The sequence below is a fragment of the Actinoallomurus vinaceus genome, assembly GCF_039542055.1.
Classification (GTDB): Bacteria; Actinomycetota; Actinomycetes; order Streptosporangiales; family Streptosporangiaceae; genus Actinoallomurus; species Actinoallomurus vinaceus.
Map to the genome: position 1 here is coordinate 1 of NZ_BAABHK010000024.1, position 111924 is coordinate 111924.

Annotated in this window: 112 protein-coding genes and 1 pseudogene (1 of these 113 only partly in view); 60 read left to right on the forward strand and 53 right to left on the reverse strand. The window is 69.6% G+C overall.

The genetic code is table 11. From position 1 onward, the window contains the following. Positions 1-400 precede the first annotated feature (400 nt). The 11 genes from ABEA24_RS47930 (at position 401) to ABEA24_RS47980 (ending at position 12313) form a co-directional block, all read left to right on the forward strand. Positions 401-1846, forward strand: a complete 1446-nt coding sequence (locus tag ABEA24_RS47930) for a helix-turn-helix transcriptional regulator (RefSeq protein ID WP_345442135.1) — start codon at positions 401-403, stop codon at positions 1844-1846. A 21-nt stretch (positions 1847-1867) separates the two neighbouring features. Beyond that, positions 1868-2437, forward strand: a complete 570-nt coding sequence (locus ABEA24_RS47935; RefSeq protein ID WP_345442138.1) for a GNAT family N-acetyltransferase — start codon at positions 1868-1870, stop codon at positions 2435-2437. A gap of 137 nt (positions 2438-2574) precedes the next feature. Then, entirely contained in the window at positions 2575-4008 is a 1434-nt protein-coding gene (locus ABEA24_RS47940; protein ID WP_345442141.1) for a pentapeptide repeat-containing protein, read from the forward strand. 20 nt (positions 4009-4028) lie between these two features. Then, positions 4029-5864: a B12-binding domain-containing radical SAM protein gene (locus ABEA24_RS47945; protein ID WP_345442144.1), complete on the forward strand. Its 1836-nt coding sequence runs from the start codon at positions 4029-4031 to the stop codon at positions 5862-5864. Positions 5865-5906: 42 nt separating this feature from the next. Beyond that, positions 5907-6806, forward strand: a complete 900-nt coding sequence (locus ABEA24_RS47950; RefSeq protein ID WP_345442148.1) for a pantoate--beta-alanine ligase — start codon at positions 5907-5909, stop codon at positions 6804-6806. A gap of 5 nt (positions 6807-6811) precedes the next feature. After that, positions 6812-7975 carry a hypothetical protein gene (locus tag ABEA24_RS47955; RefSeq protein WP_345442151.1) on the forward strand — a complete coding sequence of 388 codons (1164 nt, stop codon included), beginning with the start codon at positions 6812-6814 and terminating at the stop codon, positions 7973-7975. Positions 7976-8076: 101 nt separating this feature from the next. Beyond that, entirely contained in the window at positions 8077-9405 is a 1329-nt protein-coding gene (hisS, locus tag ABEA24_RS47960; RefSeq protein ID WP_345442154.1) for a histidine--tRNA ligase, read from the forward strand. Positions 9406-9565: 160 nt separating this feature from the next. After that, entirely contained in the window at positions 9566-10795 is a 1230-nt protein-coding gene (locus tag ABEA24_RS47965; protein WP_345442157.1) for an ATP phosphoribosyltransferase regulatory subunit, read from the forward strand. A gap of 173 nt (positions 10796-10968) precedes the next feature. Further along, positions 10969-11361 (forward strand): Rossmann-fold NAD(P)-binding domain-containing protein, encoded by a 393-nt coding sequence (locus ABEA24_RS47970; protein ID WP_345442160.1) that lies wholly within the window; start codon positions 10969-10971, stop codon positions 11359-11361. Next, positions 11358-11906 carry an NUDIX hydrolase gene (locus tag ABEA24_RS47975; RefSeq protein ID WP_345442163.1) on the forward strand — a complete coding sequence of 183 codons (549 nt, stop codon included), beginning with the start codon at positions 11358-11360 and terminating at the stop codon, positions 11904-11906. Before ABEA24_RS47970 ends, ABEA24_RS47975 begins: the two co-directional genes overlap by 4 nt. Before the next feature lie 107 nt (positions 11907-12013). After that, positions 12014-12313: a helix-turn-helix domain-containing protein gene (locus ABEA24_RS47980; protein WP_345442166.1), complete on the forward strand. Its 300-nt coding sequence runs from the start codon at positions 12014-12016 to the stop codon at positions 12311-12313. 17 nt (positions 12314-12330) lie between these two features. Here ABEA24_RS47980 and ABEA24_RS47985 read toward each other — a convergent pair whose 3' ends face one another. Beyond that, positions 12331-13296, reverse strand: coding sequence for a Gfo/Idh/MocA family protein (locus tag ABEA24_RS47985; protein ID WP_345442169.1), 966 nt, complete (start codon positions 13294-13296; stop codon positions 12331-12333). 111 nt (positions 13297-13407) lie between these two features. Further along, a complete protein-coding gene (locus ABEA24_RS47990) occupies positions 13408-14403 on the reverse strand; it encodes an alpha/beta hydrolase (protein ID WP_345442172.1) in 996 nt (331 codons plus the stop codon). A 127-nt stretch (positions 14404-14530) separates the two neighbouring features. Between ABEA24_RS47990 and ABEA24_RS47995 the strand changes: the two genes are divergently transcribed. The 6 genes from ABEA24_RS47995 (at position 14531) to ABEA24_RS48020 (ending at position 19442) form a co-directional block, all read left to right on the forward strand. Continuing rightward, positions 14531-15175: a TetR/AcrR family transcriptional regulator gene (locus ABEA24_RS47995; protein WP_345442175.1), complete on the forward strand. Its 645-nt coding sequence runs from the start codon at positions 14531-14533 to the stop codon at positions 15173-15175. Between the two features lie 103 nt (positions 15176-15278). After that, the gene (locus tag ABEA24_RS48000; protein ID WP_345442178.1) at positions 15279-16430 is read left to right on the forward strand and encodes a phosphatidylinositol-specific phospholipase C1-like protein; all 1152 of its coding nucleotides are present in this window, start codon (positions 15279-15281) and stop codon (positions 16428-16430) included. Between the two features lie 116 nt (positions 16431-16546). Next, positions 16547-17125 (forward strand): hypothetical protein, encoded by a 579-nt coding sequence (locus ABEA24_RS48005; protein WP_345442181.1) that lies wholly within the window; start codon positions 16547-16549, stop codon positions 17123-17125. A 94-nt stretch (positions 17126-17219) separates the two neighbouring features. After that, a complete protein-coding gene (locus ABEA24_RS48010) occupies positions 17220-17627 on the forward strand; it encodes a GntR family transcriptional regulator (RefSeq protein ID WP_345442185.1) in 408 nt (135 codons plus the stop codon). 9 nt (positions 17628-17636) lie between these two features. Beyond that, on the forward strand, positions 17637-18731 hold the full coding sequence (locus ABEA24_RS48015) for a DUF1648 domain-containing protein (RefSeq protein WP_345442188.1): 1095 nt from the start codon (positions 17637-17639) through the stop codon (positions 18729-18731). 39 nt (positions 18732-18770) lie between these two features. Next, on the forward strand, positions 18771-19442 hold the full coding sequence (locus ABEA24_RS48020; RefSeq protein WP_345442451.1) for a hypothetical protein: 672 nt from the start codon (positions 18771-18773) through the stop codon (positions 19440-19442). 88 nt (positions 19443-19530) lie between these two features. Here ABEA24_RS48020 and ABEA24_RS48025 read toward each other — a convergent pair whose 3' ends face one another. The 3 genes from ABEA24_RS48025 to ABEA24_RS48035 form a co-directional block, all read right to left on the reverse strand. Continuing rightward, positions 19531-20964, reverse strand: coding sequence for an aldehyde dehydrogenase (locus tag ABEA24_RS48025; protein WP_345442191.1), 1434 nt, complete (start codon positions 20962-20964; stop codon positions 19531-19533). Positions 20965-21064: 100 nt separating this feature from the next. Beyond that, complete coding sequence (locus tag ABEA24_RS48030; protein WP_345442453.1) at positions 21065-21847, reverse strand: ABC transporter permease; 783 nt, start codon at positions 21845-21847, stop codon at positions 21065-21067. Between the two features lie 2 nt (positions 21848-21849). After that, on the reverse strand, positions 21850-22776 hold the full coding sequence (locus tag ABEA24_RS48035; protein ID WP_345442194.1) for an ABC transporter ATP-binding protein: 927 nt from the start codon (positions 22774-22776) through the stop codon (positions 21850-21852). A gap of 168 nt (positions 22777-22944) precedes the next feature. On the opposite strand from ABEA24_RS48035, the gene ABEA24_RS48040 reads away from it, so the two are divergent. The 5 genes from ABEA24_RS48040 (at position 22945) to ABEA24_RS48060 (ending at position 29644) form a co-directional block, all read left to right on the forward strand. Continuing rightward, positions 22945-24147, forward strand: coding sequence for a sensor histidine kinase (locus tag ABEA24_RS48040; protein WP_345442197.1), 1203 nt, complete (start codon positions 22945-22947; stop codon positions 24145-24147). A gap of 106 nt (positions 24148-24253) precedes the next feature. Then, complete coding sequence (locus ABEA24_RS48045) at positions 24254-24928, forward strand: response regulator (protein ID WP_345442200.1); 675 nt, start codon at positions 24254-24256, stop codon at positions 24926-24928. Positions 24929-25067: 139 nt separating this feature from the next. Further along, complete coding sequence (locus ABEA24_RS48050; RefSeq protein WP_345442203.1) at positions 25068-25223, forward strand: hypothetical protein; 156 nt, start codon at positions 25068-25070, stop codon at positions 25221-25223. A 312-nt stretch (positions 25224-25535) separates the two neighbouring features. After that, entirely contained in the window at positions 25536-26669 is a 1134-nt protein-coding gene (locus tag ABEA24_RS48055) for an exonuclease SbcCD subunit D (protein ID WP_345442205.1), read from the forward strand. After that, positions 26666-29644, forward strand: a complete 2979-nt coding sequence (locus ABEA24_RS48060; RefSeq protein ID WP_345442208.1) for an AAA family ATPase — start codon at positions 26666-26668, stop codon at positions 29642-29644. The genes ABEA24_RS48055 and ABEA24_RS48060 overlap by 4 nt, the downstream gene beginning before the upstream one ends. Positions 29645-29653: 9 nt before the next feature. On the opposite strand, the gene ABEA24_RS48065 is transcribed toward ABEA24_RS48060, so the two are convergent. Beyond that, positions 29654-30973, reverse strand: coding sequence for an MFS transporter (locus ABEA24_RS48065; protein WP_345442211.1), 1320 nt, complete (start codon positions 30971-30973; stop codon positions 29654-29656). 168 nt (positions 30974-31141) lie between these two features. Between ABEA24_RS48065 and ABEA24_RS48070 the strand changes: the two genes are divergently transcribed. Together ABEA24_RS48070 and ABEA24_RS48075 are read left to right on the forward strand one after the other, a co-directional pair. Continuing rightward, complete coding sequence (locus ABEA24_RS48070) at positions 31142-31318, forward strand: hypothetical protein (protein WP_345442214.1); 177 nt, start codon at positions 31142-31144, stop codon at positions 31316-31318. Between the two features lies 1 nt (position 31319). After that, positions 31320-31730 carry a VOC family protein gene (locus ABEA24_RS48075; protein WP_345442217.1) on the forward strand — a complete coding sequence of 137 codons (411 nt, stop codon included), beginning with the start codon at positions 31320-31322 and terminating at the stop codon, positions 31728-31730. Between the two features lie 107 nt (positions 31731-31837). Here the strand turns inward: ABEA24_RS48075 and ABEA24_RS48080 are convergent, their stop codons facing one another. Continuing rightward, positions 31838-33370, reverse strand: a complete 1533-nt coding sequence (locus ABEA24_RS48080) for an FAD-dependent oxidoreductase (protein WP_345442220.1) — start codon at positions 33368-33370, stop codon at positions 31838-31840. Between the two features lie 85 nt (positions 33371-33455). On the opposite strand from ABEA24_RS48080, the gene ABEA24_RS48085 reads away from it, so the two are divergent. Further along, a complete protein-coding gene (locus ABEA24_RS48085) occupies positions 33456-34067 on the forward strand; it encodes a TetR/AcrR family transcriptional regulator (protein ID WP_345442223.1) in 612 nt (203 codons plus the stop codon). Positions 34068-34222: 155 nt separating this feature from the next. Here ABEA24_RS48085 and ABEA24_RS48090 read toward each other — a convergent pair whose 3' ends face one another. Beyond that, positions 34223-34423 carry a hypothetical protein gene (locus tag ABEA24_RS48090; protein ID WP_345442226.1) on the reverse strand — a complete coding sequence of 67 codons (201 nt, stop codon included), beginning with the start codon at positions 34421-34423 and terminating at the stop codon, positions 34223-34225. 3 nt (positions 34424-34426) lie between these two features. Beyond that, positions 34427-34567: a hypothetical protein gene (locus ABEA24_RS48095; RefSeq protein WP_345442229.1), complete on the reverse strand. Its 141-nt coding sequence runs from the start codon at positions 34565-34567 to the stop codon at positions 34427-34429. A gap of 291 nt (positions 34568-34858) precedes the next feature. On the opposite strand from ABEA24_RS48095, the gene ABEA24_RS48100 reads away from it, so the two are divergent. Both ABEA24_RS48100 and ABEA24_RS48105 read left to right on the forward strand, forming a co-directional pair. Continuing rightward, on the forward strand, positions 34859-35647 hold the full coding sequence (locus ABEA24_RS48100) for a helix-turn-helix domain-containing protein (protein ID WP_345442232.1): 789 nt from the start codon (positions 34859-34861) through the stop codon (positions 35645-35647). Continuing rightward, positions 35644-35736, forward strand: a complete 93-nt coding sequence (locus ABEA24_RS48105) for a DUF397 domain-containing protein (protein ID WP_345442235.1) — start codon at positions 35644-35646, stop codon at positions 35734-35736. The genes ABEA24_RS48100 and ABEA24_RS48105 overlap by 4 nt, the downstream gene beginning before the upstream one ends. A gap of 45 nt (positions 35737-35781) precedes the next feature. Here ABEA24_RS48105 and ABEA24_RS48110 read toward each other — a convergent pair whose 3' ends face one another. Continuing rightward, entirely contained in the window at positions 35782-36327 is a 546-nt protein-coding gene (locus tag ABEA24_RS48110; RefSeq protein WP_345442238.1) for a hypothetical protein, read from the reverse strand. 100 nt (positions 36328-36427) lie between these two features. Here ABEA24_RS48110 and ABEA24_RS48115 point away from each other — a divergent pair, with 100 nt between their 5' ends. Both ABEA24_RS48115 and ABEA24_RS48120 read left to right on the forward strand, forming a co-directional pair. Further along, complete coding sequence (locus ABEA24_RS48115; RefSeq protein ID WP_345442241.1) at positions 36428-37006, forward strand: TOPRIM nucleotidyl transferase/hydrolase domain-containing protein; 579 nt, start codon at positions 36428-36430, stop codon at positions 37004-37006. Positions 37007-37082: 76 nt separating this feature from the next. Continuing rightward, a complete protein-coding gene (locus ABEA24_RS48120; RefSeq protein WP_345442244.1) occupies positions 37083-37889 on the forward strand; it encodes an MBL fold metallo-hydrolase in 807 nt (268 codons plus the stop codon). Positions 37890-37908: 19 nt separating this feature from the next. On the opposite strand, the gene ABEA24_RS48125 is transcribed toward ABEA24_RS48120, so the two are convergent. Then, complete coding sequence (locus ABEA24_RS48125) at positions 37909-38223, reverse strand: MarR family winged helix-turn-helix transcriptional regulator (RefSeq protein ID WP_345442457.1); 315 nt, start codon at positions 38221-38223, stop codon at positions 37909-37911. On the opposite strand from ABEA24_RS48125, the gene ABEA24_RS48130 reads away from it, so the two are divergent. Continuing rightward, positions 38216-38569, forward strand: coding sequence for a UbiX family flavin prenyltransferase (locus tag ABEA24_RS48130; protein ID WP_345442455.1), 354 nt, complete (start codon positions 38216-38218; stop codon positions 38567-38569). The genes ABEA24_RS48125 and ABEA24_RS48130 overlap by 8 nt on opposite strands. Next, positions 38569-40071: a UbiD family decarboxylase gene (locus tag ABEA24_RS48135; RefSeq protein WP_345442247.1), complete on the forward strand. Its 1503-nt coding sequence runs from the start codon at positions 38569-38571 to the stop codon at positions 40069-40071. Before ABEA24_RS48130 ends, ABEA24_RS48135 begins: the two co-directional genes overlap by 1 nt. A gap of 9 nt (positions 40072-40080) precedes the next feature. Here ABEA24_RS48135 and ABEA24_RS48140 read toward each other — a convergent pair whose 3' ends face one another. Further along, entirely contained in the window at positions 40081-40671 is a 591-nt protein-coding gene (locus ABEA24_RS48140; RefSeq protein WP_345442250.1) for a TetR family transcriptional regulator, read from the reverse strand. A gap of 96 nt (positions 40672-40767) precedes the next feature. Here ABEA24_RS48140 and ABEA24_RS48145 point away from each other — a divergent pair, with 96 nt between their 5' ends. Next, positions 40768-41643: an SDR family NAD(P)-dependent oxidoreductase gene (locus ABEA24_RS48145; RefSeq protein WP_345442253.1), complete on the forward strand. Its 876-nt coding sequence runs from the start codon at positions 40768-40770 to the stop codon at positions 41641-41643. A 40-nt stretch (positions 41644-41683) separates the two neighbouring features. Here the strand turns inward: ABEA24_RS48145 and ABEA24_RS48150 are convergent, their stop codons facing one another. Beyond that, positions 41684-43531 (reverse strand): methyltransferase, encoded by a 1848-nt coding sequence (locus tag ABEA24_RS48150; RefSeq protein ID WP_345442256.1) that lies wholly within the window; start codon positions 43529-43531, stop codon positions 41684-41686. A 488-nt stretch (positions 43532-44019) separates the two neighbouring features. After that, the gene (locus ABEA24_RS48155) at positions 44020-45546 is read right to left on the reverse strand and encodes an FAD-dependent monooxygenase (protein WP_345442259.1); all 1527 of its coding nucleotides are present in this window, start codon (positions 45544-45546) and stop codon (positions 44020-44022) included. 96 nt (positions 45547-45642) lie between these two features. Here ABEA24_RS48155 and ABEA24_RS48160 point away from each other — a divergent pair, with 96 nt between their 5' ends. Both ABEA24_RS48160 and ABEA24_RS48165 read left to right on the forward strand, forming a co-directional pair. Next, entirely contained in the window at positions 45643-46320 is a 678-nt protein-coding gene (locus ABEA24_RS48160) for a TetR/AcrR family transcriptional regulator C-terminal domain-containing protein (RefSeq protein ID WP_345442261.1), read from the forward strand. 8 nt (positions 46321-46328) lie between these two features. Beyond that, the gene (locus ABEA24_RS48165) at positions 46329-47219 is read left to right on the forward strand and encodes a DUF1963 domain-containing protein (RefSeq protein ID WP_345442264.1); all 891 of its coding nucleotides are present in this window, start codon (positions 46329-46331) and stop codon (positions 47217-47219) included. 5 nt (positions 47220-47224) lie between these two features. On the opposite strand, the gene ABEA24_RS48170 is transcribed toward ABEA24_RS48165, so the two are convergent. From ABEA24_RS48170 to ABEA24_RS48180, 3 genes are all read right to left on the reverse strand, one after another. Further along, positions 47225-48196 carry a zinc-binding dehydrogenase gene (locus tag ABEA24_RS48170; protein WP_345442267.1) on the reverse strand — a complete coding sequence of 324 codons (972 nt, stop codon included), beginning with the start codon at positions 48194-48196 and terminating at the stop codon, positions 47225-47227. 175 nt (positions 48197-48371) lie between these two features. Next, a complete protein-coding gene (locus ABEA24_RS48175) occupies positions 48372-49793 on the reverse strand; it encodes a glycoside hydrolase family 47 protein (protein ID WP_345442270.1) in 1422 nt (473 codons plus the stop codon). 148 nt (positions 49794-49941) lie between these two features. Continuing rightward, positions 49942-51150 (reverse strand): MFS transporter, encoded by a 1209-nt coding sequence (locus ABEA24_RS48180; protein ID WP_345442272.1) that lies wholly within the window; start codon positions 51148-51150, stop codon positions 49942-49944. Positions 51151-51227: 77 nt separating this feature from the next. Here ABEA24_RS48180 and ABEA24_RS48185 point away from each other — a divergent pair, with 77 nt between their 5' ends. Both ABEA24_RS48185 and ABEA24_RS48190 read left to right on the forward strand, forming a co-directional pair. After that, positions 51228-52208, forward strand: coding sequence for a LacI family DNA-binding transcriptional regulator (locus tag ABEA24_RS48185; protein ID WP_345442275.1), 981 nt, complete (start codon positions 51228-51230; stop codon positions 52206-52208). Between the two features lie 62 nt (positions 52209-52270). Continuing rightward, complete coding sequence (locus ABEA24_RS48190) at positions 52271-52741, forward strand: hypothetical protein (protein ID WP_345442278.1); 471 nt, start codon at positions 52271-52273, stop codon at positions 52739-52741. On the opposite strand, the gene ABEA24_RS48195 is transcribed toward ABEA24_RS48190, so the two are convergent. Then, positions 52738-53343, reverse strand: a complete 606-nt coding sequence (locus tag ABEA24_RS48195) for a Uma2 family endonuclease (RefSeq protein WP_345442281.1) — start codon at positions 53341-53343, stop codon at positions 52738-52740. The genes ABEA24_RS48190 and ABEA24_RS48195 overlap by 4 nt on opposite strands. 125 nt (positions 53344-53468) lie before the next feature. Next, complete coding sequence (locus ABEA24_RS48200; RefSeq protein ID WP_345442284.1) at positions 53469-54206, reverse strand: hypothetical protein; 738 nt, start codon at positions 54204-54206, stop codon at positions 53469-53471. A gap of 220 nt (positions 54207-54426) precedes the next feature. Between ABEA24_RS48200 and ABEA24_RS48205 the strand changes: the two genes are divergently transcribed. Continuing rightward, entirely contained in the window at positions 54427-54657 is a 231-nt protein-coding gene (locus tag ABEA24_RS48205; RefSeq protein WP_345442286.1) for a hypothetical protein, read from the forward strand. 61 nt (positions 54658-54718) lie between these two features. Beyond that, complete coding sequence (mgrA, locus tag ABEA24_RS48210) at positions 54719-55744, forward strand: L-glyceraldehyde 3-phosphate reductase (protein WP_345442288.1); 1026 nt, start codon at positions 54719-54721, stop codon at positions 55742-55744. A gap of 3 nt (positions 55745-55747) precedes the next feature. On the opposite strand, the gene ABEA24_RS48215 is transcribed toward mgrA, so the two are convergent. Together ABEA24_RS48215 and ABEA24_RS48220 are read right to left on the reverse strand one after the other, a co-directional pair. Further along, positions 55748-56392, reverse strand: a complete 645-nt coding sequence (locus ABEA24_RS48215) for a hypothetical protein (RefSeq protein ID WP_345442291.1) — start codon at positions 56390-56392, stop codon at positions 55748-55750. Next, positions 56389-57786 carry a selenium-binding family protein gene (locus ABEA24_RS48220; protein WP_345442294.1) on the reverse strand — a complete coding sequence of 466 codons (1398 nt, stop codon included), beginning with the start codon at positions 57784-57786 and terminating at the stop codon, positions 56389-56391. The genes ABEA24_RS48215 and ABEA24_RS48220 overlap by 4 nt, the downstream gene beginning before the upstream one ends. A gap of 167 nt (positions 57787-57953) precedes the next feature. Between ABEA24_RS48220 and ABEA24_RS48225 the strand changes: the two genes are divergently transcribed. From ABEA24_RS48225 to ABEA24_RS48250, 6 genes are all read left to right on the forward strand, one after another. Beyond that, positions 57954-58976, forward strand: coding sequence for a CHAP domain-containing protein (locus ABEA24_RS48225; protein ID WP_345442297.1), 1023 nt, complete (start codon positions 57954-57956; stop codon positions 58974-58976). 75 nt (positions 58977-59051) lie between these two features. Continuing rightward, entirely contained in the window at positions 59052-60131 is a 1080-nt protein-coding gene (pdhA, locus tag ABEA24_RS48230; RefSeq protein ID WP_425551329.1) for a pyruvate dehydrogenase (acetyl-transferring) E1 component subunit alpha, read from the forward strand. 171 nt (positions 60132-60302) lie between these two features. Beyond that, positions 60303-60536: a hypothetical protein gene (locus ABEA24_RS48235; protein ID WP_345442303.1), complete on the forward strand. Its 234-nt coding sequence runs from the start codon at positions 60303-60305 to the stop codon at positions 60534-60536. A 124-nt stretch (positions 60537-60660) separates the two neighbouring features. After that, positions 60661-61449: a dolichyl-phosphate beta-glucosyltransferase gene (locus ABEA24_RS48240; protein ID WP_345442306.1), complete on the forward strand. Its 789-nt coding sequence runs from the start codon at positions 60661-60663 to the stop codon at positions 61447-61449. Beyond that, positions 61446-63245 (forward strand): glycosyl transferase, encoded by a 1800-nt coding sequence (locus ABEA24_RS48245; RefSeq protein WP_345442310.1) that lies wholly within the window; start codon positions 61446-61448, stop codon positions 63243-63245. The genes ABEA24_RS48240 and ABEA24_RS48245 overlap by 4 nt, the downstream gene beginning before the upstream one ends. 327 nt (positions 63246-63572) lie before the next feature. Next, positions 63573-64331, forward strand: coding sequence for an AfsR/SARP family transcriptional regulator (locus tag ABEA24_RS48250; RefSeq protein WP_345442313.1), 759 nt, complete (start codon positions 63573-63575; stop codon positions 64329-64331). Between the two features lie 71 nt (positions 64332-64402). Here the strand turns inward: ABEA24_RS48250 and ABEA24_RS48255 are convergent, their stop codons facing one another. Further along, positions 64403-64729: a TcmI family type II polyketide cyclase gene (locus ABEA24_RS48255; protein ID WP_345442316.1), complete on the reverse strand. Its 327-nt coding sequence runs from the start codon at positions 64727-64729 to the stop codon at positions 64403-64405. 209 nt (positions 64730-64938) lie between these two features. Between ABEA24_RS48255 and ABEA24_RS48260 the strand changes: the two genes are divergently transcribed. Further along, positions 64939-66150 carry a cytochrome P450 gene (locus tag ABEA24_RS48260; protein ID WP_345442319.1) on the forward strand — a complete coding sequence of 404 codons (1212 nt, stop codon included), beginning with the start codon at positions 64939-64941 and terminating at the stop codon, positions 66148-66150. Between the two features lie 64 nt (positions 66151-66214). Continuing rightward, positions 66215-67504 carry a glycosyltransferase gene (locus ABEA24_RS48265; RefSeq protein WP_345442321.1) on the forward strand — a complete coding sequence of 430 codons (1290 nt, stop codon included), beginning with the start codon at positions 66215-66217 and terminating at the stop codon, positions 67502-67504. A gap of 144 nt (positions 67505-67648) precedes the next feature. Here ABEA24_RS48265 and ABEA24_RS48270 read toward each other — a convergent pair whose 3' ends face one another. From ABEA24_RS48270 to ABEA24_RS48315, 10 genes are all read right to left on the reverse strand, one after another. Next, on the reverse strand, positions 67649-68800 hold the full coding sequence (locus ABEA24_RS48270) for a hypothetical protein (protein WP_345442324.1): 1152 nt from the start codon (positions 68798-68800) through the stop codon (positions 67649-67651). Position 68801: 1 nt separating this feature from the next. Continuing rightward, positions 68802-69323: a SigE family RNA polymerase sigma factor gene (locus ABEA24_RS48275; RefSeq protein ID WP_345442327.1), complete on the reverse strand. Its 522-nt coding sequence runs from the start codon at positions 69321-69323 to the stop codon at positions 68802-68804. Between the two features lie 343 nt (positions 69324-69666). Next, positions 69667-71178, reverse strand: coding sequence for a peptide MFS transporter (locus ABEA24_RS48280; protein ID WP_345442330.1), 1512 nt, complete (start codon positions 71176-71178; stop codon positions 69667-69669). 8 nt (positions 71179-71186) lie between these two features. Further along, positions 71187-72536 carry an acetyl-CoA carboxylase biotin carboxylase subunit gene (locus ABEA24_RS48285; RefSeq protein ID WP_345442333.1) on the reverse strand — a complete coding sequence of 450 codons (1350 nt, stop codon included), beginning with the start codon at positions 72534-72536 and terminating at the stop codon, positions 71187-71189. A gap of 18 nt (positions 72537-72554) precedes the next feature. Beyond that, positions 72555-73007, reverse strand: a complete 453-nt coding sequence (locus ABEA24_RS48290; RefSeq protein WP_345442336.1) for an acetyl-CoA carboxylase biotin carboxyl carrier protein — start codon at positions 73005-73007, stop codon at positions 72555-72557. Between the two features lie 19 nt (positions 73008-73026). Then, positions 73027-74700 (reverse strand): acetyl-CoA carboxylase carboxyl transferase subunit alpha, encoded by a 1674-nt coding sequence (gene accA, locus ABEA24_RS48295; RefSeq protein ID WP_345442338.1) that lies wholly within the window; start codon positions 74698-74700, stop codon positions 73027-73029. Between the two features lie 4 nt (positions 74701-74704). Next, positions 74705-75697 carry a dTDP-glucose 4,6-dehydratase gene (rfbB, locus tag ABEA24_RS48300; protein WP_345442341.1) on the reverse strand — a complete coding sequence of 331 codons (993 nt, stop codon included), beginning with the start codon at positions 75695-75697 and terminating at the stop codon, positions 74705-74707. Beyond that, a complete protein-coding gene (locus ABEA24_RS48305) occupies positions 75694-76755 on the reverse strand; it encodes a glucose-1-phosphate thymidylyltransferase (protein ID WP_345442344.1) in 1062 nt (353 codons plus the stop codon). Before ABEA24_RS48305 ends, rfbB begins: the two co-directional genes overlap by 4 nt. Next, a complete protein-coding gene (locus tag ABEA24_RS48310; RefSeq protein WP_345442347.1) occupies positions 76752-76967 on the reverse strand; it encodes a ferredoxin in 216 nt (71 codons plus the stop codon). The genes ABEA24_RS48305 and ABEA24_RS48310 overlap by 4 nt, the downstream gene beginning before the upstream one ends. Before the next feature lie 6 nt (positions 76968-76973). After that, on the reverse strand, positions 76974-78167 hold the full coding sequence (locus ABEA24_RS48315; protein ID WP_345442351.1) for a cytochrome P450: 1194 nt from the start codon (positions 78165-78167) through the stop codon (positions 76974-76976). A gap of 219 nt (positions 78168-78386) precedes the next feature. Between ABEA24_RS48315 and ABEA24_RS48320 the strand changes: the two genes are divergently transcribed. Together ABEA24_RS48320 and rffA are read left to right on the forward strand one after the other, a co-directional pair. Continuing rightward, positions 78387-79397, forward strand: coding sequence for an LLM class flavin-dependent oxidoreductase (locus tag ABEA24_RS48320; protein WP_345442354.1), 1011 nt, complete (start codon positions 78387-78389; stop codon positions 79395-79397). Next, the gene (gene rffA / locus ABEA24_RS48325; RefSeq protein WP_345442357.1) at positions 79394-80560 is read left to right on the forward strand and encodes a dTDP-4-amino-4,6-dideoxygalactose transaminase; all 1167 of its coding nucleotides are present in this window, start codon (positions 79394-79396) and stop codon (positions 80558-80560) included. The genes ABEA24_RS48320 and rffA overlap by 4 nt, the downstream gene beginning before the upstream one ends. Here the strand turns inward: rffA and ABEA24_RS48330 are convergent. Beyond that, positions 80542-80754 carry a hypothetical protein gene (locus tag ABEA24_RS48330; RefSeq protein WP_345442360.1) on the reverse strand — a complete coding sequence of 71 codons (213 nt, stop codon included), beginning with the start codon at positions 80752-80754 and terminating at the stop codon, positions 80542-80544. The two genes, rffA and ABEA24_RS48330, sit on opposite strands and share 19 nt — an antisense overlap. Before the next feature lie 275 nt (positions 80755-81029). Between ABEA24_RS48330 and ABEA24_RS48335 the strand changes: the two genes are divergently transcribed. Beyond that, complete coding sequence (locus ABEA24_RS48335; protein ID WP_345442363.1) at positions 81030-82361, forward strand: esterase/lipase family protein; 1332 nt, start codon at positions 81030-81032, stop codon at positions 82359-82361. 278 nt (positions 82362-82639) lie between these two features. Here the strand turns inward: ABEA24_RS48335 and ABEA24_RS48340 are convergent, their stop codons facing one another. After that, the gene (locus tag ABEA24_RS48340; protein WP_345442366.1) at positions 82640-83656 is read right to left on the reverse strand and encodes a methyltransferase; all 1017 of its coding nucleotides are present in this window, start codon (positions 83654-83656) and stop codon (positions 82640-82642) included. Positions 83657-83836: 180 nt separating this feature from the next. Here ABEA24_RS48340 and ABEA24_RS48345 point away from each other — a divergent pair, with 180 nt between their 5' ends. From ABEA24_RS48345 to ABEA24_RS48370, 6 genes are all read left to right on the forward strand, one after another. Continuing rightward, on the forward strand, positions 83837-84838 hold the full coding sequence (locus tag ABEA24_RS48345) for an ABC transporter ATP-binding protein (RefSeq protein WP_345442369.1): 1002 nt from the start codon (positions 83837-83839) through the stop codon (positions 84836-84838). Then, the gene (locus ABEA24_RS48350; protein WP_345442371.1) at positions 84835-85611 is read left to right on the forward strand and encodes an ABC transporter permease; all 777 of its coding nucleotides are present in this window, start codon (positions 84835-84837) and stop codon (positions 85609-85611) included. Before ABEA24_RS48345 ends, ABEA24_RS48350 begins: the two co-directional genes overlap by 4 nt. Further along, entirely contained in the window at positions 85608-86603 is a 996-nt protein-coding gene (locus ABEA24_RS48355; protein WP_345442374.1) for an NAD-dependent epimerase/dehydratase family protein, read from the forward strand. Before ABEA24_RS48350 ends, ABEA24_RS48355 begins: the two co-directional genes overlap by 4 nt. Further along, on the forward strand, positions 86588-87883 hold the full coding sequence (locus ABEA24_RS48360; RefSeq protein WP_345442377.1) for a glycosyltransferase: 1296 nt from the start codon (positions 86588-86590) through the stop codon (positions 87881-87883). Before ABEA24_RS48355 ends, ABEA24_RS48360 begins: the two co-directional genes overlap by 16 nt. A 182-nt stretch (positions 87884-88065) precedes the next feature. Continuing rightward, complete coding sequence (locus tag ABEA24_RS48365) at positions 88066-92499, forward strand: nSTAND1 domain-containing NTPase (RefSeq protein WP_345442380.1); 4434 nt, start codon at positions 88066-88068, stop codon at positions 92497-92499. 298 nt (positions 92500-92797) lie between these two features. Next, entirely contained in the window at positions 92798-93343 is a 546-nt protein-coding gene (locus ABEA24_RS48370; protein WP_345442383.1) for a GNAT family N-acetyltransferase, read from the forward strand. Here ABEA24_RS48370 and ABEA24_RS48375 read toward each other — a convergent pair. The 7 genes from ABEA24_RS48375 to ABEA24_RS48405 all read right to left on the reverse strand — a co-directional run bounded on the left by ABEA24_RS48375 (position 93324) and on the right by ABEA24_RS48405 (position 98795). Beyond that, entirely contained in the window at positions 93324-94178 is an 855-nt protein-coding gene (locus tag ABEA24_RS48375) for a hypothetical protein (RefSeq protein WP_345442386.1), read from the reverse strand. The two genes, ABEA24_RS48370 and ABEA24_RS48375, sit on opposite strands and share 20 nt — an antisense overlap. Beyond that, positions 94148-94909 carry an asparagine synthetase B family protein gene (locus tag ABEA24_RS48380; RefSeq protein WP_345442389.1) on the reverse strand — a complete coding sequence of 254 codons (762 nt, stop codon included), beginning with the start codon at positions 94907-94909 and terminating at the stop codon, positions 94148-94150. Before ABEA24_RS48380 ends, ABEA24_RS48375 begins: the two co-directional genes overlap by 31 nt. A 79-nt stretch (positions 94910-94988) precedes the next feature. Next, positions 94989-95189 carry a hypothetical protein gene (locus tag ABEA24_RS48385; protein ID WP_345442391.1) on the reverse strand — a complete coding sequence of 67 codons (201 nt, stop codon included), beginning with the start codon at positions 95187-95189 and terminating at the stop codon, positions 94989-94991. 573 nt (positions 95190-95762) lie between these two features. Beyond that, positions 95763-96047 (reverse strand): hypothetical protein, encoded by a 285-nt coding sequence (locus ABEA24_RS48390; protein ID WP_345442394.1) that lies wholly within the window; start codon positions 96045-96047, stop codon positions 95763-95765. Continuing rightward, entirely contained in the window at positions 96044-96379 is a 336-nt protein-coding gene (locus ABEA24_RS48395; RefSeq protein WP_345442397.1) for a hypothetical protein, read from the reverse strand. Before ABEA24_RS48395 ends, ABEA24_RS48390 begins: the two co-directional genes overlap by 4 nt. Positions 96380-96488: 109 nt before the next feature. Beyond that, entirely contained in the window at positions 96489-97691 is a 1203-nt protein-coding gene (locus ABEA24_RS48400) for a helix-turn-helix domain-containing protein (protein WP_345442400.1), read from the reverse strand. Between the two features lie 723 nt (positions 97692-98414). Beyond that, positions 98415-98795, reverse strand: coding sequence for a hypothetical protein (locus tag ABEA24_RS48405; protein ID WP_345442403.1), 381 nt, complete (start codon positions 98793-98795; stop codon positions 98415-98417). Between the two features lie 637 nt (positions 98796-99432). Here ABEA24_RS48405 and ABEA24_RS48410 point away from each other — a divergent pair. After that, complete coding sequence (locus ABEA24_RS48410; RefSeq protein WP_345442406.1) at positions 99433-100002, forward strand: PH domain-containing protein; 570 nt, start codon at positions 99433-99435, stop codon at positions 100000-100002. Positions 100003-100149: 147 nt separating this feature from the next. Here the strand turns inward: ABEA24_RS48410 and ABEA24_RS48415 are convergent, their stop codons facing one another. After that, positions 100150-100422, reverse strand: coding sequence for a hypothetical protein (locus ABEA24_RS48415; protein ID WP_345442408.1), 273 nt, complete (start codon positions 100420-100422; stop codon positions 100150-100152). Positions 100423-100483: 61 nt separating this feature from the next. Here ABEA24_RS48415 and ABEA24_RS48420 point away from each other — a divergent pair, with 61 nt between their 5' ends. From ABEA24_RS48420 to ABEA24_RS48430, 4 genes and pseudogenes are all read left to right on the forward strand, one after another. Further along, entirely contained in the window at positions 100484-101089 is a 606-nt protein-coding gene (locus tag ABEA24_RS48420; RefSeq protein WP_345442410.1) for a class I SAM-dependent methyltransferase, read from the forward strand. A gap of 99 nt (positions 101090-101188) precedes the next feature. Continuing rightward, the gene (locus tag ABEA24_RS48425) at positions 101189-102151 is read left to right on the forward strand and encodes an HNH endonuclease family protein (RefSeq protein ID WP_345442412.1); all 963 of its coding nucleotides are present in this window, start codon (positions 101189-101191) and stop codon (positions 102149-102151) included. A 347-nt stretch (positions 102152-102498) separates the two neighbouring features. Continuing rightward, positions 102499-102834 (forward strand): annotated as a pseudogene (locus ABEA24_RS53925) (endonuclease domain-containing protein); the annotation flags it as partial. Between the two features lie 219 nt (positions 102835-103053). Continuing rightward, on the forward strand, positions 103054-103668 hold the full coding sequence (locus ABEA24_RS48430; RefSeq protein WP_345442414.1) for a hypothetical protein: 615 nt from the start codon (positions 103054-103056) through the stop codon (positions 103666-103668). A 672-nt stretch (positions 103669-104340) separates the two neighbouring features. Here ABEA24_RS48430 and asnB read toward each other — a convergent pair. The 11 genes in view from asnB to ABEA24_RS48485 are tightly spaced (at most 46 nt apart) and all read right to left on the reverse strand, a layout consistent with a single transcriptional unit that may run on beyond the window. Next, entirely contained in the window at positions 104341-106197 is a 1857-nt protein-coding gene (asnB, locus tag ABEA24_RS48435; RefSeq protein ID WP_345442416.1) for an asparagine synthase (glutamine-hydrolyzing), read from the reverse strand. A 25-nt stretch (positions 106198-106222) separates the two neighbouring features. Further along, the gene (locus ABEA24_RS48440) at positions 106223-106429 is read right to left on the reverse strand and encodes a hypothetical protein (protein ID WP_345442418.1); all 207 of its coding nucleotides are present in this window, start codon (positions 106427-106429) and stop codon (positions 106223-106225) included. Positions 106430-106469: 40 nt separating this feature from the next. Further along, a complete protein-coding gene (locus ABEA24_RS48445) occupies positions 106470-106769 on the reverse strand; it encodes an antibiotic biosynthesis monooxygenase family protein (RefSeq protein WP_345442420.1) in 300 nt (99 codons plus the stop codon). Beyond that, on the reverse strand, positions 106766-107083 hold the full coding sequence (locus ABEA24_RS48450; RefSeq protein ID WP_345442422.1) for an antibiotic biosynthesis monooxygenase family protein: 318 nt from the start codon (positions 107081-107083) through the stop codon (positions 106766-106768). Before ABEA24_RS48450 ends, ABEA24_RS48445 begins: the two co-directional genes overlap by 4 nt. Before the next feature lies 1 nt (position 107084). Then, the gene (locus ABEA24_RS48455; protein WP_345442424.1) at positions 107085-107822 is read right to left on the reverse strand and encodes an SDR family NAD(P)-dependent oxidoreductase; all 738 of its coding nucleotides are present in this window, start codon (positions 107820-107822) and stop codon (positions 107085-107087) included. Between the two features lie 26 nt (positions 107823-107848). Further along, entirely contained in the window at positions 107849-108970 is a 1122-nt protein-coding gene (locus tag ABEA24_RS48460; protein ID WP_345442426.1) for a methyltransferase, read from the reverse strand. A 35-nt stretch (positions 108971-109005) separates the two neighbouring features. Then, positions 109006-109461, reverse strand: a complete 456-nt coding sequence (locus ABEA24_RS48465) for an anthrone oxygenase family protein (protein WP_345442428.1) — start codon at positions 109459-109461, stop codon at positions 109006-109008. Then, positions 109454-109918, reverse strand: coding sequence for an SRPBCC family protein (locus ABEA24_RS48470; protein ID WP_345442430.1), 465 nt, complete (start codon positions 109916-109918; stop codon positions 109454-109456). Before ABEA24_RS48470 ends, ABEA24_RS48465 begins: the two co-directional genes overlap by 8 nt. Position 109919: 1 nt before the next feature. Beyond that, the gene (locus ABEA24_RS48475) at positions 109920-110174 is read right to left on the reverse strand and encodes an acyl carrier protein (protein ID WP_345442432.1); all 255 of its coding nucleotides are present in this window, start codon (positions 110172-110174) and stop codon (positions 109920-109922) included. A 46-nt stretch (positions 110175-110220) separates the two neighbouring features. Further along, positions 110221-111480 carry a ketosynthase chain-length factor gene (locus ABEA24_RS48480; protein ID WP_345442434.1) on the reverse strand — a complete coding sequence of 420 codons (1260 nt, stop codon included), beginning with the start codon at positions 111478-111480 and terminating at the stop codon, positions 110221-110223. Next, a protein-coding gene (locus tag ABEA24_RS48485; RefSeq protein ID WP_345442436.1) for a beta-ketoacyl-[acyl-carrier-protein] synthase family protein crosses the window boundary here: on the reverse strand, positions 111477-111924 show its final stretch. It continues 842 nt past the right edge of the window; only the last 448 of its 1290 coding nucleotides appear in the window; its start codon lies beyond the right edge, outside the window; its stop codon occupies positions 111477-111479. Before ABEA24_RS48485 ends, ABEA24_RS48480 begins: the two co-directional genes overlap by 4 nt.

Sequence of the window (111924 nt, forward strand, 5' to 3'; positions counted from 1 at the left end):
GCCCGCCTGCGCCTCGTGGGCGGCGAAACACCGGACGAGAATCCCACCACCCAAGCGATCACCGCTTAACCTGCAGAAACAGGATCACGCGAAGGCTGGCTCATACACCACCCGCGTGGACGTGACCTGCGTCGATCGAAATCGAAGATCCCTCCGGCACTCCGCCGCCGGGATGACCGGCCCACGGCCAGTGGGTCGTGGAACTGTCGCCTTCGCAGGTTGTCGGCATCGATGGTTCCGCCCAATTCCGATGAGCCATGCTGGTGGACTGACGGTCATGACACATCGGCATAGCTTCGAGTGCGGAACGGGGATAACGTCAGGGTGCCTTGCCCTCGGCAAGGTGGACGGTGTTGTCCTCTGCTTTGTTGACGCTGACCGGCCCAGAAGGGGACGCCGGATGACCGACCAGGTCTGCCCCGCCTGCAACACCACACGGTTGAGCCGCTACAACAGCGATCCACTCTGCGCGCCATGCACGCGAGCGGCTCGAGATGTCGGCTCGCTCGTACCATCGTGGCTGTGGGATTCCGGGCCGATGCGCCAGGCGCTCGCCGACGTCAACCCTGGAATGGTGCTCGCGGTCTTCCGCGCTGCGGCGGGCCTGTCACAGCTGGAACTGGCCAACCTACTCGGGTGGTCTCAGTCCACTGTCAGCCTTATTGAGAGCGGCCGGCGGCAGAACCTCTACGACATCCGTGAGCTACTCCGCTTCGCGGACATCATCGACATGCCGCGCGAAGCGTTGCTTCCGCTCATCTTGGGCCGCGCGGATGCCACTCTGGTAGGAGATGACACCGACATCGGGCTCGAGGAAACAGGAAATTCGTTGGATCGGCGTACCTTCAATGGGATGACCGCAGGCTTGGCCGCCTCGGCGATCCTTCCTCATATCCAGCCTCCTGCGAGGGTGGAGGTCACACACGTTCATTACCTGCGGGCGTGCTTGCAGCAGATCCGCAACCGCTACCAGCAAGTCGGCGGTGGGGCAGTCCTACGGCAGGCACTGCGGCACTTCGCGCGGGCGAAGGTGATGCTGGATGACAGCGACTACACCGAGACGGTCGGGCGGCAGCTCCTCATCGTCACAGCCGAGCTCGGCGAAGCGGCCGGGTGGGCCGCCTACGACCAGAACGACCAACAGCTCGCCCGGCGGCTCTACAGCGAAGCCGAGTTGATCGCCGGCAGCTCCGGCGATCCCGTCGTCACCGTGCACGTCTACACGAACCTGGCTCAGCAATCGGCATACCTGGCTCTCAGTACCGGGCGGCACGGCATCGCGCGGGAATCACTGCGGTTCGCCAACCGAGCCGCCGAGATCGCCCGCCACGAGCCCTCTCCCCGTTTGCATGCACTCATCGCGTTGCGGCAGTCACGCGCTCATGCCGCACTGGGAGACGAGAACGCTTTCCGCTCTGCGATCACCACCGCGCGCCACGAGCTCGACCGAGGCTCGCACGCGACCGATCCCACCTGGACCATGTACATCAGCGACTCAGAGATCACCGGCTATGAGGCACTCGGTCATGAGGCGCTCAGCCGCCTTCATGGCCGTACGCCTGACAAGGCCGTGGACCTCTACCGCACGGTGCTTCAAGATCCCACCCGAACCGCCCGCGACCACGCCTTCTATCAAGCACGACTGGCCGGTTCACTGCTCGATCAAGGAGACCTAAGGCAGGCCATCACCGAGGGCACCACCTTGCTACCCCTGATGTCCGACGGCCAGATGACCTCGACACGCTCCCTCGTCGAACTCCAGCCACTCCGCGCCGCCGCCGAACGCGCCGCCGCCGAGGAATTCTGCGAGAGGTACGACGCGGCCATGCGAGCACTAACCGCCTGACCCAGAAGAGAGAGACAAGCCGTGCCCGATCTGAAACTCCGCCATTACAACGCCGAGGCCGCTCAAGCCATCAGGGACACGGTCCAACTGATCCATCACGAGGCGTACGCAGCAGCAATCGGACGCGACGATCCGTTCGAGTCCGGCGATGCCCCCATGCGCCGCTTCGACGCCTACACCCGCCGCGACGGCTTCGACCTCCTCGTCGCCTACCTCGACGACGAGCCGGTCGGCCAGGCGTGGGGCTGGCCACTCGGCTCCGACACCACTTGGTGGAACGGCCTCATCAGCGACGTCGAACCAGGGTTCACCGATGAAGACGGCACCCGGACCTTCGCCTTCAGCGAATTTATGGTCCGCGCCCGCTGGGCCGGCCAAGGGATCGGGCACGTGCTGCACAACGAACTGCTGTTGGCGCGTACAGAAAAGCGCGCAACCCTGCTCGTACGTCCGGAGAACACCATCGCCTACAGGGCATACACCCGCTGGGGGTGGCGGAAGGCTGCCGAGCTACGCCCGGGATGGACCAACGCTCCGCTGATGGATGTACTCGTAATGCAGTTGTCGATCCGCATTAATGCAAGAAGGTAAGCGCCACTCTTGCAACTATTTTGATGACTATAACCAGAATGTAGCTACCTTAGATACTGTCCGGGGCGGGATCTGAACGAGATAACCCACTCCTGCCCTACCGGATCCTGCCGACATCGATATCAAGATCAGTGGACATGAAACGCGACCCAGAACACTCAAATGACGCACAATTCATCGTCGAGCAAAGCCGAAGAGGGGATCGCCAAAGCGCGGGCCGTGAGGTAAGCCGCAGAACCGAAGAGCTCATTGACAAAACTGGCCGCGGGCTCGATTTAGCTCAAGCGGACTTCTCAAATCTAGATCTCTCTGGTTTCGACTTGCGGAAGGCAAACCTCAATCGAGCTGGCCTCTTCGGAACAAGACTAATTGGCGCCGACCTGTCAGGTAGTTCGCTGGTGTGCGCCGGAATTGAACGAACGAAGTTCAACAAGGCAGTCCTGCGAGGGGCTTACGTTCACGCTTTGGCCGCTCAAGCCAGCGATTTCTCCGAAGCGGATATGAGGGAGCTTGTCGACGCTACAGGTTCACTGTTTCATGGATGCTTCTTGGTGGGGGCACAGCTCGGCGGCGCCGAGCTCGCAGGCGCCACTTTCTATCAGTGCAACTTCGGAAGAGTCGATCTTTCAAACGCTGATCTGCATGGCGCGGTCTTCAACGAATGCACTTTGAAGGATGCCGTGTTAATCGGTGCGCATCTCGACAATACTTCACTGACCAAGAGTAACGTCCGTGGGGCCGTCCTCCGTGGCTCGCGTGGTCATGGCCTGGTCATCCAGCGCCCTACCGCCGCGGACGGGCTGGTCTTGGAGAATGCCCATCTACCTTCGTTGCGGTTGCTCGATGTCCGCGGTTGCGGCATCAACGCGGAGAGCCTCCGAGCTTCAGGAATCGACGTTGAAGGCGGTGACCTATCAGAGATCAGTCTGTGTGATGCTGATCTTCGCCACGGCCGAATCATCGGGGCGAGCATGAACGCTGCCCGCCTCGACAGAGCACTCCTTCAGGAGTCCTCATGGCGTGGCGTCACCGCCCGAGGAGTTCAAGGAACGGGGATCCAGGCTGAGGGGTTTACGGCAACCGAATGCTCACTGGCTGATGCCGTCCTCACTCGGTTCGCTGGAAGGTACGCCACCTTCCGTAACTGTGACCTGAGCAGGGCAGATCTCGAGATGTCGTACCTGTACCGAGCGTCGGTGATCGGTGACCCGCCGGCTTCGGCCTCCATGCGGGGCGTTCGCCTGGACGGCGCCAACCTGACCCAGGCGTACCTTGCCGCCGATTTCACGGAGGCGTCGCTGCCGCATGGGTGGGCCACGTATGCGCGGATCAACCAGTCGGTCTTCGACGGCGCCGATCTTCGCGGGACCTTGCTGTTCCGGGCAAGCGCTGTGAAGACCGAGTTCAACGGCGCACAGCTCGGTGGGCAACGCGGCGGCTTGCTCGCTGATCGGTGTATCGGGCTGGCCGAGGCACTCCGCGGGAGCAAGGATCCAGAGGCCGCCGGCGTGGCCGATGCAATCGAGGAGCTCGCGGCGCTGCTCGCTCGCGATCCTGGCAAGTCGACATGACGCAGGCTGCTCGTCTCAGGGTGAGCTTGGTCGATCTATCCGGCGAGACGCAGGTCTTCTACGCCCCGTTGGGAATCATGCTGCTTCAGGCGTCGCTGGAGGCCGATGAACGACTCGCGGGACGCGTCGAAGTCTCCCTGCATCCGTTCTTGGCGGGAACGAGTCTTGCCGCGATGGCACAGACGATCGCGGCCACCACTCCGGACCTGATCGGGCTGTCCTGTCAGGGGTGGAACGTAGCGACATATCGACAGCTGCTGCCGACCTTGCGTCAGTTACTGCCGGAGGCGACGGTCGTGCTGGGCGGCAACCATGTCTCTCATCAGGGAGATCGCTGGTTGCGTCAGCTCGCGGAGGCCGATGTGGTCGTGTCCGGTGAAGGTGAGCGGACCGTCTGTGACCTCGTGTGCTCCCTATTGGATAACAAGCCGCGGCTATCCGAGATACCTGGCATCACCTACCGGGAAGACGACGAATTGATCACGACGCCCGACCGGCCTCGTGTGTCCTCGCTGGAGGAGCTGCCTTCCGCGTACGCGGCACCGGGAGTCGACTTGGACCTGGTGGACGTCGCGCTCGTGGAGACCGACCGGGGCTGTCCGTACCACTGCTCGTTCTGCTACTGGGGTGGTGCGGTCGGACAAAAACTCACCAGAGCCGAGTTGGACCGCTTCGAAGCAGAGCTTGAAGCGATCGGTAAGGCTGGCATCGGCACGATCTTCCTATGTGATGCGAACTTCGGCATCCTCCGCAGGGATGTGGAGGTCGCACGGATGATCGTCCGGATTCGGGAACGATACGGGTCCCCGCACACAGTGCATGTGAACTGGGCCAAGAACCATGCGACGACCGTGGAGGAGATTCTTGCCGTCCTGCGAGCCGGCAACGTACACACCAACGTGTTCCTGGCATTGCAGACGATGAGCCGCCCGGCGTTGCGATTGGCAGGCAGGGACGAGCGAGGGCGAGCCGAGATGATGGACCTGGCCCATCGGATCATCTCTGACGGTGGCCAGGTCGGCGCCGAGCTCATCTTTGGTCTGCCTGGGGAAACCCTGGAGGAGTTCAGATCCGCGTACGACGAGCTGCTCCTGTCGTTCCCGAGTCTCCTGCTCCATCCGCTATGGATCCTGCCGAACACAACGTATGACGCTGACCGACAAGCGCTGGGTCTGGTGACGATTCGGCCAGATCCCACGGTGGACTACGAGGGCGTGCTGCGCCACCGAACGCTCAGCGTCGCGGACAACCGCGCCGGCCTGCGTCTCCTCCTGGCCGACGAGATACTGATCGGCTCGGGGTATGCGCGCACGGTTGTTCGAGGGATGGCCCGCTGGGCCGGTCTGCGACCGACGGATATTCTCAGCGCGTTTGCTCGGTTCGTCGGCGACCGCACCGACGTCCTGAGCGGTTCACTCGCGGACGCGTTCGATGAGATCGATGCCGAGTGTTACTTCCATCGGCGGCTGCGGAGTCAGGTGCGCAGTGCCGTCTATGGTGACCGGGCGACGGCCGGCGAGCTCCTGCTCGCGTTCATCGACCAGATGATCAACGAGTCGAACGCCCGGGAAGCATGCCGGCACTTGGCCACCTACGACAGCGCTCTGTTGCCTCGTACGGACTTGGACGGGGCGGAGGGTGGGGACACCGCCGATAGCTACCTCGCGATGCCTTATGACATTCATGCCGTCGCCCGCGCGTTCTTGACACGTGACGCTCCGCTACTGCCGGTCGACCGAGAACCGCCGGTGCGGATCCGGCTACGCCATCCAGTGGGTTTCGCCAGACACCTACGGGACGCCATCGATCTGTCCGCCCGCTGGAGCGGACGGGTCGTCGACGTCACCCGCATGTGAGTGAGCTCGTCCATCCGTCCGCGGCCCCTTGGGAGGCGAACGATGCTGCACGTCAAGTCCGTTGAAGAGGCCAGACCCGTCCTGAGGGAACTGTGGGCCACTGGCAAGTCGATCGGTTCCGTCCATACGCTCGGCGCGCTGCATGCGGCTCACGCTGAGGTGATCAAGCGATCGGCTGCCGAAAACGACCAGACGATCGTCACGGTCTACCCGAATCGGATCCAACTGTTTCCCGGCAGCGTCTACCAGTACGACCTCGGGGCCGACCTCGCCTTGGCCGAATCCTGCGGGGCCACAGTGGTGATCTCGTCGGATGACGAGGAGATGTACCCGCCGGAGTACGCGACGTTCATCGACCAGGGCCAGGCGCATCACCGGCTCAACAGTTCCGTGTTCGACTTCGCATCCCGAGGTCAGGTGACCGGCGCCATCCGCTGGATCTCTCTATGCCGCCCGACGGTCAGCTACTTCGGCATGAAAGACATTGAGCAGGCGCTCCTCGTGCAGCGGGCCGTGCGCGACCTATTGATCGACTGCGAGATCCGGCATGTGCCCTGCGTCCGTATCGCAGGCACTGGCGTACCGGTGTCCTCCCGGCTACGGTTTCTTCCGCCCGAAAGGCTCGCGGAGGTCGGCAGCATCTACACCATGCTGGAAGCGGGTCGGCAGATGGTCCGCGACGGCGCGCATGACGCTGATGCAGTCATCGACCGAATGCGCGCGATGCTCGATAAGAGCCTGTCCACGTTCCAAGTCGTCTACGTGACGATCGTTGACGTTGAACAGTTCGCGCCGCTGTCTCGCGTCGAGAGCCCATTCATCCTGCATTGCGCGGTTACCGACGGCGACCTTCACCACTTCGACGGGCTATGCATCCGTACACCAGAGGATCTGGCCAACTCGCCTGAGATGATCTGGTTGCATGACGCAGGCCGAGGTTAGGGCGCGTGAGCCCACGCATCCTTGTCGGACTGCCCAGCTTCAACGAGGCCGACGCGATCGCCATCGTGACGCGCGACGTCGACGAGGCCCTGGCGACCATGCCGTTCCAAGTGTCGGCGGTGCTGGTCAACGCTGACAACTCCTCGACCGACGGAACCGTTGACGCCTTCATGGCCACGCCCACCCGGTATCCCAAGCATGCGATCGCCACCCCCCACAGCGGAGGCAAGGGCAGGAACTGGCGCGCGGTCTTCGAACTGCTCCGGGATAAGGAGTTCGATGTTGCGCTGATGGTCGACACCGACCTGGGTACAGTCCCCGCCTCCTGGATCCATGCCCTGGCCACCGCCGTGGTCAGCCGTGGCAGCGACTTCGTGTTCCCTCTACGGCCTGCGACCTGGAACGGCGGCGACCTGACCTATCATCTCGCCTACCCAGCCCTCGCCGGCGCGTTCGGAGGGGACCTGAGAGAGCCGCTGTGCGGAGAAATCGCCATCAGCCGCAGCGGAGCCGAGCGTGTCCTCGATCAGGACTGGACGGCTAGCGACTTCCGGTTCGGTATCGACGCTCTGGTCGCTTCAGTTGCGCTGGCAACCGGCTCCTGGCGGACGGTCGCTCTACGCGAACAGCGCCGCAACAAGCTGAGGAGCTTCACGCCACAGCAGGGCACTGACTACCGCATGGGCGCGAAGTTCGCCGAAGTAGCCGCCACCGTCCGACGCCGTTGCCGGATACGACTCTACGAGCCGATGCCTGAGAGTTTCGTTCCGTGCACCGAGGCTGCTCCGACAGGTATCGGGCTGCCGGTTCCTCACGATGACCCTGACATCACTCGGCTCGCTGAAGCAACCACTGGCCGGCTGATCGAGGGTCTTGATGCTGGAGCCATCGATGCACTTCCTCAGACCATCGCAAGACCCCTCAGCGAACACATCGCATCCGGCGGTTGCAGGCAGGGACTACCCTGGCCAGTCTGGCGCGACGTCCTGCTGTCATGGATCAAGCACAAAGACGACGAGACGATACCGATCGAACTGCTCGAAACTCTGTTCTTGAACCGTGTCGTCGGACACCACACCGAGATTCGGGGCACAGCGGACTGGTACGACACCGTCCGGCAGCAGACGCTGGACTTCTTCGCTCACCGTGCGTCACTTTGGGGCGGGTGACTGCCGTGCCAGCCTCTAGACTCAGGAGGCGGCTGTAGCGATATAGCCGCGAGCTGGAATACACGCTTAGCCCACGCCAGGACGAGAAGAGAACAGCCAGAATGACCGACGAGCAGATTGTCCGCCCCACTCCCATCAGCGGTTTCACCGAGTGGCTTCCCGAGGTCCGCCTGCTCGAGTTGGCGTGGCTCGATCGGATCAGGGAAGCGTTCGAGCGCTACGGATTCTGCTCGATCGAGACACCGTCAGTCGAGGCCCTGGACGCGCTGATGGCCAAGGGCGAGACCTCCCAGGAGGTCTACACCCTGCGCAGGCTGCAGGGCGGCGAAGACGACAGCGATGCCCGGTTGGGCCTGCACTTCGACCTGACCGTGCCGTTCGCTCGGTACGTCGCCCAGCACTTCAACGACCTGGTGTTCCCCTTCAAGCGGTATCAGATCCAGCGGGTCTGGCGGGGCGAGCGGCCCCAGGAAGGCCGGTATCGCGAGTTCACCCAGTGCGACATCGACGTCATCAACGTCGACCAGGTGCCGCTGCACTTCGACGCGGAGATGCCGCGCATCGTTCACGAGATCCTCACTGACCTGAATATCGGACCGTTCAGCATCAACTTCAACAACCGCAAGGTCCTCCAGGGCTTCTACGAAGGACTCGGCATCGCCGATCCCATCAGCGTCATCCAGGCCGCCGACAAGCTGGACAAGATCGGTGAAGACGGTGTCGCGGAGATCCTCACCGGCCGGCTCGGGCTGTCTGAGGAGCAGACGCGGGGATGTCTGGATCTGGCAGCCATCCGCGGAACCGATAGCTCCGTCATCGAGCAGGTCAAGGATCTGGGCAGCAAGAGCGACCTGCTCGCCGAGGGGCTGGCGGAGCTGGCGTTCGTCCTCGACTCGCTTGCCGACCTCCCCGAGGGAAGCATCCGTGCCGACCTGTCCATCGCACGCGGCCTGGACTACTACACCGGCACCGTCTACGAAGGCAAACTCCTCGACTACCCCACCTACGGCAGTATCTGCTCGGGCGGCCGATACGAGAACCTGGCGGGATCGTTCATTCGCCGCAGCCTGCCCGGCATCGGCATCTCCATCGGCTTGACCCGCATCTTCGCCAAGCTGCTGGCCGAGGGGAAGCTCCCGGTGAACGGCCGCAAGTGCCCCAGCGACGTCTTGGTCGTCGTGCCCAGCGACGAACGCGCCGCACTGGCCGGCACCACCGCCGCGACGCTCCGGTCACGCGGTTTGAAGGTGGAGGTCTACCACCAGGCCGACAAGCTCGGGAAGCAGATCCGCTACGCCTCCCGCAAGGGCATCCCATTCGTCTGGTTCCCCCCATTCGAAGACGGTAAGCCGCACGAGGTCAAGGACATGACCAGCGGCGAGCAGACGCCCGCCGATCCCGGCAACTGGACGTGTCCAGCAGTGTCCTAAATTCCGCCAGTCTCTTCGGGAATATGAACTCCTCACGGTGCAGGGCGAGTACTCATGTCCTCTAGTGGCCGAACCTAGTGAATGATGCCCAGGCGTAGCATTTTCGCCGCAAGATCGGCTCATGCCTCAGCAGGGTCGGCATCTTGATCTACCCCGTGGGATGCACGACGTTCACCCAGAGCAAGCAGAGATTCATAACCGCCTGCGCCACGACTGGTTCACGGCATGCAGCCTGGCCGGATACCAGCCAGTCGAGGTGCCGCCAATCGGATTCGCTGATACCTTCACCACCGGCCATAACGTCGCGGGAGGTCGGACGTACCAGTTCACCGACCGAAAGGGACGCCAACTGGCCCTCGTGTCCGACAGCCTGCCAGCAATACTCAGGCTCGCTCGCGGGCGTGATCTCCCCGAGCAGCGCCTGAGCCACTGCACTCAGGTCTTCCGATACGAACGACGGCCACGTCGTTGCTTCCATCACCTGGGGATTCTCGAGGTCGGCGACGGCGCCGCCACCCTCCAGCAACAGCGGATGGCAACAACACGGCTCGCCCTGACCTTGACCGGTTTCCTACGCGAACGGCTCTCTGTCACCCTCGTCTTGTTTGACCCCGGCATATGGCGGCGACTCCTCGCCCGCGCCCTCAGCGAGAAGGAGGCCAACGAAGCGCTTAACCACTTGCGGCACATTCCGGCTGAACACAGGGCGTCGGCCTTGCGATCGATGGGCGCAGACTCGCGTAGCGTGCGTGTCGCCGAGCAGCTCTCGTTGAACCGACCAGTGCACGATCAGGTCATCACGGGCGATGACGTGCTCGACGAACGGATCGAGACCTGCCATGCAATATCGACCCATCTCCGCCGACGCGGCGTCAACACGACCATCGATCTCGCCGACTTGCACGCGAGCGAGTTCCACGACGGGCCAGCGTTCTTGGTACGGCCCGACGGCCAGGAACGATTGCTCGGCGATGGCGGCTCCTACGGGGCATTCGCCGATGGCTTCCTCGGCGTCCCCACCGCCGTCTACAGCGCTGTGGTCGGCCTGGAACGGCTCGCCGATCTCTCCAAGCCCGCTGCTTCGGCGACACCAGCGGACATTGCCGTTCTTATCGAGCCGCAAGACGCGACAATTCTGCTCGCAGAAGACATCTGCACGGAACTGCGGAAGCGCGGTATCCGTGTCTGGGACACGCTCCTGAGTAGCCCGCTGCGCCTGCATCTCCGCAAGGTCGCGCGGCTGCATATCCCATACTCAGTCATCATCGGCACACGGGAACTGGAAGCTTCACACGTGGTCGTACGTGGCCGCGATGGAATCCATATCCCGGTCCAGCAAGCCGAACTCGCGGCCTGGCTCCTCAGCAGAGGAACCGCTGGCAGCCCATGAGGGGCCGGCTCGCCAGCCGTTTCTCCTCATCGGCTGGAGCGTGAACCGTGTGCGTCAGGCTCCAGCCGCGAACGCCAGCTGCACGTCCTCGCGACGGTCAGTCCACCACGCCAAGAGCCGTTCGCTTGGAACAGAGGGCCTCCACGCTGGCCCAGGCCATCGCAGGAGCCGGAGTGATCGTGTGCGCCACCGGGAACCTGGCGCTGCGCGAAGATGACTTCGCCAGAATCTCCAACGGCGCATACATCGTCGGCGTGACCAGCAGCGATGACGAGCTGGAGCTGGGAGCACTCGACGGGCTTTACGAGCGGACCCCGACCGAGGAGCACATCACCCGGTACGCCCGAACCGGGCACTACTTCTACGTGCTGGCTGATGGTAATGCCGTCAACTTCCTTCATGGCGCGAGTGTGGGTGCTTTCATCTTCCTGGTGCAGGCCGAGATCCTGGCGGCGCTCGGGTCCTTGGCCGCTGCCGGCCACGAACCCGGACTGCATGAACTGGACGCGACCGAACGCAGCCTGATTGCGGCGACCTGGCTGCGCTACTTCGATGGGACGTCATGAGCATCGGCACCGAGGAGATCCGTTCCACCCTGGACCGCTACCTGGACCACCACCCCGACGAGGCCGGCCACCTTCGGCCCCTGTCCGAGGCGTTGGAGGCCGGAGCCGAGCTGACCTCGCGCATGGAGTTCAACGGCGGGCACGTCACATGCGGGGCCGTCGTGATCGACCAGGACCGTCGCCTTCTGCTGATCCAGCACAAGGCGCTCGGGCGGTGGCTGCTGCCCGGAGGCCATCTGGAGCCGGGAGATCTCAACCTTCCGGGTGCGGCCCTACGGGAGCTGGAAGAGGAAACCGGCATCTCCTGGCACGATGCGGTAGCCCAGTCCGGCCACGACGTGACCCCGGTGGACATCGACCTGCACACCATTCCGGCCAACCCGGCCAAAAGCGAGCCCGAACACTGGCACGCCGACTTCCGCTGGCTGCTCCGGGTGCAGGAGCCGAAGGTCGTGCTCCAGGCCGAAGAGGTGGACGGCTACGCTTGGCGATCCTGCACCGACGCCCCGACCTCGAAGCTGGCTGCCAAGCTGGCGACCATGTGATCACCACAGCGTCGTAGTCGCATGGTCCTCGTCGGCGAGCGCCGTCCACGACTCCTTCTCTTTGATGAAAGCCTCCGCCTAATCCAATACCGCAGGTGAGGAGGGACATGAGTGCTCGAAAGACCTGGGCGGGCAAACGAGCCGAGATCCTGGGCCGGCCGGGTGCCGGTGCGGCGTACGAGGCTGTGCGGATCCGTTACGAGCTCGGCAGAGTGGTGCGGACCCGCCGGGAGCAACTGGGCATGACCCAAGGGCAGCTCGCCGAGCGTGCGGGGCTGACGCAGCCGGCGGTCGCGCGCTTTGAGGCCGGGGGGACCATGCCGACCATTCCCATGCTGGAGCGCCTGGCCGAAGCGCTCGGCATGCGGTTGCGCGTCGAACTCGAACCGTTCAGTGAGGCGTGCTGAGCACCGCCTTCTGGAACTCAGGTCGCGGGGGTGAGGCGGGCGGCGATCTGGTCGAGGGTGCGGACGATGGCGGCGGTCTCGTCGAGGGGTATGCCGGGGGACTCGGTGAGGCCCGCTTCGAGGCAGCGGGCGACCTCCTCGGCCTGGTAGGTGTAGCCGTGGCCGCGTAGCTCTGCGGCGAACGTCTCCGGCTCCGTGCCGGGCCGGTGGAGGGTCATGCTCGACGGCCGCCAGAAGGGTGCCGCGACCTCGACGCGCCCCGCCGTGCCGACGATCGTCGCGGTCTGGGATGAGTCGGCGAGCAGGCCGCAGTGCAGCAGCGCCACCGCGCCTGAGGTGTAGCCGAGCAGGATGCCGGTGTTGGCGTCCACGCCGGTCGGCGCGCTCGTCGTGACCGCCTGCACGCTGTCGGGCTCGCCGAGTAGCATCCACGCGAACGACACCGGGTAGACGCCCAGGTCGAGCAGCGCGCCCCCGGCCAGTTCGGGCGCCCACAGCCGATGCTCCGGGTCGTACTCCGCGGCGAAGGAGAAGTCGGCGGACACCGCCTTCACCTCGCCGATGGCGCCGTCGGCGACCAGTTCACGCAGCCGGGTGACGATCGGGTTGAACCGCGTCCACATCGCCTCCATGGCGAACAGGCCGCGGTCGCGCGCGAGCGCGACGAGCGCCTCCGCGTCCGCCGCGGTGGTCGTGAACGGCTTCTCCACGAGCACGCCGCGGCCGGCCTCCAGGCAGACCCGGGCCGCGTCGTAGTGGCCGCTGTGCGGCGTCGCGACGTACACGACGTCGACCTGGTCGTCGGCCGCGAGCTCGGCGTACGACCCGTACGCACTGGCGATGCCGTAGCGCTCCGCGAACACCTCGGCGGTGTGCGGCGCGCGCGAGCCGACCGCCGCCACCTTGTGGCCGAGCAGGAGCAGGTCCTCGGTGAACGTCCGCGCGATGCCACCGGTCCCGAGGATTCCCCACCGAATCGTCATGACCGGGATCGTACGGGTCGCCGGGCCTGGGCGGGAATCCGCTGCGGGCTCGGCAGCCGGCGGATCGGCCGTGGGGTCAGGCCGGCGTCGGCTGGTACGTGGGGCGCGGGATCAGGCTGTGAGCAGTCTGCGCACCGGCGCGGCGAGGAGGGGTTCGGCGAGCCGTACGGCCGGGCGCTCGGGTGCCAGCCGGGCCAGCAGCCAGCCCCACGTCGCGACGACCAGCGGCCGGAAGCGCTCGGCCGCGCAGTGCGTGGCGTCCCGGACGATCCACACTGTCGTGTGGGGCCGGCGGGAGAGGCCGGTGGTGTCGCCGCGCGGGATGTACTGGTCGTGGGCGCCGTTGGCGGCCAGCAGCGGGGTCGTGCCGGGCCGGTCGGCCAGGCCGCGCAGGGAGAAGCGCTCCAGCAGTTCCGGCACCTCGTCCGGCGCGGGCAGCGCGTCGAGGCCCATGGCGTTCCCGACGATGCCCGCCATGCCGTACGGGAGGTTCAGGATGTCGACGGGCTCGTCGGCGAGGCCGGTCGGGCCGCCGATGTCGACCGCGGCGTCGACGTCGCCGAGCATGGCCAGCTTGGCGGCCCAGTGCCCGCCGAAGCTCAGGCCGAGGAAGCCGATCGGCGCCGCGTACGCCTCGCGGAGCGCCGCGACCACCCCGGCGAGCACGCGGTCGCCGTCCCGGTCGAGCGGGACGCGGGACTCGCCGGTGCCGGGCATGTCGAGCGCCGCGACGAGCAGGCCCGTCGCGCGGGCGGTCGTGACGGCGAGCCGGTGCAGTTCGACCTTCCAGGTGTCGACGCCGCCGGACAGGATCAGGACTCCGCGCCGCCTGCCGTGGTTGCGTTCGAAGAGGTGGACGGGGACCGGGGCGGTGCCGTCGCCGTACGGGACCTCGAGGACCCGCCGCTCGAAGCGGACCGGGAACCGCACCCGGCGGTACGCGGCGAGCTGGCGCTCCAGCGCGGCGCGCCGTTCGTCGGTGGCGAGGACAGGGAACCGCGCGGCGCCCCAGAGCAGCGCGGCGCGCAGCCACGCGCCGTCGCGTTCGGCCCGCTCGGCGTGGGAGGCCCATACGGGCACCCAGCCGCCGGGCCCGGTGCTCCACATGTCATGGACGTCGGCGCGTGCGCGCGCGATCAGGTCGCGGGGGATGCCCCACGCGGCGAACTGCGGGGGCGCGCTCGTCGAAGATCGCCTGAGGATCCGCGGGAAAGGTGAACATGACCTCTACAATGTGAGCAATCCTCAGTATCTGACAACTCGCATTGGACCCCGCATCCAGACGCCACGGAAAAGACCGCGCCAGCTGCGGTCCCAGGAGACCTTCACGGCGATCCTCGACGCCGCTGCTCAGGTTTTCGAGCGTCTCGGCTACTCCGGCGCGACCACCAACAAGATCGCCGAACGCGCCGGGGTGTCCATCGGCTCGCTGTACCAGTACTTCCCGAACAAGGACGCCCTCCTGTACGCCCTCGGCGAGCGGCACGTCCATCAGCTCGCCGATCACCTGCTGGCCGTGTTCGCCCGGCTCCGGGAGACCGCCTTGCCGCTGGAGGAGACGGTGCGCACGCTGGTCGGCGCCCTCGCGGACCTGCACGAGATCGACCCGCACACGCACCGGCTGCTGTACGACCAGGCGCCCCGGCCGCCGGAGGCCGCCCGCCGGCTTCGCGAACTGCAGCTGACGCTGGCCGCGGAGGTGGAGGTCCACCTGCGCCGCCTGGGGGTGGGCGGACCGGACGAGGCCCTGACCGCGCTCCTGCTCGTGCAGGCCGTCGAGGCGCAGGTGCACGGCGCGGTGCTGGACCCGCCGGCCGGACGCACGCCGGGGGAGTGCGTCGAGGCGATCGTCGCCTGGTGCCTTCGCGCGCTTCGGTGACGGTGTTCCCGGGCAGTTAACGGGATGATCATCATCGTCCCGCAGGCTCTGTTCGCCGCACGTCCCGCCTCCGCCCCCGTCCCCTCTCTCGAGGAGGTCCCCCATGCCCGCCGGCCGCCGAGCCGCCCTCACCCTCGCCGCCCTGTTCGGCATCGCCGGGATCACCGCCGTACCCGCCGCCCGTGCGGGCACCGCGCATCACCCCGCCTCGGCGGTCCGGATGAACCAGATCCAGGTGATCGCCACGCACAACAGCTACCACCGCGAGCTCACCGACGCGGAGAAGCTCGTCCAGGCGAAGACCGACGCGAACTACTGGAACCTGGAGTACTCCCACGCGTCCCTGCCCCAGCAGTTCACCGCGCAGCGGGTCCGCAGCATCGAGCTCGACGTCTTCCCCGACCCGGAGGGCGGGCTCTACACCAAGCCGCTCGTCCGCCGGGACGCGGGCCTCGGGCCGCTGACCGACCCGGAGATGAGCAGGCCCGGTTTCAAGGTCATGCACTGGGCCGACCACGACTACGGGACCTCCTGCGCGAGCCTCGACCTGTGCCTGCGCCAGGTGCGCTCCTGGTCCGACGCCCACCCGGGTCACGTGCCGACGCCGATCCTCCTGGAGCTGAAGTCCACCGATCCGGCCATGGAGAAGCTCGGGGGCGCCAAGAGCCCGAAGTGGGACGCGACGCTGCTCGGGCAGCTCGACGCCGCGATCCGCTCGGTCATCGGCCGCGAGCGCCTCGTCACTCCCGACGACGTCCGGCGGCCGGGCCTGACGATGGAGCAGTCGGTGCTGAAGTACGGCTGGCCGACGCTGGAGTCCGCCCGGGGCAAGTTCTTCTTCCTGATGGACAACAGGGCCGACGACATCCAGGAGCCCTACCTGGCGGGCCACCCCAACCTGGAGAACCGCGTGCTGTTCACCGACGCGACGCCCGGCCGGCCCGACGCGGCCTTCGTCGAGCAGAACGTCCCGACAGGGGACAACACGGCGCAGATCCAGGACCTCGTCCGGCGCGGCTACTTCGTCCGGACCCGCGCCGACGAGCCGTTCACCGAGGCCAAGAGCGGTGACACCACCCGCCTGCGGGCGGCGCTGGCGAGCGGCGCGCAGGTCGTCAGCACCGACTTCCCGGTGGTGGGCATGGCCGCCCGTTATGGATCCGACTACGTCGCCCAGCTGCCCGGCGGCGCGACGGTCCGTTGCGACCCGGTCAACGCGCCCCGCGGCTGCGCCCGCGTACGCCTCGAACGGTGACCCGGCGCTCCTGACGTCCGGATGATCCGGCGGCGGTCTCCGCGCCGAGCGGAACCCGGGACGTTCCGCCACCGTCAGGTGAAGTGGCAGTCCGTCGACTCGATCGGAGCGAGCCCATGTACCCCGGGACCCCGAATGTCATCGATCCGGCCGAGGTGCGGCCACGGCGGGTGTGGTTCGTCGTCGCGGCGCTCGCCATTTTCCTCGGCGTCGCGCTCGGCGCGGGGATGTTGGTGTTCGGCGTCATCACCGGCGCGGGATCCCGCGACAAGAGGTTCGGTGACGGTGAGACCGTCACCGTGTCCCTGAAGCCGGACGCCGCCATCTGGGTGCCCGAAGGATCGTACGGCGGCGCGGACTGCCGTGTGACCTCCGCCGCTGGTCAGGCCGTCTCCGTCACCAGGCCGGGTTACCGGTTCACGACGTCGAGCAACGGCGAGAGCTGGCAGGTCGCCGGGCTCGTCCACGTTCCGGCCGCCGGTGAGTACCGCGTGACGTGCACCGGAGGCGAAGGGCGGTACGCGGTCGGCCAGGCCCCGCGGCCGTCCCGGCTCGTCATCGGGATCCTGTCGTCGATCGGCTTGTTCATGGTCGGCATCTTCGGCGGCGTGGCCACGATCATCGTCGTCGCCGTGCGCCGCAATCGTTACCGCATGCGGTTCGTGGCCCGGCCGATGGGCCCGCCCGCGCCGTAGCGGGGAAGGCCGCAGGTCCGAGGGGGTCCGTGGACCCCCGCCAGCCTGTTTGTTATAGTTTTTCTATAACAAACAGGCTGGAACGGCGGGCGCGATGATCCTGACTCTCGAGGTGGACGGCGATGTGCCGCTCTACCAGCAGTTGCGCGATCGCGTCGTCGAGGCGATCGCGGACGGGCGCCTGCACGTCGGTGACTCACTGCCCGCGACCCGGCAGCTCGCGGCCGACCTCGGCATCAACATGCACACCGTCAACAAGGCGTACGACCTCCTGCGCCGCGAGGGACTGATCCGCCTCGCCCGGCGCACGGGGGCGGTCGTCATCCGCGACGCCTTCACCGGCCCGCCCCCGGCCGGCGTCGCGGACGAATGGGAGGAGCGGGTCCGCACCCTCCTCGCCGAGGCGGTCGCCAAGGGGCTCGACCCGAGCGACGTCACGCGCCGCGTGCAGCGGATTCTCGACGGATTCCCCGCCGGATCGTCCGTCCGGCCGACCACCTGAGAGGTAGCGATGACCGGCGTCACGCTCTTTCCCGTCCTTCTCATCGGGGTCGTGCACTGGCTGATCCCGTCGCTCGTCCCGCCCACCGTGCCGTTCGGGGTCCGCGTGCCGCTCGACCAGGCGCACGTGCCGGTCATCGACGCCTGGCGGCGCCGCTACCGGGTCGGTACGGCGGGTGCCACCGCAGCCGCGGTGGCCGTCGTCCTGCTGGGCGGCCCGGTGGCCGGACCGATCGCCGTCACCGCCCTCCTCGCGGTCGGGCTGGTCCTGTATCTGGCGGCCCACCGCGCGATCAGGGAGACGAAGACCTCCGAGGGCTGGTTCGCCGGTCGGCGGCAGGTGACGGTCGTCGACACGTCGCTCCGGACCGACCCGGAGCCCTACCCGTGGCGCTGGGCGCTTCTGTCGTTCGTGGTCCCGCTGGTCACCGTGCTGATCGGGCTCCTCGAGTATCCGCGGCTGCCCGATCGGCTGCCGACGCACTTCACGATGTCCGGGCACCCGGATCGCTTCGCGGACAGGTCGATCGGATCGGCCTTCGGCCCCCTGATCACCCAGATCACGCTGACCGTCCTGATGGCGGCCCTGGCGTGGGCGGTGCTGCGGAGCCGGGCGCGGCTCGACGCCGAGGACCCGCAGGCGGCGACCCGGCATCGACGGTTCGTCTCCGCGATGGCCCGCGTGCTGCTGGCCCTGAGCGCCTGCCTGAACCTGACCTTCCTCCTCGCCGCCCTGCAGACCTGGCGCCTGGTCGAGGCCGGGCCGGTCGTCGCGGTGGTTCCGGCGGTGACGATGCTCGGCGTGGCGGTACTACTGATCGTCGTCGTCCGTACGGGACAGGGCGGCAGCCGCCTCCACCTCGGCCCCGCCCGTGACGGTCTCCCCGGCATCGGCCGCCGTCCGGCGCCGGTCAACCAGGACGACGACCGCTTTTACCGGTGGGGACTCGTCTACTACAACCGGGACGACCCGGCGCTGTTCGTGTCGAAGCGGTTCGGCGTCGGATGGACGCTCAACATGGCGCGGCCGCTGTCCTGGGTGCTGCTCGGCGCGACCCTCGTGCTGATCACGATGAGCTCGCTCATCGGCTCACTCGGCCGGTGACCCGTCCCAATCGACTTCGACCTCTACGCGCAGGAGGCGCTGGACGCCTACCGGACCCTCGCGCGCCAGCGCGAGGTGGACCGGCGTCGCCTCATCGTGGTGGGCCACAGCGAGGGCGCGCTGTTCGCCCTCTGGCTCGCCGACCGGCTCAGAGGCACGCCGGAGGCTCCCCGGGCACTCGTCCTCGCCGCGCCGCCCGGCCACCGCTACCTCGACCTGCTGTCGAGGCAGCTCACCGAGCAGTACCGCGCGGCGCAGTCGGCGGGCCGGCTGCCGGCGGCGACCGCGGCGGTCTACATCCGTGATCTGCGGGTCGTGGTCGGCGCCATCAGGACGACAGGGAAGCCGCCGGCCCATTTCGCGGACCCGGCGTTGGCGTCGCTGTTCACCCCGGTGAACACGGCCTTCCTGGCCCAGGCCGACCGGCAGGATCCATTCGTCCTGGCACGCCGCCTGGCACCCGGCCTTCCGGTCCTCGTGCTGCGGGGGACCAAGGACGTCCAGGTGGACGTCTCCGACATCCGCCGCCTCATGAACGGCCTCTCTGGCGATCACGGAGCGCAGCGGGCCGACATCCCCGACGCCGACCACGTCTTCAAGGTCGTGATCGGCACGCCGAACCCCGCAACCGACTATCCGGACCCCAACCGGCCCTTCGCACCGCAGGTCGCCCCGCGGCTGACGGCCTTCCTGCGCGGCACTTTCGGCTGAGCGTGAGCTCCGGCCGGGATCGGCGAGCGCGGTTCCTGCCCGGCCGAACCGGGCAGGGACCGCGTGCGGCGGGCCGTCGACGTCCTCGTCAGCCCATGCGGGCGATGGACTTGTACTCCAGGTAGGCGGCCAGGCCCTCGGGGCCGAGCTCGCGGCCGACGCCGCTGCCCTTGTAGCCGCCGAACGGGGACGACGCCTCGATCATGTACATGTTGACCCCGTACGTGCCGGTGCGGACCTGGCGGGCGATCTCCAGACCGTGGTCGTTGTCGGCCGTCCAGACCGTGCCCGCCAGGCCGTACTCGCTGTCGTTGGCGATCCGCACCGCGTCCGCCTCGTCCTCGTACGGGATGACCGTCAGGACGGGGCCGAAGATCTCCTCGCGGGCGATCCGCATGTCGTTGGTGACGCCCGCGAAGACGGTGGGCGTGACGTACCAGCCGCGGTCGTGCGGTCGCCCCGAACCGCCGAGCGCCACCTTGGCGCCCTCCTCCTGGCCGATCCGGATGTAGCCCTCGACCCGCTCCTGCTGGCGCTTGGCGACGAGCGGGCCGATCTCGGTCGCCGGGTCGGCCGGGTCGCCGACCTTCATCCCGCCTACGGTCTCGGCGAGCGCGTCGACGACCTCGTCGTAGCGGGTTCGGGACGCGAGGACGCGGGTCTGGGCGACGCACGCCTGACCATTGTTCATCAGCGACGCCATCTTGAGCCAGCCCATCGTCGCGCCGAGGTCGGCGTCGTCGAGGATGATCGCCGCCGACTTGCCGCCGAGCTCGAGCGTGCAGCGCTTCAGCTGTTCGCCGCAGATCGCGCCGATCCGGCGCCCGGCCGCCGTCGACCCGGTGAAGGCGACCTTGTCGACGTCCGGGTGGCGGACGAGGTGCTCTCCGGTCTCCCGCCCGGCGGCGACGATGCTGACCACGCCCTTGGGCACGCCCGCCTCGTTCAGCAGCTCGCCGAGGACGTACCCGTCCAGCGGCGTCTCGGGCGCCGGCTTGATCACGATGGTGCAGCCGGCGATCAGCGCGGGAGCGAGCTTGAGCGCGATGATGAACTGCGGGACGTTCCACGGCACGATCGCGGCGACCACCCCGACCGGCTCGCGGCGGACCGTGACCGGCCCGAACATCCCCGCCCGCTCCTCCTCCCAGGCGAAGCCCTTGCCGAGCTCGGCGAAGTAGCCGTAGACGGCGTGGGCCTGCCCGGTCTGGCCGAGCTGGGAGAACGTGATGGGGGAGCCCATCTCGGCGGTGATCAGCTCGGAGAGGTCGCCGAGGCGCTCGGCGTACAGTTCGGTCAGGCGGGCGACGACGGCGGCGCGCTCGGCCGGCGCCATGCGCGGCCAGGGGCCGTGGTCGAACGCCTCCCGCGCCGCCGCGACGGCCTGGTCCATGTCCGCCGGGGTCGCGTCGGGCACCCGGCCGATCACCTCTTCGGTGTGGGGGGAGACGACGTCGATGGTGCCGGTGCCGGCGGGCGCGACCAACTCGCCGCCGATGTAGAGCCGATCGTGTTCACGCATGCCGTACCTCCGGAGGCGGGAGGAGCTTTGACCGAGTGCTTGCTTGGTATCTTCTCCATCCGTTCCGCTCCTGTCCACCGTGGCCCACGTCACGCTGAAGTCAAGCGTCGCGGCGGCGTAGGAGAAGGTAACCACCGGCACAGGCGGCCGTGGCCCAGATCACGAGGATGCCCAGCGCGGTCCACGGCCCGAAGGGGCGGTGCGAGATGAACGACTTCTCCGGCTTCACCACCTGCATCATCACCTGCCCGACCTGATCGGGAAGGAACTGCGCGACCGTCCGGACCTTCGGGATGTTGCCGAGCCCCTGGGAATCGAGGAAGAGCAACGGGATCATGATCCCCAGCGAGAGCGCCGTACTGCGCAGCATGGTCGCCACGCCGATCGCGAAGGCGCAGAGCAGCGTCAGATAGACGCACGCGAACACGACCGCGCGCAGTACTCCCGGCTCGCTGAGAGTCGTGCCGTGCGGGCCGAGTTCGGCCTGTGCCGTGAAGAACGTCAGCAGGACGGTGATCAGGGAGAACGCCAACGCCAGTAGCGTCGTGGCCAGCACCTTGGCGCCGTAGAACACGCCCCGGTGCGGCACCGCCGCCAGGGAGGCACGGATCGTGCCGCTCGTGTACTCGGTGCCGACGCACAGTACGCCGAAGACGACGAGAGAGATCTGCCCGAGCGTCAGGCTGTAGAAGCCGGTCGTGACGGGGTCGAAGTTGGCGCGTGCCCGCTGGTCCATCCGGTCGAAGCCATAGCGCACGCTCAGACAGAAAAGGAAGCCGAGCCCCACGCTGAGGACGAAGGTCAGCGCGAGGGTCCAGGCCGTCGACCGAACGGTGCGGATCTTGATGAATTCGGCACCGAGGGCCGCCCGTGCGGAAGCCATGTTCACCACTGCGGACCTCCAGCCCCGTATCCGGCGCGGTAGTCGACGACGTCCCCGGTGAGCCGCATGAACGCCTCTTCCAGTGAGGCGGTCTGCGTCGAGACCTCGTGCACGATCAATCTCCTGGCGGCGGCGATCTCACCGATCGTCGCGGCGTCGGTCCCGTCCGCCTCGAGCGCGCCGTCCGCGGCCTGTGCCACGGTGACGCCGGCCGCGATGAGCACGTCCCGCATCCGCTCCGGCTCGGGCGTCCGGATCCGTACGAACGAGCGGGTGTGGGCGGCCACGAACTGGGCCACGGTGGTGTCGGCGAGCAACCGGCCACGGCCGATCACGACCAGGTGGTCCGCGGTCAGCGCCATCTCGTTCATGAGATGACTGGAGACGAAGACCGTTCTGCCCTCGGCCGCCAGCCTCTTCATCAGGTTCCGGATCCACACGATGCCCTCGGGGTCCAGCCCGTTGAGCGGTTCGTCGAAGAGCAGAACCGGCGGGTCGCCGAGGAGCGCCGCGGCGATGCCGAGTCGCTGGGACATGCCGAGGGAGAATCCCTTGGTCCGCTTCCGGGCGACGCTCTCCAGCCCGACCATCGCCAGTACCTCCCGAACCCGCGTCTTCGGGATCCGGTTGCTCCGCGCCAGCCACCGCAGGTGGTCCTGTGCCCGGCGGCCGCGGTGCACGGCCGTGGCCTCGAGCAACGCCCCGACCCACCGCAGCGGCTCGGTCAGCCGGTCGTAGGGCCGCCCGTTGATGAGGACCCGGCCGGCGGCCGGGCGATCGAGGCCCAGCATCATCCGCATCGTGGTGGACTTCCCGGCGCCGTTCGGTCCGAGAAAGCCGGTCACCTGACCCGGGCGGACCGTGAAGGACAGCCGGTCGACCGCGACCGTGTCGCCGTATCTCTTGGTGAGGTTCTGCACTTCGATCACGGTCTCGACGGTGCCGTACGGCGGGCCGCCGGCGCTTCGGAGCAGCGGCGGAATCGCGGCCTCCGCCCGGGCGCGTACGGCGGCTTCCGGCGCGCGGCGTGCTCCGACCGGGGGATGAGGGACTCCGGTCGGAGGCCGGGACGAGGGGTGGCCGGTACGGTTCGGGGCGTGCGCGAACCCGATCCACCGCCGGTCTTCCCGCGGCGGCTCAGCCGTCGCCGGCTGATCGCCCTCGACGCCGCGGCCGCGGCCGGATCGACGCTGGTCCTGCTCGCCATCGCACTCGCGCGACCGGTGGACCTGCCGACCTGGGCGACCTGCCTGCTCGCCGGAGCGCTCGGGCTGCCGGTCGCCGTACGGCGCCTGTGGCCGCTGCCCGTCTTCGGGGTCGTGTTCGCGGCGTCCGTGGTGGCGATGTTCTTTGGAATCGGATGGAACGCCCTGTTCCTTCCCGCGTTCGCGCTGTACATGGTCGCGCTGACCGCGTCCCGGCACCCGAGGGAGCCCACCCTGGTCATCGCGGGGATCAGCGTGTTCGGTGTGCTCGTCGGGACGATGGCCGGGCCCCGCGGCGGCGGCACCGGGATCGCGAACCTGATCCTCACCGGCCCGCCCGTGCTGGGCGGGGCGTGGACGATCGGCCGGGCCGTGCGCGAACGTCGCGCGTACGCCGCACGGGCGGCCGAGCAGCTCGCCGAAGGCGCCGTGACCGAGGAGCGCCTGCGGATCGCGCGGGAGCTGCACGACGTCGTGTCCCACACCCTCAGCCTGATCGGCGTGAAGGCCGGGGTCGCCGGCTACGTCCTGCGGTCCCGTACGTCCGGGGACGAGGACGCGGAGGTGCGCGAGGCCCTGGACGTCATCGAGAGCACGAGCCGGGACGCGCTCGTCGAGATGCGCCACATGCTCGGCATGCTCCGATCGGACGAGGCGTCCCCCGAACTGCGGCCCGCGCCCGGCCTCGCCGGGCTGCCCGAACTCCGCGAACGCGCCGCGATGGCCGGCGTCCGCGTCGACCTGACCGTCGACGGCGTGGACGGCCTGCCCGAGGGGATGGGCCGCTCGGTGTACCGGATCGTGCAGGAGGCGGTGACCAACGTCGTCCGGCACGCGGCCCCGGCGCGCTGCCGGGTCGTGGTGGAGGGCGACAAGGACGAGGTACGGATCCGGGTGACCGACGACGGACCGGGGGACCGCGTGCTCCCCGGGACGCCCGGACACGGCATCATCGGGATGCGGGAACGCGCCCACATGCACGGCGGCACGCTGACAGCCGGGCCGCGTCCCGAGGGCGGGTTCGAGGTGTCGGCCCGCCTGCCCCGCCAGGCCTCGCAGGAGGCGCCGTCCCGCCACCCCTCGGAGGACCCGTGACCGCCGGTCCTGGTCGCCGACGACCGGCCCCGCCACGCCTCGGAGGACCTGTGATCGCCCCTGTGCTGGTCAGGGACGACCAGGCCCGCCACGCCCCGGAGGATCCGTGACCGACCCCGTCCGCGTTCTGGTCGCCGACGACCAGGCCCTGCTGCGCGGCAGCTTCCGCGTTCTCGTCGACACCGCCGCGGACCTGACGGCGGTCGGGGAGGCGGGAACCGGCGCGGAGGCCGTCGAGTTCGCCTTCCGCGAGCGGCCGGACGTCGTGCTGATGGACGTCCGCATGCCGGAGATGGACGGCATCGAGGCGACCCGGCGCATCTGCGGTCCGGACGGGCCGCCCGGGGTGCGGGTGCTCATCCTCACGACGTTCGACCTGGACGAGTACGTGCACTCCGCGCTGCGCGCGGGGGCCAGCGGCTTCCTGCTGAAGAACACCCCTCCCGCCGACCTGCTCGCGGGGATCCGGGTCATCGCCTCCGGCGATGCGCTGCTGGCGCCCGCCGTGACGCGGCGGCTCATCGCGGAGTTCGCCCGGCGGCCGCTGCCCGCCCGGCAGCCCGCCCGCGAGGTGGAGGGCCTGACCGGCCGGGAGCGCGAGGTGCTCGTGCTGATCGCGCGCGGTCTGTCCAACGGCGAGATCGCCGAGCATCTGCACCTCAGCCCGGCGACGGTGAAGACGCACATCGGGAACCTGCTCGCCAAGCTCGCCGCCCGCGACCGCGCCCAGCTCGTGATGGTCGCCTACGAGACCGGCCTGGTCACCCCGACGCCGCGCTGACCCGCAGCCGAAGACGAAGCGGAAGGCGCAATGGAGCACCTCGCCGACACGCCACTTCAGTGACCGGTAAAGCAGGTGTGACGTGCGACAATAGAGGTACCTCGCTTCCACCAACCGTCATCTGTCAGTGGATATCGTCATGCCTAAGTTCCGTCGAGTTGTACACCGCTTCGTCAACCGCCGCGCCGTCCCGCCCCATCGACTCGTGGAGAGCCTGGAGCAGTGGGAGAGGCTCGCCACTCCGGAGGAGCGAGCGCAGTTGCTCACCAGGTCCGACATGAGCAAGGCGGCGTAACGCCGGCCGACCACCGCTTCTCCGAATTTTGGGCGAAGCGGCGGTCCCCAGGCGGGAGCCTCAGGCCCCTGGCGAGAGCGTTCGCCGGGGGCCTGTCCATGTGCGGTCAGCGCCGGTGGCGCAGGTCCCAGACGAGCAGCCGTCGTGCCAGGCCCGCTCGCTCCCGCGTCGTGCGGATCGGTGCGGCCGGTCGCCGTCGCGCGGGTCGGTCAGACACGTGCGTATCACCGCATAACGGGCGTGTGTCACCAAAGTGGCGTCATACGGCGTGTGCGGTCGGTGTTGTCGGTGGGGCCTGTTAGCTTGCCGAGCATGCCCCGGCTCCTGCACACCTCCGACTGGCACCTCGGCCGGTTCTTCCACCGCGAGGACATGCTCGGCGCGCAGGCGGCGTTCGTCGACCACCTCGTCGAGACGGTCCGCTCCGAGCGGGTCGACTGCGTGCTGGTCTCCGGCGACCTGTACGACCGGGCGCTGCCGCCCGTCGACGCGGTCGCGCTGTGCAACGAGGCGCTGCGGCGGCTGACGGCCGAGAAGGTCCGCGTCGTCGTGATCAGCGGCAACCACGACTCCGCGCGGCGGCTGGGCTTCGGGGCCGACCTGATGGACGCCGCCGGCGTGCACCTGCGCACCGACCCGGAGGCGGTCGGCCGGCCGGTGCTCCTCGACGACGGCACCGCGATCTACGGCATCCCCTACCTCGAGCCCGAGGTGGTCCGCGGCCGGTGGGAGCTGCCCGAGCGCGGTCACGGCGCCGCGCTGACCGAGGCGATGCGCCGGATCCGCGCCGACCTGGCGGAGCGCGACGGCCGGTCGGTGGTGCTCGCGCACGCCTTCGTCACCGGGGGAGAGGCGAGCGACAGCGAGCGCGACATCGCGATCGGCGGGGTCACGAGCGTGCCGATGAGCCTGTTCGACGGCGTCGACTACGCCGCCCTCGGCCACCTGCACCGCGCACAGCCGCTGTCGGAGACGGTGCGCTACGCCGGCTCCCCGCTGGCCTACTCCTTCTCCGAAGACGGGCACGTCAAGGGCAGCTGGCTGGTCGACCTCGGCGAGACCGTCCACGCCGAGTTCGTCGAGGCGCCGGTGCCCCGCCGGATCAAGCGTATCGGGGGCCGCATCGACGACCTGCTCACCAACGAGCGGTGGGCCGCGTACGAGGATCACTGGCTGCAGGTGACGCTCACCGACGCCGAGCGCCCCACGAGCGCGATGGACCGCCTGCGGCACCGCTTCCCGCACGTCCTCGCCCTGGCCTTCGAGCCGGAGGAGACGACGGACACCGGCGAGCGGACCTGGGCGGAGCGCGTCAAGGGCCGCTCCGACACCGAGATCGCCTGCGACTTCGTCGCGGAGGTGCGCGGCGCGCCGCCGGCCGAGGCCGAGCGCGCGCTGCTGGTCGAGGCCTTCGAGCATCACCGGCGCGCGGAGGCGGCCCGGTGAGACTTCACCGCCTCACGATCACGGCCTTCGGGCCGTTCCCCGGCACCGAGCGGATCGACTTCGACGCGCTGTCCGACGCCGGCCTGTTCCTCATCAACGGTCCCACCGGCGCCGGGAAGACCAGCGTGCTCGACGCCGTCTGCTTCGCGCTGTACGGCCGGGTGCCGAACGTCCGCAACGACGCGAAGAACCTCCGCAGCCACCACGCGCCGCCCGATCGCTCGCCGGAGGTCGTCCTGGAGGTGACGATCCGCGGGCGGCGGTTCCGCATCGCCCGGTCGCCGCGCTGGGACCGGCCGAAGCTGCGCGGCACGGGCACGACGGAGGAGAAGGCCAAGGTCCTGCTCCAGGAGTGGCGCGGCGGCGAGTGGGATGCCCTGTCGACCCGGTTCGAGGAGGCGGGGCAGAAGATCGGTGATCTGCTCGGCATGTCGGCGGAGCAGTTCTGTCAGGTGGTGCTGCTGCCGCAGGGCGACTTCGCGGCGTTCCTGCGCGCCGACGCCGAGAAACGGCGCGCCGTGCTCGAGCGGCTCTTCGCGACCGAGGCCTTCACCGAGGTCGAGCGGTGGCTGCGCGACAAGCGGCAGGAGACCGGCCGGGAGGCCGACGTCCTGCGCGCCGCCGCCGGGTCCGTCGCCGACCGCGCCGCCGAGGCGGCCGGTTCCGAGCGTCCCGACCTGGACCCCGACGCCCTCGCGGCGTGGGCGGTCGAGCTGTCGGCCCACCTGGACGACATCCGTACGGCCGCCGAGGACCGGGTGGCCGCCGCGGCGAATGTCCTGGCGACGGCACGGGCCGCGGCCGAGCACGGGCGCGCCGTCGCCGACCGGAGGCGGCGCCACGCCGACGCCCACGTCCGGGCGGCGGCGCTGGCCGAAGGCGCCGCCGCCAGGGCCGCCGTGACCGACGCGCTGCGCGCCGCCGAGCGCGCCCGCCGCGTACTGCCACTGCTGCACAGCGCCGAGGCCCGCGCCGCCCGCCGTACGGCGGCCGAGGCCGCGGCCGCCCGGCGACGGGAGGTCGTCGCCCGGCTGGTCTCCGACACCGCCGACGCCGACGTCATGCGCAAGGAGGAGCGGACCAGGCGTGAAGAGGTCGCCGTCCTCGAGCAGCGGCGCGGCGACGAGCACCGGCTGGCCGCGATCGGCCGGGAGCTGACGGACGCGGAGTCGGAGGGCCGGGACCTCGACGCGCGCGAGGCCGAGCTGACGCTCTTCCTCACCGACTCCCCGCGCTACCGCGAGAGCCTGGCCGCCCGGCTGGAGCAGACCCGTGCCCGGCTCGCCGCCCGGCCGGTGGCCGAGGCCGCGGTCGAGACCGCCGGGCGGCGGCTGGAGGCCGCGCTGCGGCGCGACGCGCTGGCGGGTGCGCTCGCGGAGGCGGACGAGGAGCACCACACCGCGACCGACGCCGCCCAGGCGGCCCGCGACGCCTTCCAGGAGATCCGCCAGGCGAGGCTGGAGGGCATGGCCGCCCGGCTCGCGCGCGAGCTGCGGCCCGGCGCGCCGTGCGGGGTCTGCGGCTCCACCGAGCACCCGGCGCCCGCCACCGCAGGCGGGGAGATCCCGGACGGCGACGCCGAGTCGGCCGCCGAGGCCGCGTACGACAAGGCCCAGGAAGACCGCGAGCGGATCGCCGCGCGCCTCGCCGAGCTGCGGGCCGAGCAGGGCGCGGCGGCCAGGGACGCCGGGGAGGAGGCCGTCGACGACCTGCGCGACGCTCTCGCCGCCGCGCAGGAGGAGCTGACCGCGCTCACGGCCGCCGAGGCCGATGCCGAGGGGCTCGAGGAGGAGCTCCGGCAGGTCGACGCCGAGTACGAGGAGGCGCGGGACCGGCAGGACGAGGTCGTGACCGCGCTCGCGGAGAACCGCGCGCGCCGCGTCGCCCTGACCGCCGAGGCGCTCCGTCTCCGCACCGGTCTCGACGAGGCACGCGGCGACGATCCGACCCTCGAGGGCCGCATCCGCCGCCTCGGCGACGAGGCCGACCTGCTCCGCGACACCGCCTCCGCGATCGAACAGCTGAAGGCCGCCGCCGACGATGCCGACGCGGCGCGGCGGGAGGCCTCCGGCGCCGCCGAGGCCGAGGGCTTCCCCACGGTCGACGCCGTACGCTCCGCCGTCGTCGACGACGCCATGCGCGACGAGCTGACCCGGCAGGCGAAGGCCTACGACGACGAAGAGGCCAGGGTCGCCGCGCTGCTGAACGACGCCGAGCTCGCGGCGGCCGCCGCCGAGCCGCCGCCCGACCTCGACGCCCTCGAGTCGGCGCTCGCCGACGCCGAGCAGGCGCACCAGGCGGTCTCGTCGGCGCGCGACCGCGCCCGGCACCGCCGCGACCGTCTCACCGCGCTCGCCGCCGAGCTGCGCGAGCTCGCCGCGGCCTGGCGCCCCGTCGCCGACCACCACGACGTCGTGGCCCGGCTCGCCGCCGTCGCCTCCGGCGACCCGGCGGTGAACACCGCGCGGATGCGGCTGTCGGCGTACGTCCTGGCCGCCCGGCTGGAGCAGGTCGTGGACGCCGCCAACGAACGGCTCGCCCGCATGTCCGCGGCGCGCTACATCCTCGAGCACACCGTCGAGCGCGCGGCGGGTGAGAAGAGCCGCCACGGCACCGGCGGTCTCGGCCTGCGCGTCATCGACACCTGGACCGGGCAGCGCCGCGACCCGGCCACCCTGTCCGGCGGGGAGACCTTCGTCGCCTCGCTCTCCCTCGCCCTCGGCCTGGCCGACGTGGTGACCCTCGAGGCGGGCGGCGCGGAGATCGGCACGCTGTTCGTCGACGAGGGGTTCGGCACGCTCGACGAGGAGACCCTCGACGAGGTGATGGACGTCCTCGACGGCCTGCGCGACGGCGGCCGCGCGGTCGGCATCGTCAGCCACGTCGCCGAGCTGCGCACCCGCATCCCCGCCCAGCTCCGCGTCCGCAAGGCCCGTACCGGCTCGGCCCTCGCCGTGACGGGCGTCGCCGCCTGACCATCGGGATCAGGCTTCGTGGGAGGGGACGGCTCGGTGGACGAGCAGGGCGGCGGTGAGGCACATGGCGCCGGCGACCGCCATTCCGGATGAGGGGCCGAGAGCCGCCATCACCCCCGTGGCAGCCGCCAGGATGCACGTCTCCAGGCTCATCCGCGTCGTGCCGAACAGTGCCGCGCCCGCCCCTCCGCGCTGGGAGGGCACATATTTGAGCGCCTGCCCGTCCGGAACGCCTTGGGTCAGCCCGAGACACAGCCCGATGACCCCGGCCGCACCGAGAAGGACGGCAGGATGGTCGGTCACCTGCAGAATGACCACCGTGACGGTGCAGGCGAACAGAGTGGTCGTCACCAGCGGCCGTGCCCATCGACGCGCGAGCCGCGCGGCGACGAGCGGAAGGACCGCTGACGGCACGGTCAGCAGGCTGAGCATGACCGCCGCCTCGCCTGAGCCCAGCCTCTGGACAGCACCCAGCTGAGGGAGCACGGTCAACCCCACCACGAGCATCCCCATGAAGGCGCCCGTCGAGAAGGCGTACGCGCGGTAGGCGGGGATCCGCAGCAGGTCGACGGGTATGGCGGGATCAGGTACCCGCCGTTCCACGCGGATGAGCCCGGCGGCGCTGCCTGCCGCGACGAGGAAGAGCACGCCCGGCTCCCACCACGGGACGCCCGTCCCGACGCCCAGCCCGAGTGCGGTCACCACGGCGGCGATGGTCACCCCGAAGAGCACGGCACCACGGAGGTCGAACCCATCGGAGACCTCGGGGCTGCGAAGACCCGGAAGCCCGAACGTGGCCGACGTCGCGATGGCGGCGACAACCCCTGGCGCGACGAAGACGAGAGGCCAACCTCCGATGGCCATGAGGGCCTGGGCGACGACGGGTCCCAGTGCCAGACTGCCGCCCAGCACGGCGCCCGCGTAGCCGTACACCCGACGCCGTTCCTCCGGCGGATACACGGCCAGGATCATCGACGATCCACCGGCGGCGCACATGGCCGCCCCGATGCCGGCGACCGCGCGAAGGGCCACCAGGGACGACAGGTCCGGGGCGAGGGCGGACAGGATCCCGGTGGCCGCGACAACGATGTTGCCGACGGCGAAGAACAGGCTGCGGGCCGTGCGATCCGCCACCACACCCGCCAGCAGGAGAGCTGCGGCGAAGAGCCCGTTGTAGGCGAGGACGATCCACGGACCCAGGGCGGCCGCACCGGGCAGCTGCGCGGTCACATCGGGGACGGCCGCCGTCGCACCGGTGATCGCAAGGGGGAACACCGCTGTGGAGATGAGGTCGGCGACGAGGACGCGCCGACGTTGACGAACAGACAAGGCGAACAAGGGTGCGCTCCGGAAACAGGAGATCCGAGCGCCACGAAGGCGCTCCTGGCCAAGGGGTCAGGAGCGACGGCGAGAACTGGGGTTTTGCGCCGTCGCTCTCAGCGACGGCGCACCTTGTCCGCTTTCGGCACGAGCACACGCTAGCAGCAGGGGGCCGTCGTGGTCCTTGCGATAATCAGCGGGTCGATGGCGGCCGGTGAGATCGCGGCCGGCCTGGTCAGCAGCGAGCGTCAGGGTCGCTCGCGGATCTACCGGCTGGAACGCAAGCGGCTGGACCTCGTGAGCGAGTGGCTTGCCCACTTCTCCCGGCGACCCGACCATCAGGAGGGCAACTGACATGGCACCGATCGGAGCATCCGGGGACGTTCCACGTTTCTTCCGACTCAGCGTGGAGGTCGGCGACCTCGACGAGGCGCTCGTCTTCTACGGCCGGCTGTTCGGCATGGAGGGGCGCAGGCAGGCCGGGGCGCGCGCGTACTTCGAGTGCGGGCCCGTCACCATCTCCGTGCAGGAGGTGCCCCACCAGGCGCCGCACCCCGCGGCGAAGGCGCTCTACTTCACCGTCGGCGACCTGGAGGCCGTCTTCGGGCGAGCGGAGACGCTGGGGTGCCTGTCGACCGAGCAGGTGCACGACGCACCCGCCGGCGCGATCGCCGTACGCCCGTGGGGCGAGCGCTCGTTCTATGCCCAGGACCCGTGGGGCAACCCGCTCTGCTTCGTCGAGGAGGGCACCGTTTACCTGGGTTAGAGCGTGTTGCCAAGCGATCGGCCGGTCCTGTGGCGGGTTGACGACGAACACGCACCTCCCGCCCGGCGACGGCGCGCCTGCCACATCGCGCGGGCGGGGGCAACGGCTCAGCCGATCGCGGCGAGATAGTGCGATACCGCCGAGACGTCGCCGGCGTCGGAGATCAGCGCGACATAGCCGTCAGGACGGATCAGCACGAGGGTACGGTCGGCCGCGCCATAGGCGCCGGCAAGATGGCCTTCGGTGTCGGCGATGTCGTCGGGGCCGGTCGGTTGTCCGACGACATGGAGAGTCCTGAGGCCGGACGGAGAGGCTTCGACCGCAGGCGTGGCCCCGAAGCTCAGCAACGTGAAGCGCCCGCCGCGCGCCAGATCGAACAGTCGGCGTTCGCCTTCCACCGTCGTCAGCCTGGTCGCATCGGGGGCGCGGTCGCCGGCGCGGAGCAGGGCGGTCTCGTCGCGGTCGTCGCGCGCCAAGGCGGAGTCACGGTAGCCCACGCCGAGCTGCACCGTGCTCGCATCGCGGCGGGTGACGATGGTCTTCTGCTCGATCGCCTGCTTGAGACGCGCGTTCGAGAGCGCGAGCACGCCGGCTCCGACCGGTCGCCGCTCGGCATCGTAGCTGTCGAGCAGCGCCGGCGAGGCGCCCTTCGCGACCGCCGCGAGCTTCCAGCCGAGGTTGTGCGCGTCCTGGATGCCGGTGTTCATCCCCTGGCCGCCGGCGGGCGAGTGGATGTGCGCCGCGTCGCCGGCGAGGAACACGCGACCCTCGCGATAGCGGTCGACGAGGCGGATGTTGGCGCGCCACAGCGACGACCACGCCGGCTCGTCGAGGCGGATGTCGGTGCGGCCGCTCCGCCGCTCGAGGATCGCCCGCATGTTCGCGAGGCTGAGCTCGGGATCCTGTCCCGGCGCGATAACGGCCTGGTATTGGAAGGTGCTGGTCGAGGGCAGCGGGCAGAGGCTGACGAAACCCTCCTCATGTCGCCACATGTGCCAGGCGTCGCGATCGAGGCCGTCGACCTCGACATCGGCGACGATCATCCGCACCTCCTCGCGGGTCTCGCCTTCGAAAGCGATACCGGCCTGCTTGCGGACGATGCTGTGGCCGCCGTCGCAGCCGACCAGCCAGCGCGCGGTGACCGCCTCGGCCTCGCCGCCCTTGACGACCACCGCCGACACGGCCTCGTCCGACTGCTCGAAGCCGCCGAGCGCAGTGCCGAACTCGACCGCGCCGCCGAGCTCCGCCAGCCGCAGCCGCAGCGCCTCCTCGATCCGCCATTCGGGCGTGATCAGGCTCGCCGGATACGGGATGTCGGGGCGATCCCCGAACGTCTCGGCGCCGCCCAGTGTCACCTGGCCATCGGGAGCGGTCGAACGGATCGGCATCGCCATCCGGCCGTTGGCGATCACGCGATCGACGATGCCGAGATCGTCGAACACCTCGAGGGTGCGCGGCTGGATGCCCTTGCCGCGCGATCCGGGCTGCGGGCCGGGGGCGGCCTCGATCAGGCGGAAGGAGACGCCGCTGCGAGCGAGTTCGCAGGCCAGCGTCAGCCCGGTCGGGCCGGCGCCGACGATCAGCACCGTCAGCGCGTTCGCCACCTGCGGTGACAGCGTCGCTTTCGTCGTCTCGGTCATCTCATCCCCAGTGCAAGAAAGGAATCCCTTTCTAGTCAGAGTAGGGACACTTGCTAAGAAAGGAAAGCCTTTCTATCGTGAGGTGGTGGTCACAGAGGCGTCCGAACCCGTCCGCCGTCGCCGGCACGGCAAGCAGCTCGAGTCCGCGCTGCTCGCCGCCGGATGGGACGAGCTGGTCGAGGTCGGATACGCCCACCTGACGATGGAATCGATCGCCGTACGCGCTCGCACCAGCGAGGCCGTGCTCTACCGCCGTTGGGCCAACAAGGACCAGCTCGTGCTCGCCGCGATCGAGCACTACCGGAACGCCAACCCGGTCGCACTCCCCGACACCGGCGCCCTGCGCAGCGACCTGCTCGCCCAACTGACGGCCGTGAGCGAAGCCCTTGCCCCCTTCTTCGCCATCGCCGCAGCCGCCGCCTTCTCGGGGCTGCTGGCCGACACCGGCCTGACTCCGACGCAGGCCCGCGACAAGGTCATGGGCGGCCGGCTGCTCCCACACGGACGGACCATCTACCAACGCGCCCACCAACGCGGCGAGATCGACTTGGAGCGCATCCCTGCCGCGGTGCTCGACATGCCGTTCGACCTGGTGCGCCACGACTTGCTCATGGACCTCGAACCCCCGAAGCCCGCGCGCATCCAGTCGATCGTCGACGAACTCTTCCTGCCCCTCGTGCAGAACCATCAGGGTTGACGGTTGAGTGCTTAACTCGTAGTGCTGCGGTTATGGGCACAGCGCTAGCGGACCCCGTCCGTCGTTCTGGACCGTCTACTGAGGCGAAAAAATTCTCGCCTGAGTAGACGGACTTGAAAACAGTGGCACCCCTCGGGGAGTCTGATTCGCCGGATTCACTGGGTCGGCTTTTTCTGGCTCGTGCCGTCGATCATTCGGCGTGCCTCGTCGGGATACTTTTGAATCAGTACATTGAGCCGTGCCAACTCGGCGATGTACGATACGCCGCCGTACGGCGATGAGCGCAAGGCGGCGTAGAACTCCTCGACCGAACGCATCAGTCGAGTAATGGCGTCCGGTGCGGCATCGTCGGCCATCGTTCACTCCGGCCTGACGACGTGGACGATCATCGTCACCGCCTTCTCGATCTCCTCAGCAGGGCAGATGGGATCGCCCCACGACCACCACCAGTGCAGCCGCTCCGACGCGTCCGGCATGCACCGGATGATCTCCGCGAGCATGCCCGCTCCCGGGAAGCCCACGCGGATCCGCGTCGGGGCTATTTCCTCCGCTGTTAGACCCGCCTCGCCGCACGCCATGGAGAGACGCCGGCACAACTCGTGGACGTCTTCCTGCCCCTTCGCCGCCATCATGATCGCCCTTTCGCGTTGACGAAATTACCCATCCAGATTGACGCGAGCCGTTTACGCTATGGAAGCGTTCCGGTCGCCATTCCGGAATCCGAAGCCGACGCGGTGATCTCTGGGGTCGCGCTGAAGCGATCCTGAATTCAGGCAAAGGAGATAACTCGAATGAACCAGTACTACAGCCCACAAGCCATATGGGGCCGCGAACTACGCCACTACCGCAAGGCCGCATCCCTCACCCAGGCCCAGCTGGCGGCGAAGATCTTCTGCTCGGAGTCCCTGATCAGCTCCATCGAGACCGGCCAGGCCCCGGCGACCCCCGAGTTCGCCAAAGACGCCGATGAAGCGCTGGCCGCCGGAGGCACGCTGTCCCGTACGCTCGACTGGCGCAAGGGCGCCCCCGCCTACCCGGCCTGGTTCGTCGACTTCCTGCCGTCCGAAGAGCAGGCCGCGCAGCTCCGCGCCTTCGAGATCGAGCTGGTCTATGGCCTACTCCAGACGCCGGACTACGCCCGGGCGCTTCTGGGCGGGGACGAGGCTGCCGTGGAGGCGCGCATGAGGCGGCAGCAGATTCTCACGCGAGAGAGCCCGCCTCCACCGGCTCTCTACTGCGTACTCGACGAGGCCGTGCTGCGTCGCAACGTCGGAGGCGCGACCGTGATGTACGAGCAGTTGCAGCATCTCCTGCAGGTCAGCGACCGCGAGAACATCGGCGTTCAAATCGTTCCCAGCCGCTTTCATCGCGGCGTTCGTGGCCCGTTCGTGGTCGCCACGCTGGAGGACGGGAGCGAGGTCGCCCACGCTGAGAACGCATTCGGCGGAGCGGTCTCCACACGACAGGAGGATCTCGCTACGGTGGTGACATCCTGGGAATCGATCCGGACCGAAGCCCTGCCTGCGGACATGTCGAGAGACCTGATCCGCCGAACAGCCGAGGAGCTCTGGAGAACGTGAGCAACCTGGAATGGCGCAAGTCCCGTCGTAGCAACGACACGGGAGGCAACTGCGTCGAGGTGGCCGTGGCGGAAAAGCGCCAAGCCTGACCAACGGGAATGAGAGCCCTCGCCCAGGTGGGATGAGGGCTCTCGTCAGCAGAGTGGGTCGTCGGGATCGGGTTTCGCCCGGCTCCACGCTTCTTCGAACTCGGCGGCGTCGATCTCCATGGCGGCGTACTTCGGGTCGTAGAGGTCGAGGGGTGGGTTGATCGGCCAGTCGCCGGACTCCGTCCTGGTGCCGGGGGCGTCGCCGGTGAGGGCGACCTGGCGGAGCCAGCGTCCGTCGGGGCCGAACTCGACGAGGTATCTGGCGTCTTTGTCCTCTTCATCTGGCATGTCGAGGTAAACGCGGTCCCGGCCGGCCAGGGCGCCGTAACCGGGCTGGTCCCGGTAGCCGTTTCGCTGGTCCCGTAGCGCGGTGAGCGCCGAATCGAGCGATGGCGCGTCGATGTCGACCTCGTCGAGGGACCACGTCTCCGCCCGTGACACGGCGTCCGGGTCGGCGACCACCTCGACCTCGGCGAACGTCTCCACGATCTGCTGCGCCGAGGAGGCCCGGATCCACCACCAGAGTCCGCCCATTCCATAGTCGTGAACGACGAGGTACCGGGCTTTCGCGGGCGCAGGCGATTCGGTCACGCCGCCGACCGTATCGATCTCGCGCACCCGGCCCCGGCCGGTACGGCGGTCGTCGATAAAAGGGGACGAACCTTGCCGGGTTCGGTGCGAGGCTGGGCTCGTGAACGACGCGCACACCGTGGTTCTGGTCGAGGGAGCCAGTGACAAGTCGGCCGTCGAAGCGCTGGCCGAGCGCCGTGGCCGGAACCTCGCGGCCGAAGGAATCTCCCTGGTGGCGATGGGCGGTGCCACGAACATCGGGGCGTACGTCCGCAGGTTCGGTCCTTTCGGTCGCGATCTCCGGCTGGCCGGTCTGTGCGACGTCGGCGAGGAGGGCGACTTCCGAAGGGGGCTCGAACGCGGCGGCCTCGGATCCAGTCTCAGCCGAAGCGATCTGGAGGCGCTCGGGTTCTTCGTGTGCGTCGCCGACCTCGAAGACGAGCTGATCCGTGCCCTCGGTACCGCCACGGTTGAGCGTGTTGTCGATGCCGAGGGCGAGCTCGGCTCGTTTCGCACGCTTCAGAAGCAACCCGCATGGCGTGGGCGGACCACTCACGACCAGCTGCGCCGGTTCATGGGAGCAGGCAGCGGCCGCAAGATCCGCTACTCCGGCCCGCTCGTCGCGGAGCTCGATCTCGATCGCGTGCCGCAACCGCTCGATCGGCTGCTGGCCCACCTGTTGGACGGTCGGGGACGATGATCTTGCCGAACTACGCTGTACCCACGAGGGCGTCCGACCGCCCCGTGCGGAGCACGACCGAGGAGCCACGATCGCGATGACGACCAACCCGCTGACCCGGCAGGAGTGCGCCGCGACCGTCCTCGGCGGGCCGACCGTCGTCATCGACCTCGGCGGCCTGCGGATCGTCAGCGACCCCACGTTCGACCCGCCCGGCCCTCACGGATACCTCACCAAGACCGTCGGACCGGTCGCGACGGAGGAGCAGGTCGGTGCCGTCGACCTCGTCCTGGTCAGCCACGAGGCCCACCCGGACAACCTCGACGACCGCGGTCGGGCCTTCGCGCTGTCCGCCCCGTTGGTCCTGACCGGTCCCCGCTCCGCCGAGAAACTCGGCTCGCCCGCCGTCGGCCTGGCCCCCTGGACCACCCACTCCCTGTCTCGTCCAGACGGCGGCGAGCTGGCCGTGCTCGCGGTCCCGGCCGTCCACGGCCCCGAGGACGGCGAACGCGACGCCGACGGCAACGTCAACTGCGAGGTCATCGGTTTCGTCCTGTCAGGACAAGACCTGCCCACCGTCTACATCAGCGGCGACAACGCCTCGATCCGCGCCGTGGCCGAGATCTCCCGCCGCGTACCGGCCGTCGACGCCGCCGTGCTGCACGCGGGAGCCGCCCGGGTGGCCGCGAAGTTCGACGGACGCCCGCTGTCCCTGGACGGCCGCCGTGTTGCGGCCGCCGCGGCCGTCCTCGGCGCCGACGTGGTCGTCCCTGCCCACTACGACGGCTGGGCTCACTTCTCCGAAGGTCGCGACGACCTCGAACTGGCCTTCCACGAGGCAGGCCTTTCCCCGCTGCTCGCTGTCGCCGAGCACGGCTCTTGGACCTCTCTGCGCCGCGGCTGAACCGCGACACCGCCGGGTCCTACCGGTCGCGGCCCGCGTCCCCGAGTTCCTTGAGTAGCAGAGTCAGGGTTGTGAGTCGTTCGGGTCCGAACAGTTCTTCGATCCAACGGCTTGCTTCCTGCGCCTGCTCGCGGCCCAGGGCTGCTCGTTCGTGCCCGGCAGGAGTCAGAGCGACCAGTTGCCGGCGGCGGTTCTGGGGGTCCGTGCTCTTGGTGATCAGGCCGGCGCCGGTCGCCCCGGTCATCCCCAAGATCACCCGTCGCGGCATGGGAACCAAGAATGACCAGGGTGCGGCGATCTCGTCAGGGTCGTTCCGGATGGACGGAATGATCATCGCACCCTGCAGTATGAAGACCCTCGCCGGAATCCGTGTTGGATACGCCGACAGCCTCATTCCTCGCGCCGCCGACGTCACGCTGAAAGAGCGGCGTCCCCTGGTGCTCGTGCCGAGGGAGACCCCGCTCAGCGAGATCCATCTCGAGAACATGCTGGCGCTCTCCCGTATGGGGGCGAGGATCGTTCCGCCGATGCCGGCCTTCTACAGCCGCCCGAAGACCATCGACGAGCTCGTCGAGCATTTCGTCGTCCGAGTGCTGGATCAATTGGACATCCAGGTGCCATCGGCGCAGCGCTGGGACGGAATGCATCGGCCATCCGAATTGAAAGGCGTAGGGAACTGATGCCCGAAATCGAGGACCTCCGCTCCTACATCTCCGCGCTCGAAGCGCTGGGAGATATTCAGCGCATCTCGCGCGTGATCGATCCGGATCTGGAAGCGTCGGCCGTCACACGACGGTCCACCGAGAACGGCCGACCCGCCCCGTTCTTCGAGCACCTCGGCGGGGTCGACGAGGGGTTCCGCATGATCGGAGCCCCGGGCGCCCTGTCGAGCGTTCCCGGGCATCCGCTGGCGCGGGTCTCCCTTTCCCTCGGCCTGCCGTACACGACGACCGCCGCCGAGTTGGTCGAACATCTCAGGCAGGCGGGCACCAGGCAACTGCTCCCACCACGGCGTGTGGCGGCCGACTCGGCGCCCTGCAAGCAGAACATCCTGATGGGGGAGGAAGCTCGTCTCGACCGATTCCCGATCCCGTTCGTTCACCAGGGAGACGGCGGTCCCTACGTCAATACGTGGGGTGTGATCGTCGCGAGGACACCGGACGGCCGATGGACGAACTGGTCCATCTCCCGAATCATGATGATCGACGATCGGCACATGACCGGACTGGTGCTGCCGAGCCAGCACCTCGGCATGATCTGGAGTGAATGGGAGGCCATCGGCGAGCCGATGCCCTACGCCCTCGTCCAGGGAGGTGACCCGGGCGTTCCCATCGTCGGCGGAATGACCGTCCCGGCCGAGGTCGACGAGGGCGCGTATCTCGGAGCGGTGCTGGGCAAGCCGGTCGACGTGGTGAAGTGCGCGACGAACGATCTGGAAGTGTCGGCCTCCGCCGAGGTCGTCATCGAGGGGCACCTGTCCGCGACGCGTGATGCCGTCGAGGGCCCGTTCGCGGAGTTCCACGGCTGGGCACTGCCCGAGACGTCGCCTCAGCCGCTCTTCGGCATCGAGGCGATCACATACCGAGACGACCCCATCTGGCCGCTGGCCGCCGCCGGACGGCCGGTCGACGATTCGCACGTCGCACCGGCCGCGGGCATCTCCGCAGAGGTCGTCACGGTCCTGCAGGAGGCGGGACTGCCCATCACGACCGCCTGGCTACCGCTCTCCGCCGCCTGCTTCTGGACGGTGATCACGGTCCCGCGGAACTGGCGCGATCTGCTGCCGGGCATGGACACGGCGCGATTCGTGCACCGCATCGGTGAGGTACTGAACGGCACCCGGGTCGGCCGGCTCTCCCCGGTCGTCTATGTCCTCGACGACGACGTGGATCCGTCGAATGACTCGGATCTCCTGTGGGCGCTGGCCGCCAGGGTGCATCCGTCGCTCCGCCAGGAGCAGTGGCACGGGCCGATCATGCCGTGGTACCCGTGCTTCCTCGAGGAGGAACTGCACAACGGCTGGGGAGCCGTCGTCGTGCACGACGCCCTGCTCCCGGCGGTGGGCAGCGGACGCGTTCCGCCCGCCACCTTCGACGGCGTCTTCCCGGCGGATGTGCGCGCCAAGGTCCTCGCCGCCGAGTCCGGGTCAGCGGGCGACACCGGCTCTGCCGCATCGCGCTGACACGCCGCCTCAGGGACGCGGGGTCAGGAGAGTGAAGGCCTGGTCGATGAGGGCGGCGCGGTCGGCGGTGCCGTCTGAGCGCAGCCACTCGCGGGCGACCGCGTCCAGGGCGGCGCCGGCGGCCGCGGTGAGCAGGTCCGCGGTGAAGGCGTCGAGGGGCGCGCCGGGGCGTTCTCGCAGCGCGGCGGCGATCCGGTCGCGTAGTTCGTCGCGTTTCTGGTGCAGGCGCGCGCGCAGCGCCGGGGTCGTCTCGATGAGGCGCAGGCCGGTCAGCTCCCGCTGAGCGGCGTGGACGCGTGGCTCCCAGTCGCGCAGTACGGCGTGCAGGCACGCCCATGCGTCCTCGTCGCCGGGCCGCGCGCGGATGTCCTCGGCGATCTGTTCGGCGAGCTCGTCGACGTCACCGAACAGCACGTCCTCCTTGGTCGGGAAGTAGCGGAAGAAGCTGCGTCTGGACAGGCCCGCGGCGGCGGCGATGTCCTCCACCGTGGTCCGCTCATAGCCGCGTTCGACGAACAGCCCCAGCGCCAGCTCGGCCAGCTCGGCCCGTACCGCGCGTCGTGTCCGTTCCCGCAACCCCGTCGTCTCCGCACGTGTCATGCACTGAGGATAGGTTATGGCACTACGAGAAGGTTTTGGCACTGAGTGACGTACTCTGGTGTCGGCAACGTGATCGCGGATGTGAGGAGAGGGCCCATGCACGGCAAGACCGTCCTGGTGACCGGCGGCACGGCGGGGATCGGCAAGGAGACCGCGCGGGGCCTGGCCCGACTCGGCGCGAACGTGATCCTCGTCGGACGAAACCCCGACCGAGCGAGGAGCGCCGCCGACGAGCTCTCGCGGGAGGCGACCGGACAGGTCATGGCGCTCCCCACGGACCTTTCGGACCTGGCCGGGCTGCGGCGCCTCGCCGAGCAGGTCGCCGAGCGGTACGACCGCCTCGACGTCCTGGTCAACAACGCCGGTGGCATGAACGTCGAGCGGCGGCTCACCCGGGACGGCGTCGAGGCCACGTTCGCCGTCAACGTCCTCGCCCCGTACGCCCTCACGTGCCTGCTCCTGCCGCTGCTGCGGACGGCGGGCAGGGCACGGGCGGTCAACCTGACCGGCGGCCTGCCGGACGGGACGATCGACCCGGACAATCTGCAGGGCGAGAAGGTGTTCCTCGGCTGGACGTTCACCCAGTACAACCACACCAAGACGGCGCTGATGGCGATGAGCCATCGGTTCGCGTCCCGCCTGGAGGGCGAGGGGGTGACCGTCAACGTGGCCTACCCGGGACACGCATACACGCCAGGCAACCAGGCCATTCCCATGCGTGCCTTCCCCTACCTCTACCGGCCCGTCGTCCCGGTGATCAGACTGCTGGGGCCACTGCTGCTGTCGGACGTGGCCAAGGCTGCGCGGTCCAGCGTCTATCTGGCGTCCAGCCCCGAGGCCGAAGAGGTTACGGGTGCGTACTTCGACGCCAAGACGCGCCGCGCGCCGTGGCCTTCCGGCGCATTGGACGAGTGGGGGCAGGAAGCGGTGTGGTCGTTGTGCGAACGCCTCAGCGGTCTGCGCCCAGAGTGAAGTCCCGGGAGCGATACTTCGCAGTGGCTGGAATGACGTTTCAGTTGGCCGCTGGATAAGGTGCGGCAGTCAGTACTGCCATGTCCAAGACGAGCGGGCGCTCGTCGATGAGGTAGAACCCGGCAGAAGTCAGCAGTTCACGATATTCGTCGACAGTGCGTTCGCGGCCTCCGATATTGTTGACGGACATGTGCACGTCCCAGGCGATAGCCAGAGACGGCCTGTTGTCGGTGGGGATGGGGCGTTCGATGATGGCCAGCACTGCTGTTTCCGGCATGGCCTCTCTGCAGTTGGTCAAGATATCGACGCATTGATCATCACTCCAGTCATGGAGGATCCGGGACAGCACGTAGAGGTCACCGCCAGGCGGGACTTCTGCAGTGAAGTCCCCATCGATGAGTTCGCAACGGTCGAGAAGGCCTTCCCTCTTGAAGGTCTCTCGGGCTGCATCGATTACCGCGGGCTGATCGAACAAGACTCCGCGGGTGGAAGGAGATGCGGTCAGTATGCGGCGAAGGAGATCGCCACGCCCGCCGGCGATGTCTACAACGGTATTCACGTCTTTAAAATTGATTACCTCGGGGACCCTGTCGAACCAAGATGATCCGGCCGCCATTGCGCCGTGGAAGATCCGAGCCTGGTCGGGGTGCTGGTTCAGATACTCGAACGGGGGCAGGCCAAAGGCGTGCTCAAAAGCATTTTGACCTGAGCGAACCGAATGAGATAGAGAGCCGAAGCTGTGATAGAAGATACCGCCATATAGGCGTGCAACGTCTCGGAGCGCCCCGGTTCGCAGTGTCCTGCCCAAATCTGTCAGTCTCCAGTGCTGGTCGCTGCGTCGCACCACGCCTAGAGACGCCAGATACCGCAACACTCGGTGCAGTAGATCGGCGTCGGCATTTACTAGACTCGCGAGTTCGGCGCTGGTCGCGGGCTGCTCCTCGAGATGGTCAGCTATTCCGAGCTCTGCGGCCACACAAAGGGCCTGGGTGACCCAGGCGCCCGTCAGCAGTTCCAGCATCCGTCGTGTCGGTTCCTCCTGGCTGGGCACGGTGGCTGCCGGAGTTTCCAGCTCTGTGTCCGGTAGGGCGGGCGGCCCGGACCGGAGGTCATCTTGTCCCTGTGCCCGAGTGGCCTGCAGATGCATGGCCAGGATCTGCTGGTGGCCATCGATGACCAGCTCCAGCCTGCGTGGCCATCCTTGCGGGAGGAGCTGGCCGCTGGTCTGGAAGTACAAGACCGTACAGCCGATCGGGCCTTCATGGGGATTGAAGCCCCCTCCGTCGGGTGCCATGAGACCAGGGCCCGTGAGTAGGCCCCACAATCGCTTCAGCAAGTGATTCTCAGGCACGAGAACTTTGAGCGCGAAATGAGTTTCGCGGTTGGAGCGGCGTTCGTCGTCCACCAACTGCGAATGCCGGCCGCCGGGATCGGTAGGGCAGACGAAAATCTCGATCTCTTCGGCGCAGTTTCCGGGGACGTTCGGCAGGGCCGCATGCAAGATCTGGATCTGTAGATCAGATGCAGAAAGGTCGTATCGACGGGCGACCCTGCTGCGTACGACGGTGCTGGGTCTCGGTGGCCCAGGATCCAGCCCGATGTCCGACAGACGGCCGGCGGCGGCAGCGACCGTGCCGACCGGAAAAACCATAATGGATCCGTGGACGAACCGGCAGTGCTGTGCGAGGTCGGCGGCCACGTACGCAGGAGTTTTCCGGGGCAAGACCTTGGCGAGAATCTCCGTGGTGGTATGTGATCGAATGAAAGTGACCATCTGTCGGATACGTCGAATGTCAACGTCTTCTAGACCGGCGGACACCGCGTCGGCCTGCGTGCCGTCGGTCACGGGCTGTCCATCGTCGGCAGAGATTGTCTGGTGCGTTTCCATGCGAATCTCCCGTGGATCTCAGATGCCGTATCCTGCAATCAAATCAGCGGGGCAGCATGCAATGTTCGGAGGTATGGAGAACGTTTACGGAGTCGTCAACTTACTCGTTGTCGTCTGTGATGTCAATTGATGAGCCTAATGAGACCAGAAATCAGATGGAAAGGAGAAGCCGATGTGACTAACTTCACAATGAGTTGGCTGAACCGATTGGTTAAATGAAACTTAAATTATGGTGTACGCGACGGCTGGGTGGCCAAGTGCCGGGATGGCGGCAAGGAAGCATTGAAGGCCAAGCCTCCGACGGAATGACAACAAACCTGCGATTGCGTGTTCGTCGATCAGCACTTTGAGCCACGTCAACTCGGCGATGCGGGACATGTCGCCGTACGGTGACGTTGCCCTTGTCCGTCGCCGTACCGGTGCCGTAGTCGTAGGTGAAGCCCCGGGAGTCTCCCGGGGCTTCGGGGCGTGATGAGAGATGTCGGTCGTCAGGCGGTGGTCGTGACGGCGGCCGGCGACCCGAACCAGCCGGCGAGCGCGCCCGCAAGGCCGGTACGGTCGGCCGGGTCGTCCTGCGACGAGGCCCAGGCGACGTATCCGTCGGGGCGTACGAGCACCGCGGCCAGGTCATGAGACGAGCCGCCACGTGCGCGGACCACCCGTACCCGATCGGCGTATCCGTCGGCGGCCGAGTGCGTCCAGGAGGATCCGGCCAGGTCGAGCAGCACTCCCCGGCCCTCACACAGGAGGGCCGGGTCGTCCAACCCCAAGGCGGGCATGAACCGGCCGACCAGGGGATGCGCCGACTCCGGGGCGTAGTTGATGTCCAGGCCGTTGGCCATCGCGACGAAGTGTCGCTTGGCGTCCGGGATCGTCAGCACCTCGGAGATCACCTCGCGCAGGGCGTCCGTCTGTGGGCCGGGGCGCATCAGGGCCACCTGGGCGCGGGTGTTGCGCAGCACGCGTGCCGCGACGGGGTGCCGTTCGGCGGTGTAGGTGTCGAGCAGCCGTTCCGGCGCGTGGCCGCGGACGACCAGGGCGAGCTTCCAGCCGAGGTTGACCGCGTCCTGCAGGCCGAGGTTGAGCCCCTGGCCGCCGATGGGGGAGTGGACGTGTGCGGCGTCTCCGGCGAGCAGGATGCGGCCGTGCCGATAGGTCTCCGCGTGGCGGGTGTTGTCGCTGTACCGGATCCCGGCCTCCAGCCGGGTGACGGTCGCCTCTTCGCCGCTCACCCGGCAGATGCTGGCCTGCATCTCTTCGGCGGTCATCGGCGTGTCCCGCTCGCCGGGGCCGCCGTTGAACTCGATCGTGGCGATCTCGCCGGGCACCAGTGACAGGTCGAGGAGCCCGCCGGGGCTCCGGAGGGATGAGGTGACCGCGTCGGGGTCGGCGAGTTCGGCGACCGCGGTGCGCCCGGTCATCGTCGGAGGCGTGCCGGGGAACGCGATGCCGGACCGCTTGCGCACCGTGCTGCGGCCGCCGTCGCACCCGACCAGGTAGGCGGCGCTGAGGGTCGTGCCGTCGGCCAGCACGGCGCGCACGCCGGTGCCGTCGTCGGTGACGTCGACCACCTCCCGGCCGGCCTGGATCCGTACGCCGAGCGCGGTGGCGTGGTCGGCGAGGATCTCCTCGAGCACATGCTGCCGGAGCATGATGTAGTCGGCCGGGTCTCCCGTCGCGTCCTCCAGCAGCGGCAGGCCGCTGAAGTGCCCCCGCGTGCGACCTTGCCGGACGGCGCTCACCAGGAGGGCGACGAGGTCGGCGCGGTCCGGTCGGCTGTCGGCCGACAGCCGGTCGAACATCGCCCATTGGGCCGCGAGCAGCGGTTCGGCCAGCCCGCGCAGCGCCAGCGTCTGGCCGCTGCGGGTGTTGATCGACCGCAGTCCGAGGCTGCGGGTCCGGCGTTCGGTGCTGTCCGCCGCCTCGAGGACGAGCGGGTCGACGCCCGCCAGCTTCAGTTCCGCGGCGAGCAACAGGCCCGTCGGTCCGCCACCGACCACGATGACATCGGTCATGAGAACGCTCCTTACTTACGGCGTATGCTTACGGCGTAAGTAGAGCACGTACGGTGTAAGTTCTGTCAAGCCGAACGAGGAGGACCGAGGAACCGGATGGCACGACGCGAGCCGCTGAACCGCGAGAAGATCCTGGACGCCGCCCTGGCCCTGGCCGCCGAGGAGGGCCTGGACGGGCTGTCCATGCGGAAGCTGGCCAAGTCCCTGGGCGTCGAGGCGATGTCGCTCTACAACCACGTCTCCAACAAGGCCGACATCCTCGACGGCATCGCCGAGCGGGCGTTCGGCGAGATCGAGTGCCCCGACCCCGCCCTCCCGTGGCCGGACCGGGTGCGCGCCATCGCGCTGAGCATGTACCGCGCGTTCAGCCGCCACTCCGTCGTCCCCCTCGCGCTGGCCACCGACCAGGCCAACCCGACGTCCGAGACGGCGCTGCGGCCGCTCGACGCCCTGGTCGGCGCCCTGTTCGAAGCCGGCTTTCCCGACGACGACGCCCGCCGAATGCTCACCGCCGTCAACAGCGTGATCTTCGGGTCGCTCCTGCTGTCCACCGCCGGGTTCACGGTCGACGACTTCCCCGCCGATGCCGGTGGCAGGCAGGTCGATCTGTTCGCCCGGCGGATCGATCCGGCCCGCCTTCCGCACTTCAGCCGCCTGCTGACGACCCTTCCGGCGGCCGACCCTCAGGTGGACTTCGAGCGCGCTCTGGACGTCCTCATCACGGGCCTCGTCGCGGCAGCGCCCGGCGGCGCCCCGAACTCACCGGCACCATAATCGTGATCATGACGGATTCGGTGAGCTACGAGGAAGCATGCGCGAGGGTGCGGGAGCTGTGCGTCGAGCACCTGGGCGAGCACATCGGGACGCAGGTCGCGGCGCTGGTCAAGCCGGGGTTCGGGCTGCGTCCGGTGAAGCCCGGCATCGCGGCGGCGGGACACAGCCGGTGGGGCGGCCGGGCGTTGCTGAACCCCGGAACGCCGTGGCCGGAGTACGAGGGCGTTCCGCTGAGCCTGTTCGCGGTCCTGGACGTCGACGCCCTCGGCCCCTGGCTCGGCGACGAGCGCCCACCCGCCGGCGACGGCCTCCTCAACGTCTTCTACTGCGATCCGGACAGCGAGCGCGGATACGTGTACGAGGACGCTCCTCTCCTTGACTTCGAGGATCCGCGACACTGCCGGATCATCCCCGCGGACCCCGCGCGGGCGACCGAGGTGGAGGCGCCCGCCCCGGCGTCGATCCGCGACCCTGAGCCGTTCTACGCGGTGCCGGTCGTGACGCTTCCCTCGGCACGCGGCGTCGACTACGACCCGATTCTCGACACCCTGGATTACGGCGGGGAGACCGAGGATTCCACGCACTATAGGTCGATGCCAGGCTGGCTGGTCTCGGACCGCTTCGGTGACGTTTGGAGCGAATTCTGCGAGAAGGAGCAGGGCCTCTACAAATATGAAGACGTGTACTTCTCGCCCGACCAGGCGTTCGGCTGGCCGCACCTGGAGAACAGCTTCGCCGTGCTGAAGGAGATGCCGGGCGACGAGCCCTACCGCCACATCATCACAATCGGGCACTACAACCTGGACGGCGACGGCGGTTACCTGCATTTCGTACTCCCGGGCAAGGCGTTCCGCGACGGTGACTACGAGCAGGCGGTCGCCTTGCACGAGGGTTTCTAGCGCCGTCAGATCAGCAGCAGGGTCTTTCCCAGGGCGGTGCGGTCTTCGATCGCGGCGTGTGCGTCAGCGGCGCGTTCCAGGGGGAAGGTCTGCCCGATGACCGGCCGGATGAGCCCCGCCGCCGCTTGCGACATCATCCGTTCTGCCCACCGGACCATATGAGGTCCAAAATCGAAGAGCTGCTCGATGCCCAGCACTTCCACGTTCTTGCGCCGTGCCTCCGCGGGATCGATGACCGTGGCCTGCCCGCTGGATGCACCGTGCACGGAGAAACGGCCGCCGGGGGCCGTCACCTCGAACGCCGCCCGCCCGATCTCCCCACCGACGCCGTCGAACACCACGTTCGGTCCCGTGCCACCGGTCGCCTCGAGTACGCGCTCGGTCCAGCCCGGTTCGGAGTAGTCGACCACGGCATCGGCGCCCAGATCCCGGATCAGGTCGAGCTTGCGCGATCCGCGGGCGGCCCCGACGACCCGCGCGCCCGTCGTACGGGCCAGTTGCACCAGCAGGCTGCCGACGCCGCCGGCGGCCGCTTCGACCAGCACCCATTCACCGGGACGGATCTCGGCCCTCTCGGCCAGTCCCTGCGCGGTACTGCCATCGCTGTGCAGGGCGGTGGCCTCCGGCAGGCCAAGCCCGTCCGGAACCGGAAACAGATCCTGAACCGCGGCCACCGCTCGTTCGGCGAAACCGCCGGTCTCTCCCGTGCCCGCGATGACACTCCGCCCCGACCAGGCCGGATCCACCTGGGATCCGACCGAGCTCACCCGGCCCGCCACCAGACCACCCGGAACGTAGGGCAGCTCTGGCCTGGCGTGCCATCTGTCAGTCCCACGCCGGATCTGCGTCTCGACGAACGTCACGCCCGCGACCGCCACCTCGACCACGACCTGGCCCGGCCCGGCCGCCGGATCGGGCGCCTGACCCGGCACCAGAACCTCGGGCCCCCCGAACCGTGTCACCTGAACCACTCGCATATCGCTCGCTCCTGTCTTCCGCCGACGCGGACATCCAGGAGCATGCAACCTCAATCAATGTTGAGGTCAACCAGCAGACCGTCTCCGGCTGAGCGAAACGCAACGGGAGGCGACCGGCGCCGTCGGCCGGGTCAGGCGCGGCGGCTCGAACGGCGCCGATCACGATCTCCGATCGTCAGTGACGGATGAATCCCTTGAAGACGTCGCCTTCGGTGGACAGGTAATTGTCGCGGTAGTTGAAGCGGGGGCAGTCGGAGAACATCAGGTACCAGTACTTCATCTGTTCCGACCACCAGTAGCCGGAGGTCAGGTCGCCGAGCTTCGGGGGCGTCGTCGTGACGTCCGCGACGATGGTCCAGCCGTTGGCGACGCGGGAGTAGCGCTTCTGGGTGAGGTAGTAGTCGTAGGCGCGCTCCCGGTACACCTCCTTGCCGGTGATCAGCCAGAGGTTGAACGCCGAGTCGACGTACTCCGGGCGCAGCTGGTTGCCCTTGTCCGTCGCCGTACCGGTGCCGTAGTCGTAGCCCTCGGGCAGCAGCGGGTAGGTCTTCAGCACCGACGTCCACGCGTCGAAGTACGCCTCGCCGTCGCGCAGGTGACCGCTCTGGCCCAGCAGGCCGGCGTAGAAGGCGGTGAGCTCGGAGGTCTCGCGGCCGAGGGACGCGCCGGTCGCCATGTCGGCCTTGTGGAACCACACCTGACCGCCGTACCGCTCCTTCTCGTGGCGCAGGATCGCGGCGGTGAGCGTGTCGTACCAGTGCTTGAGGTCGGAGTCGCGGAACAGGTCCCAGCCGTCCCACAGGTACTCGAAGAACGAGTCGACCGGCGGGTCGATCCGGGAGGCGGTGTCGGTCCAGGCGCCCGTCTCGATGTCGATGCCGCTGCCGACCAGGTCCAGTGGCGAACGCCGGTCGTACACCGCCTTCAGTGCCTTCTTCGCGGCGTTGTAGTAGCGGTCGTCGTGGACGAGGCGGGAGAGGGTGCCGAACTCGGCGATGATCGTCCCGATCTCGGCGAGCACGTTGACGTTGCCGCTGATCTTGCCCGTGTGCGGGTTGACCAGCCGGTACGGCATGCCGGTGGGCGAGGTCGTGAAGCAGGGGAGCAGGATGTCGGCGATCTTCTTGGCGTTGTCGAGCAGGGTCTTCTCGCCGGTGGCGAGGTAGCCCGACAGCAGCCCGCCGACCATGCGGATGTTGGTCTCGAAGACCTGGACGTCCGCGTTGACGCCCGCGAAGTCGAGGTTGTCCCTGATCCATCCGATGCCGTCGGCGAGCTCGTCGTCCAGGCCCATGAGGTAGAGGGTGCCGAGGGCCTCGACGATCGAGAGTCCGACCGGGTGGTTCTTGTCGAAGAACTCGCTGTACCCGCCGCTGACGGGCAGCAGCTGGTCGTGGCCCCAGGCGTATCGCTTGTAGGACTGCCAGGTGTGCCGGAGTTCGCTGCGGACGTCGTCCGCGACGGGGTGCCAGTTCCGGGAGGAGCGCGCGGGCGTGGCGGCGCTCGCGACACCGCCGGGAAGGGCCGTCGCGGCCAGGCCGCCGAGGGTGAGGGTGCCGAGGAAGGTTCTACGGGAGAGGGGGCTGGGGGCTCTCATCGTTCACCGCCTTGGAGGGTGGATGACAACGTTGTCGTCGTCCCGTCCCTCCTATCACCCTGTGAGGCGTGTGGCCACTGATGTGACCGATGTCGGCCTCTGAGGTGTCCGGGGGCTGAGACCGCGGCAGGGCTCCGGTGACGATTCCTCAGTGAGTGACGGCGACGTCCGGGGAGCGGTCGGCGGCCTCGGGGGAGGCGCCGATCGGTCCCGCGACGAGGACGACCAGGAGGGCGAGGACGCCGCCCGCGCCGGCCACCGCGAACGCCGCGTGGACCCCGCCCGCGTCGCCCGCCAGCCCGGCCAGCGCCGCGCCCGCCGAGCTGCCCACCCCGAACGCCGTCACGAGCCACGCGAACGCCTCCGTCACCGTGCCGCGCGGCGCGAGGTCGTCCACCAGCGTGAACGTGCAGGCCAGAACCGGGGCGAGGAACAGCCCGCTGGCCATCGCCAGTACCGGCATCACCGGCATCCCGGGCGCCCACGTCAGGGGCAGGTAACCGGCCGCGAGCCCCGCCATCAGCAGGACCAGCCGCCGGTACGCCGGGCCGCGCCGGGGTCGCAGCCCGTACACGATCCCGCCGGTCAGTGCCCCGGCGGACATGAGCGCGAGCAGAAGCCCGGAGGCGTACGAGGCGTGGCGCGCGTCGGCGTAGGCGACCACCGCCACGCTGAACACCCCCAGTGACACGCCGACGCACGTCAGCGCGGTGATCAGGACCCGTATCCCGGACGAGCGCAGCGGCCCCGCCCAGTGCCCGCCGCCCGGCTCGCCTCGCCACGCCCGCGAGGGACGCGACGTTGTGACCACGAGCGTGCCCGCCACCCCGAGGGCACCGGTCAGCAGCAGCGCCGCCCCCGTCGAGACGGCGGTGGCGGCGATCACGAGCAGGGGCCCGACCGTGAACAGCAGCTCCTGGGAGGCCGCGTCCAGCGCGTACGCGGCCTGGACCTCGGCGGGGCCGTTCAGGACGGACGGCCACAGAGCCCGGAGGCCGGCTTCGAGGGGCGGCGTGGCGAACCCGGCCAGGACCACCGCGGCCGTCGCGACCGCCGGCGACCGTACGCCGAACGCCGCGAGCAGCGCGAAGCCCGCCGCCGCGGCCATCGCCGCGGAGGCGAGGATGCGGGGCTGGCCGTACCGGTCCATCGCGCGGCCGAGCACCGGCTGGCCCGCCGCCATGGCCAGGCCGTACACCGCCGACAGCACCCCGGCCAGCGTGTACCCGCCGCCGTGCGCCCGGACGAACAGCACGATCGCGAGCGGGCCCATGCCGTTCGGCAGCCGGCCGAGGAGGGTGCCGCCGAGCAGACGGGCCGCGTACGGCTTCCGCAGGAAGTCGAGATAGGAGCGCATCGAACCCTTGTCATACGTATTACCAAGCCGTCCGGTCATACGTATCACTGATCCGCGCGCAGGTCTAATCTTTTGTCGTGTCCAAGAGACCGACCAGCCGAGACGTGGCCCGGGCCGCCGGAGTGTCCCAGTCCACCGTCTCGATCGTGCTGGCCGGAAAGGCCGAGGGCAGGGTCACGCCCGAGACCCGGCAGGCGGTTCACGAGGCCGCGCGGCGGCTCGGCTACCGCCCCAACCTCGCCGCCCGCAACCTGCGCCTCGGCCGCACCCGTACGGTGCTGCTCGTCGTCCCCACGCTGACCGGCGCGGTGTTCGGCCCGATCTACGCCGGCGCGGCCGAGGTCGCGGCCTCGCGCGGGTTCGGCGTCGTGCTCCACCCCTGGCCCGATGACGCCGGCCCCGCCCGCAGCCAGGTCGACACCCAGGCCATCGAGGGTGTCCTGGCCTCCTCCATCGTCGGCGGCATCAGCGACTTCGGCGACCTGCCCGTCGTCGTGATGGACAGCGACCCGGCCGCTCCGGCGCCGACCATCAACTTCGACGTCGCCGGGGGCATGCGCGCCATCGCCGGCCACCTGGCCGAGCTCGGGCACCGCCGAATCGGCCACGTGGCCGCCGCCGTCGACGCCTGGACCTTCCGCGTACGCGGCGAGGCGCTCGCGGACGCCTTCCCCGGCTCGCTCATCCGCCAGACCACCGCCATCGACGTCGCGGCCGCCCGGCAGGCAGCCCTGCGGCTGCTCGACCGCCCCGACCGCCCGTCCGCCGTCGTCTGCGACGACGACCTCATCGCCGCCGGAGCGTACAAGGCGGCCCGCGCCCTGGGCCTGGACATCCCCGGCGACCTGTCCGTCACCGGCTTCGACGACGTCCTCCTCGCGACCGCCCTCGAACCGGAACTCACCACCGTCCGCCTGCCCGCCGAGCGACTCGGCGCGACCGCCATGACCGCCCTCCTCGAACTCCTCGACGGCCGACGCCCCTCCGGCGTCTCGCTGCCCGGCGAGCTCGTCGTCCGCGCCTCGACCGGCCCACCTGCGCAGGCGCGCCCACGCTGAGGGAAGGCATCGTTTCCGCCGGAGCCTCGGCGACGCCGTGAACGCCTACTTATAGTGCGATCATGGCGAATGTTGATCTGCGGCCGGATGTCGATCTGCGGCCCAAGCCCGACGCCGCGCTGCTCTGCGGTGCGCTCGCGACGTCGGCCGGGTACCTGTTGCCGTGGTTCAAGAAGGGCTCGTCGTACGAGTGGTCGTACTCCGGGTGGGGATACGCGACCTTGAGCAACGGCGGCGGGTGGACCCTGGTGACGTTCGCGTGGCTGGCGGTGGCGATCGTGGCGAGCCTGTGGGCGGGGCGCAGCGTCGCCGCCGCGATGTGGGGCGTCGTCGGCGGTGTCGGGGCGGCGGTGTTCGCGCTGGCGACCGTGGCCGCGAGCTTCTCCACGGTGCCGGAGCGGGACAGCCTCAACTACGTCACCGAACTCCCGCTCGGCATCGGACTCCCGATTCTCGCCGGGGGGCTCGGCCTGCTCCTCGCCGGCGGCATCCGCGCGATCGCCCTGCGAGCCTCCGCCCGCGCCGGCGCCTAACGAGGCAGATTCTCGAGGTCGATGGCGATCGGGAACGGCACGGGAACGCTGAGCTTGCCGTGATGGATGCCGGTCACCGCGTACGTCTTGGTCGCCGGGTCCAGCTCGTACACGTAGACGACCGGGCGCCCGTCGTTCTCCTCCACTCGCCAGAAGTGGGGGATCCCCGCCTCCGCGTAGCGCGGCGGCTTCAGCTTCCGGTCACGCTCCTCCGACTCGGGGGAGACCACTTCGATCACCAAGTGGACCTCGTCGGGGGTGTAGAACGTCCGGTCGAGGTCATCCGCTGAGGTGGCGTCGATGACGAGCAAGTCGGGGCAGGGACGCATACGGTGCCCTAGTTTGACGTCCATCTGGTTCACCGTGAACAGATGATCTGGAACCTGGGCGTTGAGGCTGACCCTGAGTCCGTGGATCACGTGCTCATGGAAGCGTTTTTGGGGGGACATGAAGACGAGGGCTCCATCGATGAGCTCGACGTGCTTGAAGAAGTCGGGTTCGCCGTTGGGACCGTCGGAGGGCAGCCGGTCCATGTCGTCGGCGGTCCATCCCCATGGGGGAGGGGACGGCCAGTACTCGAGTGCGCTGGTCACGTCGTGCATGGTAGGTCCGTTCCCGTCGCTCTGTGTACTCATTCGACTATTTTCCGCTACCGGCTTCGTGTCCTCCTCCTCATTCTGGTCCAGGGGCGCGCGGCGAGGGTAGATGTCCGGCCCGCGTCGCCCCGTCAGCGCAGCGGGCCGGTCACCGACTCGATCCTCTGTCGTCCCTGTGCACCGCGATACCAGGCCATGACGACTTCTTCTCTATCGATTTCGTAGGTGGTCAGCCAGGCGTGTACCGCAACCTGCTCGTCGGCGAACCAGCGGTTCCACGGACTGGACGCTTGCGTCACTTCCGGCACCAATCCCCGAAACCGCTCCGACGACACATTCGCCAAGCCCCATCCCGGACCCTTACCTTCAACCGGGACTGCCTCCTGCCAACGGTCGACGCGACGCGCCATACGGTGTGGTGCGATGCTTCCATAGATGTATTGGGCGAGCGCGGCCGACTCAATCAGGTTCACCACCGAGTCGGCGATCCACGTCTCCGGGCCAACGACGTCGACGCCAATCCGGCCAGTCGACCAATCGAATGTCAACTGGCAACCTTCGGTGTCGCCGACGACAGCGACCCAGTCGTCGGAGTCGGTAGGCTCCCAACTAGACGTGTAAATCGAAAAATTGTACTGATATTTATGCTGCCCATCACATTCGGGCCGCTCCTGACAGAACGACAGACCGCCGTAGCGGGCGCTAAACTCCACAAGTCGGTCGAGCCCGCCCTCTGGACCGCCCACATCCGTCCACCGATCGCGGAGCTGATCCCGGTCGAGCGTGGCCCCTCGGCGACTGTGCTGGGCCAGGAAATGCTGGGCTCGTACGGTCAGTGCGCTCGGGTCATCGACAACGTGCGGCGTCACAGCGGGATCATAGTTCACTTTTCATACGTGGATGCGATCGCGCCGCAGCTCATGGCGTCCATTGATTCGAGCGCTCGCCTCGGTCGGTGGCAGACTCTTGGCGACCGGGCCGCTGCCGCGGAGCGTCCGAGTGCCGCTCGTGGTACGTCGATCATTGGGTGAGCTGGAATGGGATGTTGAACCGCTTACGGACAGCGTTCCGCCTCTACTCATAGCGAAGATGACCTCCACATGGCCGGGCTGGCTCATTGAGCGACTGCCATTCGGATTCATCGGCCATCTGACCGCCACCGGCCACGACGACGAAGACTTGATCATGACAGGCGCCGACCTGCGTGCGAATGGACGGGCCGAAGACCTCATCGCCGTCAGGAACGGTGGTCGGAGTACGGTGCGCGTTGACCCGAGGCCCTTGCAGCCGCCCCGGGTGCGTGTGATCGAGCAAGCGTGAACCGGACGTTCGCGCGGGGCTCGTGGTCGGAGCGCGTGCCGGACCCGGCAGACTCTTGGGTATGAGCTATGAGGCCGCTGAGAGCAGGTACGACACGATTCCCTACCGCCGGACCGGGCGCAGCGGGCTGAAGCTGCCCGCGGTGTCGCTGGGGCTGTGGCACAACTTCGGGGACGACAAGCCCCTCGACACCCAGCGGGCCATCCTGCGCCGGGCGTTCGACTTGGGCGTGACCCACTTCGATCTCGCCAACAACTACGGACCTCCGTACGGGTCGGCGGAGACCAACTTCGGGCGGATCTTCCGGGAGGACTTCCGGCCGTACCGCGACGAGATCGTGCTGTCGACCAAGGCCGGCTACGACATGTGGCCCGGTCCGTACGGTGAGTGGGGGTCGCGGAAGTACCTGCTGGCCAGCCTCGACCAGTCGCTGAAGCGGATGGGCGTGGAGTACGTCGACATCTTCTACAGCCACCGGTTCGACCCGGAGACGCCCCTCGAAGAGACGATGGGCGCGCTGGACCACGCGGTGCGGTCGGGCAGGGCGCTGTACGCCGGCATCTCGTCGTACTCGGCGGAGCGCACCGCCGAGGCCGCCGCGATCCTGCGCGAGATGGGCACGCCGCTGCTCATCCACCAGCCGTCGTACTCCATGCTGAACCGCTGGATCGAGGGCGGTCTCCTGGACACCCTGGATCGGGAGGGCGTCGGCTGCATCCCGTTCTCGCCGCTGGCGCAGGGCATGCTGACCGACAAGTACCTGAACGGTATCCCCGAGGGCTCACGGGCCGGCCAGGGCAAGTCGCTGTCCCCGGACCTGCTCACCGACGATGCCCTCCGGCACATCCGCGCGCTCAACGAGATGGCCAAGGAACGCGGCCAGTCGCTGGCGCAGATGGCCATCGCCTGGACGCTGCGGGATCAGCGGGTCACGTCGGCGCTGATCGGGGCGAGCAGTGTGGCGCAGCTGGAGGACACCCTCGGCGCCCTGAGGCGGCTCGACTTCAGCGACGACGAGCTGGCCGCCATCGACCGCTACGCGGTCGAGGCGGGGATCAACCTCTGGGCCGCCTCCAGCGCCCACTGACTCCTATGCGGTGATGAGCAGGGTGGCCGCGCCCGCGCCGATGAGCGCGGCCGCCCACACCCGGTCGAGGTTGAACCAGGCGCGGCGCAGGATGGCCAGCCCCACGACCTCGTACACGATGACGGCGACGGTGCCCGCGACGACGAACATCGCGAGCGTGTGCACGCCCGTCACGAAGATCGCCGCCATGACGGCGTTGCCCGCGCCGGAGGCCAGGCCGTGGGAGTGCCCGGGCACGGTCACCGCGCCGTGGGTCAGCACGGGCAGCAGCATGAGCCCGGCCCCGTGCGCCGAGGACATGAGGAACGACCAGCAGGCCAGCTGCCAGAGCGTCAGCCGCATGCCCACCCAGCGGAAGTGGCGGCTGGACAGCAGCCGCCACAGGCCGAACCCGACCAGCAGCACGCCGCCGCCGATCGCCACGATCCGGGAGGTCAGCACCGAGCCGGTGAGCTCGACGACGGCCGCGACCACGAACACCGACACGGCGTGCCCGGCCGCGATCGCGGGCAGCGACTGCAGCACGAGCGCCCGGGACCGCTCCTGCAGGCCCCGGGCGACGGCGAACAGCCAGCCCATGCCGGGGTTCAGCCCGTGGAAGGCGCCGAGGGCGACCAGCGCGAGCAGGGATCCGTCGTTGACGTTCACGGGTAGCAGTAGGAGTCGGAGGACGCGTCACCGCCCTGGAGACGGGTCTGGTGCGGGCGCAGCCCGCGGAAGTCGTCGCCGTGCGGGAAGAACCGCTCGTCGAAGGTGAACTCCGCGCCCGAGTCGAGCTTGGCCGCCCACGCGCCGACGCCGTCGGGGTAGAACTGGTCGTCCCACGAGCCGTACAGCGAGTTCGTGACGTACACGCGTTTGCCGTCGCGGCTGACCTCGACCATCTGCGGGCCGCCGGCGAGCGGCAGGTCGGGCGCCGCCGGGTGCGGGGTGCGGCGCGTGATCCCGCCGATGCGCACCGACCCGGCCTCCACCGGGTTGAACGGGTCGGTCACGTCGTAGCGTTTGAGCTCGCCGGTGCCCCAGCACGAGACGTACAGGTGGCGGTCGTCCACCGACAGGTCGATGTCGGTGACGAGCGGCGGCACGGCCCCGAACGGCGCGATCACCGGCGGCAGGTCTCCTGAATCCGCCGGTTCCGCCGGGATCGTGATGACCTTGCGGGCCTTGAACTCGCCGTCCTCGCGGTACCAGAGCCAGACGGAGGCGGACAGGTCCTCGACGCTGACGACGACGCCGGCGAAGCCGTACGTCTTGGTCGGGTCGTGCGCGGGCCGCAGCTCGAGGACCATCTGGTGCTCGTCGCCGAGGTCGACCGTCTGGACGTGACGGCGTTTGCGCAGGTCCCAGAAGTGCAGGGCGTGGCCGTACTTCCGGCCGAGCAGCAGCTCGGCGTTCACGCCGTCCTCGATCATCGAGGGCGTGCCCCACTCGGAGGTGATCATGACGTCGTGCGCGATGTGCCACCAGAAGTCGTACGCGAGGTGCTGCGGACCGCGGTCGGCCTCCCACGCGCCCTGCACCTCGAACGAGGTGTGGTCGAGCACGGCGACGCCGCCCGGCCCGTCTTGACCGTTGGCACCGCCCAGCGCGGAGACGTACAGCCCGTCGGGGCCGCAGTGGACGGTGTGCGGACGGGAGTAGCCGGCGCGCTCGGCCAGCTCCTCCGGCTCGATGACCTTGACGATCGACGGCTTGAGCGGGTCGTCCTTGACGTCGATGACGTAGATCCGGGACGAGCGGAGGCCGGGAACGACGAGGTAGCGGCGCTCGACGTGGGGGTGCGGGGCGTTCGGGCACAGGGCGCTGCTGCAGGCGTTCCACCCGAAGTGGTGCAGCTCGTCACCGGTGTAGGGCAGGTCCCGCCAGCCGACCACGGAGCCGTACGAGGTGGAGTCCGGGTCGACGTCGACCACGGCGATGGCGTCGGGCCGCTCGGCGGACCGGTCGAACGCGGCGATGTAGGCGAGCGTCTCCGGCGGCGCGTTCACCGCTTCGCGCGGGGACGGGTAGAAGGTCGGATCCGGTCTCCACAGAGCCATTACACGCTCCTTCGGACGGCGGGGCCGTCACGCACCGTACAGACGTCCGTACGCATTCATCCTGCCCGAAAATCCCTATCAACTCAATGGGGAATTCGGTACCTCCGCAAACCACGATTTGTCCTGACTCCCGGACAACTGTTCGGTCACTGTGCCACCGTGAACGCATGGCACCGGAACCTCTCCCGCCCCAGGTTCCCGGCGGCGCCGGACCGCGGCCCGAAGACGGGCCGCAGGACGTGTCGCAGGAGCCCGGCTCGGTCTCCATCGAGGCGAACATCGCCCCGGCCGCGAAGAAGATGATCGAGGAGGCCCGTACCCAGCTCGGCTACCACGAGGCCGCCAACGGTCACACGAAGTACGGCCAGTGGTACGCCGACCGGCACCACGACCCCTCGTTCGCCGACGCCAACTGGTGCGACATGGGCCTGTCCTGGTGCGCGGCGCAGATCGGCTCGGGTTCCGTCGTCGGCGAGTACGCCTACACCCCCTGGCACGCCCAGTGGTTCGCCGACCACAAGCACTGGGGCACCCGCCCGCACGTCGGCGACCTGGTCTTCTACGACTGGGACGGCGGCCACTCGATCTCCGGCATCGACCACGTCGGCCTCGTCGAGTCGGTGCGGACCGACGGGCGGATCGTGACGATCGAGTTCAACACGAGCGACGCCGTGATGCGACGCGTCCGCACCCCCGCGGGCATCGTCGTCGGTTACGGCTCCCCCGATTACCGATCCCTGGAGGACGACATGGCCGAGGTGGTCAGCCTCGGCGCCGGCGCGCAGCAGCAGGTGCCGGCGTCCAACGACATCTCGATCCAGTTCCACACGGAGTACTCCGACACCCACGGCCACCACTCACCGGACGGCTTCTCGATCATCGGAGGCTCGACGGTGTGGGCGGTCTGCGACGCGATCGTCCAGGTGACCGGCCTGCGGGCGAACGACGCGGTCGACATCGCCTGGTCCCGGATGAAGCCGCCCGCCAAGGACGGCGACCCCTGGACGGTGCTGGACGACGCCTGGCGCACGCCGTTCCGCGCCGCGCCGGACGGGAGCCTGCGGGCGGCGCTCGGCGGCCAGCTCGGCCTCGACAAGGACACCCGCCTGCGGCTGCGGGTCTACAACCACAACGCCTACCCGGTCACCGTCGCCTCCGCGCTGGCCAAAGTGGCGTTCCTGAAGTACTAGGGGTGCCGGACACCCCCTAGAGCACATGAGGCCGATGAGGTGAGGAGGCACCCGGGTGACGAACCCGCACCTCCGATGCTGGCACAATCAGCTCGCGTGACCGACCTCGTGCAGCTGCTCACCCCGGAGGGGGAGCGGATCGACCATCCCGGGTATCCCTTCGAGATCAGCGGGGAGGAGGCCCGGGGGCTCTTCCGCGACATGACGCTCGTCCGCCGGTTCGACACCGAGGCGATGGCGCTTCAGCGGCAGGGCGAGCTCGGCCTGTGGGCGCCGCTGCTCGGGCAGGAGGCCGCGCAGATCGGCACGGCCCGCGCGCTGCGCCCGGAGGACTTCGTCTTCCCGAGCTACCGCGAGCACGGCATCGCGTACGTCCGCGGGGTCCCACCGGCGAACCTCCTGGAGCTGTGGCGGTGCGTCTCCTACGGCGGCTGGGATGCCGAGAAGCACCGGCTGGCCGGGTACGCGCTGGTGATCGGCGCGCAGACGCTCCAGGCCGTCGGCTACGCCATGGGCGTGCAGCGCGACGGGGCGCCGGAGGCCGTGCTGGCCTGCTTCGGCGACGGCGCGACCAGCCAGGGCGACGTCAACGAGGCGTTCGTGTGGGCCGGCGCGCAGAACGCCCCCGTGGTGTTCCTCTGCCAGAACAACCAGTGGGCGATCTCCGCGCCGCTGGAGACGCAGGCGCGCGTGCCGCTCTACCGCCGCGCGTCCGGCTTCGGGTTCCCCGGCGTACGGGTGGACGGCAACGACGTGTTCGCCAGCCTGGCCGTGGCGCGTACGGCCCTGGAGCGAGCGCGGAACGGCGAGGGGCCGACGCTCATCGAGGCCTACACCTACCGGATGAGCGCCCACACGAGCTCCGACGACCCGCGGCGCTACCGGGCCGACGCGGAGCTGGAGGAGTGGCGGCTGAAGGACCCGATCGAGCGGCTCCGGGCGTATCTCACCAAGAACGAACTGGCCGACGACGCCTTCTTCGAGGCCCTGGACGCCGAGGCCGACGAGCTCGGCCGCCGCGTCCGCGACGAATGCCGGGCCCTGCCCGACCCGGACCCGCGCTCGATGTTCGACCACGTCTACGCGGGCGCGCACGAGCAGTTGGCCGAGGAGCGCGACGCTTTCCTGGCCTACCTCGACACGTTCGCCGACTGACGGGGATGATGGAGAGGACCGGAGGTCGCCCCGCCGGCCGACATTTCGGCTCCGGGGAGGGGCGACGCCGACCCACGGCCGGCGTTCGTCTACGATTTCAGGGGTCTCGGCATCCGCGGTGGTGAATCAGGCCGGCGACGGCCCGCACCACCGGCATTCCAAGGAGAATCGTTGAGCAGCCCGAGTACCAAAGACAACCTGGATCTCGCCGAGAGCGCGCGGGATCTGGCCGACCGGGCGCCGGCCGGGTCGCTCGAGAAGGCCGCCGCCGGGTCCGTCGCCGTGACCTGCGCGACCACCCGTGACTTCGAGCAGGCCCGCACCGTCCTGGGCGGACTCGTGCCCGAGGACGTACGGCGTGCGGCGATCGAGCTCCTGGACCGGCTCGCGACAGGCCACCGCTGACCCGCAGGTGACCCGGGTGCCGCGGCCCCGGGGAGAACGGCGCCACGCCGGCCACTGCTGACGCATGGCCGGCGTGTGACCCACGTCACGCAACCGGGCGCGCGCCCGGCGTGGTCACCGGGGTGTGAGCGCAACGCGAACGGCCCTCGGCGAGCGGACCTCCCTCGTGCCGGTCCCCTCGGTCGTCGACCTGTCCGTCATCATCCCCGCCTACAACGAGCGGTTCCGCCTCCGGGCCACGCTCGAGGCGATCAGCGGGTACCTCTGCTCCTCGGACCTGTGCTGGGAGCTGATCGTCGTCGACGACGGGTCCCAGGACGGCACCCACCGTGTCGTCGAATCCGCGGCGCGCATCGATCCGCGGATCCGCGTGATCCGGTCGCCGTACAACCGCGGCAAGGGCCACGCCGTACGCCTCGGCGTCGCCGCCTCGCAGGGCGCGCAGGTGTTCTTCTGCGACGCGGATCTGCCGACGCCCATCGATGAGCTCGACCGGCTGCGCTCCGGCCTGCGGGGTGGGGCGGCCGCCGCGATCGGATCGCGAGCGGTGGCCGGTTCCCGGATCGAGGTCCGGCGGCCGCCGGCCCGCGAGATCCTCGCCCGGCTGGGCAACCGGGTGATCCGTACGGTGGCCACCCCCGGCATCCACGACACGCAGTGCGGTTTCAAGCTGTTCGACGGGAACAAGGCGCGGCGCGCGTTCGCGCTGGCCCGCATCGACGGCTGGGGATTCGACGTGGAGATCCTCTACCTCTTCCGCCGTCTGGGCTGGCCGGTCGCCGAGGTGCCGGTGAGGTGGGCACACCGGAGCGGATCGAAAGTGCGGTCCGCCGATTACCTCAGGGTGCTCGCCGACGTGGTCCGCGTGCGGTGGAGACACGCCGGGGTCAGGGTCTCGAAGGAGACGCCGTGACGGTGGGCGGTGACCTCATCGCGCCGCCCTCGGAGGACGCCGAGGTGACGAGCGGCCGTAGGTGGCCGCGGCCGGGATGGTTCGTCGCCATCGGCTACCTTATCGGCGCCTTCTGGGTCTACGGGCGGTTCTGGCCGGGCCTCGGCCATCGGTACCTCACCGACAGCGGGCAGGACCAGACGCAGTGGGAGTGGTTCTTCGCCGTCACCGCGCACAACGTCGCGCACCTGCACAACCCGTTCTTCACCACGCTGCTGAACCATCCGCTCGGCGTGAACCTCATGGCCAACACCGCGATGCTCGGCCTGGGCGTTCCGCTGACCCCGGTGACCCTGCTCTTCGGCCCGACGGTCACCTGGGCGCTGATCCTCACCCTGGGCCTGGCGGCGACCGCCACGGCCTGGTACCGGCTGCTCCGCCGCCACGTCGTGCGCTCCTGGCCGGCCGCCGCCCTCGGCGGAGGCTTCGCCGCGTTCGCCCCGCCGGTCATCTCGCACGCGAACGCGCATCCCAACCTCGCCGTGCTGTTCGTGATCCCGCTGATCATCGATCGGCTCATCCGGCTCGCCGAAGGCGGCGCGGCGGTCCGCGACGGCGTGATCCTCGGGCTGCTCGTGACGTTCCAGATCCTCCTCGGCGAGGAGCCGCTCCTGCTCGCCGCGACCGGGCTGGCCGTCTTCGCCCTCGGCTACGGCCTCGCGCGGCCGGACCGGGCCCGGACCGCCATCGCCCCTCTGGCGAAGGGGGCCGCCGTCGCGGCCGTGGTGATCGCGCCGCTGGTGGCGTATCCGCTGTGGTGGCAGTTCACCGGCCCGCAGAGCTACCGGAGCCTCCTGCACGGACCGGCCGGCAATGACGTCCTGGCGCTGACGGCGTTCGCGAGCCGGTCCCTGGCGGGGGACCGGGCCACCGCGGGACCGCTCTCGCTCAACCCGACGGAGGAGAACGCCTTCTTCGGCTGGCCGCTGCTCATCCTCGTCGCCGTCCTCGTCGTGTGGCTCTGGCAGGTGGCGCTCGTTCGGGCGCTCACCCTCGTCATCGTCGTGGCCATGGCCTTCTCCCTCGGCCCCGAGATCGTCTTCCACGGCGAGAAGACCGGGCTCATCGGCCCCTGGAAGCTGGTCTCGCAGCTTCCGCTCTACGAGTCGGTGCTGGAGACCCGCTTCACCCTGGTCTGCGTGCCCGCCATCGCCGTCCTCCTGGCGTTCGCCACCGAGAAGGTGGTCACGCTGGGCGCCCTGGCCCCCTGGCGAGGTGCGCCACTGCGGCTAGTCTGGGGGGTCGCGCTGGCCGAGGCGCTGCTGCCCATCGCCCCGAAGCCGCTGCTCGCCGCCGACCGGCCGGCGACGCCGGCGTTCTTCTCCCGGGGGCTCTGGCGCCACTACGCCGCGCCCGGCCACACCATCGTCACCGTCCCGCTGCCGGACTCCGGCGAGGCGACGGCCATGCACTGGCAGGTCGTGGCCGGTCTGCGGTTCTCGATCGCGGAGGGCTACTTCCTGGGGCCGTGGGGCTCGGACCGGCAGGGCGTCTACGGCGCCGTTCCGCGCCCGACGTCGAGCCTGCTCGGCCGCGTCCGGGACGGCCACGTCGCCGCCGCGGTGACCCCCGCCGACGTCCAGGCCGCCCGGGACGATCTCGTCTTCTGGCGGGCGGACGCGGTCGTTCTCGGCCCCCACGACCAGCAGGAGCCGTTGCGGGTCACGCTGGACCGGCTGCTCGGGCCGGGAGCGTACGTCGGTGGCGTCTGGGTTTGGGACGTGCGTTCGATCACTCATGCCGGAGGAGGTGACTGAGCCTATTTCGGGCTGAACATTCCGATGTTTCACGTCGGCCACGACGTGAATTCGTATGCAACTCGGTCAGCTCAATGTTGTGCGCAGGGCGCTGCCGGGTAAACCGCGGAGTAGCCGATTACATGCACTTCGCTGGTAACTGCCACCGACGTTGGTGGATCTTCCCCGAAAATGGGCTCTAGTGAGACGTCAACATTGCTTACAAAGATGTCCTAGGTCGGCCACATAAGTGAAAACGCCTCCGCTCCCTGGTTACTCTCTGACTGAAATCAGTTAGAGAGCGTCATTAACTATGTTAATGGCATGTTTCGCGGAGGTGGATACGGGGTGGAATTCAAGATCCTCGGGGGCCTGGAAGTCGCCGACCATGGCCGGCTCATCACGCCCACCGCCCCGAAGCAGCGGACCGTGCTCGCGCTGCTGCTCGTCTCGTCGAACGACGTCGTCTCGACCGGGACCCTCATGGAGGAGCTCTGGGGGGAACATCCGCCCCAGAGCGCCCAAACGACCTTGCAGACCTACATCTACCAACTGCGCAAGCTGCTGGGCCTCGGCGACGGAGCCTGGGTGACCGAGAACCTCCTGCTCACCAGGCATGGCGGGTACCGGTTGACCGTGCCCGACGAGCGGATCGACCTCGCACGCTTCGAACACCTGACCGCGGACGGCCGGGCTGCTCTGGAACGGTCCGAGCTGGAGAAGGCGTCCGAGCTTCTCCAGCAGGCCCTCGAACTCTGGCGGGGCCCCGCGCTGGTCGACGTCACGACCGGCCCGCACCTGGAGATGTACCGTGTAAAGCTGGAAGAGGCCCGGATTCGCGCGACCGAACTCCGCATCGAGTGCGACATGCAGATGGGCCGGCACCACGAGCTGATCGGCGAGTTGAAGAAGCTCACCCTGACCCATCGCCTCAACGAATGGTTCCACTACAAGCTGATGGTGGCCTTGTCCCGCTCGGGCCGGCGTCACGAGGCCCTGGAGGAGTACCAGAAACTGCGGAGGCTGCTCGTCGACGAACTCGGCGTTGAGCCCAACCCGTGCATTCGCTCGCTTCAGCACAAGATGCTGACCTCCGAGGCGGTCTGACCGGCGTCGCCCGCCCGCGATCGGCCCTGAGGGATGTGAGTCCGTCCCTCAGGGCCGGGGTGGCCGCGGCCCTACTCTCCTGAGACGATGCCCCGCCCCGCCTCCCAGCGATAGAACTCCTGGGCCATCGCGTCGGCGGGAGATCGCCAGGTCTGCGGATCGTACGGCGTGATGTGCTCGGTCAGCCGCGCGTTCAGCCGCGTGAATTCCTCGCTACGGCGGATGTCCTGAATCGTTTTCTCCGCCGAATCCTCGACCTCCGAGTAGTGAAAATAAAGGTCGTGGAAGCGGAGTAGGCTGCGGGTGACCGTTCCGGCGATGCGCGGTAGGTCGGTGGCGTCCGATTCGCCGAACAGCCGGGCCACCTCGGCGGCCGATGACGGCTGCATGCGGGCCACAATGAGAAATCTCTGCATGTCCTCCGCCTTCCTGCGGATGCGTCAGTGAGATGCGGCGAGATCATCGCCGATGACGCTATGAACGGCCTGGAGGATCGGTCGGCCCTCGGCTCAAGGCATCTGTGAGCGCCCTTCAAGCGGCCGGTGCGAATCTCGGCGGGACCGGAGCGCCGAACGCCGAGCGTCCGCCGACCCACAGGAGTGCCCCCATGACGACGCCCACCGACCAGGTCTGTCCCTTCCCCTTCGCCCCCTCCAACCCGTTCCATCCGCCGGCCGAGCACGCCAAGATGCGCGAGTCGGAGCCGGTCGCCCGGGTCCGCCTGCCGACCGGGCACCTCGCCTGGGTGGTCACGCGGTACGCGGACGTCCGCCAGGTCTGCTCGGACCAGCGATTCAGCAAGGAAGCGATCACGAGACCCGGCGCGCCGCGGCTGATGCCGATCCAGCGGGGATCCAAGTCCCTGGTCATCACCGACCCGCCGGAGCACACACGGCTCCGCAGAATCGTGACGCGCGAGTTCTCGGCCCGGCGCGTGGAGACGATGCGCCCGCACATCGAGGAGCTGACCGAGCGTCTCCTCGACCGGATGGCCGAGAACGGGCCGCCTGCCGATCTGATCGGCGCGCTGTCGCTCCCGCTGCCGATCACCGTCATCTGCGAGATGCTCGGGGTGCCGCCGGCCGACCAGGAGGGCTTCCAGTCCTGGACCGATCAGATGCTCACGATCAGCACCTCCGGCGGGGCGCCGGCGGAGGAGGTGAGGGCCTCCGCCGGCCGGCTGCGCGGCTACCTCTCCGGGCTGATCGCGGAGAAGCTCCGCGGCTCCGACGACGACCTGCTGACCGCTCTCGGCCGGGCGCACGCCGAGGACGACCGGCTCTCCGAGGAGGAACTCCTCGCGTTCGCGATGACCCTGCTCGCCGCCGGCTACCACACGACCACCGCGGCGATCACACACTTCGTGTTCCATCTGCTGCACGAGCCCACGCGCTACCGACGGCTCGTCGACGACCCCGCGCTGATCCCGTCGGCGGTCGAGGAGCTCCTGCGGTTCAGCCAGATCGGCGGTGGCGCGGGCACGATGCGGATCGCGACCGAGGACGTCCCCATCGGCGACGTCGTGATCCGGGCCGGCGAGGTCGTGATCCCTCTGTTCAACTCCGCCAACCGCGACGAGGACGTGTTCCCGGACGCCGGTCGGCTGGACCTGGCCCGCGAGGACAACCCGCAGATCGGATTCGGCCATGGGATCCACTTCTGCCTCGGCGCGCAGCTCGGCAGAGTGGAGCTCCAAGTCGTCCTGCACGCCCTGGTCCGCCGGTTCCCGGAACTCCGGCTCGCCGCCGTGGAGGACGAGATCGTCTGGCAGCCGGGTCTCGCCTTCCCCCGTCCGGTCGCGCTCCCTCTGGCCTGGTAGGAGGCGGCATATCGTCCCATTTCAAATTGAGTCCGCTTCGAGCGCGATGCCGTTTCATCCGAGCATGCGGATCGTCATTGTCACGAACGGCAGCAGGGGAGACACCGAGCCCTACGCCGCGCTCGGGCGCGGACTCGCGGCGCGCGACCACAAGGTCCGGGTCGTCGCGAGTCAGAGCTATCAGGGACTGATCGAGGACGCCGGCCTGGAATGCCACCCGCTGGCCGTCGACATCCCCGCCCAACTCGGCGGCGAGGAGGGGCAGCGGTGGCTCGGCCAGGGGCAGAACCCGGCCGCGAACCTGCGCGGATTCCGGAGGTTCATCACGCCGATGGCCGAGCGGTTCCTGACGGCCGCCGTGGAGGGCTGCGCGGACGCCGACGCGATCGTGTTCTCGCACATGGGCGCGGCCGGGTATCACGTCGCCGAGGCGATGGGCGTGCCGTGCGCCATCGCCGAGTACCTGCCGCGCCACCCGACGGGGGGGTATCCGAGCTATCTCGTGCCCGGCGGCCGGTCCCTCGGCCGGCTCGGCAATCGGCTCAGCCACTCCCTGGCCGCGCAGCTGATGTGGCGGACCCGCCGTCCCGGCACGAACGGATGGCGCGTCGAGGAACTCGGGCTCCGCCCGTTGCCGCGCTTCAGCGGGCCGCACCGCCAGATGGAGAAGGACCGGCTGCTCCGCCTGTGCGGATACAGCGAGGCCGTCGTGCCCCGTCCCCGCGACTGGCCCGCCAACGTGCGGATCACCGGCTACTGGTTCCTGGACGACCTCTCCGACGAATGGCGGCCGCCGGCGGATCTGGCGCGCTTCCTGGACGCCGGGCCACCGCCGGTCTACGTGGGCTTCGGCAGCATGGTGCCCGCCGACCCGGTGGAGATGAGCCGCGTCGTCCGCGACGGCCTGCGCCGGGCGGGGGTACGGGGCGTGCTGCTCGGCGACCCGGAACCCTCGACCGACGACTTCTTCGTCGCGTCGAACGTCCCGCACTCATGGCTGTTCCCCCGGATGGCCGCGATCGTGCACCACGGCGGGGCCGGCACGACCGCGAGCGCCCTGCGGGCCGGAGTGCCGAGTGTCATCTGCCCGTTCTTCGTGGATCAGCCGTTCTGGGGCGGCCGGGTCCACGCGCTCGGAGCCGGCCCCCGGCCCATCCCGATCGCGGATCTCACCGCCGACGCGCTGGCCACCGCCGTACGGCAGGCGGTGACGGACGACGTAATGAAGGAACGAGCCGCCGCCCTCGGGGGTGCCATCCGGGCCGAGAACGGCGTCGAGACGGCCTGCGACCTCCTCGAGAACTGGCTCAGGACCGATCCTCCACCCCCGGGACGGCGCCGCCGCACCCGGTAGCCGCCGAGAGAAGCCGACGCCCGGCGCCGGGAGGTCGGGCGTCGGCTGTTCGTGCCTGGGCGTCGGCCGTTCGTGCCTGGGCGCGTGGTGCTCCTCAGCGACCGGGCGCCGGTCGTTCGTGCCTGGGCGCGTCGGGGGTGCTCCTCAGTGCCCGGTCGCCGGGTGAGGCGTCACGACCCCGGTGGGGGTGTGGCCGGGGGTGGGTGTCGCCGTGCCCGTCACGCACGGCGGCGTGGAGTGCGAGGCCGTCGGTCCCCTCGTCGCGGGGCAGCTGGCGTCGGGAACGGAGGGCCAGGACGGCTGGGCGGTGAGCTTCACCGACGCGGCCAGGACCCGCAGTGCCGCCCCGCCGCCGATCCCCGCCAGGACGGCGGCGTCGCCGGTCTCGACGGTGAGCCCGCTTCCGTCCAGGAAGATCACCTTTCCCTGGGACATCGCCGCCGGCTTACCGTCGATCGACATCGTGGCGTCCGTCGACGGGGTGGGCAGCCGGACGCCGACGTCGATCCGCGCCGTGGTGTCGGCCGCCGCGTCGTCGGCCGCGTAGCGAAGGAGCAGCACGCGTCCGAAGCGGGCGGGGCCGACGGACGAGACGACGCCGACCAGCCGGTTCCACGACTTGAGCGCGCGGGCGGGCACGGCGATCGGCTGCGCGACCGGGTCGTTCGCCCCGTACCGCACGCTCAGGGCCACCTTCTCGGCGTGGGAGACGTCGGCGCCGGCTCCCTTCAGCGAGACGAATCCCCAGGCGCCCGGCCGCCACTCCCAGGCCAGCTCGGTCGCGCCGGAACGGATCACCGGGCTGGTCAACAGGATCGCGCGACGGCCGTCGATCGGGTCGGCCGGCCGGCCGGCGGGCCGCCAGGACGCGCCGCGGCCATCGGGAGACCGGCCTTTGGCGTACATCACGACCACCGCGTCGACGCCCGTGCCGCCGTTCGGGTCGGCCGCCCGGAGCACGATCCGCTGACGGTAACGGCCCGTCTCGTACGTGTCGGGGGTGAGCCCGCCCGCGGAACCGACGCGGAAGGCACGGTGCAGGACGTCGAATTCGTCGCGGGCGGGCGCCGCGGGGCCCGGGTGCGACGGCGCGAGGACGCGGACGAGCAGGCCCAGGGCGGCCACCGCGGCGACGACCGCGACGGTGCCCCCCGCCCGTACGGTGGTGTGGCGGATCCGCGCGTGGCGGCGGCCCGTGCGCAGCGCCTTCCCCAGGTCCACGCCGGGCGGACCGTCAGGCGTCACCGATCGCAGCGGGGCGAGGAGGTGAGCGCCGTCCTGCTCTTGCTGCTCCATTTCAGCTTCTCCCTCCGAGACCGGCGGCGATGGGTTCGCCGAGCAGCTTGCGGAGCCTCTCCAGTCCACGCGCCGTCTGGCTCTTCACGTTGCCCTGCGAACAGCCGAGTATCTCGGCGACCTCCGCCACTGGAAGATCGCAAAGGAACCGCAGGACGAGTACGGCGCGCTGCCGGGGCGGGACGCGCTCCAGGGCGGCGTGCACGACGGCGCGCGTCTCGACGTCCGGTCCGGCCATGGCGACGGGACTCGGGGTTTCGTGCGGGGCTCCGGTGAGCCGGACGCGCGCCCAGCGCAGGCGCTGCTCGTTGAGGAAGGATCGGATCAGCATGGTTCGGACGTAGCGGTCCAGGTCATCGGCCTCCCGGGCGCGATGCCAGTGTACGTAGAGCTTCGTGATCGCGGTCTGCAGCACATCATCGGCACGATGCGCGTCCTTGCACAAAAAGTACGCGATCCGGTGCAATTCCGGCAGTTTGGCGGTCACGTACTCGGTATAGGCCTCTTCGTCGGCCGCGCGCACCCGATCCCTCCTCCTGGGTTCCACCTAAGAGACCGGCGCGGGCACGGGGAAGGTTGCATTCGATCTAAAACGACAGCCATTAAGGTTCACTTCTTTCCTTAGTCACTCTTGGTGATCTCATGGTATCGTCCTGTCATCAACACGCCCCGTGCCCAGGCGACGCGGGGCACCCTCTTCGGTCCGATAGCCGCGCACGCTGGACCGACAGCGTCCGGAGGGACGTGCCACGCGGATCGGCGGCTCTGCCCGCCGACACCAGGGCACGAACACGATTGGCACACACCCGGCATCCAGCCGGGACGATTCCTGAGATTCCTTAGGATCACTTAGTCAATCAGAGACGCTAGAGAGCGGAGCGGTCTCCTGTCAGTGCCCTGTCAGGATAGTCATGACTTGCGCTGAATGTTTGGCGCAGGCCGGCGCCGAAGGCGGTGATCGCGACTCCGGCGGTCACCGTCACCGCTCCCAGGCTCAGGTAGTAGACCCACCCGGGCAGCGCGTCGCTCAGCCGGGCGCCCTGTGAGCCGAGCGCGGAGCCGAGGGCGCTGAACAGCCAGACCAGGCCGATGGTCCGGCCGACGAACGCCTTCGGTGCGACCTCGGCCGCCGCGCTCATGGCGATCGGGCCGATCACGATCTCGCCGCACGCCTGGAGGAAGAACACCGACAGCAGCCACAGCGGCGAGACCCGGCCGGACCCGGCCAGCCCCGCGGCGACGCTCATCACCACGAAACCGCAGCCGCCCAGCAGCAGCGCGACGGCGAACTTCGCGGGGGTGCCGAGCCGGGACCCGAGACGCAGCCACAGGTACGCGCAGACGGGCGCCATCAGCAGGATGAACAGAGGCGTCGCCGACTGGAACCAGCTCGCCGGGATCGTGACCCCGCCGAACGTACGGTCGGTGTGGTTCTTGGCGAACAGGCTGAGGAGCGAACCCGCCTGGCCGGCCAGCGTCCAGAAGAGGGAGACGGCCAGGAGCAGCCACAGGAACGCCCGCAGCCGGCGCCGCTCGGCGGGCCGCCAGTCCGGATGGCGCCGCAGCACGCGGTAGTACACGAACGGCGAGACCAGCGTGATCACCCCGACGACCCCCACGAGCTGCATCGGGTCGAACGTCCCGGCCGCCACGTCGACGGCGATCAGCGTGACGACCACGAGCGCGATCACGAGCGTGCGGCGGGCCGCCGTCCGCCGCTCCGCCGGGGAGACGGGCTGGCCGGGCCGGTCCCCGACGTCCCCGAAGTGGCGGCGGCCGGCGGCGAACTGCACCAGGCCCGCCACCATGCCGATCCCCGCGACGCTGAAGCCCAGGTGCCAGTTCACCGTTTCGCCGAGGACGCCGGTGACCAGCGGAGCGATCAGCGCGCTGATCTGGGTGGCGGTGTAGAAGACCGAGATGGCGGCCTCACGCCGGGCCGTCTCCTCGTAGCAGCGGCTGATGATGGCCATCATGTTCGGCTTCAGCAGGGCCGTGCCCAGGGCGACCAGCGCCAGCCCGAGGTACGACGTGCCCCGTGCCGGGACGGCGAGGGAGAAGTGACCGAGCGCGATGACGCAGCCTCCCCAGAACACCGCGCGCCGCTCACCGATCAACCGGTCGCCGACCCAGCTCCCCGGCAGGGACAGGAGGAACACCGCGCCCAGGTAGACGCCGAACAGCATGGCGGACTGGCTCTTGGGGAGCCCGAGGCCGCCGTCCCGCGCGGGGGCGACCGCGTACAGGACGAGGATCGCCTGCATCCCGTAGAAGCTGAACCGCTCCCACACGTCGGTCAGGAACAGCGTCGTGAACCAGCGCGGATGGCCGAACAGGGTGTCGCGCCCCTCCTCCGCGGCCGAGGTGACAACGGACATGGCTCCCCCTACAGAGAGATCATCGAGTCGACGAGCGAGGTGGTGTGCTTGGCGTCCTGGAACAGCGGGTGCGCCAGCACCTCCTGGAGGAAGCCGATCGTCGTGCGGACGCCACGGCCGGCGACGCGGAACTCCGCCAGGGCCCGATCCATCCGGGCGATCGCGTGGTCCCGGTCCTGGCCGGAGACGATGACCTTGGCGAGCAGCGAGTCGTAGTCGGCGGTGACGCGGATGCCCGGGGCGCCGTGCGTGTCGACCCGGGTGAACGGGCCGCCCGGAGGCGTGAACTCCTCGACGACCCCGGGCGTGGGGAGGAATCCCCGTTCGGGGTCCTCGGCGTTGACCCGGCACTCGATCGCGACGCCGCGCCGGACGACGTCCTCGTCCCGGAGGGCCAGCTCCCGGTCGCCGGCGATCAGGAGCTGCTCCCGTACGAGGTCGACGCCCGTGACCATCTCGGTCACCGGATGCTCGACCTGGATCCGGGAGTTCACTTCGATGAAGAAGAAGGCGCCGTCCGCGTCGACGACGAACTCGAACGTTCCGGCGCCGACGTATCCGATGGCCCGCGCGCCGCTCACGGCCGCGTCGCAGATCTCGGCCATCAGCGCCGGCGGCAGCCCGGGCGCGGGGGTCTCCTCGATCAGCTTCTGCCGTCGCCGCTGGACGGAGCAGTCGCGCTCGCCCAGGCTGAGGACGTTGCCGTGCCGGTCCGCGAGGATCTGCACCTCGATGTGCCGCGCGCCCTCCACGTACCGCTCGATGTACAGCCGCCCGTCGCCGAAGGCCGTCTGGGCGGCGACGCGGGTGGTGGAGTACGCCTGGGCGAGTTCTCGCGGGTGGCGCACGACCGCCATGCCGCGGCCGCCTCCACCGGCCACCGCCTTGATGATCACCGGGTAGCCGACCTCGCCGGCGACGCGCTCCGCCTCGGAGCCGTTGCGCAGCGGGTGGGCGCTGCCCGGCAGCACCGGCAGGCCCGCCGCGGAGGCCACCCGGCGCGCCTCGGCCTTGTCACCGAGCCGGCCGAGGACCGCGGCGGGCGGCCCGACGAACGTCAGGCCCTGGTCCTCGCACATCTCGGCGAACTCGGGGTCTTCGGACAGGAAGCCGTAGCCGGGGTGGACGGCCTCGGCACCGGTGCGTTCCGCGGCCTCCAGGATGGCCGGCGGGTACAGGTAGCTGCGCGACGCGGGCGCCGGGCCGATCCGCACCCGCTCGTCGGCCAGCCGGAGCGCGGGCGAGTGGTCGTCGGCGGCGGAGTGCACCATGACGGTGCGGATGCCCAGCTCCCGGCAGGCGCGGGCGACGCGGAGCGCGATCTCGCCACGATTGGCGATCAGAACCGATGAGAACACCACGGCCTCCCGGGCGGGTCAGCTGTCAGGAGAGATCAGGAACAGGGGCTGGCCGTACTCGACGGGGTCGCCGTCGGCCACGATGATCTTCGTGATCCGGCCCGGCCGGTCGGCCTCGATCGGATTCATCAGCTTCATCGCCTCGAGGATCGCGACCTGCTGCCCGGCCTCGACCAGGTCGCCCTCGGTCACGAACGGCGGCGAGCCCGGCTCCGGGGAGCGGTAGAACGTGCCGACGGTCGGCGCGCAGATCTCGGCGCCGTCGGCCGCCGCCGACGCGGACTCCACCTCAGGAGGTCGCGATGCGGCCTGCCCGGCGCCCGGCACGGGCGGCTCCGGCTGGGGCCAGATCAGCTCCACGGCCGCGTCGCCCGCCACGACGCGCAGGGTGTGGACCGGGCCGCGGGCGGCGTCCAGGAGCCGGACGACGTTCCGGCACAGCGCGTCGAGCTGCTCGGACGATTCCGTCATGGGATTCTCCTTCACTCACTCACTCGCCGGCCAGGCCGTAACGCCGGAATCGCGCCCGGCGTCCGGCCACCAGCTCCGCCGGCCCGGTCGTGGCGAGATCCCGGAGCGCGTCGGTCACGGCCGCCCGGACACGGTTGATGGTTCGCATGGGGTCGGTGTGGGCTCCGTCGCCGGGCTCGGGGATGACGCCGTCGAGGATCCCGAGGCCGAGCAGGTCGCGGGCGGACAGGCGCAGCGCGGACGCGGCGCGGGCGGTCGCCTCCTCGCGTGGGGTGTCCGGGTCCGTCCAGAGGATCGCCGCGCACCCCTCCGGGCTGATCACCGAGTAGACGGCGTTCGACAGCGCCAGCACACGGTCGGCGACGCCGAGCGCCAGCGCGCCGCCGCTGCCGCCCTCCCCGGTCACCACGGCGACGATCGGCACGGGGAGCCCGGACATGAGGCGGAGGTTCTCCGCGATCGCCCATGCCTGGCCGTGCTCCTCGGCCTCCAGACCGGGATCCGCGCCAGGGGTGTCGATGAGCGTGACCACCGGCATCCTCAGCTTCGCCGCGAGCCGCATCAGCCGGGCGGCCTTGCGGTAGCCCGACGGCGGCGGCATGCCGAAGTTGCGCCGCACCCGCTCGGTCGTGTCCCGGCCCTTCTCGTGGCCGATCAGCATGACCGGCCGGTCATCGAGCCGCCCGATGCCGCCGACGATCGCGCAGGAGTCCCCGCTCAGCCGGTCGCCGTGCAACTCCTGGAAGTCCTCCAGCAGGAACGTCGCGTACTCCAGGGTCGTGGGGCGTTCGGAACGGCGTGCCAGGCGCACCGCGGCGATGCCCCCGCGCGCCGGCAGCTTCGCCGGGTCGCGTACGACCTCCGATCCTCCGGTGGCGGCTTCGCCTGTCGGCAGGGTCTGGGCCGCGAGGAGCCGGGCCAGCATGTGCCGGAGCGCCGGCCGTGCGACGACGTCGTCGACGAACCCCCGCGCGAGCAGGAACTCCGCCGTCTGGAAGCCCTCCGGCAACGTCCGCCGGATGGTCTGCTCGATCACCCGGGGGCCCGCGAACCCCACGTGCGCGCCGGGTTCGGCGAGGATCACGTCGGGAAGCGTCGCGAACGACGCGGCCACCCCGCCGTACGTCGGATCCGTGACGAGGGAGACGGTCAGGACGCCGGCCTCGTCGAGCGCGGCCAGGGCCTGGCTGGTCTTGACCATCTGCATGAGGGACAGCGCGCCCTCCTGCATCCGGGCGCCGCCGGACGCGGTGACCAGCAGGAAGGGCAGCCGTTCCCGGAGGGCCAGGTCGGCCGCCGCGGCGATGCGCTCGCCGACTCCGACGCCGAGGCTGCCGCCCATGAACCGGAAGTCCATCACGGCGGCGACCAGCGGACGGCCGTCGATGGCGCCGCGCAGGCAGACGACGGCCTCGTCCAGGCGGGTGCGCTCGCGCGCGTCGCGCAGCCGTTCCGGGTACGGGCGGCTGTCGACCCACCCGAGCGGGTCGTGGACCGTCGCGGCCGCGGGGACGGGCGTCCAGATCGGGTCGAAGAGCTGCTGGATCCGCTCGGGCGCGGTGAGCCGGGTGTGCAGGCCGCACGCGGGGCACACCTTGAGGGCGCGGGCGAAGCGTTTGCCGTAGATGAGCTCCCGGCAGCCCGCGCACGACAGCCAGCCGACGTCGGCCGGGGAGGTCAGGGTCACCGTCATCGGGTCACCAGCCCCGGGGGAAGTCGGCCAGTTCGGCACGGCGGGGCTCCCACCAGGAGCGGTTCTCCCGGTACCAGCGCACCGTGGCGGCCAGCCCCTCGTCGAACGCGATCCGCGGCGCGTACCCGAGCTCCTCCCGGATCCGGGTGTCGTCGAGGGAGTACCTGCGGTCGTGCCCCTTGCGGTCCTCGACGTGCCGGACCCGGCCCCAGTCGGCGCCGCACAGCAGCAGCAGCCACGCGGTCAGCTCCCGGTTGGTCAGCTCCGCGCCGCCGCCGATGTTGTAGACCGCGCCCGGCGTGCCCTTCTCCAGGACGAGCTGGACACCGCGGCAGTGGTCGTCGACGTGCAGCCACTCGCGGACGTTCAGACCGTCGCCGAACAGCGGCAGGTCCTCGCCCGACATCAGGGCGGTGACGAACCGGGGGATCACCTTCTCGGGGAACTGGTAGGGCCCGTAGTTGTTCGAACAGCGCGTGACGACGACGTCCATACCGAACGTCCGGTGATAGGCGCGGGCGAACAGGTCGCTCGCCGCCTTCGACGCGGCGTACGGCGAGTTGGGCGCGGGCGGGTACGACTCGTCCCACGATCCCTGCGTGATCGAGCCGTACACCTCGTCGGTGGAGACGCTCACCACCCGCTCGACGCCGCTGCGCTGGCATGCCTCCAGCAGGCTCTGGGTGCCGAGCGCGTTGGTGACCGCGAACTGCCCCGGCCCGACGAGCGACCGGTCCACGTGCGACTCCGCCGCGAAGTGCACGACCACGTCGTGGCCGGGCAGCAGGTCCAGCAGCAGTCCGGTGTCGCAGACGTCGCCCTTGACGAAGGTCAGGTCCGGATGGCCGGTCGGCAGGTTCGCCGTGTCCCCGGCGTAGGTCAGCTTGTCCAGCACGGTGACGCGGGCTCCGGCCACGGCCGGGTAGGCGCCCGCCAGGACGCTGCGGGCGTAGTGCGACCCGATGAACCCGGCGCCGCCGGTGACCAGCATCCTCATGAGGCCACCGCCACGCGGCTGTGGTCGCCCAGGACCAGGCGGTGGGCGGCCGTCGACTCGCGGTGCACGTTGGCCTGCCGGCCGATTAGCGATCCGCTGATGCCGCGCACTCCGCGGACGCCGGACTCGTCCAGCATGATCGAGTCCTCCAGGCCGGCGTCGGTGACCTCGCAGTCGCCGCCGATCGAGGTGTACGGCCCGATGTGGCTGTCGCTGATGACCGTGCCGACCCCGACGAAGGCCGGGCCCACCAGCCGCGAGCGCGTGATCCGCGCGCCCGCCTCCACGTGGACGGCACCGATCAGCTCGCTGGCGGAGTCCACCTGGCCGTGCACGGCCGGCCGGATCGCGCGCAGCATCTCGCGGTTGCAGTCGAGCAGGTCCTCGACGCGGCCGGTGTCCCGCCAGTACCCGGAGAAGACCTCGCCGCGGACGTCCTGCCCGTCGGCCACGAGCCGCCCGATCGCGTCGGTGATCTCGCGTTCGTTGCGCCAGTTCGGCTCGGTGTCGCGCACCGCCTGGTGGATGGCCGGCGAGAAGACGTACGCCCCGATCAGCGCCAGATCGCTGCACGGCGTGGACGACTTCTCCTCCACCTGCAGCACCCGGCCGTCGGGATCGAGCCGTGCGACGCCGAACTGCCGCGGGTCCGCGACCTTGCCGACCATGACGAGCGCGTCCGGCCGGGTCGTGTTGAAGGACTTCACGAGGGCGGTGACCCCGCCGTCGATGACGTTGTCCCCGAGGTACATGAGGAAGTCGTCGTCGCCGAGGAAGCCCCGGGCCACCTGCACGCAGTGCGCCAGGCCGAGCGGCGCGTGCTGGGTGATGTAGGTGACGTCGACGCCGAACATCGCGCCGGTGCCCACGGCCTGCCGGACGTCGTCGCCCTTCGGCCCGACGACGATGCCGATGTCGGTGATCCCGGCGTCCTTCAGGGCCTCGAGACCGTAGAACAGCACCGGCCTGCCGGCGATCGGGACGAGCTGCTTGGACATGGTGTGGCTGAGCGGGCGCAGGCGGGTCCCAGACCCGCCGGCCAGCACGAGAGCTTTCATATCGGACCTTTCTCGGCGTGATCCCCGGCCGTGCCGATCGACCCCGTGGGGCACCGTTCGGCGGCCTCCCGCACGCGGGGGAGGAGCTCCGGCCCTGGCCGGGGGAGCAGAATGGTGACGACGCACTCGTCGTCCTGACCGAACACCTCGGGGGCGGTCACGGTGCACAGCCCGCACCCTCCGCAGGTGTCCCGGTTCGCGGTGACGTACATCGGACTTCACCAGGTGACGGGGATCTCGACGAAGTTCTCCAGGAACTTGTCCGCGCGCCGCTGGATCTCGTGTGGCGCCACGGCGAGCGACAGCCCGGGGAAGCGGCGCAGCAGGGTGGACAGCGCCACCTCCAGTTCCAGGCGGGCCAGCGAGGAACCGGCACAGAAGTGCACGCCCGCGCTGAACGTCAGGTGGGGGTTGTCCGTACGGGTGATGTCGAAGACCTCGGGCCGGTCGAAGACGGTGTCGTCCTGGTTGGCGAAGTCCGCTCCGGGGATCACGCTCGACCCGGCCGGGATGACGACGCCGCCGACCTCGATGTCCTCGGTGGCGTAGCGCAGCATCGTGACCGACGAGCCGACCAGCTTCCAGCGCAGCAGCTCCTCGATGGCGTGCGGCATCAGGCCGGGGTCGTCCCGCAGCAGCTTGAGCTGGTCCGGCCGCGACAGCAGCATGGCGACGCAGGCGCCGAGCTGGACCGCGGTCGTCTCGAACCCGACGAGCACCAGCAGGCGGCTCCACCAGTGGAGCTCATATTCGCTCAGCCGGCCGTCCTCCTGGTCACGCACGGCGATCATGGCGCTGATCAGGTCGTCGCCGGGCTCGCCGCGCTTGGCGATGATCAGCGCGCGCATGTACTGGTCGAGCTCCGCCATCGAGCGTTCGATCTCGTCCGAGCCGAGCCCGCTGATCGACAGAAAGGCCTGCGTCCAGCCGCGGAACCGGTCCTGGTCCTCCGCGGGCACCCCGATCAGCTCACAGACGACCCGGATCGGCAGCGGGAACGCGAGCGTCTCATTGAGGTCGACGGGGGGCGTCCGCTCGGCCATCCGGTCGATCAGCTCATCGGTGATCTGCTGGACACGGGGACGCAGCCGCTCGACCCGCGCCGCGGTCAGCGCCCTCATCACGAGGCGGCGGATGCGCGTGTGCTCCGGTGGGTCCGGGTCCATCTTCGGGTCCTGGAACAACCGGTTGTTCTTGCTGATCCGGGCGGCGCCCGGCCGGCTGAGGTTGCGGCTGAGGCGCGGATCGGCCAAGAGCGCCCGCACGTCCTTGTACCGCGTCACCAGCCACGCCGTGTCGCCGCTCGGCAGGGTGACCTGTACGACGGGCTCGGCGCGAAGCTTCTGAAGCTCGGCCGGTGGATCCAGCGGGGCCGCGCGGCGAAAGGGGTACGGGCAGCGCGTCGGTTCCATGAGACTCCCTCGTCAGCGATGACGGCACGGCGATGCTCACCTCGGCCGCTCGAAGGCCGGGCGAGGGGGACTCAAGCGGTGATCCAGCGGCCTGCGGTCCATGCCGGGTGGGGGACTCGGGCCGTACGCGCGGGTCCACCGGTCCTCGAGCGCGGCATCGAGGGCCCGTTGCGACCATTCCTGTCGATTCCCGTCGATCGACGACCGAAGGAGCTCGGCATGCGGCTCGGTGTGAACGTCACGCACATGGACCCCGCCATCGGCCTCGCGGCCGAGCGGCTCGGCTATCGGCTCGCGCTGGTCCCCGAGGGATTCCGCGCGGACGCGGTCAGCGTCCTCGGATGGCTCGCCGCGCGGACCGAGCGGATCCGGCTGTCGGCCATCCTCCAGATCCCGGTGCGCACGCCGGCCATGACGGCCATGACCGCGGCCACCCTGCACACGCTGTCCGGGGGCCGGTTCGAGCTCGGCCTCGGGATCTCCAACGCGTACGCCACCGAGACGTGGCACGGCGTGTCCTTCGACCGGCCGCTCCAGCGGACCGGGGAGTACCTCGAGATCGTGCGGATGGCACTGCGCGGCGAGGAGGTCAGGTACTCCGGGACCCACTACCAGGTGCCGTCCCCCGGGGCCCCGGGCGAGGGCTTCCGGATGCCCGCGGTGGACCTGCCGGTGTCGCTGGCCGCCGTCGGCCCCCGCAACCTCGAACTGGCCGGCCGGCACTGCGACGGCTACATCGGGGTCTTCGCGTCGCCGGAGCGGGTCGCCGAGGTCCTGCCCCACGCCTGGGTCGGACGCGCCCGCGCGGGCCGGCCCCGCCAGTCCTTCCAGGTGACCCTGAGCGCCGGGCTGTCGGTCGGCGCGGACCTGGAGGCGGCGGCCCGGCCGCTGCGGCCGCACGCGGCGCGCTTCATGAGCCTCGGCCACCGGGAACGCAACGTCTACTACCGCCTGGCCGAGCGCATGGGATTCGGCCGCGCCGCGGCCGAGGTCCAGGACCGGCACGCCGCGGGCGACCTGGCCGGCGCCGCCGCCGCGGTGCCGTTCGAGTTCGTCGACGCGACCGGGCTGATCGGCCCTCCGGAGCGGATCGCGCGGCGGATCGAGGCGTACGCCGCCGCCGGCGTGACGACCCTGGCCCTGACCCCGTACGGCGCGGACGCCGACGCGCGCACGCGTGCGCTCGCCGTGGCCGCCGAGGCACTGGACCGGACGGGGGTCCCGGCATGACCGCGCTCACGGGGGGAGACGCCGCCACCGTCCCGTTCAACCGGCCGTACGTCACCGGGCGCGAGGCGGTGTACATGGCCGAGGCGATCGCGCGCGGTGACCTGTCCGGCGACGGCCCTCTGACCAAACGGGCGAGCGCCCTGGTCGCCGAGCTGACCGGGACCTCCTCCGCGCTGCTGACGACGTCGTGCACGCACGCGCTGGAGCTGGCCGGGATGCTGCTCGACCTCCGCCCCGGGGACGAGGTGATCGTCCCGTCGTTCACGTTCACGTCGACCGCCAACGCCTGCGTGCTGCGGGGCGCGGTGCCGGTCTTCGCCGACGTACGGCCGGACACGCTCAACCTCGACGAGCGCCTGCTCGAGGCCGCGATCACCTCCCGCACCCGAGCGGTGATCGTCGTCCACTACGGCGGCGTGGCCTGTGAGATGGACGTCATCACCGCCCTGTGCCGGCGGCACGGGCTGACCCTGATCGAGGACAACGCGCACGGGCTCGGCGGCTCCTACCACGGCCGCCCGCTGGGCTCCTTCGGCGCGCTGGCCGCGCAGAGCTTCCACGCGACCAAGAACATCCAGTGCGGGGAGGGCGGCGCGCTCGTCCTCGGCGACGAACGGTTCGCCATTCGGGCCGAGATCCTTCGCGAGAAGGGCACGGACCGGGGGCGGTTCTTCCGCGGCGAGGTCGACCGGTACCGCTGGCAGGACACCGGCTCCAGCTACCTGCCCTCGGAACTGCTCGCGGGGTTCCTGCTCGCGCAGCTCGAGGCGTTCGCCGAGATTCAGAAGCGGCGGACGGCGGTCTGGGCGGCCTACGACGAGCGCCTGGCACTGTGGGCGGCGGCGTCGGGCGTCCGACGGCCCGTCGTGCCGCCCGGGGCCGTCCATCCGGCGCACCTGTACTACCTGCTGCTCCCGGCACCGGAGGAGCGGGCCGGGCTGCAACGGCACCTGGCCGAGCACGGGGTCCGCTCAGCGGTCCACTACCAGCCGCTGCACGACGCCCCGGCCGGCCTCCGCTACGGGCGGGTCGCGCCGGGAGGCTGCGCCGTCACGGAGGAGGTCGCGCACCGCCTCCTGCGCCTGCCCCTGTACGCCGGACTCGGCGCCGACGACGTCGACCGCGTCGTCGACGCCGTCACGTCCTACACCGTCGGCCACTGAGCCGGCAGTACCGCTGACGGCGGTGCCTTCGGGCGGCCGTGCTCCGAGGCGGCCGCACCTCCGGACCACGAGGCGCTGAACGCGACGCTGATCCCGCTCGGCGTCGACGGGATGGTCGTCGCCTCCTCGATGTCCGTGCTGCCGGCCAGGCGGATCGGTGTCGACGTCCCGTGGCTGCCGTGGACGCTTCTCATCGTCGGGAGCCTGGCGAGCCTGGCTGCCAATGTCGGGGTCGCCGAGCCCACGGTGGTCGGTCGGGTGAGACGTGCCCGTTTCCTCGCGCGAACTTACGGACACACTGAGTGATGGCAGTGTTGCATTCGGTCACTGCGAGGAGTGGGAAGCGGAACTCATCATCTGCGGGGAGCCACATGACAACTCCCGTGCAGTGCCAGCCCGTTCGCATGTGATCGCGGTGCGCTGTGTCGGCCCCGAAGACAACACCTACGCAGAGGCGGTAGCAGTCCTCATGGCACAAGAAGCCAGGATCGACGTCGAGCTGACGTGGAATCAGGCCGAGGAGAAGTCCTCGGCCGAGAAGGTGGCGGAGTTCGCCAAGAATCTGCCGGCGGGGCCGTGGTTCGGCACCCCGACGGGCGTGGCGCGCGCCGGCGACCGGCAGCCGGAGCACACCTGGCCGCTGCGGTCCGCCCGACCGTACCGGCGGGAGGTGGCCGTCGGCGAGGCCGCGGTCTATCTCGCCGACGGCCACGACGAGCTGGAGCGTCCGTTCATCTTCGCGGACGGTTTCAACTACGGTCCCAGTGACCTGCCGGGGCTGTTCGCCCACTTCAACGCGCCATACCCGGGCAGCGAGGTCGGCTTCTTCGACCATCTGCTCGCTGCGGGCATCGACGTCATCCTGGTGGGCTTCGATCAGCGGCACACCTACATCCAGGCCAACGCCGGCGTGGTGATCAGCGCCATCAACGAGGCCATCCAGCGGCGACGCGGCGACGCGCAGCTGATCGTCGGCGGGGTCAGCATGGGCGGCATGATCACCCGCTACGCCCTCGCCGAGATGGAAAAGCAGAACCAGGACCACCAGACCGCGACCTACCTTTCCTGGGACACCCCGCACAACGGCGCCTGGATCCCGCTGGTCCTCCAGCAGATGGCCTACTTCTTCGAGTCGCTGCCGACCGAGCCCGGCAAGGTCAAGAAGGCCGAGCTGATCAGGAGCCCCGCCGCGCAGCAACTGCTGTACGCATGGATCCCGGACGCGAAGTACGAAGGCCCCGTCGCCACCTCCAGCGAACTGCGCACGCAGTTCCTGAGTGAACTGCGCGAGCTCGGCCAGTTCCCGAAGCGACCCCGCAAGCTGGGCGTGGCCAACGGCACCGGCAACGGCACCGGCCGCGACCTGCCGCCCGGCGCGGAGGCGTTCAAGTACCAGGTACCGCTGGTCGTCTATGCCCAGGCGAACTTCCAGCCCGACGGCGGCGAGCGCAAGCCGATCGGTGAGATGCGGGCCGTCGGCCAGGTGCGACGGGGCTTCACCTCCTACGTCCCCGGCCTCGACGGCACGCCCGGCGGCACCCTCGACTCCTTCGGCGAGATCGCCAAGGAACTCGGGACCGACATCCCGGAGACGTACAAGTTCAGCTGCTTCGTCCCCTCTGTAAGCGCGGTCGCGCTGGACTACGACCCGGCCAAGTGGGACGTCGACCCGTACGAGAACGTCGAGGCGGACGGTGAGAAAAGCGCGCTCGACGAGTTCAAGTGCGACAGCGAGAACACCATGCACAGTCAGGTGACCAAGCCACTGGTCGACTGGATCGTGGAGCGAATCGTCCACTGACGCCAACCGCTTGGAACGTGCGGCCACTTCGGCGGGCTACCGCCCGGGTGGCCGCACCGCCCCTCCTCCAGTTGGCGAACCTGCGCGGCGAGGCGAGCGTTGCGGGCGTCGGTGGCCGGCAAGGCCGATCTTTACCGCGATCTCGGCCTCCGGCTGACCTACCGGCCTTAGAAACAGCTAGTCGAGGCCAAGGTGATCCTTGGCCCCGACATGTGCGTACGGAACGTGCCCAGGAGGGACACGGCGTCCTCCGGGGCACGGCGGATCCGTGAGCCTCGTCAGCGGGCCTTGCGCCCGATCACGAGGGTGTCGAGGTCGGTGAGCGGCACCGCGTCGGTCTCCGCGAAGCCCGCGGCGGTCATCTCGGCGCGGCACTCGGCCGCGGTGTACTCGCCGCCGCCCGGGCTGACGAGCATCATGTGCAGGCTCGTCAGCAGGCTGAAGTCGTTCACGGCCCGCTCGTCGTCGATCATCACGTCGTACACGAGCAGCGCCCCGCCCGGCGGGAGGGCGGCGTACGCCTGCCGGATGAGCCGCGTCCGCAGCTCGGGGCTCCAGTCGTGCAGCACGTGGCCGTAGATCAGCACGTCCGAGGCCGGCAGGGAGCCAGCGAAGAAGTCGCCCGCCTCGAACCGGACCCGGCCCGTCAGGTCCAGAGCGGCCATGTGCTCGTCGAAGACCTCTTCCACCGGAGGCAGGTCGAAGACGGAGGCGGACAGGTGCGGGTGGGCCTTGACCAGCTCGGCCGCGACGTTGCCGCGCGCACCGCCGAGGTCCGTCACCGAGCCGTACTCGCTCCAGTCGAACCGCTCGGCGAGGGCCGGCCCGGCGAGCTGGTTGATGCCGTCCATCGCGGCCATGAACCGCCGGATCCGCTTCGCGTCGGCGTACATGCCGTCGTGCTGGCGTTTCTCGTCCTCCACGTCGTAGGAGATGCCGCCGGTGCGCAGCAGGTCCGTGAGCCGGTCCCACTTGGCGAACTGCAGATTCAGCATGGTGAGAAAGCCCCCGACGTACGCGGGCTTGCCGGTGTCGAGGTAGGCGTCGGCTGCCGGGGCGTTGTGGTAGCGCCCGTCGGTGCGCGTCAGCAGGCCCAGCGCGACGAGGGAGTCGAGGAAGTCGCGGGAGGCGCGGGGATGCAGGCCCAGCGCGTCACGCAGCTCCGGTTCGGTCGCGGGGCTCGCGGCCAGGTGGGTGAACAGGCCGAGCTCGACCGCGCTCAGCAGCACCTTGGACTTGAAGTACGCGGTGCCGAGCCGCATCAAATCGGCCTTGGCGTGGGGGGTCGCGTTCATCCCGTTCCTCTCTGATCGGGCCTGATACCGGGGAGATCCTCCGGTGGCGGGCTCGGAACCGGATGGACGCCCGCTCGAGCGGCCCGATCGACGCTGTGGGATCGAGAGCGCCTTGAGGTGGTTTCGACCGGGTGCTGTGAGCTTCGTCCCGAAGGCGTTGCCGGCAGAGAGGAGCCCCCGTTGCCACGCGCCGTCGCCGTATCACCGGGTACCAAGACGCCCGAGCCGGTCGCGGCCGTCGAGGTCCGCGACCTGACCAAGCGGTACCCGGGCGACGTCCGGGCCCTCGACGGGGTCGGATTCACCGTCCCCACGGGAACCGTGTTCGGCCTGCTGGGGCCGAACGGGGCGGGCAAGTCCACGACGATGAAGATCCTCACCACGCTGGCCCGGCCCGACTCGGGAACCGTGCGGATCGCCGGCCTCGACGTGGTCGCGGAACCACGGCGGGTGCGCCGGGTGATCGGCTGCGTGACGCAGCGGTCCGGCGTCGACCCCGCCGCCACCGGCCGCGAGAACCTCACGCTCCAGGGCCGGCTGCACGGCATGTCCCGGGCGGAGCTGGCGCGCCGGGTCGATGAACTGGTGGAACTGCTGGACGTGGGGGCGGTCGCGGAGCGGGTCGCCGGCGGCTACTCCGGCGGGACGAAGCGGAAGCTGGACATCGCGATGAGCCTGATCCACCGGCCGCGCGTCCTCTTCCTCGACGAGCCGACGACCGGCCTCGACCCGGAGATCCGGTCGGAGATCTGGGAGCACATCGCCCGCCTGGCCCGGCAGGAACGCCTGACGATCCTGCTCACCACGCACTACCTGGAAGAGGCCGACCGGCTGGCCGACCGCGTGAGCATCCTCGACCGCGGGCGCGTGGTCGCCGAGGGCAGCCCCGGCCGGCTCAAGGACGACCTGAACGGCGACGCGGTCGTCGTCGAACTGGTCGAACCGGGCATGGTCGGTGCGGCCCGGCGCGCCCTCGACGGCCTGACCCTCGTCCGCGAGGTGGTCGCCGAAGGCGTCGCGGTCCGCGCGCGGGTCGACGACGCCGCCGTCGCCGTGCCCCAGGTGCTCGCCGCCCTGACGGCCGACGGCGTCGCCGCCGCGTCCGTGACGGTCGCCATGCCGTCCCTCCACGACGTCTACCTGCACTACGCCGGCCGGTCGATACGAGAGACGGAACGATGACCGAGACGATCACCCAGTCCTGGTACATGACCGCACGGCTCCTGCGCGGGACGCGGCGTGAACCGCTCTTCCTGCTGATCGGGCTGGTGCAGCCGGCCGTCTGGCTGCTGATCTTCGGCCAGCTGTTCCACCGGGTCACCGATCTGGGCGGGTTCGGCAGCCGGTCGTACATCGACTACCTGACTCCGGGCGTCCTCGTCATGATGGCGCTGACGCGAGGCGCCTGGAGCGGCGGGGACGTCCTGATCGAGCTGGACCGCGGCGTCCTCGACCGCTTCCTGATCTCGCCCGTCTCCCGGGCGGCGCTCATCGCGGGCCACCTGGCGAGCCAGGCGATCACCGTCGCCGCGCAGTCGCTGATCGTGCTGGCGCTCGCGTACGCGGTCGGAGCGCGCTTCCCGGGCGGCCTCGCGGGAGTGGCCGTGGTCGTGCTGGCCGCGATGCTCATCGTCCTGGCGGTCGGCTCCCTCTCGATGGCGTTCGCCCTCGTCATCCGGCGCGCGCAGTCGCTGACCGCGACGATCCAGTTCGTCCTGCTGCCGCTGGTCTTCCTGAGCTCGGCGTTCATGGACGCGCGGCTGGCGGCCGGCTGGATCCGGCAGGTCGCCCGGTTCAACCCGGTGGACTGGGCGGTGTTCGCGGGCCGCAGCGCCCTCGCCGCCGACCCCGACTGGCGGCTCGTCTTCATGCGGCTCCTGTGGCTGGCCGCACTCGCGCTCGGCTGCGGCCTGGTCGCGGTGCGCTCCTTCCGCGCCTACCAGCGGTCGCTGTGACTCCTGGGGAATGCACCCGGGCGGCGGCCGTCGTCGGCGCGAACGGGGCGATCGGCTCCCGGCTCGCGGCCGCCCTCCGCCGGTCGGGTGTGCCGGTGCTGCCGTTCACCCGCCAGGAACCGGCGGTACGGGACGGCGTGCCGTCTCCCTCTCTGCTCGCCACGCGCACCGTCTTCTATCTCGCGTCCGGCATCACGCCCGGTGCCGTTGAACGCGCGGAGGCCGACCGGGCGGCGTTCACCGAGCTGCTGGACGGGCTGTCCCGCGCCGGCCACCGGCCGACGGTCATGCTGACCGGCTCCGGCGGCACGGTGTACGACCCGCGCGCCGCGCCGCCGTACGCGGAAGACGCTCCGGCGCGGCCCTCCGGGGCGTACGGCGCCGCCAAGCTCCGGATGGAGGAGGAGCTGCTGTCCCGCGCGGGGGCGGTGCGTCCCGTCGTGCTGCGACTCGCGAACGTCTACGGCCCGCGGCATGGCGGCCCGGGCGGGTACGGCGTGGTCGCCCGATGGCTCGAGGCCGTGGCCGAAGGGCGCCCCCTGCGCCTCTTCGGCGACCCGGACGTCGGCCGCGACTACGTTTACGTCGACGACGTCGTCCGCGCGATGGCCACCGTGCACGCGATGGGCCCGGACAAGGACCTGCCCGCGGTGCTGAACATCGGATCCGGCACGCCCGTCTCCCTGAACCGCCTGCTCGGCGTGGTCGGTGACGTGATCGGGCGGCGGCCGGCCGTGGAACGCCATCCGCCCCGGCCGTACGACCGGCCCACCGTGTGGCTGGACACCGGCCTCGCGCGGGCGGCCCTGGGCTGGCACGCCGTCACGCCGCTCTACACCGGGGTCGCGCGGATCTGGCACACGATGACCGCCCACCGAAACGGATCCACGCCACGCGGATCGGCATCAGGCGGATTGGTATCAGGCGGCTCGGTGCCGGGTGGCTCGGCACGGGACATACCGAGGGATGGGATGACATGGCCAGAATCCTGATCAGCACGATGCCAGAGACCGGGCACGTGTACCCGGCGCTCCCGATCGCCGCGGCGCTCACCGGCCGCGGCCATGAGGTCCGGTGGCACACCGGGCCGGAGTTCACCGAGCCGGTGCGGCGCACCGGGGCGACGTGGGTGCCGATGCGGCACGCGCCGCGGTTCGAGGAGCTGATGGCCAAGCCCGATCCGAGGCGAGGCTGGGCGGCGGTGGAGGGCGCGCTGCGCCGGCTCTTCGTCGCCCCCGCGCTCGGGCAGCTCCGCGACTACCAGGAGATCCTCGAGGACTTCCCGGCGGACGTCGTGCTCAACGAGTCGACCGCCGGCCTCGGCCCGATGCTGCTGCACGACCTGGGCGGCCCTCCGTGGGCGCGGCTCGGCGTGTCACCGCTGCCGAGCCTGCCCGACTCCGCCATTCCGCCACTCAGCTCGCCGGAGCTGTTCAGCGACTCGCCGCGCGTCGCGCCGTACTCCGACGACCCGAAGGTCCGCGAGCACTACCGCGCGCTGAACCGGGAGACGGCGCACGTGCACCTGCGCGGTGTCACCGACGCGCTGAACGAGCTGCGGGCCACGCTCGGCCTCGCGCCGGTCGAGCGCGCCGGATGGGAACTGACCATCTCGCCGTACCTGCAGGTCCAGACCGGGACCGCCGCGTTCGAGTACCCGCGCGATGAGCTGCCGCCGCAGGTCCGCTACGTCGGCCCGCTGCTGCCGCCCGCCCCCAGCGCCTTCACGCCGCCCGAATGGTGGGATGAGGTGACGGCGGCGGACCGCCCGGTGGTCCACGTCACCCAGGGCACGGTGGCCACCGACCCGGCCGGCCTGGTCGTGCCGACGCTGCGGGCACTGGCCGACGAGAAGGTGCTCGTCGTCGTGACCGGGCCGGGCGTCGAGGGACCGCTCCCGGAGAACGCCCGGTACGTGCCGATGATCCCGTACCCTTTCCTGCTGCCGCACGTCGATGTCATGGTGACCAACGGCGGCATCGGCGGCGTGCTCGCGGCCCTCGCCCACGGCGTGCCGATGGTCGCCGGCGGCCGTACGGAGGACAAGCCGGCCATCTGCGCACGCATCGCGTACACCGGTGTGGGGATCGACCTGCGGTCGGCCCGGCCCGACCCGGACCAGGTCGGCGCGGCCGTGCGCACGGTCCTCGCGGACCCGTCCTACCGGAGGCGGGCCGGCGAGATCCGGACGGACTTCGCGCGCCACGATCCCCCCGAGGAGGCGGCCGCGCTCCTCGAGTGCCTGGCCGTCACCCACCGGCCCTTCGCCTGATCCCCGCGAGCCCGTCGACCGCTCCGGCGTCACGCCTGAACCACCAGCGATGAACCATGGCCGCTCGCGGTGTCGACGGCGCGCTCGCCCGGTCCGGGCCCGAGACGGCCGGCACATCCGAGTCTGAGACCAATCGCGCCGGGAACCTCCGATTCGTTCGTCGGGTAGGCGATAGTGGCCGTGTGAGCGTCGAGTCTCGGGGTGATCTGCCGGATCTGGCGCGTGGCGGGGTCGCCCGGTCGGTGCGGTCGGCTGCGAAGAGGGTGCGTTCGTGGACTCCGCCGGTACTGCTGGCGGTGTTGTCGGCGGGGGCGTTCGCGCCGCTGTTGCTTTCGGGCGTGGGCGCGTCGGCCTTGGTCGGGGCGGGGATCAGCGCCGTCACGGCGGTCGGCGGGAGCGTGCTGGCCGATGTGGTGAAGGCCGCCGTGGAGAGCCTGGGGGCCGGCGGCCGCGAGCCGTCGGACGGAGACCTCGAGACGGAGCTGGAACGGCGGTTCCAGGAGGTGCTGGACGCCGGAGGCGAGTCCGCGGAGCGGCTGCGCGCGGAGATCGCGGGCGTGCTGCGGGAGTTCGGGTTGGTCGGGACGGCGATCGAGGCGGCCGTTCAAAGCGGTGACCGGGAACTGCAAGTGGCGCTGGCCGAGGGCCTGGCCGGGCTCGCCGCCGAGTTCTCCGAGTTCTCCTTCGTGCTGTCCGATGTCGGGGGCCAGCTGAGAGCGATCCGGGAAGGCGTCGACCAGCAGCGTGCGGAACTCCAGATCGCGGTGGACCTCCAGTACCGGCAGGCGACCGATACCCGGTTGATGCTGGACCGTCTCGCGGTGATCGAACGGCGGACTCGTTCCGAGGGGGATCAGGGCGGGGCGGGCTCGGCCGAGGGTGTGCGGTGGAGGGATGGCAGCCCCTACAAAGGCCTGGCCACCTACCGCGAGGCCGACGCCGAGGTGTTCTTCGGACGCGAGGTCGTCACCGCACAGTTGGTCAGCACCTTGTCCCAGCGGCTGACCGGGCCCGGGATGGTCGTCATGACCGGCGCGTCCGGAGCGGGAAAGTCCTCGCTGCTGCGGGCCGGGCTCTTCCCCGCGATCGCACGAGGTGACCTGTCCGAGTCGGCGCGGCACTGGCCCCGGCTTGTGCTGGATCAGCCCACGCGCTCCCCGCTGTCTCACCTGGCGACCTTGCTGGCCGGGCTGGCCGGTATCGACGCGCCCACGGTGCTGGACGCGCTGAGACGTGCCCCGAAAGACGCGTCGCTCCTCGTCCGGCAGGCCGTGGACCACGACGCGCGCCGACGGGAGCTTCCTCCCGAGATCGTCCCGGCATGCCGCATGATCCTGGTGGTCGATCAGTTCGAGGAGGTCTTCGCCACCGGCGATGGCGAGGAGGCCGCATCCGAGCGTGCGGCGTTCATCGCTGCACTACACGCCGCCGCGACCGTGCCGACAGGAGCCACCGGAACCCCGGCCGCGCTGGTCGTGATCGCTGTACGCGGCGACGTCATCGACCGGTGCGCCGACCACCCGGAGCTGGTCGAGGCGTTACAGGAGAGGCAGTTCGTCCTCGGCGCGATGACGGAGCCGGAGTTGCGCGCCGCGATCACAGTGCCCGCCGGAGCGGCAGGGCTGGAGATCGAACCCGGCCTGGTCGACACCATCCTGGCCGAGCTGCGTTCTCCGGCCGGCGGGTTCGACGCGGGCACCCTGCCGCTGCTGTCCCAGACGATGCTGACCGTCTGGGAGCACCGCGAGGGCAATCGCCTCACCGGCCGCGGCTACGCGCTCACCGGCGGTGTCACCCACGCGGTCGCGACGAGCGCGGAGGCCGCCTTCGACGGCCTCGACCGCGACCGCCGCGACCTGGCCCGCCGAATGTTTCAGCAGCTGACGGCCGTCTCACCGGAGGCCAGGCTGACCCGCCGCACGGTGTCCCGGACGGCGCTCGCGGAGATGAAGGGCGGCGACGACCCGGCGGAGGTCCTGGAAGTCTTCGCCAAGCGCCGCCTGATCGTCGTCGACACCGGCTCGGTGCAGATCGCCCACGACGCCCTCCTGCTGAAGTGGCCCCGCCTACGCCAGTGGATGGAGGCCGACCTGACCGGTCAGGCCCTCCGCAGTCAGCTGTCCGACGCCGCCGAGCAGTGGAACGGCAACGATCGGGCGCCCTCCTACCTCTACCGGGGCACCCGGCTGGCCGCGATCCGGCAGGCCGAAGCCCGTTGGCAGGACGACCCCCTGACCGGCCTCGCGCGAGAATTCCTGGACGCCAGTGCGCACGCCGAGAACCGCGGCAGACGTCGGCGGCGCCTCACGCTCACCGCACTGTCCGGGTTGGCAGTCGCGGCCCTCGTCCTGGCGGGCCTCGCCCTGGTCCAGGCAAGGACGGCTCGGGAACAGGAACGGATCGCCACCGCCCGGCAGCTCGTGTCCAAGGCCGAGACGGCCTTGGACACCGATCCCCGGACAGCGCTGATGCTCAACGTCGCCGCCCACCGGATCCATCCCGACCCGGAGACCTACGCCTCGCTGCAAAGGGCGATCACCACCACGCCCTTTGCCGGGCAGCTCACCGGAGTGAAAAGCCAGGTGGGCTCGATCGCCTACTCGCCCAGCGGACGATATCTCGCCGCCGGGTTCGCGACCGGCCAGGTCATGCTGTGGGACCTGCGCGACCCGCTGCGTCCACGCGCGCTCGGTCGCCCGTTCACCGCCTTCGACTCGCCCGTCACCACGGCGGCGTTCTCCTCAAACGAGCGCCGGCTCGTCACCGCGAGCTCAGCCGGTTTCGCCACCGTCTGGGACCTGAGCGACCCGGCACGGCCGCAGCCGGTGGGGAACCCGCTCAAGGGCGAGAAATACCGCGACGGTAAGGCTCAGGTGTCACGGGACGGCACCGTCCTCGCCACGTCGAGCAAGGAGAAACCCGGGCTTCAGCTGTGGGATCTCACCGATCCGGCGGGCATCCGCCGACTCGGTCCACCGTTCGCCGCCCAGGGGAAACAGCTCTCCGCCATCGGGTTCTCTCCCGACGGCACCAGGATCGCCGCCGCGGGGATCGACGCCCCCGTGATGCTCTGGGACATCGAACGGCGCGATCGACCGCGGCTGCTCGGCCGCGTGCCCGTGCAGCGCGACATCGCCTACAGTCTCTCGTTCTCCGCCGACGGCAAGTTGCTCGCCGTCGGCGGAAGCCTTCGCGGCACCGCACTGTGGAACGTGAGTGATCCGGCCAGACCGCGTCCCGCACGTGACCTCATCCGCGTCACGTTCTTCTCGAAGGCCACGTTCTCTCCCCAGGGGCCCATACTGGCCACGACCGGCTCGCGTGACACCGGGCTGCTCCTCTGGGACGTCACCAGCCCCGACTTCCCCGAGCGGACCGAACGGCTCACCGCAGGTGCCGACGACGTCACGATGGCGTTCTCGCCGGACGGCCACATGGTCGCCAGCGGAGGCGACGAAGGCCAGGTGACTCTCTGGAACCTGAAGCGCGCCGGCCACCCCCGCCCCTTCGGCGCCCCGTTGGTCGGGCACAAGACGGGGAGATACAAAGAGATCTACTCCCTGGCCATGTCCCAAGACGGCACGATGATCGCGACCGGTGGACGGGACACCACCGTCGAGCTGTGGGACGTCGCCGACCGCGCCCGGCCGCGCCGGCTCGGCACGCTGACCGGGCACACCGGTGAGGGCGTCGACGCCGTCGCCTTCTCACCCGACGGCAGGACGCTGGCGACCGGCGACGGCAAGGAGACCGTCATCCTGTGGGACCTGACCGACCGCGTCCGCCCTCGCAGATTGACGCCGTCGCTCACCGGCCCCATAGGGATCGTACGGTCGCTTCTCTTCACCCCCGACGGCAAGAGCCTCCTCATGGGCGGCGACGACGGCACGATCCTCTGGGACGTACGGCAGCCCGGCCGGCCCCGCCGCCTGGCCCGAGTGCTCAGCAACGAGGGCGTACTCGGGATCTGGCGCGTGCGCGACGGCCGGACACTCGCGCTCCTGCGCGGGTCACAGTCGCGTGGGGGACCCACCACCGAAGGCGTCATGAACGGCACCCGCCTGTGGGATATCACGAACCCCAGGCACCCGCTGCAACGGGGCCCGGCACTTACCGGCCATACCAAAGAGGTCGTCTTCGCGGCGATGTCTCCCACGGGGGATCTGGCGGCCACCAGCGACGCGGATGGGGCGGTCATCCTCTGGGATCTCCACGATCCTGCGCATCCGCGGCGTCTCGGTGACCCCCTCGTTCCCCACGGCAGCAACGCGCCGTCCGTCGTGTTCGCCCCGACGACCGACATCATGGTGACCGGAGGGATCGACGGGAACGCCTACCTCTGGGATCTCGGCAATCGCATCCTGCCCCGGCAACTGGGAACGGCACTGACCGACAACCTCGACACAGTCGGCCACATGGTGTTCTCCGCCAACGGCGAGACGCTGGCGACCGCAGGCAGCGCCGGCGACGTCGTCCTCTGGGATCTGAAACCGACCTATGAACTCCGTCGCCACCTCGTGGAAACGACGTGCCTGGTGACCGGCGGCGGCCTCAACCGCGAACAGTGGACACGCTACCTACCGGCCTTCGACTATCAGAACACCTGCACACGTTGAATAAAACCGTGTGCTGCAGGTTCGAATCCTGCCCGGGGCACCATGTGATGTCTGGACATGGGTGTGTCCAGTTGACCGTACAGTCCCCCCGACATCTGGCGGCCCAAGGTCCCCGGCTTCATCCACCTCAGCTTCGGCCTCGAGGGCAACAGCCTTCCCGCCTTATCCGGTCGTTGTGTCCGGTTAGGGCCTTCGTCGATGACGTACCGCAAGTACGAGTCGGGCCGGGCCATCAACCGCCGCCAGTGTCCAGTCCATTAGGCCGCCTACGGCGGACGTGGTGGAACACAATGGGCTGATGATGCAGATGCGTCTTGCCACGACCGCCGACAAGGCGCAGGTCCTCGATATGGCGCAGGCCCGATGTGACTGGCTGGAGCGGAACGGTCTGGAAAGCTGGCGGGACGCGGTGGATGACCTGGTCGCCCAGTGCGACAACCCGGCCGGAGACGTGTGGGTGCTGGTCGACGACGAACACGGCGTCGTCGGCCAGATGGTGGTACAGGACCAAGGCCCGCCGTGGGGGTGGACGGCTGCCGAGCGAGCCGAGGCGGCCCTGTACCTGTCGGGCTCGATCACCGACCCGGCGTTCCGGGGGCGGAAGCCGGGCACAGCGATGGCCTGGTGGGCGGTCGATCGCGCCGCCCGGCTCGGGCTGCCGTGGGTACGAAGGCACTGCCACTTCCTGGGCGTGGCCCGCTACAACCAGACGCAGGGATTCGAGCTGGTGCGTACCGAGCAGCGGACCCACACCCGGCTGTACATGATGGCGCGACGAGCCGAGCGGCTTGATCTGTCGCCCTGGTTCGGGGCCGAGGCCAGTGTCAGGTCAGGAACGCTCTGACGGCCTGATCGAGGGTGATGACCTCGACCAGCTTGGAGTGGTACTCCTCGCGGTAGACGCCATCGTCTTCCAGCTCGCTGACGAGGGCCTTAAGGCCGTCGGGGTCGAGAAGTCCGGCCTCAATCAGCGGTGACCCCTCCGTCAGGATGCGCCGCAGCAGAGGCAGCCCGTTCACCCGGAGCGATTCTTCGACGAGTTCGGCGAAACTCTCGCGTTCGTTGGGGTTGCAGGCGTCGTGGCTGAGCCCGAAGGTTGCCAGGTGATCGCGCTGGAGCTTCTTGAGGTCGCGCCAGAAGAACGGGAGCTGGTCGCCGAGTTCGATCAGCGCCCGGTGAGTGAACGGATGCACCGGCCATAGCCCGGCGTGCAGCAGCGGCGGCGCGACGCACTCGGCCGCCAGGAGCGTGATCCCGCCGGCCATCGTGGGCGGCGCGATGCCGTCGTCCCCGTACTCGATCGCGGCGCGTGCCCGCGGCCCGAGCCATGGCAGGTCGAAGTTGTCGGCCTTGTCGGCGGCGGCCTCGGCCGATTCCGCCGACCCGACGGCGACCATCTCATCCCCGCCCAGGCCGGTGATCACCGTGTGCGCGTCCACTGCGGCGATCAGGGTGTTGAGCTCGGTGAAGTGCTCATACAGCGGTTCGTCGTAGGGGCTGACCAGCTCGCCGCGGACCCGTGGGCAGGCCGGTCCGAACATCAGCCGATCACTGGTGTCCAGTTGCAGGTCGTATGGTCCGAAGGGAAGCCGGTCGCGGATTTCGGCCCGGCGGCGGATCTGCTGCTGGCGGCCCGGACCGATGACGATCAGCGTCGCGTGTTGATCCGCCCAGGCCACCGGCGAGCCGCACGGGTGGCTATCGAACCGGAGTCCAGACCCCCGGTCAGATGGCAGAGCGTAGAGTCGGGGTCGATCGGCCGGGCGTCCAGCGCGGTGTCGATTCCGGCGGTGAAGGCCGCTAAAACATCGGCGCCCTCGACCAGGTCGCGGGGTTGGGCGTGCAGAACCGGGTCGGGATAGCGGATGACGAGGTCTCCGCCGACGACGGCGGTGGCGCGCTCGGTCAACCGCCTGATGCCGGTGAAGGCGGTGTCGGTGCTGTAGCGCGGCCGGTAGATCAGCAGGCGGGTTGCCTCTTTGGGGTTGATGTCGCCGGCGAACCGTTTGAGATCGGCGAGGTCCCAGGACCCGTACAGGACCCCGTCGGAGTGGGCCAGGAACAATGGGGTGGACCGGACACCCCCGGCGGTGATCCGTACCGGCCGATGCGGGGCGGTCTCGATCAGCAGATGGTCGACCGGCCAGCGCCGGGCCTGGGCGATGATCACGTCCAGCTCCCCGGGCGTGACCGACACGGGTGCCGGGGTCGCGCCCGGCCGCCGGGGGACGCGTTCCCGGACGATGATCGCGGTGCGGGTGCCGTCGGTGGCGGCGGCCTGCTCGACCATCTGGTGCGCGAACGGCGTCACCCGGCTGCCGTCGCTGGTGACGTACGAGGTTCCGTTCCACCTCCATGCCGGTGAAGGACCCGTCCCGAGTCGTTCGGGGTTGATCTGCAAGGTCAGCACAGCTGATCCCTTTCGTCTCTGTAGACCGAACGGGACCCGGCCGTCGGCCGGGTCCCGTCCGATGGGTGGATTCCGCAGGTCACTTGGCCGTCGTGTCGTAGGTCTTGGCCCCGTCGGAGCTGCCCGCGGTCTTCTTGTAGTCGTTGCGCACCGGCGGCGTCTGGACGATGTGGTGCTTCGTCCCGGTGAACAGGTGATCGGTCTGCGGCGTCGGGTCGGCAGGTGCCTGGAACACCTCCGGCAAAGACGTCGCGCTCATCTCGGGTGCGGTGACGGTCATCTGATCCCTCCTTCGGACGGGTTCGCACGGCGCCCGGCCGTGCCCTGCTGATGACGGGGCCGTCCGGTCGGCCTCGTCAACGTCCTTGCCGCGGTGCTCCGCGGAACAGCAGCGGCCTGGACACAGTTGCGCGCCATGCCGCGGTCTTGGGGACCGCCGGGCGGGATTCCCAGGCCCCGCGCCCGGCGGTCTCCTGCCCCGGCACGCGCAGCGGTCGCGATGGTGTGCCGGGACGTCTCAGGGTGGGCCGCCGGTGAGCGCAAGCTTCCCCGGTCGTCGACTCGCGCTCGACCCGGCGGCCCGTCTGGCCCGTACGGCCGTCATCAGGGGGCTGCGACGGCTGTACGAAGGTGTGGTGGGCGCGCTCCGCCATCCGGTTGTCGGGTCGGCTTCGTTGAGGAGCGCGCGCACGTCTACGCCCCGGCGTCGCGACGGGCGAGGATCGCCCGCGCCTCGTCGGGGAAGAGGCGGATGAGGCGCTCGAGCGCGGCGAGTTGCGCCTGAGGGTTCGGTTGCCCGACGACGGCACCTCATCGAGCAGGCGCCGGAAGTCGCCGATCTGATCACCGAGGCTCATGCGATCATCGCCTGACCGTGTGCCACGGCGTTCCGGACTTCCCGGCACCGTTGCAGCAGCCGCGCGGGGTCCGGCTCGTCGACGATGAGCGGGCCCCCGGCGAACGTGGCGAACGCGGTGTACGCGCGACGCCAGCGCGACCACATCACCGCCCAGCCGCCGCAGGCCGCCTGAACCGCGGCCAGATCCTGGGGGCTCGGGTCGGCGACGACCACGCGCTGGGCGGGAGGCATCGGCCCGGCTGGCTCGATGCCGACGATGCGCCGGATGCCCGCGATCACTGCTCGGCCCCGGAAGGCTCGGCGACGTGCAGGACGTTCGCAAGGCGGCGGGCCGCCTCCTCGACGTCATCCACGGGCACCATCGGTTCGTACTCGGGCGGCGCGTCACGGGACGGCCCGGACCACTGCCAGTGCCACCACCAGGCGCCCTGGTGCTCACGGACGACGATCGGCTGTGTCATCCGCGTATCGCCGGGGTTCCGGACCTCGACGACGCCGTCTCGGTGAACGGCGACGTTCAAGCCGTCGCGCCGTAACAGCGGTGCCAGCTTGAGCACCAGGCCCCTGACGATGTCGATCGATGGTGAGGTACCCGTGTCCTGCGTGACCATCCCATGCCTCCCCGGTATCCGCGTGGTCTGGTAACGACGGATCACGCTAGGTAGGCGAGAGGCCAACAATGCACACGAGTTGTACGCATCGGAGTCCTTGACGGGCTGCTCAGGACAGCGACATATGCTCCTGAATCGCGCGTAGCGGTTCGGGTAGCGCCCGATAGTGGTCGACCAGGCGGCCGACCGTTTCGCGGGCCATCGGGTGATACCAGGTCATCTGGGGCGCCGTCTTCTCGGCGGACTGGATACGACGGAGTGCGCGGTCGTGCTGGCCAGTCGAGACGAGAGCACGACTCACGTCGATCTCATGGTGAGCACGCCGGTCCGCCGGCATCGATGACGGCAGCGATAGGCGGGAGTCCCGCCGAATCGCCTCGTCGAAGTCCGTGAGCTCGACTGCGACGGCCACCCCGTGAATGTCCACGTTCGCGGCCGTGAGCTGGACCCCGTACTCATCGCGTACGCGCGGACCGATGCGCCGGGCCGCATCGTCGGCAATGCCGTGGTGCCCCCACGCCTCGGTTTCCCGGCCGGCGCGTGCAGCGACGATCGCGGCGCGCAGATGCAGGGCGCCAAAGACCGTGACCGACTCCGGGCGGTCCTGCTCGACGTGGCCGGCAGCGTGGTCGAGCAGTGCGAGTGCGGGATCCCACGCGCCGATCGTCAGGAGCAGCAAAGCGCGTGACAGGGTGACGAGCTGCGGAAGGTTCGGGTCGTCGGACCGATCGGCGGACCGCGCTGCACGCTCCATCGCCAGTTGCGCGAGGTCGGTGTATCCGAGGCGGCGCGAGAGCGAGTTGGCGAGGCTGTGCGTCTGGTTGAGCAGCCGCCAGGCACGCGGTGAGTCGGTGTCGTGGGCGTGCACGGTCAGTTCGTCGATCAGCGCGGGCAGCCGCGCGCCGAGCTGTACGTGACGGGCCTGCTGCTGCAGCCGCTTGGCCTCGGTGACCGTCTTCGCCAGCTCGGCGAGCGGTCGAGGCGGTGTGTCGAGCGTTGGAGCCAGATCGACGTACGTCAGCGCCTTGCGGATGTCGGGGATCGCCGCGTGCACGCGATCCTTCCGCATCGTGGCGCCTCGGTACGGCTGTCCGTACAGCGTGACCGGATCGATGTGAAGCGCCGAGGCTACCGCCGCGACGAGTGAGGGGGTCGCCGGCTTCCGGCCGGTCTCGACCTGTTGGATCAAACTCCGGCTGACGTACGCGCGGTCGGCGAGACCCTGCTGTGTCAGGCCGCGGGCGCTACGTTTCCGGGCAATTCGGCGGCCGATGCCCTCGTCGGGGTCCGGTGTCGTGTTAGCGTCAGACACGAGCCCTGCACCTCCTGGAGTCCGCAAACGACAGGCTACGGTGCAGGGCCTTGCGTTGTGTAGATAAGCAGGAGTAACAGGACGCCCCGCCAGGTCCAGCCCGGCGGGGCCTCTTGCTCGTACACCCTATCGAGCTTCGGCCGACGGCAAGTCGTGGAGGATGTGCCGGTAGAGCGCGGGGTCGGGTGGATGTGTCGGAGATCATGCAGCCGCGCCAGCGGGAGCGCAGTGGCGGGAGCCGCCTTGCTGTGCCGGCGGCCAGGGAGGCCATAAGCGACGATGCCGTGTCAGGGTGGATCCGCTCACCCCAGGCCGTGGTGAGCACGTGGTCGCTGTCCTTCGATGTCCGGACCGTTCGGCATGGACCACGAGAGCAACGAGCACTGCCGCGATATCGTCTCCGACGCCCTCACGTTCGTCTACGCGGCATTCACGCGCACCTGGCGTCCGGGCTGGACTCCGAGGCGATGGTCAATCAGTCCCGCGAGACTCTGGAGTGGGCACGGCCCTGGCTTGCTAAGTCTTAGTGATCGATGAGGCGCTAGGCATCGTTGAACGCTGCCATTCGCGCCAGCGGAAACCAGAGGTCAGCGACGGGACGAGGCGGACACTTCGCTGTCTAGTCCCACCAGATGCTTGATGTCCAATCCCAGGGCATGTCTGACGAGTGGTCTAGGAAACCGGCGGTCTTGCCGGGCCGACGTCGGGTCCGAAGGTGTCGCGTTAGCAGAAGCAAGCGGGCACGTTCTGGTCGATGCAGATCCGTAGGACTCGGATGAGATCCACGCCGTGTTGGATGTCGTCTTGATCTGGGCCTGAGACTTGGGCGCGCCACTGGGAGACGATCTCTACCAAACGAGGCAGCATCTGAGCGCACTCTGCCACAGGCAGCTCGTCGCCGCCGTCATCTGGCCTGTTCAGCAGGGGAAGCAGGCTGGTTTGGACACTGTCCCATGAACGGTCGCCGCCAAATCCGACCAAGGTACCCAGATCGAAGCCTTCGGCTGCTGCCAGATGCTTGCGGAAGCGGTGGAAACCCGAGTACGACCACTGCGCATCGGGCGTGGCGACATCGCCGTTGCCAGGAAAGATGACCAGACCCACGGCGGCCTCCTGAACGTTCTACAGCTGAAACCGTACGAGAGCGCGGACGAACATCGGTATCTCATCCGTTGTCCGCTCTTCGTGACCGGCGGCCTTGATGCCGTCAAGCATCTGGTGAGACTGAAGCGACAAGCATCAACCAGGAAGGACAGCCGCCGGCGGCCGACCGGCCCTCGGGCCGGGCCTGCGGCCTCTGCGGGCCGATCCCGGCCCGAACCGGACGGCCGCCCACCGACACGGAACACCATTAAGCCCGCAGGGACAGCCCACCGGCAGACGGGCCGTTCTCTCACGCTGCGTCAGTCTCCCAGCCGCGACCGGCGTGTCAAGGCCAAGCCGCAACGCGATCGACAGGTCGAGCCTTGATGCACCGGCCACGGCTGGAGGGACGGCAGCTACAAGGAAGGGGAGCGACGGCGAAGGCCGTAACGATCGCAGTGGATGGTTGCGCGCTGCACGGGGTCGGGGCGATCGACTGACGCGCCGCTTCCGGTCCTCGGGCCGTGGCCGGCCCTGCGGTCCGGGTCGGCTTGTCCTCGAATTACCTGGCCTGCGTCTGTGAGCAGGAGCGAAGCCGGATGACGGCCAGCCAGGGGCGGCTCATCCGTTCGAGGGCCGGAGATGTAGCGTGCGCTCCGTGAACGAGCTGAGCTTCCGAGGGAAAGATCGGTATCACCCATCCTGGCGGCATTTTGCGGCGCTGGGCGTCGGGTTGGTCGTCGAAGGAGCCTTTGCCTTTTTTGGACTCGGCGTCGTGGGTTCCTGCTGGTTGCTGGGCGGGACGGCCGCGCTCGTCGGTCTCGGCATCTCCATGGCGCTCCGGAGCTGGACCACGGTCGGGGCGGCCGGAATAACCATCTGCTGGGGTATCGGGCGTGGTCGTATCTACCCCTGGCAGGAGATCCGGTGGATCGACGTACGCGAGACCAAGAGCGAATATGGGGCGGTGCTCGCGGCTCGTATCACCCTCGCGGACGGGCGGCGTCGCTCACTGCCTGCGCTCCAGCACAGCACCCGGTACCCCGACCCCGATTTCCACGTGGATTTCCAGCGGGTAGTCAGCTGGTGGGAGTTGAGCACGGACCCAGCCGCACGGTTCCAGCCGCCGAAGCGGTTGCGGAACCAGCTGACGCCCCAAGTGGTCGGACTCATCCTAGGTCTGCTCATAACGATCATCATCGTGCTCGGCGTCACCATAGAAGGCTAGGCGAGCGTACGGTCACGAGCGGCGAGGATGCCAACTTCTCGCCGAGGGACGCTGCTAACGCTCTTGCTGACTCGAAAATCGGTGCTCAGCTGGGCAGGCGGCAGCACCCGGCGGAGCGTTAGCGGAGCCGGGTTTGTGGTGGTCGGGTCAGGCTGCGGTGCTGTCGAGGGGTTCGAGGATCACCTTGTGGCCGGTGAGTTGTTCGATCTGGCGCATGAGGGTGCGGGCGCGGCGTTGTTTGTTGATCCGGGAGTCGTAGTGGTCGGCGCCGAGGTCTTGGTAGTCGGTATCAGGATCGGATAGCAGGTGGTAGACGATCGTCAGGACGGAGTTGCCGGAAGCGACCAGGGCGCGTTTCTTGCCGCGGCGTCGGGCGATGCGTTTGTAACGTGCGCCCTTGATCGTGCCAGTAGTTCGCATCTAGGTGGTCAGCATCGCAGAGACCGGCTGGAGGTTACTCGGAAGCCGCCATGATGTGTCCATGGTGTGGGGGAGCGCTGGCTATGGCGAGGATGCGGAAGCGCTGGTGCGGCAGTATGAGGCGCTGTCGTTCGAGGGGGTTCACGCGGACGTCCTACATCTGGTTCCTCGACGCCGCTCGCTTGTGCTGGACGTGGGGGCGGGCAGTGGGCGGGATGCGGCGGCCTTGTCCCGCCTCGGTCATACGGTAGTTGCGGTTGAGCCGACACTGGAGCTTCGGGCACGCGCGGAGCGTCTCCACTCGGGTTGCTACATCAGCTGGCTGGATGACGCCCTTCCCGACCTATCAGCCCTAAGCAGTCAAGAATCGTCCTTCGACTTGGTCTTGTTGTCAGCGGTGTGGATGCATCTCGACGGCACCGAGCGGCCCCGCGCGATGCAGCGCATCACCTCGCTGCTGGCACCACGGGGACGGGTCATTATGACGCTGCGCCATGGCCCGATCCCGCCGAACCGCAGGATGTTCGATGTCCCGTTGGGAGAGACCATCGCACTGGCGGAAACCACAGGTCTACGAGTCGTTCACTGCAGCACAGCAGATGACCGGTTGGGGCGGCAAGACGTGCAGTGGGACTGCCTGGGCCTGGCTGTCGGACCCGACGTCTAGTCTGCAGGGCAGCGGCGGCGACGGAACGACACGGCGGTGCATGTGAGCGAAGTTTTCTTCCGGGAAGACCCGACTCCCCGGGCCTCCTGGCGGCTGGCTGTGCTGATGGGCGCGAACTCCCGCACCTATAAATTCGCCCTCGGGGAGGCACTCCTTGAGCTGGCAGGCACCGGCCGCACCGACGCTCCGCTCACCGAACTGGCTCGCCCCTATGCGATGAGGCTGGTCCGCCACCTTGAGGAGGCACCGCAGGCGCCGGCCGTACAAGAACTGCGCGACACCGATTTCCTGGCCATCGCGCGGCGTGAAGCCGCCGAGTCCGTCCGACTGGGGCAGCCGACCGAGGCTCTCATCCGGGCCGCCGTGCAATCGATGCCTGCCATGGTCATGCAGAAGTTCACCAACGTTCCCGGCGGCACGACGCTGCCGCACCGGTTCTACGAACTGACCGGCGCGCCTCGTGAACGCATCGTCCGGTTCACACCCGAGATGCAACGCCTCGCGATGTCCGAACATGCGGACGTCCTCCGCGGTGAACTCGGCGCACGATGGGCCATCGTGGAGTCCTCCTTCAGCACCGGAGTCGGGGCGAGCCTCATGCGGGAGGGTGTGGCCGTTGATCTGCAGACCCTGGCCCTCACCGACAAGCGCCGCCGCCGTGCCATCACGGGAGTCAAAGAAGCGACCATCGGCTTCCAACACGGCCGCTGTCTCATCTGTAACGACCCGCTCGCCGCCGAAGATCCCTACGCCATCGATCACGTGTTCGCCTTCTCCTACATGGAGCGCATGGGCGGGCTGAGGGGATGGCAGGGCCCTGATCTGGACGCGATCTGGAACCTCGCCCCCGTCCACGACGCCTGCAACTCCGCCAAGAGCAACCGGCTCCCCACCCCAGACGAACAGCGCCGACTCGCTCAACGCAACGAAGCCATCCAGCAATCCCCGCACCCGCTGAAGAAGACGCTCCAGCTCACGCTTAGTGCCTGGAAGTACGACAGCAGCCGCCCGGCGAACTGGTTCGCGTTCATCGGTAACGTTTACCGACTGCTCACCAACTAACCTAATTCCGGGGAGCCGCGCGGTCCGGATACCTATGGCTGTGCTGGGCGAGCGCTGCTAACAACAGCGCCGGACGGCTATGGATGACGATGGACGACCCAACCGCGAACGAGCCAGGTCAACAATCAGATCCGGACAACACCGGACACCCCTCGCCTGACTCGTAATGAATAGGTCGACGTAGCGATCCTGATAGACGGCGTAGGCGAAAAGGCCTCTCAATCAAGAGTTTCTTGTCATACTTATTAGCTCCGACACCGCCCAGGAGACCCCTGATGGACGCTCAGGCCCCCGGCTCCGCGTTGGCACCTCGTCGCAGTGAGTGTGGCCAGCCAACACGGAAAGGCATGCCCTGCCGAAATGCTCCATTCATCTGGTCCTCTCACTGGCCCGCCCAGGACGAACCCGGCCGTTGTGGACTCCATCTCACGAAGGCTGATAAGAGCACTTCTGCTCGCTGGAGAGCTCACGACGAGGCGGCTGCTTCTGAACTCTGGGACTCGGCCCGGCCAGCCTGCTGGACCTGGCCTGAGCCTGATACTCTTTGCGTCTCGACGAGCGCTTGGAAAGCGCTTCACCGTTGGCAAGACCAACGGTGCGCTATCTGCGGTCGCCGGGGAGAGTTGGTTATCGACCATGACCACGACAGTGGCCTCGTGCGTGGTCTGCTCTGTAGTCCATGTAATTCTCGGGAGCATGGAACCGGGCCATGGGCTCGGTATCGAGAAAGGACAGCCACCCAAATTCTCGGGGTGGAAATACGATACCAAGATAAGAGGCTAGGAGGAGGCGCCCCTGACCTAAAAGAATTTCGCTCCAGGCTTGCCGGTCTGGCGGACGAACCGTGCCGCCGGTGCGCGAACCCTAAAGGCGATCCGTGTGGGTGTCCTCCCTACTTTCGGTTGAGCGCTTGGAGAATAGCCTCACGCATCGGAAATGCCGTCCTAATCACCGCCCAGCTCGATGTAAACGACATCTCGCACGTAATTAGGACCTACTTTCAGGGCGAAGCTGACCTTGAAGGAGAATTCGTCAAAGATCTGGTTCTCCTACCCAGGCTCGACTACATTGCAGGTAAGTGGTTTGGTGGGGTTCTCGAAGCAAAACAGACCCCCATTGAATCTCGGAGGCTAGGACCGAGTGATCCGTTCCCGCAACCTAGAGATGACGCTTCGAAAATAAATATTTCACTTGCCTTTGCTGGACGGCTTGTAAGCGGGCTCGGGCTGGCCGGCCTGACTGGCCTCCACAACAGCGATCTACCCGTTCAAACGAGATGTAACGGGCTGGTTACGGCATTGGGTCTCCGACTCGCCAACGACGTGTCCGACGCGCGAGTAGCCGTTGGGATGGATGAATTGGAAGCGATCGAACACATCCTAAGCTGGGTCTCCCTACATCTGGCCAGCCAGGGATGGGAAGCCGAGTCACCTGAGGACGGTCCGATGCTAGTTGAGGCCTTCACCAGGGATGCAGAGGAAATCCGCGAAATTCGAAAGTCGATCTGCCTGGGTTGACGTTGTGAGCCATCGGCACCGCCTGCGTCCCTCTGATTTCGCCTACGGTGCCATCCGCCGTTGCATGCATCCCAGCTCAGGCCCTCCTGCCGTGACGGCAGGGCCCATCACTCGACGATAACGGCGACGGTCGGCGCCACACGATCACAGTCACTGGACACGGTCTGTCCACGGTATCGGTGCTTGTCACTAGGTTGTAGCCCGTGTCTATCGAGCCCTCGTACGATGCGGCCGACGTTCGTTGGCAACTCGCTGGCTACCCCGTGCGAGAAGGCCCGCCGACGATCTTTCCGATCACAGCTGAGCAGTTGGATCAGATTCGTGACATGTTGGACCGGGGGCCTGAGTGGGACGTCGACTGGTATCCAGTTGAGGCGGACATGTGGCCTCGGTTGAGGGAGGTCCTCGGCTGCGCGCGCCCCAATCGCCGGCTGGTCTGGTTCTTGGAGACGGCGGCTGCTGAGGCGTGACCCCACAATTTCGCACGGGATATACGCGGGATGGCCTCCCGCCGCGCACCTCGCCGAGGCCGCTACCGCGCAGGTCAGGCCCCGCATGTCCGCCGTATCGCCTGTGGATTCCTGAACTCCTGACGTTCATCACACGCTTCCGTGGCCCGACGCCGCCGGCCCGTCCGGAGGTGGCGGGCGGCGGCTGGGTGTCGGGCGCAGGTCAGAGCACCAGGTCGATGCCGTAGTCGCGTAGCCAGGAGTCGAGCTGCAGGAGGAGTTCGACGTTGGCGCGGCTGCGCCAGCCGTTCGCCAGGCTCTCGGGGTCGTCGAGCACGGCGCGTGCGCCCTCCCGGTCGATCAGGGGCGCCGCCGGGGCGTTCCGGTCGGCGAGCAGTTCGGCCAGCTCGCCCCGCAGGACCTTCGCGTACGCCGGGTCGACGCTGACCGGGAACGGGCTCTTCGGCCGTTCCAGCACCGAGGTCGGCAGCACGTCCGCGACGGCGGCGCGCAGGACGCTCTTCTCCCGGCCGTCGAAGACCTGCAGGTTCCACGGGATGTTGAACGCGTACTGCAGGAGCCGCGGGTCGCAGAACGGCACCCGGGTCTCCAGGCCCACGTGGGCGCTCAGCCGCTCGTCGTTGCGGATCAGCGTCTCGGGGTAGCGGGTGAGGTGGGTGTACGTCAGTTCCCGCATCCGCCGGTTCTTCCCGGTCTCGCCGGGCAGCACGGGCACCTCCTTGAGCGCCTCGTGGAAGCGCTCGGTGGCGTAGCCGGGGATGTTCAGCCGGGTGCGCAGCCCGGGGTCGAGCAGCCCGTTGCCGATGCCGTCCGCGCAGGCGCGCTTCTGCGCGAGCGCCACCCACGGGAAGGTGTCGGCGTCGGCGTACTCCGGGTCCTGCATCCAGGCCGGTCCGCCGAACAGCGAGTCGGCGAGCTGTCCGGTCAGCGCGACCCGCGAGTGGTTCGCCGCCTCCCGGTAGAGCAGGTACAGGGCCGTCTGCATGTCGCCGAGCGGGCTGGGCAGGTCGCGGGCCCGGATGGTCTCGGCCCGCATCACCGGGTCGAGCAGGTCCTCCGTGCTGAGCACGACGTTCGTGTGGTCGGCGCCGAGGTGCCGGACGAGGTCCGCGACGTACGGCGCGTCGAGCGACGTGCGGACCTTGTCGGGCGTGAAGTTCTCGGCGAGGCCGACGTAGTCGACGGTGAACGTGCGGACCGGTCCGGCGTCCCGGGCGGCGAGGGCCCGGGCCGCGAGGGCGGTGAGGGCGCTGGAGTCCAGGCCGCCGGAGATCAGGGAGCAGACCGGCACGTCCGCCATCAGCTGCAGCGCGGCCGACTCCTCGAGCAGTTCCCGGACCCGCCGTACGGTCCCTTCCACGTCCTCGGTGTGCTCCTGCGCCTCCAGACCCCAGTACCGCTCGGCGACGAGGCCCTGCCGGCGGACGCGTACGACGTGGCCGGCCCGCACCTCGCGCATGCCGCGGAACACGACCGCACCCGGCGTCCCGGACTGGGAGAGCAGCTCGCGGACGCCGTCGGCGTCGACGACGGCGCGGACGGCGGGGTGGGCCAGGATGGCCTTGGGCTCGCTGCCGAACAGCACGCCCGTGGGCGTCGGATGGTAGATCAGCGGCTTGGCGCCGACCTGGTCGCGGCCCAGCACGAGCTCTTCGCGGGCGACGTCCCAGATGGCGAAGGCGAACATCCCGTTCAGCCGGGACGCGCAGTCCGCGCCCCACCGGACGTAGGCCTGGAGCAGCACCTCGGTGTCGCTCCGGGTGCGGAACCGGTGTCCGTACGCGACGAGCTCCTTGCGTAGTTCGTCCGCGTTGAAGATCTCGCCGTTGAAGACGAGCGTGGCGATGGGCCGGCCGTTCTCCTCGGCCGTCATCGGCTGCCGGCCGCCGTCGCGGTCGACGACGGCGAGGCGGCGGTGGCCGAAGGCGGCGCGCGGGCTGAGCCACAGCTCCTCCGCGTCCGGCCCTCGGCAGGCCATCGTGGCCGTCATGCACCGGACGGTGGCGCCCTCGCGCGTCAGATCGCGCTCGAAGTCCACCCAGCCTGTGATACCCGACATGTGCGTTCCTCTCGGGGTCGCTCCGTCAGTGACGTCTCTTGGGTTCCGTGGCGTAGAAGGCGCTCCAGACGTCCGGCGGGAGCACCTCCTCCTCTCCGTACGGCTGCGCGTGCTGGTCGCCGAACCCCCAGGTGGCGGCGCCGACCTCCTGAAGCCCCAGCCAGAGGTGCCGGAGCAGCGGGTGCACGCGCCGGCGCCGGCCGGGGTTCGCCGATGAGCTGGTCGATCGCATGGCTCCTGCCAGTGGTGTCGGGCGGGGGTCCCGCCGTCGGTCACAGCTCGCCGATGACCTCGTAGACCGTGTAGCTCCTGCCACCGGCGTGGTCCTCGTACGGGCGGAGGGCGGAGGTCTGGTCGCGGTGGCGCGCCCCCTGCTCCCACGCGAGGAAGGCCGTCCGGCTCGTCCACTCGCTCAGCACGGCGAACCGGTCGCCGTCGAGCATCGAGCGCAGCAGTTCGGCGCCGAGGAGGCCGGGCGTGCCCCGCATCTCCTTGTTGGCGCGCTCGTACGCCTCGGTGACGTCCTCCTCGGACGCCGCGTAGTACACGATGACGCGGACCCGGCCGGTCATGCGGACTTCGCCATGTCGTACACGACCCGCATCGAGGCCATCGAGCCGTGGAGCCGGTAGGGGTGCAGCTTCTTGCGGTGCCGCAGATGCTGCTCGCTGCGCTCGAACTCCCGGAACCGCGGCTCGTCGGCCCAGTCGCTCATGATGTAGTAGACGCTCTCTTCCTCCGTGCTCCGGAGGAGCCACTGCCCGCGGTTGGCGGGGTGCCCGTGGACGACGTCCCCGATGGAGTACCAGACCTTCTCGAACTCCTCCTCCTTGCCGGGGACGATCTGCATGCGGAGCATGACGCGGAACACCGTCTGGTCGCCCATGTCACATTCCTCCGTCGACGTTGATGGTCTCGCCCGTGATGAACCGGGATGGGGCGCCGGCCAGGAAGACGGCCACGTCGGCGACGTCCTCGGGCTCGCCGAGCCGGCCGACGGACGTCATGGAGCGGTAGCGCTCGCGCATCTCGGGGGAGAGGCCGGCGGCCTGGTCGGTGTCGATGATCCCGGGCGCGATCAGGTTGACGCGGATGCCGCGCGGGCCGAGCTCCTTGGCCAGCGACCGGGTGAGGCCCGCCATTCCGGCCTTGGCCGCCGTGTAGTGCCCGCGCAGGGGCACGCCGACGAACGCGACCTTCGAGCCGATCCCGATCACCGACGAGCCGGACGAGAGCAGCTCCAGCGTCGCGTTCACCACGAGGAACATCGAGGTGAGGTTGCCGTCGATCACCCGGCGCCACTCGTCCAGCTCGAGCCGGTCGAACGGGACGTGGCTGATCGACCCCGCGTTGTGGACGAGCACGTCGAGCGAGCCGAGCCGCGAGCGGTACTCGTCCACCAGCCGGCGGACGTCGCCCGGGTCGGCGACGTCGGCGCGCAGCACCGCGTGCTTGCCGCCGCGGTCGGCCAGGTCGCGTTCCAGTGCCGCGGCGGCCTCCTGGTCGCTGCGGTAGCAGGCGACCACGTTGCAGCCGGCGTCCGCCAGGGCGAGCGAGATCGCCCGGCCGATGCCCCGGGTGCCCCCGGTCACCAGCGCGTTCCTGCCGTCCAGTCGAAGATCCATGATTTCCTCTCGGGTCGGGGCGGCGCTCACCGGGGACGGCACTCCAGCACCTCACGGCGGCCGGGAGCCGGCTCGCCGATCAGCTCGAATCCGCCCTCGGCGATCAGCCGCCGCCATTCCTCCGTGGTGCGCTGCCGCCCGCCCAGGTTGACGAGCATGTCCACGTCGAGCGCCTTGCTGTAGTCGCGCGCGTTGCCGGGGGCGACCACCGGTTCGATGACGAAGAGCCGGGCGCCGGGGGCCTCGCCGATCGCCGCGCGCACCGCGCGCAGGATCCGGACCGCCCGGTCGTCGGGCCAGTTGATGAGGATCGCCTTGAGCAGGTACGCGTCGCAGCCGCCCGGGATCTCGGTGAAGAAGTCGCCCGCGACGACCGTCGTACGGTCCGCGACGCCGTGCTTGTCCAGCACCGGCCCGGCGCCCGCCACGACGTGCTCCTGGTCGAACAGCAGGCCTTCGGTGTCCGGGCTGCTCAGCAGCACCTGCGACAGGAAGTAGCCGTGGCCGCCGCCGATGTCGGCGATCCGGCGGTATCCGGCGAAGGAGTACCGGGCCAGGATCGCCCGTGCCTGCGCGAGGCTCATCTGCGTCATCGCCCGGTCGAACCGGGCCGACGCCTCGGCGTCGGACCGCAGGTGCGCGTAGAACGGCCGGCCGAACACGTGCTCGGCGGCGCTGCGGCCCGTCCGCACGGCGTACGCCAGCTCCTCGTACGGCCGCCACCACAGGTCGCCGCCGACCAGCATGACCAGGTCGCGGTGGCTCTGCTCGACGTCCGAGCGCAGCAGCTCGGCCATTGACGTGAGCCCGAACCGCCCGTCCGGCGTCTCGGCGAAGACGCCGTACGACGCGGCGCAGCGCAGCACCCGGTACAGCGCGTCCGGGTCCGCGCCGACGTCGCGCGCCAGCGCGGGCACGTCGCGGGGGCCGTCCGCGAGGTGGTCGGCGACCTTCAGCTCGGCCAGCACGTGCAGGACCTTGGTGACCCGCATCCCGTCGAGCAGCGACTGCAGCCGTACGGCCGGCGGCCGGTCGCCCCGCGGGTCGCCGCCCGGCGCATGCTCGCCCAGTGCGTGCCCGCCCGGTACATGCTCGCCCGGCGCGTGCCCGGCCGGGCCGGGACCGGACCGGCGATCGTCGCCCGGCATGGGACCGTCCTCTCGTGGTCGTCGGTGCGGCCGGATCACTGGACGACACCGGCGGTGACCGCGTTGGCCGCCAGGGCGAGCACCGCCAGGGCGGTGCGGATCCGGTTCCACCGGGCCCAGAACAGGCGCGGGTCCCGGCTGCTCCAGTCGGGCGGCAGCGCGTCCGGGTCCAGGGACTTCACCCAGCGGTTGACCGGGACGTTCCGGGTGAGCGACACGCACACCACGGCGGCGGCCAGGACCGCGCCCACGATCGCCGGCGCGCGGCCGGGTCCGCCGGTCACGGCGATGGCCGCGTCGGCCACCACCGTGATCAGCAGGCAGGCCGGCTGGAGCGGGTCGTACCGGCCGACCGCGAAGGCGTGGGCGCGCACGTACTGGCCGGGCGGCAGCGTCATGTAGAACGGCACCGGGCCCATGGCGGCACCGAGCAGCACGCCCGCGGCCAGCCCGCTGGCCAGCAGGGCGATCGGCAACAGCACCTCACCCACCGTGCGCCTCTTCGATCTTCGACTTGATGCGCGCCATCTGGACGGGGGTGTTGCCGTCGATCCGCTCGGTCATCGCCTCCAGGGACACCGGCGAGTCCGCCCGCATCCGGAAGTCCTGGACCCAGCGCATCCGCGTGCCGCCGGGCACCTCCTCGTACTCCCAGAAGATGTCCATGTGCTCGAACCACCCCTTCTCCACGCGGTGCGCGCGCACCTTGCGGCTCAGAGGGTCGGCGGTCCGGCGCGACACCCAGCTCCACTGGTTGCCGTCGTGGTCCGGGTGCATCGTCAGGCGGAAGGTGACCGTGTCGCCCTCCCGCTCGACGACCTCCGCCTTGGCGTACTCGCTGAACAGCTCCGGCCAGGACTCGATGTCGTTGGTCATCTCCCACACGAGGGGGAGGGGCGCGGCGATGACGACGTCGTTGTCGGTGTGCCCGGGGGCGGTGGTCGACACGTCAGTTCACCCCCGCCCGCTCGTTGACGTAGTCCAGGACCATCCGGGGCGTCTGGAAGTCCGCCGCCGCCTCGTCCGGGACGACCACGTCCCACTCCCGCTCGATGCGGCCGGCCAGCTCCAGCACGGCGAGCGAGTCGTAGCTCAGGTCGGTGAACGTCGTGTCCAGGATGTCGTCGCTCAGGTCGACCTCCTCGTCCACGCCGCCGCTGGCGACCATGAGATCCCTCAGCTCGTCGAGCGTCCGATCCGCCATTTCTCCTCCTTGTTCCTGGGCGGGGACTCACTTGTCCCGGCGGGACTCATCTCGGGACGGTCGTCCCGTCCGCCGCCGCAACCGCGTCGGGGACCGCACGGACGACCAGCGCCGCGTTGAAACCGCCGTATCCGCGGGCGAGCAGCAGCGCCGTCCGCACCGGCACACGTCTCGGCAGGTCACGGACCAGGTCGATGCCGTAGTCCGCGGGGATCCGCCGGACGCCGACCGTCGGGGGAATGACCCCGTCCCGGATCGACAGCAGCGCGTCGACCAGGTCCAGCGGGCCGCTCCCGGCGTACATCCGGCCGGTCATGCTCTTGGGGGCGGTGACCGGGACCCCGTGGTCGCCGAACACCGCGCCGATCGCCTCGGCCTCCCGGCGGTCCAGCTCGGGCACACCCGCGGCGTCGGCGAACACCACGTCCACGTCGGCGGGCGGTACGCCGGCGTCGTCGAGGGCCCGCTCGATCGCCCGGCGCAGCGTGGGAGGCCGGTCCGAACCCGGCGGCGGATCGAACGTCGCCGCGTAGCCGGCGATCTCCCCGTAGACACGGCTCACGCCGCGCCGCGCGGCCGCGTCGGCGTCCTCGACGATCACGATGGCGCCGCCCTCGCCCGGCACGTATCCGGCGGCGTCGCCGTCGAAGGGCCGGTAGGCCGCCTTCGGGTCGGTGCTCTCGCTGAGCCGCCCGTTGCTGATCTGGCAGGTCAGGCCGTACGGGCTGAAGGGCGCGTCGGTTCCGCCGCTGACCACGAACGTCGCGCCCTCGTCGAGCACCCGCCGGGCCTGCCCGATCGCGTCCAGCCCGCCGGCCTGCTCGGCCACCACCACCCCGCAGGGGCCGCGCATGCCGTGCCGGATCGAGATCTGGCCGGTGGTGGCGGCGTAGAACCACGCGATCGACTGGTACGCGCCCACGTGCCGCGGCCCGTCCCGCCAGAGCCGCTCGATCTCCCGCTGCCCGAACTCCACGCCGCCCGACGAACTGGCCGTCATGACCGCCATCTCGTACTCGGGCAGGTCGGCGGGGCGGGCGTCCGCGTCGTCGAGGGCCAGGTCGGTGGCCGCGAGGGCCAGGTGGGTCCAGTGGTCGGTCTGCGGGATGACGCGGCTCGGCACCCGCTCCTTGGTGACGAAGTCCGGCACCTGGCCCGCGAGCCGCACCGGGTAGCGGGACGCGTCGAACCGCGTCAGCGGCCCGAGCACGCTCCGGCCGCGCAGCGTCGCCGCCCAGTGGTCCTCCAGGCCGATGCCGGTCGGCGCCACCACGCCGAGCCCGGTCACCACGGCACGGCGGCTCACGCGGCCGCCCGCCGTTCGGCGCCGTCCCGGCCGGGGGCGGTCAGGACGACCGCGCTCTGGAACCCGCCGAATCCGCTGCCCACGCTGAGCACGACGTCCGTACGGTGCTCGCGGGCGATGCCCGGCACGTAGTCCAGGTCGCACTCCGGGTCGGGCGTGCGCAGGTTGGCCGTCGGCGGCACGACGTCGTGCTCGATGGCCAGCGCCGACGCGGCGACCTCCAGGGAGCCGATCGCGCCGAGCGAGTGGCCGATCATCGACTTGATGGAGCTGACCGGCACCTCGTACGCCCGCTTCCCGAGGCTGCGCTTGAACGCCGCCGTCTCGTGCCGGTCGTTCTGCCGGGTGCCCGACCCGTGGGCGTTGATGTAGTCGATGTCGTCCGGGTCGATCCGCGCGGCGTTCATCGCCGCCCGGATGGCCTCGGCCATCTCCCGGCCGTCC

Bases quoted from the DNA above. Each gene is read 5' to 3' on its own strand.
- ABEA24_RS48350 (WP_345442371.1), top strand. From the start codon at position 84,835: ATGACCGAGACGATCACCCAGTCCTGGTACATGACCGCACGGCTCCTG.
- ABEA24_RS48305 (WP_345442344.1), bottom strand. From the start codon at position 76,755: ATGAAAGCTCTCGTGCTGGCCGGCGGGTCTGGGACCCGCCTGCGCCCG.
- ABEA24_RS48415 (WP_345442408.1), bottom strand. From the start codon at position 100,422: ATGCGAACTACTGGCACGATCAAGGGCGCACGTTACAAACGCATCGCC.
- rffA (WP_345442357.1), top strand. From the start codon at position 79,394: ATGACCGCGCTCACGGGGGGAGACGCCGCCACCGTCCCGTTCAACCGG.
- ABEA24_RS48330 (WP_345442360.1), bottom strand. From the start codon at position 80,754: ATGAGAAGCGTCCACGGCAGCCACGGGACGTCGACACCGATCCGCCTG.
- ABEA24_RS48090 (WP_345442226.1), bottom strand. From the start codon at position 34,423: ATGGCCGACGATGCCGCACCGGACGCCATTACTCGACTGATGCGTTCG.
- ABEA24_RS48155 (WP_345442259.1), bottom strand. From the start codon at position 45,546: ATGACCGATGTCATCGTGGTCGGTGGCGGACCGACGGGCCTGTTGCTC.
- ABEA24_RS48050 (WP_345442203.1), top strand. From the start codon at position 25,068: ATGCCTAAGTTCCGTCGAGTTGTACACCGCTTCGTCAACCGCCGCGCC.
- ABEA24_RS48265 (WP_345442321.1), top strand. From the start codon at position 66,215: ATGCGGATCGTCATTGTCACGAACGGCAGCAGGGGAGACACCGAGCCC.
- ABEA24_RS48150 (WP_345442256.1), bottom strand. From the start codon at position 43,531: ATGGAAACGCACCAGACAATCTCTGCCGACGATGGACAGCCCGTGACC.
- ABEA24_RS48220 (WP_345442294.1), bottom strand. From the start codon at position 57,786: ATGGCTCTGTGGAGACCGGATCCGACCTTCTACCCGTCCCCGCGCGAA.
- ABEA24_RS48180 (WP_345442272.1), bottom strand. From the start codon at position 51,150: ATGCGCTCCTATCTCGACTTCCTGCGGAAGCCGTACGCGGCCCGTCTG.
- ABEA24_RS48005 (WP_345442181.1), top strand. From the start codon at position 16,547: ATGTACCCCGGGACCCCGAATGTCATCGATCCGGCCGAGGTGCGGCCA.
- ABEA24_RS48455 (WP_345442424.1), bottom strand. From the start codon at position 107,822: ATGGATCTTCGACTGGACGGCAGGAACGCGCTGGTGACCGGGGGCACC.
- ABEA24_RS48450 (WP_345442422.1), bottom strand. From the start codon at position 107,083: ATGGGCGACCAGACGGTGTTCCGCGTCATGCTCCGCATGCAGATCGTC.
- ABEA24_RS48360 (WP_345442377.1), top strand. From the start codon at position 86,588: ATGGCCAGAATCCTGATCAGCACGATGCCAGAGACCGGGCACGTGTAC.
- ABEA24_RS48315 (WP_345442351.1), bottom strand. From the start codon at position 78,167: ATGGAACCGACGCGCTGCCCGTACCCCTTTCGCCGCGCGGCCCCGCTG.
- ABEA24_RS48075 (WP_345442217.1), top strand. From the start codon at position 31,320: ATGGCACCGATCGGAGCATCCGGGGACGTTCCACGTTTCTTCCGACTC.
- pdhA (WP_425551329.1), top strand. From the start codon at position 59,052: ATGCTGGCACAATCAGCTCGCGTGACCGACCTCGTGCAGCTGCTCACC.
- ABEA24_RS48140 (WP_345442250.1), bottom strand. From the start codon at position 40,671: ATGACACGTGCGGAGACGACGGGGTTGCGGGAACGGACACGACGCGCG.
- ABEA24_RS47940 (WP_345442141.1), top strand. From the start codon at position 2,575: ATGAAACGCGACCCAGAACACTCAAATGACGCACAATTCATCGTCGAG.
- ABEA24_RS48010 (WP_345442185.1), top strand. From the start codon at position 17,220: ATGATCCTGACTCTCGAGGTGGACGGCGATGTGCCGCTCTACCAGCAG.
- ABEA24_RS48205 (WP_345442286.1), top strand. From the start codon at position 54,427: ATGACCTCCACATGGCCGGGCTGGCTCATTGAGCGACTGCCATTCGGA.
- ABEA24_RS48130 (WP_345442455.1), top strand. From the start codon at position 38,216: ATGATCATCGCACCCTGCAGTATGAAGACCCTCGCCGGAATCCGTGTT.
- ABEA24_RS48335 (WP_345442363.1), top strand. From the start codon at position 81,030: ATGGCACAAGAAGCCAGGATCGACGTCGAGCTGACGTGGAATCAGGCC.
- ABEA24_RS48120 (WP_345442244.1), top strand. From the start codon at position 37,083: ATGACGACCAACCCGCTGACCCGGCAGGAGTGCGCCGCGACCGTCCTC.
- ABEA24_RS48145 (WP_345442253.1), top strand. From the start codon at position 40,768: ATGCACGGCAAGACCGTCCTGGTGACCGGCGGCACGGCGGGGATCGGC.
- ABEA24_RS48080 (WP_345442220.1), bottom strand. From the start codon at position 33,370: ATGACCGAGACGACGAAAGCGACGCTGTCACCGCAGGTGGCGAACGCG.
- ABEA24_RS47985 (WP_345442169.1), bottom strand. From the start codon at position 13,296: ATGACGATTCGGTGGGGAATCCTCGGGACCGGTGGCATCGCGCGGACG.
- asnB (WP_345442416.1), bottom strand. From the start codon at position 106,197: ATGTCGGGTATCACAGGCTGGGTGGACTTCGAGCGCGATCTGACGCGC.
- ABEA24_RS48170 (WP_345442267.1), bottom strand. From the start codon at position 48,196: ATGCGAGTGGTTCAGGTGACACGGTTCGGGGGGCCCGAGGTTCTGGTG.
- ABEA24_RS48195 (WP_345442281.1), bottom strand. From the start codon at position 53,343: ATGCACGACGTGACCAGCGCACTCGAGTACTGGCCGTCCCCTCCCCCA.
- ABEA24_RS48475 (WP_345442432.1), bottom strand. From the start codon at position 110,174: ATGGCGGATCGGACGCTCGACGAGCTGAGGGATCTCATGGTCGCCAGC.
- ABEA24_RS48165 (WP_345442264.1), top strand. From the start codon at position 46,329: ATGACGGATTCGGTGAGCTACGAGGAAGCATGCGCGAGGGTGCGGGAG.
- ABEA24_RS48125 (WP_345442457.1), bottom strand. From the start codon at position 38,223: ATGATCATTCCGTCCATCCGGAACGACCCTGACGAGATCGCCGCACCC.
- ABEA24_RS48270 (WP_345442324.1), bottom strand. From the start codon at position 68,800: ATGGAGCAGCAAGAGCAGGACGGCGCTCACCTCCTCGCCCCGCTGCGA.
- ABEA24_RS48310 (WP_345442347.1), bottom strand. From the start codon at position 76,967: ATGTACGTCACCGCGAACCGGGACACCTGCGGAGGGTGCGGGCTGTGC.
- ABEA24_RS48420 (WP_345442410.1), top strand. From the start codon at position 100,484: ATGGTGTGGGGGAGCGCTGGCTATGGCGAGGATGCGGAAGCGCTGGTG.
- ABEA24_RS48095 (WP_345442229.1), bottom strand. From the start codon at position 34,567: ATGCTCGCGGAGATCATCCGGTGCATGCCGGACGCGTCGGAGCGGCTG.
- ABEA24_RS48015 (WP_345442188.1), top strand. From the start codon at position 17,637: ATGACCGGCGTCACGCTCTTTCCCGTCCTTCTCATCGGGGTCGTGCAC.
- ABEA24_RS48370 (WP_345442383.1), top strand. From the start codon at position 92,798: ATGATGCAGATGCGTCTTGCCACGACCGCCGACAAGGCGCAGGTCCTC.
- ABEA24_RS48445 (WP_345442420.1), bottom strand. From the start codon at position 106,769: ATGACCGGCCGGGTCCGCGTCATCGTGTACTACGCGGCGTCCGAGGAG.
- ABEA24_RS48135 (WP_345442247.1), top strand. From the start codon at position 38,569: ATGCCCGAAATCGAGGACCTCCGCTCCTACATCTCCGCGCTCGAAGCG.
- rfbB (WP_345442341.1), bottom strand. From the start codon at position 75,697: ATGAGGATGCTGGTCACCGGCGGCGCCGGGTTCATCGGGTCGCACTAC.
- ABEA24_RS48025 (WP_345442191.1), bottom strand. From the start codon at position 20,964: ATGCGTGAACACGATCGGCTCTACATCGGCGGCGAGTTGGTCGCGCCC.
- ABEA24_RS48260 (WP_345442319.1), top strand. From the start codon at position 64,939: ATGACGACGCCCACCGACCAGGTCTGTCCCTTCCCCTTCGCCCCCTCC.
- ABEA24_RS48055 (WP_345442205.1), top strand. From the start codon at position 25,536: ATGCCCCGGCTCCTGCACACCTCCGACTGGCACCTCGGCCGGTTCTTC.
- ABEA24_RS48175 (WP_345442270.1), bottom strand. From the start codon at position 49,793: ATGAGAGCCCCCAGCCCCCTCTCCCGTAGAACCTTCCTCGGCACCCTC.
- ABEA24_RS48460 (WP_345442426.1), bottom strand. From the start codon at position 108,970: ATGCCGGGCGACGATCGCCGGTCCGGTCCCGGCCCGGCCGGGCACGCG.
- accA (WP_345442338.1), bottom strand. From the start codon at position 74,700: ATGACGGTGACCCTGACCTCCCCGGCCGACGTCGGCTGGCTGTCGTGC.
- ABEA24_RS48030 (WP_345442453.1), bottom strand. From the start codon at position 21,847: ATGGCTTCCGCACGGGCGGCCCTCGGTGCCGAATTCATCAAGATCCGC.
- ABEA24_RS48395 (WP_345442397.1), bottom strand. From the start codon at position 96,379: ATGGTCACGCAGGACACGGGTACCTCACCATCGATCGACATCGTCAGG.
- ABEA24_RS47965 (WP_345442157.1), top strand. From the start codon at position 9,566: ATGCACGACGTTCACCCAGAGCAAGCAGAGATTCATAACCGCCTGCGC.
- ABEA24_RS47930 (WP_345442135.1), top strand. From the start codon at position 401: ATGACCGACCAGGTCTGCCCCGCCTGCAACACCACACGGTTGAGCCGC.
- ABEA24_RS47980 (WP_345442166.1), top strand. From the start codon at position 12,014: ATGAGTGCTCGAAAGACCTGGGCGGGCAAACGAGCCGAGATCCTGGGC.
- ABEA24_RS47975 (WP_345442163.1), top strand. From the start codon at position 11,358: ATGAGCATCGGCACCGAGGAGATCCGTTCCACCCTGGACCGCTACCTG.
- ABEA24_RS48290 (WP_345442336.1), bottom strand. From the start codon at position 73,007: ATGACGGAATCGTCCGAGCAGCTCGACGCGCTGTGCCGGAACGTCGTC.
- ABEA24_RS48160 (WP_345442261.1), top strand. From the start codon at position 45,643: ATGGCACGACGCGAGCCGCTGAACCGCGAGAAGATCCTGGACGCCGCC.
- ABEA24_RS48190 (WP_345442278.1), top strand. From the start codon at position 52,271: ATGGCGAATGTTGATCTGCGGCCGGATGTCGATCTGCGGCCCAAGCCC.
- ABEA24_RS48280 (WP_345442330.1), bottom strand. From the start codon at position 71,178: ATGTCCGTTGTCACCTCGGCCGCGGAGGAGGGGCGCGACACCCTGTTC.
- ABEA24_RS48225 (WP_345442297.1), top strand. From the start codon at position 57,954: ATGGCACCGGAACCTCTCCCGCCCCAGGTTCCCGGCGGCGCCGGACCG.
- ABEA24_RS48385 (WP_345442391.1), bottom strand. From the start codon at position 95,189: ATGACCGTCACCGCACCCGAGATGAGCGCGACGTCTTTGCCGGAGGTG.
- ABEA24_RS48320 (WP_345442354.1), top strand. From the start codon at position 78,387: ATGCGGCTCGGTGTGAACGTCACGCACATGGACCCCGCCATCGGCCTC.
- hisS (WP_345442154.1), top strand. From the start codon at position 8,077: ATGACCGACGAGCAGATTGTCCGCCCCACTCCCATCAGCGGTTTCACC.
- ABEA24_RS47990 (WP_345442172.1), bottom strand. From the start codon at position 14,403: ATGTGGAGCACCGGGCCCGGCGGCTGGGTGCCCGTATGGGCCTCCCAC.
- ABEA24_RS48440 (WP_345442418.1), bottom strand. From the start codon at position 106,429: ATGCGATCGACCAGCTCATCGGCGAACCCCGGCCGGCGCCGGCGCGTG.
- ABEA24_RS48100 (WP_345442232.1), top strand. From the start codon at position 34,859: ATGAACCAGTACTACAGCCCACAAGCCATATGGGGCCGCGAACTACGC.
- ABEA24_RS48000 (WP_345442178.1), top strand. From the start codon at position 15,279: ATGCCCGCCGGCCGCCGAGCCGCCCTCACCCTCGCCGCCCTGTTCGGC.
- ABEA24_RS48340 (WP_345442366.1), bottom strand. From the start codon at position 83,656: ATGAACGCGACCCCCCACGCCAAGGCCGATTTGATGCGGCTCGGCACC.
- mgrA (WP_345442288.1), top strand. From the start codon at position 54,719: ATGAGCTATGAGGCCGCTGAGAGCAGGTACGACACGATTCCCTACCGC.
- ABEA24_RS47950 (WP_345442148.1), top strand. From the start codon at position 5,907: ATGCTGCACGTCAAGTCCGTTGAAGAGGCCAGACCCGTCCTGAGGGAA.